This window comes from Alcanivorax sp. IL3 (assembly GCF_047495465.1).
Taxonomy (GTDB): domain Bacteria; phylum Pseudomonadota; class Gammaproteobacteria; order Pseudomonadales; family Alcanivoracaceae; genus Alcanivorax; species Alcanivorax jadensis.
Map to the genome: position 1 here is coordinate 910,001 of NZ_CP179931.1, position 111,280 is coordinate 1,021,280.

Below are 111,280 nucleotides of genomic sequence, written 5' to 3' on the forward strand. Positions count from 1 at the left end.
TTCTAAGGCGCTTGAGAGAACTCGGGTGAAGGAACTAGGCAAAATTGTACCGTAACTTCGGGAGAAGGTACGCCGCTGACGGTGATGAGACTTGCTCTCTGAGCTATTGGCGGTCGCAGTGAAAAGGCCCCTGCAACTGTTTATTAAAAACACAGCACTCTGCAAACGCGTAAGCGGACGTATAGGGTGTGACGCCTGCCCGGTGCCGGAAGGTTAATTGATGGGGTTAGCTTCGGCGAAGCTCTTGATCGAAGCCCCGGTAAACGGCGGCCGTAACTATAACGGTCCTAAGGTAGCGAAATTCCTTGTCGGGTAAGTTCCGACCTGCACGAATGGCGTAATGATGGGGGCGCTGTCTCCACCCGAGACTCAGTGAAATCGAAATCGCAGTGAAGATGCTGTGTACCCGCGGCTAGACGGAAAGACCCCGTGAACCTTTACTATAGCTTCACAGTGGACTTTGAACCTGCTTGTGTAGGATAGCTGGGAGACTTTGAAGCGGTGACGCTAGTCATCGTGGAGTCGTCCTTGAAATACCAGCCTGGCATGTTTGAGGTTCTAACCTAGGTCCATTATCTGGATCGGGGACATTGTGTGGTGGGTAGTTTGACTGGGGCGGTCTCCTCCCAAAGAGTAACGGAGGAGCACAAAGGTACCCTCAGCACGGTCGGACATCGTGCAACGAGCGTAAAGGTAGAAGGGTGCTTGACTGCGAGACCTACAAGTCGAGCAGGTGCGAAAGCAGGTCTTAGTGATCCGGTGGTTCTGTATGGAAGGGCCATCGCTCAACGGATAAAAGGTACTCCGGGGATAACAGGCTGATACCGCCCAAGAGTTCATATCGACGGCGGTGTTTGGCACCTCGATGTCGGCTCATCTCATCCTGGGGCTGAAGCCGGTCCCAAGGGTATGGCTGTTCGCCATTTAAAGAGGTACGCGAGCTGGGTTTAGAACGTCGTGAGACAGTTCGGTCCCTATCTGCCGTGGGCGTTGGAGATTTGAGAGGAGCTGCTCCTAGTACGAGAGGACCGGAGTGGACGAACCTCTGGTGTTCCGGTTGTCACGCCAGTGGCATTGCCGGGTAGCTACGTTCGGACGGGATAACCGCTGAAAGCATCTAAGCGGGAAGCCTCCCTCAAGATGAGATCTCCCTGGGGGCTTGACCCCCCTAAAGGGCCGTTGAAGACCACAACGTTGATAGGCTGGGTGTGGAAGCGTTGTAAGGCGTGAAGCTAACCAGTACTAATTGCCCGTGAGGCTTGACTATATAACACCAAAGCAGTCTCGGCTCGCAGAGCCAGGACCGCAAAGATACGGTGTCAGAGATTAGACGCTTGCGTCATTGAGTAGCAAACTTCTCATTCCCAATTGGCTTTGCCGGTGAGCAATGTTGTACACCGGCGAGGCAACCTAATTTAGCGAAAGCTAAACCAGTTTGCCTGACGACCATAGAGTGTTGGAACCACCTGATCCCATGCCGAACTCAGAAGTGAAACGACATATCGCCGATGGTAGTGTGGGGTTTCCCCATGTGAGAGTAGGTCATCGTCAGGCTCTTAAATAAAACAAAAGACCCCCGCCACGAAAGTGTCGGGGGTTTTTTGTTTTATTTAGGATCACGGTGAGCTCCTCTCCCTACCTCGCGGCGAAACCGCCATGTGACATCCGATGCACCGCAGGTGCCAGGGTGTAGGCGCCGCAGGCGTCCCGAAGGGATAGCAAGCTTGCTTGCTACCTAAGTAGGTCATCCTTCTAGCTACGAGCTACGAGCTACGAGCTACGAGCTACGAGCTACGAGCTACGAGCTACGAGCTACGAGCTACGAGCTAGAAGCTAGAAGCACCCCTTCGCCATGCAAGCATAGCTCCAACGACACAGTACCCAGCTCCAAACCTCGCCTCTGTAACCAAACCGCCACCCCGTCGTCATCCCGGCTACCCACCAAGCCTTCAAGCTCAGGGCTTCACAAACGATGAGTCCAGATCATGTTGCTGAACATCATCCTGATCGCCATGGCCATAACCATATTGGTCTACCGTTACCGCAAACTCATGTACCACTTCCGTGCAGTAGAAGCGGGTAAACTTTATCGCAGTGGCACCCTGGGCCCGATGGCCTTGCGAGTGATGCATCATGTGTTAGGTGTCAACACGATCATCAACCTGCGGCTGGAATCCGAGTACGGCAAAGGGGGCTGGTATAAGCGGCAAGGTGAGTACTGCAGCCGCCACGGAATCAAGCTGGTGAATATTCCCATGGCGCAGGACACACCGCCAACGGAAGATCAGATTCAAGCCTTCATGACAGAACTGGACCGTGGAGACAGTTGTTGCCTGGTGCATTGTGAGATGGGAGTGATACGCACAGGGATGATGGTGGTAGCGGTCGCGACTCGCCGCTACGGGGTGCAAGCCAATGCCGTGTGGAAGCACTTTCCGCTGTTTGGCCACAAATTGGATGGGCGCCGCCAGCCGGTAAAGGCCTTCATCATGCGGTGTGCTGGCCTGTCAGAGCCCTCACCCCAGTAACGGGCTCTCCGCGGGGAGATGAAGCTTGAGCCGATTGCTGACCACGGCAATATCGAACTCCGTACTCTGTACCGGTTCGCCATCAAGATTCAGATTCATGGGGCTGGGGGTTTTTACTTTCAGTGATGCCACCTGGGCACGGATGAAAAGCCCTTCTTGCTCAGGGTCTTGCCTGGCTTCGCTACCAAACAACCCTTTGACGCCAGCAAGTAGATCCATCTGGGCCGGTAGGATGGCCACATCGAGCAGTCCATCGTTGACCAGGGCGTCAGGGCAAAGGCGCTGTCCGCCACCAGCCTGGCGACCGTTGCCCAGACCGAGTGCCAGAAATTCCCCCTGCCATTCGAACTCTCCATTGCTGAAGGTGCCTTCGGCAGCCTGGATTTCAGAGAAACGTGTCAGCCCGGTTAGCAGATAGGCGGCCCCCCCCAGCATGCTTTTCAGCTCTTCCGATGTCTGGGTGGTTACCTCGGTGCCGAAGCCGCCAGTGGCCATATTCAGGAAGTAGTGATCATTGACTCGAATGACGTCGCTGGGCGTAGCCGGGGACTCCAGTAATGCCAACGCTTCGGCAATGGCATCAGGTATCCCCGCCGCCGTGGCAAAATCGTTGGCGGTGCCCAGAGGCAGAATCGCCAGGGAGAGATCATCACGATCACTGGCCATCATGGCATGAACAATATCCCTGACAGAGCCATCGCCTCCGCCAGCAATGAGGGTGGTATAGCCCAGATCCAGGGCCTCTCTGACATAGCGCTCCGCATCACCTGCCTCCCAGGTGACGCGGACCGCCAGATCGTGACCCTGGTCTCGCCAGTCCATGACAGCATGGCGAACCTCTTCATTGGCTGCCTGTTTGCCATGTAGAACGAGCAGACTCTTTGTCGTCACGGTATGCCTTCCTCTGTGCAGTGGTAATGAAGTCTTTCCCGAAAAGTCGGCGATCTTAGTCTTTATGTATCTCTCAATACTCGCGATCTATTGCAATTTACGTGATAGAGAGAGCGAGTGTTGTGACAGCTGGCGGGGCTTTACAACTATTAACGGTTGCGGGTGTTATCGATAATGATTGCTGTTTTCTATTGAAAGGATAAAGGAATAGTATTTTTCTATTATTTCCGTGGCAGTGATGATGAGTGCCAAGGAGGTGTCCCATGATAAAGACATTCAGTTTCGGTGCGATGCACATTGCCGTGGCATTTCTGGTCGTCTGGGCGATGACCGGAGATTGGCGGATTGGCGGTGCGACAGCGATGGTGGAGCCCTGCGTGAATACGGTGGCCTACCATTTTCACGAGAAAATCTGGAAACGACGGGCCCATGGTGGGGCCGTGAGCGGAACGGTCATGGCGTAGGATAAACTCAGTGTTTACTCTGCCATGGCCGTTGGTTAAGCTAGCGCACAAGTATACATTCTGAGGGGTATTTGTCAGGTGCAGAATTCAAGCAGTGACATCGATGCGATCCGCCAGGTGGTGAATCAGGTACTGGAAGTGCACGCCCGGGAAGAGGGTGGCCAGCGCTCCCAGGCCCGTTCGGAAATTCTGATCCACTCAATGCAGGTGTTTGCCCAGCGGGGCCTGCAGCGGACCACGGTGCAGCACCTGCTGGACGCCTCCGATGTGTCTCGACGCACCTTCTACAAATATTTCCGCAACAAGATGGACGTGCTGGAAAGCATCTATCGTATCTTTGTGGACAACATGCTGCTGCACTTCCACAAGGAAGTGAAGCAGGCCTCCTCGGCCCGGGACATTATCCGTAACACCACCAAGGTGTATTTCGATTACCACGTGAGCATGGGGCCGATCATTAGGCTGATGATGGAGGAGGCGCGCTCCTCCACCTCTGCGTTGGCGCCGCACCGGGTGCGGGCTCAGGACATTGCCTCCGAGGTGCTCACGTCCCAGATCAGCCGTTACACCGGCAAGAGCTATGAACCCCTGGTGTTCCGCACCATGCTGTGGATGCTGGAAAACTACTCCCTGTATATCTTCGAGGACGGTGGTTTTTCCCAGGAACGACTGGACCTGTGCGAGAAAGTTGCCATCGGCATCGCCGAATCCCTGGTGCTGGGAGAGGTGACACCGGGCATGCTGGAACGCCCGGTATCCTGAACCTCTGAATGTGTTGCCGGGTTTACTCCGGCTTCACGAACTTCAGTGTCATGCGATCACTTTCTCCGATCGCCAGATATTTCTCTCTGTCTTGATCGCCCAACCGTAATGACGGCGGCAGCGTCCATACCCCGGCGGGATGGTCGGCGCTGTCCTGTGGGTTGGCGTTGATTTCCGACTGTTTTGCCAGCCGGAATCCGGCCTTTTCTGCCTGGGCGATCACATAACTTTCAGTCATATAGCCGCTTTCAATCTGCTCTTCGAGGGAGCGCCCTTCCGGCGCCCGATGTTCCACTACCCCAAGAATGCCGCCGGGTTTCAGGGCCTTGAAGAAGCTGGCAAACACGGCTTCTGCCTTGCCGGCTTTGGCCCAGTTGTGCACATTGCGAAACGTCAGCACCCGATCCACGGTACCAGCGGGGGCAATATCGCTGTAGACCGGAGGATAGAGATGGGTGATGCGAACCTGGTCGTAGAGAGCCGGGTATTTCGCCAGATGCGCCTTGAACAGGGTGAGTGAGCGGGTGTAGAAACTGATGTCGCTATCCGGCGGAAACTGGGCCGCGTAAAAGATGCCTTCCTCGCGAAGGTAAGGCGCCAGAACTGCGGTGTACCAGCCTTTGGCGCCGGGCCAGATCTCCGCCACGGTCATGTCCTTTTCTACCCCGAAAAAATCCAGAGTCTGTGCCGGATGGCGATAGGGGTCGCGCGTTTTCTCTTCAGCGCTGCGGTGGGGCGCGGAAAGAATATCGTCGAGGGAAGTGGCTTGTGCCAGGGAAAACGACAGCAATGCTGCCAGGGCAATCAGAATACGCATGATCTCGTCCTATCGTAGGCCGCGGATCAACACCTTCATGTAATCAGCGGCTTGTTGTTCGAGGCTGCCTTCGCCGGTGAGCGCCCAGGTATAAGTGGTGCCCACCACCAGATTTACCATCATCAGGATGGTGTCGCGGGTTGGCAAGGCCACGAAGTAGCCGTCTTTGCGTAACTCCTTGAAGAAGGCTTCGGCCACTGGCAGATTTTGCTCCATCAGGGCCAGATACTGGCGCTGGATATCGCCCATGAAATCCCCGGCTTCCTGGATCAGCACCCGGGAAAAATCCTGGTTCTGTTCCAGGTAGCGGGCCACATTGCGGCAAAGGCTTTCCAGTCGCTGCAGTGGTGGCACTGTGCTCATCAGATCCGTGAAGATAATGTCGCGGATGGTGTTGAGATTTTCTTCCACGATGGTCAGAAGCAGGGCGTCTTTGGAGGGAAAAAATTTGTAGATGGTGGCCTTGCCCACCCCCGCCTGCACCGCGATGGTTTTCACCTCGGCGCTGCGGAAGCCTTCGCTGGCGAAGACTTCCTGGGCGCAGGTCAGAATGCGGGCGCGGCGAGGATCATCCATGAAAGGTTCCGTTACCCCTTACAGGTATTTGATTTTTTCCAGCTGTTCTTCGAGCTTGGCCTGCTGGGAGCGGTAGTCATCCAGTTTGGCCTTTTCCTTGTCTACGACTGCCTGGGGCGCCTTGTCCACAAACTTGGGGTTCTTCAGTTTGACTTCGGCGCGACCCACTTCCTTGCGCAGTTTATCGATTTCCTTGGACAGTCGTTCGATTTCTGCGTCCTTGTCGATCAGGCCGGCCATGGGTACCAGAATTTCCATGTCTCCCACCAGCGCGGTAGCGGAGGCCGGGGCGGAATCCTCCGCATTCAGCCAGGTAATGGATTCTAGCTTGGCCAGCTTGCTCAGGAAGGTGCGGTTGGCATCCAGCAGGGCCTTGTCACTGTCCTTGCCGTTATGCAGGAAAAGGGGCAGGGCCTTGCCCATGGGGATACCCATTTCGCCGCGGATATTACGCACCGCAGTGATGACAGCCTTGACCCATTCCGCGCCGGTTTCCGCCTCTTCATCAATCTTGCCGGCGTCGCTGGCCGGGAAAGGCTGCAGCATGATGGTGTCGCTCTTTTTACCTTCACCCGCCGCAGGCGCTTTGCCTGCCATGGTGCCAATTTTCTGCCAGATTTCTTCGGTGATGAAGGGCATGAAAGGGTGGGCCAGGCGCAGTATGGCTTCCAGCACGGTGACCAGGGTACGGCGCGTGCCGCGTTTCTGGGCCTCGGAGTAATCGTCACCCCACAGCACCGGCTTGGACAGTTCCAGATACCAGTCGCAGTACTCGTTCCAGATAAACTCGTAGGCGGCGTAGCTGGCTACGTCGAAACGGAAGCTGTCCAGGGCTTCACTGACTTCCTGTTCCGCGCGCTGCAGTGCGGAAATGATCCAGCGGTCTGCCAGGGACAATTCAACTTCACCGCTCAGACCGCAGTCTTCGCCTTCGGTGTTCATCATCACGTAGCGGGCGGCGTTCCAGATCTTGTTGCAGAAGTTCCGGTAGCCTTCGATCCGGCCCATGTCCCACTTGATATCACGACCGGTGGAGGCCAGCGACAGGAAGGTGAAGCGCAGTGCATCGGTGCCGTAGGGGTTGATGCCGTCCGGGAAATCCTTGTGGGTGCGCTTGGCAATCTGCTTTTCTTTCTGCGGCTGCATCAGCCCCTTGGTGCGCTTGTCGACCAGAGCATCCAGAGTGATACCGTCGATCATGTCCAGCGGGTCGAGCACATTGCCCTTGGATTTGGACATTTTCTGGCCGTCATTATCGCGCACCAGACCATGCACATAGACTTTCTTGAAGGGCACCTGGTCGGTGAACTTCAGTGTCATCATGATCATCCGCGCCACCCAGAAGAAGATGATGTCGAAGCCGGTGACTAGTACATCGGTGGGGTGGAAGGTGCGCAGGGCATCGGTGTCTTCCGGCCAGCCCAGGGTGGAGAAGGTCCACAGGGCGGAGCTGAACCAGGTGTCCAGAACATCGTCGTCCTGGCTCAGGGGGATGTCGCCAAGATCATGTGCCGCGCGCACTTCTTCTTCGTTGCGGCCCACATAGACGTTGCCGTCGTTGTCATACCAGGCCGGGATGCGGTGGCCCCACCACAGCTGCCGGGAGATGCACCAGTCCTGCAGGTCGCGCATCCATGAGAAATACATGTTTTCGTAGTTCTTGGGCACGAACTGGATATCACCGTTTTCCACGGCGGCAATGGCCGGCTTGGCCAGCTCTTCCACGGCCACGAACCACTGGTCGGTCAGGTAGGGTTCGATTACCACACCGGAGCGGTCGCCACGGGGTACCTGCAGGGTGTGGTCGGCCACTTTTTCCAGCAGACCCAGAGCATCCAGGTCATCCACCACCTTCTTGCGGGCGTCGACCCGGTCCATGCCTCGGTAGGGTTCCGGTACTTCGTCATTCAGGGCCGCGTCGATGGTCAGGATGTTGATCATCGGCAGGTCGTGGCGCTTGCCCACTTCGTAGTCGTTGAAATCGTGGGCCGGGGTAATCTTCACACAGCCGGAGCCGAAGTCAGGGTCCACGTAATCGTCGGCGATGATGGGGATATCACGATCTGCCAGCGGCAGGCGGATGGTCTTGCCGATCATGTCCTTGTAGCGCGGGTCTTCCGGGTGCACCGCCACGGCAGTATCGCCGAGCATGGTTTCCGGGCGGGTAGTGGCGACCACCAGGTGCCCGGAACCGTCGGACAGGGGATAGCGGAAGTGCCACATGTGGCCCTGCTCTTCCACGTTCTCCACTTCCAGATCGGAAATGGCGGTGTGCAGGGTCGGGTCCCAGTTGACCAGACGTTTGCCACGGTAGATCAGGCCTTCCTTGTGCAGGCGCACAAAGACTTCTTGTACCGCGTTGGACAGGCCATCGTCCATGGTGAAACGTTCACGGGTCCAGTCCACGCTGGCGCCCATGCGGCGCAGCTGACGGGTAATGGTGCCGCCGGACTCGCCTTTCCATTCCCAGACTTTCTCCAGGAACTTGTCACGGCCCAGTTCGTGGCGGGTAGTGCCTTCTCCTGCCAGCTTGCGTTCCACCACCATTTGGGTGGCGATACCGGCATGATCGGTGCCTACCTGCCACAGGGTGTTGCGTCCCTGCATGCGGCGGTAGCGCACGAGGGTGTCCATGATGGTGTCCTGGAAGGCATGGCCCATGTGCAGGCTGCCGGTCACATTGGGCGGCGGAATCATGATGCAAAAGGAATCACCCTGGCCGGAAGGCTTGAAATAACCGGCTTTTTCCCAGTTTTCATACCAGGCCTGTTCGATGCGATCGGGTTGATAAGTCTTGTCCATGAGTCCGCTTCTAAACCAGTAAAAAATGAGGGCGAATTATAGCGGAGCGGGGCCGCTGCGTCGCGGGTTGCGGGAAAAACGCGAGGACGGAGACTACTGGTGGTGGGAGGTGGCTGTCTGGCCTGGAGAGTCTGATCGAGAGGACGCTGTGCTGGGTTGCCAGGCCGCTGTAGTGAATAGCCTCTCGCTGCACCTGCCTGAGACCGCGAGAGGGATCGTTATGATTTCTTGCGCAGCGCGGCGCGCAGCCTCAGGCGCAGGGATTTTTCCAGTTTCGGCAGGGCTTCCGCCACCAGTTCATCGATAACGGCATCAATGTCGGCGTTGCTCAGAGAAGGGCGAGCAGTCGAGGGGGTTGGTGTCGTGACAGCAGGAGCTGGGTTTCCCTGGGGTGAGGGTGGCGGCGTACCCAGAAAAGGGTTGCTTCTTTCGCTGGCCAGCTTGCGGATCTGCATCCGGTCCAGGGTGTCGCTCTCGGAGGGGGAGCGTTGTGGTGGTGTGTCGGCGTCGTCCAGCAGGGACTGCACATCGCCAAGCTCCTTGAGAAGCTCTTTTTTGCGTGACTCCCGGTCGCTCATGGTGGTGTCCGTGGGTTCTTCAGCCCAGTTCGTGGGTGGTGACCGGGAAGCCTCGCTCACGGTAGAAGCGGAATCGTTCGCGCCCAGCCTGTCTTTCATTCTCGGCCCCACTGATCATCTCCGCAACCCGCTGGAAACGGGAGGCGAAATCCGGCACCTGATCGGTCAGGTTGATCAGCACATCGTGGTGATCGCCAGGATCGCCGCCATGGCTCAGGATGACCGGCGCCTGGCCCTCCTGCTGAATGGCATGGGGAAGGAAACCGGTAGCAGGAGCTTGCCAGAACTGGTCGTCCAGTTGTCGTGCATGGTCCGCATCCCGGCAATGAATGTAGACCAGCCGGCCCTGTTTCTGGGCCTTGTCGGCAATGCGCCAGGCCAGTGCCTGACGGACACCATCGCCGGCCTTGTTGCTCAGGTAGAAGGTAACTTCAGTCATTAAAACACTCGCAGGCATCACGCAGCATGCAGCACGCCCGAAGGCGTGCAGTCATGCGTGGGCGTATCAGCACTGATCCATCAGAAAACGGGTGAGCATGGGTACCGGGCGACCGGTGGCCCCTTTGCTCATGCCGCCGCTGATCCAGGCGGTGCCAGCGATATCCAGGTGAGCCCATTTCACGTCCTTGGCAAAGCGGGACAGGAAGCAGGCGGCGGTGATGGAGCCGGCTTTGGGGCCGCCGATGTTCTGCATGTCAGCGAAGGGGCTGTCCAGCTGGCCCTGATACTCATCCCAAAGGGGCATGGGCCAGCCCCGGTCGCCGGTTTCCTGGCCGGCAGCCAGCAGCGCCTGACTCAGGCCGTCGTCGTTGGCATAGACCGCCTGGGCATGGGCGCCCAGAGCAACCACGCAGGCACCTGTGAGGGTGGCAACGTCGATGAGGGTGTGCGGTTTGTGTTTCTGTTGCACATAGGTGAGGGCGTCGCACAGCACCAGCCGGCCTTCAGCATCGGTGTTGAGGATTTCCACGGTCTGCCCGGACAGGGTCTTGACGATATCCCCGGGACGGGACGCGCGGCCGTCAGGCATATTTTCCGCTGCCGCTACCACGGCTACCAGGTGGATGGGCAGATCCAGCTCGCACACGGTCTTGACGCTGCCAAACACGCTGGACGCGCCGCCCATGTCGTATTTCATCTCGTCCATGTTGGCGCCGGGCTTCAGGGAAATGCCGCCGGTATCAAAGGTGATGCCCTTGCCAACCAGGGCGACAGGACCCTGTTTGGTGGGTTTGGCACCCTTGTATTCCATGACGATGATCTGTCCCTGACGCTCGGAGCCCTTGGCCACGGCAACAAAGGCGCCCATGCCCATCTTCTCTGCCTGGGCCTGGCTGATCACCTTGACGGTGAGTTTTTCATATTGCTTGCCCAGATCCCGGGCCACGCCGCTCAGGTATTCCGGGTAGCAGTCGTTGGGGGGCAGGTTGCCCAGGTCGCGGGCCAGGTTGACGCCGTCGGCCACACCCTTGCCGATCTTGCTGGCCTTGCTCAGGGCCGTATCCTTTTGCGCATGCCAGAAGGTCCACTTGCTCAGTTTGCTGGCTGGAGCCGGTTTGCTGCGGTATTGGTCGAAACGGTAGGTGCTTTCTTCCGCTACCCGCGTGCCCTCCCGGGCCTGCCATGCCAGATTCTGTGGCAGATCGCTGTCGAGAAGCCAGAGTGCGTGTTTGACTGGTGCCTTGCTGACCATCTTCACGGTGCTGCGAAGCAGACCTTGCCATTGCTGATCGGAAGGCTGCTTGTCGCCTCGGCCGACCAGCAGCAGGCGGGCGACGGCCAGGCCTTCCGGCTGATGTAGCCAGCACATCTGGCCCTTGCTGCCGTCAAAATCGCCGGCCTTGATGAAACGGGTAAGCTGGTCGCGGGTGCTCTCCGGCAGCGTCTCGGGGAGATCGCCGTTCTTGCCCAGCACCAGAATCAGTGCGTCGGCTTTGAATTTGTCCAGGGGCCTGTTGCTCACTGCGAAGTCCATGCTGTCTCCATATCGATCAAGGTATGGCACGCGGCAAAAAGGCGTGCCGGTGCGGAAAACAGGGAAATATTGGGCTGTTCGGCGGTCAAACGCAATCGACCCGGGGCGGTAAGGCGGATCATTTTTCTGTTGAAACCATCTGGGTAACGGGTATTTCGCTGCGCATCATTATCACCTTGGCCGGCCAGTCGGTTACACTAGGGCCCATTCACTGCTGCCGCAGGCGCCTGCAGGTCCGGTTGCCCGCGCGGTATGTATCGTCACCGCAGGCTTTCATGCGCTGCCTTTATCAGGTGTCGGTGCCTTTTTGCAGACAAGGATGAGTGGGCCAGCCCTTGATTCTTCATCGTTATATTAACCGGCAAGTTTTCCTGACCACCGTCATGGTCACCTTTATTCTGGTGATGGTGCTGGTCAGTGGGCGCTTTATCAAATATCTCGCCGAGGCCGCAGCCGGTGAAATCGCCGCCGATGCCTTGTTTCTGGTGATGGCGTTCCGGATGCCGGAATTCCTTGCAGATGATCGTTCCCCTGAGTCTCTATATCGGCCTGTTGCTGGTGCTTGGGCGCATGCACATGGATAACGAGATGGTGGTGCTGCAGGCGGGCGGGCAGGGCCATGGACGGATTGTTCGTTCGCTGATAATGCCGATTCTCATGGCCACCACCCTGGTGGCCATGTTTTCCCTCTATGTGACCCCGCGCGGCGATGCGGAAGTGAACCGCATCTTTGAAGAGCAGAAAGACCGTTCGGTGCTGGAGCTCCTCACTCCCGGACGCTTCCATGTAAAGGGCTCCAGCAATACCCAGCGCGCCACCTATGCGGAACAGATGAATCGGGAAAAAGGGGTGCTGGAAAATGTGTTCGTGGCTGATGCCCGTTTCCAGGCCCGGGGTGAAGCAGATCGGTTGCTGACGGTGTGGGCCAAGAGCGGCAAGCTGGTACAGGAAGAGGGCATCAGCTATTTGCTGTTGACCGAGGGTTTCCAGTACCAGGGCAAGCCGGGTCAGAGTGACTACAAGGAAATCGGCTTCCAGGAAGCGCGGGTACGTATCGGCAAGGAACGGACCGACAGTCGCCCCCCCAAGGTGCGCGGCCGTCCCACCCCGGAGCTGATCGACGAGCGCGACAGTAACCGCGATGCCATGGCCGAATTGCAGTGGCGTATTGCCCTGATTCTTACCGTGCCAATCATGGCTCTGGCGGCGATTCCGCTGGCCCGGGTCAACCCGCGTCAGGGGCGCTTTTACCGCCTGATCCCGGCGGTGCTTGGCTACATGCTCTATGTAGGCATGCTGCTGGTGACCCGTAGTGCCATCGAGGACCATAGGGATGCTCTACCTTGGTATCTGCATACCGGTTGGGTGCATCTGGTGGCTGTGGTGGTGGTGTTTCTGTTGTATTTCGGTGGGCGGATTTTCCGCCGCAGGAGGCGGGCGTGAGATTATTGAGACGCTACTTCTGGCGGGCGGTGTTGATACCCACGCTGGCCATCCTGGGCATTATCGTGGGCCTGGATTGTCTGTTCGGTTTTATCTATGAACTGGAAGGCCTGCGCGGCGATTACCAGGCCATGCAGGCCCTGCAGTTTATCCTTACGACAACGCCGCGCCGGGTGCACGAATACCTGCCGATGGCGATCTTGCTGGGCACCCTGATTGGCTTGGGCCTGCTCGCCAATAGTGGTGAATTGTCGGTGATTCGGGCTTCCGGTGTGTCCACGCTGAAGGTGAGCTGGCTGGTGTTGCGTCCGGTTTTCCTGCTGATTCTGCTGTCCATCCCTCTCGGCGAGTATCTGACCCCATACTCGGAACAGGTGGCGCAGAGTAACCGCTCCATGGCCGAAGGTGGCGGTGAGGCGTTGCGCTCCAAGTACGGTTACTGGCACCGGGAAGGGCCGGAATTTATCCATATCAATGCGGTGCAGCCCAACGGCGTGCTCTATGGACTGACCCGTTATCGGTTTGATGACAACCATAAACTGACAGAAACCCAGTTTGTGGAACGAGCCATCTACCAGGGGGATTTCTGGTCGCTGGAGGGCATCAAGGGAACCCGGCTTTCCGACCAAGGCACCGAAGTCTTCAGTCGCGACAACGCCCAGTGGCAAACCAAGCTGACCCCGCAATTGCTCAGCATCGTGGTGCTGGAGCCGGATCATCTGGCCATGGCCAAGTTGCTGGAGTACACCGATTATCTGAAGCGACAAGGACTGGAGACCGCCGATTACATGCTCAGTTTCTGGCAGAAACTGTTCATGCCACTGGCTACTATCGGCATGGTGTTGATTGCCATTTCCTTTGTGTTTGGGCCCTTGCGCGAAGTGACCATGGGCCTGCGCCTGACAGCGGGGATCGTGGCAGGTCTGATTTTCCATTATGGCCAGCAGTTTTTTGGTCAACTGTCCCTGGTGTTTCACACCGATCCACTGATGGCCGCCGTGGTGCCGCCGGCGCTGTGTCTGATCCTGGGTATCTGGTTGCTGCGGCGGGTACGATAATCATGACAATCTGGAGGGGGCAGGGACGCACCCATAAAGGGCGACGGCATGCCAATGAGGACACTCTGGTGTGCCGGGATGGTGACGGCCTGTGGGCAGTGATCGATGGCATGGGCGGCCATGATGCGGGTGATCTGGCGGCGACCATTATTCGTGAGTCCCTGGACGCTGTGACGTTGGGGGGCAGTATCGCCCACCGGCTATTGGCCGTGGAATCTGCCCTGCTTACCGCCAATCACGCCATTCGCCATCACGCTGCCCTGCATCTGCGCAGCAAGCCGATGGGGGCCACCGTGGTGGTGCTGTTGATTTACCGGGATGAGGCCGCGGTGCTGTGGGCCGGCGACGCCAGGCTTTACCGCCATACCGATCAGGGCACCGTCTTGCTGACTCGCGACCATACCCCGGTGCAGGCCCTGGTAGACGCGGGTGAGATTGATGAACGCCAGGCCATGACGCACCCCCGAGCCCATGTGATTTACCAGGCCATCGGCAATGGTGACAAGCTGGAGCTGGAGCAGGCGCGTTTCGATATTTCCGCCCAGCAGCAGTTTCTGCTGACCTCCGACGGTGTACATTCGGTGCTCACAGTGGACCAGCTGGGGCAGTTGATGGCAGAGGGCGCCAGCGAATCCGTCATCCTCAAGGCCGCGCTCAATGCCGGCAGCAAGGATAATGTGACAGCGGTAAAAGTGTCCGCCGGTGAACACGGGGAATAGACAAATATCTTTCTGAGGCTGGCAAAGCCGTCATCTGCTGGTATACTCGCGCCCCACTGCCAGAGTGGTGGAATTGGTAGACACGACGGATTCAAAATCCGTTGCCTTCACGGGCGTGCCGGTTCAAGTCCGGCCTCTGGTACCAAACGAATAAAAAAGCCCGCTTAGTGCGGGCTTTTTTATGGGCGCACCATGCACAGGCTGGTTGCCAAGTGCAGAACCGCCCGACGCTGAATGGGAGTGACCCTATGGAACAGCTGCAACCTGCCGGTTTGTTGAAACGTCTTATGGCGCTGGTTTATGACGGTTTTCTGGTGCTGGCGCTGTGGTTCGTGACCGCCGGTATCTTTGTGCTGGTGTATCCCCACACCGGTTTGCCGGAGGAATCCATTAACGGCGTGACCCGTGCGGCGCCCGGTTACCTGAAAGGTATTCTATTGCCCCTGTTGCTGGTGGAGACCTGGCTGTTTTATGCCTGGTTCTGGATGCGCGGCGGGCAGACGCTGGGCATGCGTGCCTGGCGGTTGCAGGTGCAGGATTACCGGGGTGGATCGGTCAAGTTGTGGCAGACCGTGGTCCGTTTTCTGGGCGCCTGTGTTTCCTGGGCGCTATTCGGCGCCGGTTATCTGGTGGTGCTGATCGCTCCTCATCAGACACTGCACGACCGCCTGTCCGCCACTGCCACGGTGGAATTGCCGAAAAAGCCGAAGAAGAGCTGATTTTCCCCTCGCACTTTATTCGCGAAGCCCTTTCACGCTGACGCGTGATTCGTCCCTCAAGAGGAACTCCTACAGCAACGCCGTAGAGGTCTTGATGAAGGGTGTTTTTTCCTCGTGGCAGAGCAGGTATCCTTGCCTCCCCCTATAGCTTCCGTGCCGGTACAGTACGTGAACGTCGACGATTTTGATTTTGATCTTCCTGACGGGCTGATTGCCCGCCATCCTCCCGCCGAGCGTCGTGATGCCCGCCTGTTGGCGCTGACCTGTGATGCCCTCCAGCACCAGCAATTCCCGGATCTGCTCTCCCACGTGCACCCTGGTGATCTGCTGATTTTCAATGACACCCGGGTGATTCCGGCCCGCCTGTTTGGCCAGAAAGAAAGCGGCGGCAAGGTGGAAGTGCTGATTGAGCGGGTGGTGGATGAACGCGAGGCTCTGGCCCATGTGCGTGCTTCCAAGTCGCCGAAGCCGGGTACCTGGCTGCAATTTGATGAGGGCGTGCGAGCGCAGGTGACCGGGCGTCGTGATGCCCTGTTTATCCTCCAGTTTCAGGGTTGCGACACCCTGTTGGGGGCACTGGAGCGTATCGGCCACGTACCCTTGCCACCTTATATTGACCGGCCCGATGAAGCTGGTGACATGGAGCGCTACCAGACGGTCTATGCCCGCGAACCGGGTGCGGTAGCGGCCCCTACCGCCGGCCTGCATTTTGACGATGAGATGCTGGCGGCTCTGGAGCAGCACGGGGTGGATATCGGGTTTGTCACCCTTCATGTCGGCGCCGGCACGTTTCAGCCAGTGCGGGTGGACAAGGTGGAAGACCACCACATGCACAGTGAGCGTTACCAGATTCCCGATTCACTGGTGGAGCAGGTGGCGCAGGCCCATGCCCGGGGTGGCCGGGTTGTGGCGGTGGGTACCACTGCGCTGCGCGCCCTGGAAGCGGCCAGTCAGACCGGTGGTTTGGTGGCGGGGCAGGGCGAGACCGAGATCTTTATCTATCCGGGCTACCGGTTCCGGTTGGTGGATTGCCTAGTGACCAATTTCCATCTTCCCAAGTCCACCCTGCTGATGCTGATCAGCGCCTTCGCCGGTCGTGAGCGGGTAATGGCGGCTTACCAGGCGGCCATTGACGCGCAATACCGTTTCTTCAGTTACGGCGATGCCATGTTTATTGAGCGGGTGGGTGTGCCTCCCGCAGAGGGGCTTTGAATGTCTCGAATGCAGTTCTCTCTCAACAAGACCGATGGCGCCGCGCGACGTGGGCAGCTCACTTTCCCGCGCGGCACCATCCAGACCCCGGCGTTCATGCCGGTGGGTACCTATGGCACCGTCAAGGGGATGCTGCCCAGGGATCTGGCCGATACCGGCGCTGAAATCTGCCTGGGCAATACCTTCCACCTGATGCTGCGTCCCGGCACGGAAGTGATTGAAGCTCACGGCTCCCTGCATGGTTTCATGCAGTGGGACAAGCCGATTCTCACCGATTCCGGCGGTTTTCAGGTATTCAGCCTGGGCGACATGCGCAAGATTTCCGAGCAGGGGGTGGTGTTCAAGAACCCCATCAACGGTGACCGGGTGGAACTGACTCCGGAAAAGGCCATGCAGGTGCAGCGTTCCCTGGGCAGCGATATCTGCATGATCTTTGACGAATGCACGCCATTCCCTGCCACCGAGCAGCAGGCCCGGGATTCCATGCAGCTGTCCCTGCGCTGGGCCCAGCGTTCAAAAGAGGCTCATGAGGGTAATGATGCGGCCTGTTTCGGCATCGTCCAGGGTGGCATGTACGACAACCTGCGCCAGGAGTCCCTGGCCGGGCTGGTGGATATCGGTTTTGACGGTTATGCCATTGGCGGCCTCAGCGTGGGCGAGCCCCAGGAAGAGATGCTGCGCACCTTGGGTGCCATTGCCCCGCATATGCCGGAAGATCGTCCCCGTTACCTGATGGGCGTGGGCAAGCCGGACGACATCGTTGAGGCGGTCCGGCGCGGTGTGGACATGTTCGATTGTGTGATGCCCACCCGTAATGCCCGTAACGGGCACCTGTTTACTGCCGAAGGCGTGGTGAAAATCCGCAACGCCCGGCATCGTCACGATCTGGCTCCCCTGGAGTCGGATTGTGACTGCTATACCTGCCAGCATTTCTCGCGCAGCTATCTGCATCACCTGGATCGCTGCAACGAAATGCTGGGCTCCCAGCTCAATACCATCCACAACCTGCGTTATTATCAGCGGCTGATGGCTGGATTGCGGGGGGCCATTGAAGGGGGTACATTGTCCGCCTTTGTGGACGACTTCTACGCAGCGCGAGGCCAACAAACCCCCGCGTTGTAGCTATTTGAAAACTGGAGTAATCAATGAAAATCGCAATGCGTTCCATCCTGGCCCTGTTGGCCACGGCCCTGATCTCCCCGGCGTACGCTGCTGCGCCTGCCGGCCCCGGCGGTGTGGAGCTGATCATGCTGGTGGTGATGATGGTGGTGTTCTACTTCTTCCTGATTCGCCCTCAGCAGAAGCGTGCCAAGGAACACAAGAACCTGGTGGAAAGCCTGAGCAAGGGTGATGAAGTGGTCACCAGCGGTGGCATTCTGGGCCGGATTACCAAGGTCACCGATGATTTCGTGGTAGTGGAAATCAGCAACAACCTGGAAATCAAACTGCAGAAAGGTAGCGTCCAGGCGACCCTGCCCAAAGGCACCATGAAGTCCATCTAAAAACAACGGTCAGCCCCGTCGAGTACGGGGCTTTTTGCAGGCCAGTTGATGCCTGTATTGCCAAGGGATTGAGAGCTCAGCGTTTTCAATACCCAGCCCAAAGGACCGGCAACACCGGAAAGAACTATGACCCGCTACCCCCGCTGGAAATTTTTCCTGCTAATGGCTGCGCTGATTGTCTGCGGCCTTTATGCGCTCCCCAATCTGTATCCCGATGCGCCTGCCATCCAGATCAGCCATGCCGAAGCCGGTGGCGAAGTCACCGATGTGGCACGTCAGCGAGTGCTTGGCGCTCTGGATAATGCCGGCCTCAACCCGGGCCCTGGCGAGAGTGTCGGCACCTCTTTGCTGGTACGCCTGAGCGATACGGAAGCGCAATTGCGTGCCCGGGAAATCGCCTCCAACCTGCTGGGTGATAACTATGTGGTGGCCCTGAACCTGGCCGCGACCACCCCGCAATGGCTGCGTGCCGTGGGCGCCAGCCCCATGAATCTGGGTCTGGATCTGCGTGGCGGGGTGCACTTCCTGCTGCAGGTGGATATGGAAGAGGTGGTGACCAGCCGCATGGAAGCCTGGGCGGGGAATGCCAAGCTGACCCTGCGCGATGCCGGGGTTCGCTATCGCGGTGTAGAGGTTGATGGCACTACCATCACCGCCACCTTCGCCGATCAGGTGGCAGCCGATGCCGCCCGGTCGCCGTTGCGTCGGGCACTGGACAACTTCTCCATGAAGCCTGCCGGTGATAGCCCGGAAGTGGTGCTGACATTGAACGATGCCGCGCTCAAGGAAATGCAGGACTATGCGGTGGATCAGAACCGCACCGCCCTGAACAAGCGTGTCAACGAACTGGGTGTGGCTGAAGCGGTGGTGCAGCGTCAGGGTTCTGATCGCATTGTCGTGCAGTTGCCGGGGATTCAGGATGCCTCCCAGGCTCGCCGTATTCTCGGTCGTACCGCCACCCTGGAATTCCGTTTGGTGGATAAAAGTGTGTCTTCCGCCCGCTTGCGCACCGGTGTAGCGCCGCCTGGGCTGGAATTCTTCCCCTTCAAGGGTCAGCAAGGCCGTATTGTGGCGTTGAGCAAATCCAAGATTGCGACCGGCGATCAGGTGATTGATGCGCGCATGGGCTTCGATCAGCAGAACGGGTCACCGGAGGTGAACGTGACGCTGGATGCGGATGGCGCCAAACGCATGCAGCGCATCACCGGCAAGAATGTGGGTAACCCCATGGGTGTGCTGTTCATCGAAACCAAAACCGATGTTCAGACGTCTACCGATGCCGATGGCAATACCGTGGACAAGATGGTCAGCACCACGGAGAAGTATGTGATCAACGTGGCGACCATTCAGGATACCCTGGGCAGTCGCTTCCGCATCACCGGCCTGGATAATCCGGCTGAAGCCTCCGAGCTGGCGCTGCTGCTGCGCGCCGGGTCCCTGGCGGCGCCGGTGAGTATTGTTGAAGAGCGTACCGTGGGGCCAAGCCTGGGTGCGGAAAATATTGAAGCCGGTCTTAAATCCATGGCGCTGGGTCTGGCCCTGGTGCTGATCTTTATGGCGGTCTGGTACAAGGTATTCGGGCTGGTGGCCAATGTGGCGCTGCTGGGTAACCTGGTAATCATCGTTGGCATCATGTCATTGATTCCCGGTGCCACCCTGACCCTGCCCGGCATCGCCGGTATCGTGCTGACCGTGGGGATGGCGGTGGATGCCAACGTGCTGATTTTCGAGCGGGTGAAAGAAGATCTGCGCCGGGGCCTTAAACCGCTTCAAGCCATTGAAGAAGGCTACGGCAAAGCCTTTACCACCATTCTGGATGCCAATATCACCACCCTGATCGTGGCGGTGATCCTGTTTGCTGCCGGTACCGGATCGGTACAGGGCTTCGCGGTAACCCTGTTCATCGGCATTCTCACTTCCATGTTCACGTCTATCATTGGCACCCGTGCCATGGTGGAAATGATCTACGGTCGCGGTGCCCGTGCACCGGCCAAACTGAGTATCTGAGGCGGTGATGGCGATGAGTAAGGAAGAAAAGAACATCAATTTCATGGCTGGCCGTAAACCCCTGGGCATGCTGTCCATTGCGCTGGTGGTCATCTCCGTAATTCTGTTGGTGACCCGGGGTCTGAACCTGGGCCTGGATTTCACTGGCGGCACCACCATCGTGGTGAAAAGCCCGGTGGATGTGGAGCTGTCCCAGACCCGGGCGGACCTGACCAAAGCCGGCTTTGGTGATGCGGTGGTTCAGCATTATGGTTCGCCCAAGGAAGTGAATATTCGGGTGGCCCCCAAGGACAGTGTCGATGCGGACAAGATTGGCTATGTCGTGTTTGACGTGCTCAAGGCGGGCAACGGTGATCTGGAATTGCTGAAGGTGGAATTTGTTGGCCCGCAAGTGGGCGATGAGCTCCGCGATGAATCCGGCACGGCCATGTTGCTGGCGCTGGGGCTGATGATGCTCTACGTCTGGTTCCGCTTTTCCAACAAGTTCGGGGTGGCCACTGTAGTGGCCCTGTTCCATGACGTGATTGTTGTGCTGGGTCTGTTTTCATTGTTGCAATGGCCGTTTGATCTGACAGTGCTGGCGGCAGTGCTGGCGCTTATCGGTTACTCACTGAACGATTCCATCGTGGTGGCGGACCGGATTCGCGACGAGTTCCGCAATACCCGTGAAACGGATCCAGTGGCCATTATTAATGGTGCGGTGAACCAGACCATGACCCGAACCATCAACACCTCGTTGACGACGTTGCTGGTGCTGGTGGCATTGTTCTTCTTCGGTGGCGAAGTCATGAAGGCGTTTTCTGAAGCGCTGATCGTGGGTGTGCTGGTGGGGACCTATTCCTCCATCTACGTGGTGACCAACATCCTGTTCATGATGAAGGTCGACAAGGAAGACTTCCTGATTCCGGAACCGGAAGAACTGGATGAAACACCATAAAAGACAGTGAATAGTAAAAAATTAATAGCTAAACCAAAAAAGCCGCGATTGTTCGCGGCTTTTTTGTGTCTGGCGTTTTGGTGTTTTATTACCCGAAATTTTGTTTTTTCATCCATGGGATAATGCGTTCAAAGGCTTCCTCGATCTGGTCCAGGGAGGTGGAATAGCTGATGCGCAGGGCGTTTTTGCCGGCTTCGCCGAAGGTGTCGCCGGGGATGGTGCAGACGCCGGTCTCGCGTAGCAGTTTCAGGGCCACATTGGCGCCATCCACGCCGTCCGGCAGGGATGGGAACAGGTAGAAAGCGCCGTCCGGTCGGTAGCCGGTCAGGTATGGGGTCTGCTCCACCAGTTCCACCAGCCGGTCGCGACGGTGCTGGTATTCCGCCACCATGCCGTCAATAAAATCATTGCTGCCGCGCAGGGCGGCGACACCGGCCCACTGACAGGGAGTGTTGGCCACGGTAGTGGTGAACATGTGGTAACGCCGCAGTTTCTTGATGGCGCCCTGGCTGCCGATCAGCCAGCCGATGCGCATGCCGGCCATGGAAAACGTCTTCGAAAAACTGCTGATCACCATGACATGGTCCAGGTCCGAGCAGCATGACAGCACGCTGGGATAATCCCGGCCATCATAGATCAGGTGGTCATAGACCTCGTCGCTGATCACATGAATGCCCCGGTAGGCCGCTTCTTCCACGATGGCTTCGATGGTCTCCCGTGGATAGATGGTCCCTGTTGGGTTGCTGGGGGAATTGAGTACCACGGCAAAGGTATTTGGCCCCATGGCATCAATCACTTCCTGGGGGTCCAGTTGGTGATTGTTCTCTGCGCGGGTAGCAATGCTCTTTACAGTGCCGCCATTCATGCGGATCAGGGGGCCGTAAAGCATGAACGACGGGTCTGGGACGATGAACTCCCGTCCGGGTGCGGAAGTGGCCGTGAGCGCCAGATAGATTGCCTCGGTGGCGCCAGTGGTGATCATCAGGTTTTCCGGCACCAAAGGACGTTGGTATCGGTGGCTGTAATATTCGGCCAGGGCTTCGAGCAGTTCCGGGAGGCCCGCGTCCATGGTGTAGCCGGTTTGCCCTGCGTTCAGTGCGTCCACGGCGGCCTGGATGACATGGTCAGGTGGCTTGAAGTCCGGTTGGCCAATGGAAAGGTGAATCACGTTATCCAGGTCCGACGCCAGATTCACCATGCGGCGAATGCCCGGCACCGGAATGGTGAGCAGCGCCGGATTCCAGATCGGGTCTTCGCTTTCGTAGAAATCCGTATCCAGATTGATATTGCCCATCATGTGCTCCTTCTCTTTGATTCGCTGCTCTGTAGAGGTGTCGACTACGCCCCTCGCAAAGACCTTTTTTAGTTTTGCAGCAACGGTGGCAACACGGTAAACGGCTTGGCTTGCTCGAAGGCGTGGCCGGCAGCCAGGACCCGGGCATCATCGAAACGCGCACCCACAATCTGCAGCCCCATGGGCAAACCGTTGCTGTCCAGCCCCATGGGCACTGACAGTGCAGGCTGTCCGGTAAGGTTGAACGGATAGGTAAACGGGGTCCAGGTGGGCCAGCGGGTGCTGGGCCAGTCCACCGGCACTTCGCGGTTGGTGTCGAACGCCCCCAGGGGCAGCGTCGGGGTGATCAGCAGATCGTATTTGGTGTGGAAGACCGCCATGCGTTCACTGACCGCCATTCGCTCGTTGATGGCGCCCAGATAATCCAGCATGGAGAGTTTCTCGGCCTTGGTGGCAACTTCAATCAGCGCCGGATCCATCAGGCTACGTTGGCGCTCACCGAGATCACGCATGGCATTGGCCGCACCGCTATAGAAAAGGTGGCTGAAGGCGGCCAGCGGGTTGCTGAATCCGGGGTCGGCCTCGGTGATGGTCGCGCCCAGATCTTCAAATACCTTGGCCGCGTCCTTGAACGCTTTCTCGATGTCCGGATCCACATCCACATAACCCAGATTGGTGCTCATGGCGATTTTCAGCCCTTTCATGGGCTGGTCCAGAGCCGCCAGATAGTCTATATGACGGCGGGGTGCGGCCAGGCTGTCGCGGGCATCGGCTTCGCACATCACGTTCATCATCAAGGCCGCATCCGCTACGGTGCGCGTCATCGGGCCGGCGTGGGCGAGGGTGCCAAACGGGCTGGCGGGCCAGTGAGGGACTTCACTGAAGGTCGGCTTGTGGCCGACGATACCGCAGAAGCTGGCGGGGATGCGGATGGAACCGCCGGCATCGGTGCCGAGAGCCAGTGGGGCCATGCCTGCGGAGACCGCGGCAGAACTGCCGCCGCTACTCCCGCCGGCGGTTTTAGAAGGATCCCAGGGGTTGTTGGTGGGCCCGCACATGGGGCTATCGGTAATGCCCTTCCAGCCGAACTCCGGGGTTGTGGTCTTGCCCAGAGGAACATAACCATGGCGTTCCAGAGCGGCTACTGCCGGCGAACGCTTGTTCAGCGTGGAGGCCGGATCGATGGTTCTGGAGCCTTTCAGGGTCGGCCACATGGGGGTGAGGAAGACATCCTTGACGGCCACAGGTACGCCATCCAGCAGCCCTTCTGATGTGCCTTGCTGATAGCGTTGTTCTGATTCCCGCGCCCATTGCAGGGTGGTGTCGCGGTCAATCAGGCACCAGGCATTCAACGCCTGATCATGTTTCTCGATATGGTCCAACAGGTTGGAGCAAACCTCCACTGGGGATAGGGCGCCGGTCTGGTAGGCGGCTTTCAGCGCCTGGGCGCTCATGGTCAGTAGTTCCTTGCTCATCGGCATCGCTCCTGGTTGACGCTAATCCTGTCTTGCTCTGCGCATTACGCTGCTGGGGTTCTTGTCTGGCTCAGACCTCAGGCATTACTGACATAGCCGTGTTCCTTGCTGACCGGGTTGTTCAGGGGCTCTCCCTTCTGCCAGCGTTGAAAGTTATCGACAAATTGCTGCCCCAGCGCCGCACGCCAGCCAATAAAATCACCAGCCATATGAGCGGACAGCATCGCGTTGGGTTCATCCCAGAGCGGGTGGTTGGCGTGCAGGGGCTCTTCTTCGAATACATCCAGAGCGACCCCTCCCAGGCGTCCGCTTTGCAATGCGGCAAGCAGAGCCGAGGTTTCCACGATCGGGCCGCGACCCACATTGATCAGTACCGCGCCAGGTTTCATGCGCAGGAACTGGTCGGCGTCGAACAACCCTTCGGTCTGCGGCGTCAGTGGTGCAGTGATGATGACGTAGTCTGCTTCCGGGAGAAGATCAGGCAGATCCTGTTGGGCATGAACCCGCTCGAAAGCCGCATCCTCCCGGGCGTTACGGGCGGTGCCCACCACGCTGACACCCATGGCGCCCAGTACGGTTGCCACTTCCCGGCCAATGGAGCCGGCCCCCACGACCAGTGCCCGACTGCCTCGCAGCAGACGGGTTTCCCGATGTTGCCAGCGATGCTGCTTCATCAAAGACAGGTTGGTGAGCGTGTCTTTGGCAAACAGCAGCATGGCGCCGAGGACATATTCGGCAATACCGCGGTCAAAGATACCTCTGGCATTGGTGACTGGGATATCGCTGTCACGCACCGGTGGAATCATCAGGGCATCCACCCCCGCACTGGTGGCATGTATCCAGCGTATGTTGCAGGGATCGGGCCAGACTTCCTGCAGCATGTCGGTGCGAAAATCCGTCACCAGCAGAATTTCCGTTTCCGGAAGTGCCGCTTCCAGTTCCTCCCGATGCCGAGCCTCGTGAACCACCGCTTGCCCTTCAAGGGCTTCAAGCCCGGGCATGGGCGGCTCATCTTCGGCCATCAGTACCGTTATTACCGGTTTGCTCATAATGTGACTCTTTCACTTTCCGGTGGCTTTCGAATGTCAGCTTTTGCAGCTTGAGCAGCGCTTATCCTGATTCTTGCACGTGCTGGCGAGTGCCTTGGCGAAGGCGCCCACGGCGATATCGATTTCCTCCCGTGTCACGTTGAGCGCAGGCAGCCAGCGAACCACCTGTCCCTTGTGGCCACAGCGAAGCAGCAGGACGCCATCATCCTCGCAGGCCTTGAGAATGGCAGCAGCGTGGTCGCCATCAGCAACGCCCGGTGAGCTGGTGATCTCGGCGCCGAGCATGAGGCCCTGGCCGCGTATCTCTTCGATACAGGGGAAATCCTGTTGTACGGCGGCGAGCTTTTCCAGCAGGTAGTCACCCATCTCGCGGGCGTGCTCTACCAGCCCTTCTTCTTCGATCACGTCCAGTGTGGCGATGGCTGCGGCACAGGCAACCGCATTGGCGCCGTAGGTGCCGCCCTGGGAGCCCGGGTAGCCCTTGTCCATGAGTGATTTGCTGGCAGCAATGGCAGACAGCGGATAACCACTGGCTAGCCCTTTGGCTGTGATCAGGATATCGCCGGATACTCCGCTGTGTTCGTGGCTCCAGAACTTGCCGGTGCGCCCGTAGCCAGCCTGGATTTCGTCCATAATCAGCAGGATGCCATGTTCCTTGCAACGTGCCTGCAGGCCTTCCATGAAGCGTTTCGGCGCCGGGTAGTAGCCATATTCACCTTGAACCGGTTCGATGATGATGGCCGCAGTGTCCTTGGGGTTGCACTCGGTAATCATCAGGTGGTCGAGTTCTTCCAGACAGAAGTCCACCGTGGTGTCTTCGTCCCAGCCATAGCGGTAAGAATGCGGGAAGGGAGCAACCGACACGCCGGCCATCAGCGGGGCCCAGCCGGTGCGCACCTTGTTGTTGGAGGTAGTCAGCGAGGCCGCGCCCATGGTCCTGCCATGGAAGCCGCCCCGAAACACCACAATGTTGGGGCGACCGGTAGCCTGGCGTGCCAGGCGAAATGCCGCTTCCACGGATTCACTGCCGGAATTGGAAAACGCGACAGCATCCATATGTGCGGGGAGATGCTTGTAGAGCCGGTCAGTCAGTTCAAGCAGGTTGGGATGTTTGACGGTGGCATATTGCGCATGGACCAGTTTGCCGACCTGCTCCTGAGCGGCGGCCACCACTTTGGGGTGACAGTGCCCGGTGGAGGTCACACCGATACCGGAGGTGAAATCCAGCCAGCGATTGCCATCCTGGTCGTAGAGCCAGTTTCCTTCGCCGCGCTCCGCACAAATACCGCTGGATTGCACCAGCAGGGGGGACAGGTGACTCATAGTGCCTCCTTTCTGTTGTTGGCTTGCCAGCGCCGCTTCAGGCTGCCAGCCACTGACATAGCCGTTGTCCGGTTTCCCGGGTGCCCGAAAAGGCTTCGCCGTTTGCCTCGCGGGCTAGGTCTGCCTGGATCAGGTCATGCAGATGTTGTGCCGCGCTGCCGATGGCCGGGTGATGGTGGGCCAGATTGTCTAGCAGCATGGCCAGGCTCATCAGGGTAGCGCGGGGGTCGGCCAGGTTCTGGCCGGCAATATCCGGGGCGCTGCCGTGCACGGGTTCGAACAGTGCCGGCAGCGACGGTTCATCCGGGTTCAGGTTGGCGGATGGGGCCAGGCCCGGGCCGCCACACAGTACCGCCGCCAGGTCGGTAAGAATGTCGCCGTGCAGATTGCTGGCGACGACCACGTCGAAGCGCCAGGGGCACTGTACGAACTTCATGCAGGCGGCATCCACCAGCTCGTGATGGATGTCCACATCGGGGAACTCGGCGGCGATGCGGTGAAAGGTGTCGGTGTACAGGTCGCCCCAGAAGGGCTGGGCGTTGCGTTTGGTGATCAGGCACACCTGGGCGTGCTTGTCGTTCTTGAACTGGCGCGGAACCTCCCGCTGGGTGGACCGTTGACGGGCCCGTCGGAACGCATGGCGGATCAGCCGTTCGGTGGCGCGGGCGGTGAACACTTCTACCTGGGTGGCCACTTCCTGTGCTGTACCCGGGGCGAGCCGGCCACCTTGGCCGCTGTATTCGCCTTCACTGTTTTCGCGGATTACCAGCATGTCCACCTCTCGGGCGCGCGGGTCGGCCAGATACTGGGGCGCGCCGGGCAGCCAGCGGGCCGGGCGTTCGCAGGCCCACAGGTCCAGCTGTTTACGCAGGGCCAGTAATGGCGCTAGCGAGACGCTGTCGGAAAGGACAAAACGGGAAGAGTCTTCCAGCGGCCCCGGGTCACCCAGGGCGCCCAGCAGCATGGCATCAAATTCGCGCAGTTGTGCAACCCCGTCGCTGGGCATCATCTGGCCGTGGCTCTGATGCCAGGCATGGGAAGGCCAGTCAAAGCGGGTATGCCCCAACGGCAGCTGGTAGCGCTGTATCAGCAGGTCCAGCACCGCCTCCGCCACGTCCATCACTTCCGGGCCGATGCCGTCACCGGGGAGCAGGGCGATGTTCAACGCTTGTCCCATTCCGCCTCCTTATCAGCTGCAGGTCGCTATCTCCACGCTGCAATACAGGATGTCTGGGCCGTGGCGGCAATGCGTGCCCGCGATGCAAGCCTGTTTGTGTGGAGGTGAAGCGCTCCGGTTTCTGCAAGCGATGCGATAAAGCCCAGCTTGCAGTCTGTCTTGTGAAGCTGTTGTTAGCTACCCATACACAGGTACTTGTCTTCCAGGTATTCGTCCATGCCCTGGTGGGAACCTTCGCGGCCCAGGCCGGATTCCTTGACCCCGCCGAAGGGGGCGGCGGCGTTGGAGATCAGACCTTCGTTGACGCCCACCATGCCGCTTTCCAGTGCTTCTGCCACGCGCCAGCAGCGGTGGATGTTGTCGCTGTAGAAATAGGCGGCCAGGCCGTAGGGGGTGTCGTTGGCAATGCGAATGGCGTCCTCTTCCGTGCGGAATGGAATCACAGCGGCCAGCGGGCCAAAGGTCTCTTCCTGGCAGAGTTGCGCATCGGTGGTCACGCCGGTGATCAGGGTGGGCTGCACGAAGTTGCCACCTCGCTGATGGCGTTGACCGCCGGTAACCACTTTGGCGCCCTTGCCCAGGGCATCTTCCAGATGCTCCATGACCTTGTCGGCGGCATCGCGGTTGATCAGGGCCGCCTGGCTGACGCCATCTTCCAGGCCATCACCGACTTTCATGGCCTCGATGGCGGTTTTCAGCTTTTCCACGAAAGCATCGTGGATGCTGTCCTGTACCAGAAAGCGGTTAACGCACACGCAGGTCTGGCCAGTGTTGCGGAACTTGCTGGCCATGGCGCCTTCCACGGCCTTGTCCAGGTTGGCATCGTCAAAGACGATAAAGGGCGCGTTGCCGCCCAGTTCCAGGGACACTTTCTGAATGTGCTTGGCGCACTGGGCCATCAGCTTGGAGCCCACTTCGGTGGACCCGGTAAAGCTCAGTTTGCGAAGAATGGGCGAGTCAGTGAGGGCGGTGGAAATGGCCCCGGCGCTGCCGGTAATCACATTGAACACGCCAGCGGGAATGCCCGCGCGCTCGGCCAGCTCAGCCAGCGCCAGGGCGGAGTAGGGGGTGGCGCTGGCGGGTTTGACCACCATGGTGCAGCCGGCTGCCAGAGCGGCCCCGGCCTTGCGGGTGATCATGGACGAGGGGAAATTCCAGGGGGTGATGGCGGCGGTGACGCCGATGGGTTGTTTGATCACCACAATCCGCTGGCCCGGCTTGGGGGCAGGGATGGTATCGCCGTAGGCGCGCCGCGCCTCCTCGGCAAACCATTTCAGGAAGGAGGCGGCATAGGCGATTTCGCCCTTCGCCTCGGCCAGGGGCTTGCCCTGTTCCAGGGTCATCAGTCGCCCCAGATCATCCTGGTGTTCCATCATCAGGTCGTGCCAGGCCTCCAGTAAAACGGCCCGTTGCGCGGCGGGCAGATCCCGCCAGGCAGGAAAAGCCCCGTGGGCGGCATCGATGGCCTGGCGGGTTTCTGCTTCTCCCATCCGCGGCGAGGTGCCCAGGCTTTCATCAGTGGCCGGGTTGGTCACGGTGAAGGTGGCGCCGTCATCCGCATCGCACCAGCGGCCATTGATATAGCACTGCTGGCGAAACAGGGCGTTGTCAGTGAGGGTAACCGTCATCGTACATCTCCCGAGCTTTTTGCAGCGTGTTGCGTATTACGCTAGCAAAGCAAGGGCAGATGTCCATGCCGGAAGAGAAAAATCGGTTCGGGGTCTAAGGAAAAGACAGGAAGGCGCAGGGAGGGCGTTGCAATAACGCGGCCGTAGGAGCGCCGCTTGAGGCGCGAATGATACGGAGCGAGTACCGAGAAGCGAGTAACGAAAATCAAAACCGAAGTTCGTATCGCCTTTCGCGACTCGCTTCTCGGTACTCGCCTCGAATTTTGCCGATTCGCGCCTCAAGCGGCGCGCCTACAACGACGTCCGATAGAAAATCTATCGACGCAAACCGTCGTTCAGGTGCGGCTTGATCTTCTGCAGCAGCCCCTTGAAGACTTTCGGGCTGCCGGCAACGATGCCGCCGCTTTCCAGGAATTTGTGGCCACCGCTCAGGTCGCCCACCAGGCCACCGGCTTCGGTGATCAGCAGGGCGCCGGCGGCCAGATCCCACTCGGACAGGCCGAATTCGAAGAAGCCGTCCAGGCGGCCAGCGGCCAGCCAGGCCAGGTCCAGGGCCGCAGAGCCCGGGCGGCGCAGGCCGGCGGTGGCAGCAGCGATGTCGGCAAACATGCCCAGGTAGGCGTCCATGTGTGGCGCCTGGTCCTTGCGGAACGGGAAACCGGTGCCGATCAGGCAGCCTTCCAGACCGGGGCGGTTGGTGCAGCGGATACGGCGGCCGTTAAGGGCAGCGCCGCGACCACGGCTGGCGGTAAATTCTTCATCCCGGTTGGGATCGTAAATGACCGCGTGTTCCAGCTTGCCGCGGTATTTCAGGGCAATGGAGACGCAGTACTGGGGGAAGCCATGAATGAAGTTGGTGGTGCCATCCAGCGGGTCGATCACCCACTGATAGTCAGCTCCGTCACCCTTGCCGCGGGTTTCGCCGGATTCCTCGGCCAGGATGCTGTGATCCGGGTAGGCCTTGAGGATGACCTCGATGATGCGCTGCTCGGCGGCACGATCCACTTCGGTGACGAAGTCGTTCATCCCTTTCTTGCTGACAGATAACGGGTCATTGCTTTCGGCGGCACGACGAATCAGGTTACCCGCCTGACGGGCGGCTCGCAGGGCAATATTCACTTGCGGCGCATGCATGCATCTGTCCTCAAAAAAGTATTAGGGCTGTCAAAGAGCGCCCGGCCAAATAAACCGGGGCGCGGATTGTAGCAGAGCCTGCGCGATCAGGGCAGCGTTAGGCGCCACTTAAGGGATTATTCAGTGATTCCCATGATAACATTGCCGCCTTTTCCGGCCAGACCCGAGTACAGGTACCTCTCATGCTAGAAAATGTGCGTATTGTGATGGTGGAAACCACCCATCCCGGCAATATTGGTGCCGCAGCCCGGGCCATGAAAACCATGGGCATGTCGGACCTGAGACTCATCCAGCCCCGTGATTACCCGTCCGTGGAAGCCACTGCCCGGGCTTCCGGGGCAGGAGACGTGCTGGAAGCCGCCCAGGTCTGCGAGACCCTGGATGAGGCTCTGGAAGGCGCCACCCTGGTGATCGGTACCAGCGCCCGCCAGCGGCGTATTCCCTGGCCCTGTCTGACGCCCCGACAACTGGCGGCGCAATTGTCCCACGAGCCGGATGACACCCGTATTGCGGTGCTGTTCGGTCGTGAGGACCGGGGGCTCACCAATGACGAGCTGCGCCGCTGTAATCTGCATGTGAGCGTGCCCACCAATCCCGGGTACGGGGTCTTGAATGTGGCGTCGGCGGTCCAATTAATCAGTTATGAGCTGCGCATGGCTCTGCTGGGCGATGATTTCGATCTCAAGGAATCCCGTTCCCGTCGCGAGGCCATGCCGCTGCCGGAGATGTTCTGGGATGAGCCGCTGGCCAGTAATGAAGCGGTGGCCGGTTTCCTGGATCATCTTGAGAAGGTCATGGCGCAGAGCGGTTTCCTCAATCCGCAGCAGCCTGGCCAGGTCATGACGCGCATGCGCCGTTTGTTTATGCGCGCGCGACCGGACAAAATGGAAATGAGTATTCTGCGTGGTGTGCTGGTGGCGCTGGAAAGAAAAATGCCGAGCAATGACGGGAAGTAGCACGCGCTCCCCCGTGTTATCCAACCGGCTATGCCCAAGACGAGGTATCTATGTTTGATCGAGTACGCGAGGACATCGCGTCGGTATTCCACCGGGACCCCGCGGCGCGCAACACGCTGGAAGTGTTGCTCAATTACCCTGGCCTGCATGCGGTGCTGTTTCATCGTCTTGCCCATGGCTTGTGGAGGCGCAATTTCAAGCAACTGGCGCGCTTCGTTTCCACCTTCGCCCGCTGGATGACCGGCATCGAAATTCATCCCGGCGCCAAAATCGGTCGACGTTTCTTTATCGACCACGGCATGGGGGTGGTGATTGGTGAAACCGCAGAAATTGGCGATGACGTGACGCTCTATCATGGCGTCACTCTGGGTGGCACCAGCTGGAGCAAAGGCAAGCGCCACCCGACCCTCGAGGATGGCGTGGTGGTCGGTGCCGGTGCCAAGGTGCTGGGTCCGTTCACCGTACACAAGAACGCCAAGATCGGCTCCAACTCCGTGGTCACCAAGGAGGTGCCGGAAGGGGCGACGGTGATAGGCATTCCCGGCCGGGTGGTCAGTAAGCCGATTACCGAGACGGAAAAGAACCGTCAGGAAATGGCAGAGAAGATCGGCTTTCAGGCCTATGGTGTCAGCAACGACATGCCCGACCCGGTGGCCGAAGCCATTCATCTTCTTCTGGATCACATGCACGCGGTCGACAACAAGCTGGACCGGGTCTGCAATAATCTCAAGAAGCAGGGGATTCAGGGGTGTGACGAGAAGTTACCGGAGTTGAAGGATGAAGACTTCGAGCCGGTCAACGCCGGCGGAACAGACTAAGCTATTGGCACCGTAGGAGCGACGCTCTCTGTGCTCTGCGAGTATGAGTCGCGAAGCCCAAAGGGGGCGTCCGGGAAAGCATTCGCAAGTACATTCGCGGCTCGAGCGTCGCTCCTACGAACAAAGAAAAGGCCGCCCCGGAAGGGAGCGGCCTTTTTTGTTGAGCTAGAAGCTCGCGGCTAGTCGCTATGCTTCAGACGTTAAACCGGAAGTGCACTACGTCGCCGTCCTTGACGATATATTCCTTGCCTTCCAGGCGCCATTTGCCGGCATCCTTGGCGCCGGCCTCGCCATTATTCTCGACATAGTCATCGTAGCCGGTGACTTCGGCGCGGATGAAGCCCTTCTCGAAGTCGGTGTGGATCACGCCGGCAGCCTGGGGGGCGGTGGCGCCAACGCGAACGGTCCAGGCGCGGACCTCCTTCTTGCCCGCCGTGAAGTAGGTCTGCAGACCCAGCAGATTGAAGCCGGCGCGGATGACCCGGTTGAGGCCTGGCTCTTCCATGCCCAGGTCGGCCAGGAAGTCGGCTTTCTCTTCGTCGTCCAGCTCGGCAATTTCCGATTCAATCTTGGCGCAGATGGGCACCACGGAGGAATTTTCTTTCTCGGCCAGTTCGCGCACGGCGTCCAGCAGGGCGTTGTCCTCAAAACCGCCTTCGTCCACGTTTGCGATGTACATGGTCGGCTTCAGAGTCAGCAGGTTCAGACTCTTGATAGCCTTGCGCTCATCATCGGTCAGATCCACGGAACGTGCCGGTTCCCCTTCGTTGAGGGCGGGCAGTATCTTGTCCAGCACGGGCAGCAGGCCCTTGGCGTCCTTGTCCTGCCCCTTGGCGGCTTTGGTGGCACGCAGGTGGGCCTTCTCCACGGTGTCCAGATCGGCCAGCGCCAGCTCGGTGTTGATGATGTCGATATCATCCAGTGGCGAGACCTTGCCGGACACGTGGATCACATTTTCGTCATCGAAACAGCGCACTACGTGGGCGATGGCATCGGTCTCGCGGATGTTGGCGAGAAACTTGTTACCCAGACCTTCGCCCTTGGAGGCCCCGGCCACCAGGCCGGCGATATCCACGAATTCCATGGTGGCGGGCATGACCCGCTCCGGGCTGACAATGGCGGACAGCTTGTCCATCCGCGGGTCAGGAATCGGTACAACCCCGGTGTTGGGCTCAATGGTGCAGAACGGGAAGTTCTCGGCATCAATTCCCGCTTTGGTCAGCGCGTTGAACAGGGTGGATTTCCCCACGTTGGGCAGACCGACGATACCGCATTTGAAACCCATGACAGACCTCCGTTTTTCGAGGCCGCAATGCTACGCAAGCCGGGGCAAAAAAGCGACCGTGGCAGGTGTGGGATCAAGGTGAAGCCGGGTTGCTGGCGGGACGGACGTGTCAGGCGCTGTTGCCGCTAACGACGGGGCAGGGGGCGGCTAGACTGCAAGTCCGCAAAACTGAACAAGAGTCACCATGGCCGAGCGTATTCTTTACCAGTTCCCCATCTCCCATTATTGCGAGAAATCCCGCTGGCAGTTGGACCACAAGGGTCTGGCATACCGTACGGTCAATTTGCTGCCGGTGGCACACCGGGTGCGTACCCAGTGGCTGGCCCGTGGCAATACCGTGCCGTTGCTGCGCGACGGCAAGCGTCGGGTGAGCGATTCCACCAAAATCGCCTATTACCTGGAAAAGTACTACCCCGATCCGTCGCTGTTGCCCAAGGCCGGTGATGCGCGAGCCCGGGTCATTGAACTGGAGCAGCAGTTTGATCGTTACGGCGTGCATGTACGGCGCTGGGTGTACGGTCAGATTCTTGATCGACCGGAGGTAATGACGGCCCTGGTGGGCGATTGCGGCCTGCCTTCTCCCCTGGAACGGCTGGCGAAACCGCTGGTTCGCGAAGCCATACGTCGAGGTTACGCTATCAACCCGCAACGGGTGATGCGCTCGGAGCAGCGGGTGGAAGAGGCCCTGGCGCTCCTGGAGAGCGAGCTGAAGAAAGGCAAGGGGCAGTATCTGGTGGGTGACCGCTTCAGCCTCGCAGACATCACAGCCGCCAGTATGCTGGCGCCACTGCTCAGCCCGGAGGGCTCGCCCTGGGATCTGTTCGATGAAACCACGTTGTCACCGGCATTGCGCAAGCAGATCGAAAAATGGCGAGCCCGGCCGGCGGGGGAGTGGCTGTTGGCGAGGTACGCGCAGGATAGATAATAATCAGCTACGAGCTACGAGCTACGAGCTACGAGCTACGAGAAAAAGAAAAGCTGATATTGCGGCTGGGCTTCGTTTTAGCTGGGGCACAATCCTGCAAGCTAGAAGCTAGAAGCTAGAAGCTAGAAGCTAGAAGCTACCGTCAGGCTTTAAACCCGTTCAGCCGATTCATCGCCCCGTTCAAATCCCCGCGCAGCATATCGGCGGTGTGGTAAGCCGCTTCATCAATGGCGCGGTCGATCAGGTCACGGTCGGCCTGGGAGGGTTTGTTGAGGACATGGGGGGTGACGCGGTCGGCGGAGCCGGGGTGGCCGATGCCGATGCGTAGCCGGTAGAAGTCGCGGCTGTTGCCATGCTTGCTGATGATGTCGCGCAGACCGTTATGGCCGCCATGGCCGCCGCCTTGTTTGAAGCGGGCACAACCGGGGGGCAGGTCGAGTTCGTCATGGGCGACGAGCATCTGCGTGACAGGAATCTTGAAGAAATTCGCCAGAGCGGCGGTGGCCTGACCACTGCGGTTCATGAAGGTAGTGGGGACCAGCAGACGAATCGTTTCGCCTTCGAAGGTAAAGGTGCCGGTAAGGCCGAAATATTTCTTGTCTTCAGAAAGGAAAACGCCCTGGCGACGAGCCAGGGCGTCCACATACCAGACGCCGGCATTGTGGCGGGTGTCCTCGTATTCGCGGCCCGGATTACCCAAGCCTACGATCAGTCGAACCGGTTCCGCCACAGCCACAGTGCGTCTTATTCCTCGCCAGCGGCTTCTTCGCCTTCGCCTTCGCCGTCTTCGTCGTCAGCAGAAGCACGGACTTTCGGCGCGTGAACGGCGGCTACCGGCTGGTCGTGGTCGTCGCCCAGCGCGAGCTGAGTCAGTTCCACGCCTTTCGGCAGTTTCAGATCGGACAGGTGGATAATGGTGTCCAGCTCGGCCGCTGCCATGTCCACTTCGATGAACTCTGGCAGGTTCTGGGGCAGACAGCTGATCTCCACCTCGGCGATGTTGTGCTGAATCTCGCCGCCCTGTTTCTTCACGCCAATGGAGCTTTCTTCATTGATGAAGTGCAGGGGCACATTCATGGTGATCTTGTGGGTCTTGTCGACGCGCAGGAAATCCACGTGCATCGGGTGACCTTTGGCCGGGTGACGCTGCATATCGCGCAGGACTGCCTGCACCTCGGTGCCATCCAGTTTCAGGGTCAGTACGTGGCTGTAGAAGGCTTCGGTTTCCAGAGCCTTTTTCAGTTCGCGCAGTTCCACGCTGATCATCTGCGGCTCGTCTTTGCCACCGTAAATGATGCCGGGAACACGTTCTTGCAGACGACGCAGGCGGCGGCTCGCACCTTTCCCCATGTCGCTGCGGCTTTCAGCGAATAGCTGGAATTCATTGGACATGATATGTCTCCATTAAGCTCTCGGGCGTCCCGCGACCAGGTCGGCCAGAGAGGTTGATAAGCCACGGAGGATTCCGCGGGGGCGCGATTATGCATGAAATCTGACCGGGAGGCCAGCAGGGCAGGAGTTGAAAGTTCAAACTTTAAACGCAGTTATGGCGTGGGGCCGGTTACAAAAGCAGGAGGCCGCGCCCAGAAAGGGTACGCGGCCTCTGCGGTGGCGGTACAAGATGGCCTTGCCCGCGTTTCAACTTTCAGCTTTCAACTCGAAGCTGGTGCTAAACCAGCTCCAGCCGGTCGAACATGGCGCTCAGGGATTCTTCGTTGTTCACCCGGCGTACTGTTTCGGCCAGCATGGGCGCCAGGCTGAGCACGCGGATGTTGGCGCAGGCGCGGCCGGCTTCAGACAGCGGGATGGTGTCGGTGACGACCAGCTGGTCCAGAGCGCTGTTGGCGATGTTGTCGATGGCCGGGCCGGACAGTACCGGGTGGGTAATGTAGGCGTAGACCTTGGCAGCGCCGTGGTCTTTCAGGGCCTGGGCGGCCTTGCACAGGGTGCCGGCGGTATCGACCATGTCGTCCACCAGGATACAGGTGCGACCTTCCACTTCACCGATGATATGCATCACCTGGGAAATATTGGCCTTGGGGCGGCGCTTGTCGATAATGGCCAGGTCGGCATCGTTGAGCTGCTTGGCCAGGGCGCGGGCACGAACCACACCGCCCACGTCCGGGGATACCACCATCAGGTCATCGTGGTTCTGGCGTTCGATGTCCGCCACGATCAGCGGGGTGGCGTAGACGTTGTCCACCGGAATATCGAAGAAACCCTGAATCTGGTCGGCGTGCAGGTCGACGGTGACAACCCGGTCGATGCCCACGGCGGTAATCATGTCGGCGACCACCTTGGCGGTAATCGGTACCCGTGCGGAACGCACCCGGCGATCCTGGCGGGCGTAACCGAAATAGGGCATCACGGCGGTGATCCGGCCTGCAGAGGAACGACGCAGGGCGTCGGCCATGACCAGCAACTCCATGATGTTGTTGTTGGTGGGGTTGCAGGTGGATTGCACGATAAAGACGTCTTTGCCGCGCACGTTTTCCTGGATTTCCACGGCCACTTCACCATCACTGAAGGTGCCCACATCGGCGTTGCCAATGGGCAGGTTCAGGTGTTTGACCATGGCCTGGGCCAGTTCGGGATTAGCGTTACCGGTGAAAACGACGAGTTTGGACACTGGCGTCCCTCTTGAGTCGTGAATTTCGGGAGCCTCCGAGGAAAGGGGGAGGGCTCCGGGCAAGAAAATGGCTGGGGTACCAGGACTCGAACCTGGGAATCACGGGATCAAAACCCGTTGCCTTACCAACTTGGCTATACCCCAACACTCGGTCTCAGGTCTGCGTTAAGCAGGTTTTCCTGAATTCTGTGTCTCTCGAAACTTCGCCAGTGTCTCTCCCAGTATCTGGTGGAGAGGAGAAGTATTACAGCTTCGAGCGACGAAACCTGTCCAGTGTTGTGGCAACTGTTGCAGCAGATGCTGCCCCTGTTGCACTCCGGCAAGGCGTGCAAAACAACAAGCGCCAGTGCCGGTCATACGGGCATTTCCCGTATGTTGCTTGAGCCAGTGAAGCAACTCCCCGATTTCTGGAAATTGCCGTATTGCTGCCGCTTCACAGTCATTGCGAAAGTCGCGGGTCAGCACCACCTCAAGCGAGGCCGGTAATTTACTGACGGGGGTATCCCTTGTCAATTGCCGGTCGCCGAAAATTCGAGCAGTTGACACATGAATTGCGGGATGAATGACTAAAAAAACGTCGTTTGGTAGAGAAACCGGGGTGATTTGCTCGCCGACCCCTTCCGCCCAGGCACTGTTGCCGCGCACAAAGACCGGTACGTCCGCCCCCAGCGACAGCCCCAGTTCTGCCAGCGTGTCCTCGGACAGGTCCAGACCCCACAGCGCATTGAGCCCCAGCAGGGCGGTGGCCGCATCGGAGGAGCCGCCGCCCACGCCACCGCCCATGGGCAGGTGTTTTTCCAGGACGATGCGGGCACCTTTCTCACAGCCGGTGTGGCTCTGCAGTAGATGGGCGGCCCGCAGGATCAGATTGTTGTGGTCGGTGGGCACCCCGGCCTGATCGCATTCCAGCGTCAGGGTGTCCGCCGGAGCAAAGTGCAGGGTGTCGCCCTGATCGAGCAGGGCAAACAGGGTCTGCAGCTCATGGTAGCCGTCCGGACGACGGCCGGTGATATGCAGGAACAGGTTCAGCTTGCCGGGGGCCGGAAGGGTCAGCATGGTCATTTTTCGGCGCCGGGCTGCCAGTCCTTGATCAGCAGGGTGAAGCGATTACCGTTCTGCCGCGCCTTGATGCGATAAGGCAGGGTAACGCCGGCTACCGGCTGGTAACGGTCGAATTCCAGGCTCCAGCCCAGTTGCTGCAGGGTTTGCAGGTGACCGCCTTCGTCATAGTCGGCTTCGCCATGGGCGCCGGGCCAGGGCAGGCCGCGGGCCCAGTATTGCAGGGCGGAGACCGGCAGCCAGAAGCCGGTCAGGTGCCAGGCCAGCTCGCCGGGGCTGCGTGCCTGATATTGCTCCTTGGCGGTAATCAGTTCGGCGCGGCCACTGTCCCAGCGCAGGTCGGCGCTACCGAAACCCAGCGGCCCGGAAAAGCGGATCTGCCCCCGATTGGGTTTCTGGGTCCAGTCGAAGGAGGCACTGCCGCCGTCATTGGCGGTGCGGTAGCCGAGTTTGCCGCTCATTGCCCAGCGGTCGATCTGGTTGGGGTGCTCGAAGGTGTCAGTGGCGGTGTGTCGCGACTGACAGGCACTCAGGGCCAGGGCCATCAGCGCCAGGGTGATAATGCGGGTGGGGCTCAGGGTCACAGGCGGGCTCCGAGTTTTTCCATGACTTCACGGATATGGGGGGCGTCCGGGTTACTGTTCAGGGTGTCGCGCCACACCTGGCGGGCCTGGTGCTGGGCACCCAGTATCCAGAGGACTTCGCCGTAATGGGCCGCCACTTCCGGGTCGGGGAATTTGTCGTAGGCCCGGCGCAGGTAGTCCCGGGCGGCTTCCAGCTCGCCACGCTTGTAGAGTACCCAACCCATGGAATCCAGGATGGCCGGATCGTCCGGGCGTAATTCCAGAGCCCGGGAAATATAGTCGTAGGCTTCGTCCAGACGCTGGGTGCGGTTGGCCAGGGTATAACCCAGGGCGTTGAGGGCGCTGGCATCGTCTGGGTCGATGGCCAGCACCCGCCGCAGATCGCTTTCCAGTTTTGCCATATCGCCGGTCTTTTCCGCGATCATGGCCCTGCTGTAAAGCAATTCGGTATTGTCCGGTTCTGTCTCCACTGCCCGGTCAAGCAGGACAAGGGCGCCTTGTGGGTCGCCGATAGTGTTACGCATTTCCGCTTCGGTGACGGTGAGGCTGGTGGCCAACTCCGGATGCTGCTGGGCTAGGCTGGCCATCAGCGCGCTGGCCTGATCATTGTTGCCTTGCTGGTAGAGCAAGCGGGCCGCCTGGACGTTGGCGCGAACGGCCTGGGGCCCCTGGACTTTCAGGTAATGGTCCACTGCCTGGGCCGGCTCTTCGGCTTGTTCGGCGGCCTGGCCCAGGTAGAGATGCATGTCATCGGGGCGATAATTCTCCGCCAGCAGGGCCTGCAGTTGCTGGCGGGCCGGTTCGGTGGCGCCCGCTTCCAGGGCCAGCAGGGCCAGCGAGAAGCGCAGATCCAGATCTTCCGGATGCTGCTCGGCCATGGTGACAAGCTGTTTCTCTGCCTTGCCGGTTTCACCGGCGGCTAGCAGCATGCGGATGTAGGTAATCCGGGGACGCCGTGCCTGTGGATATTTGCGAACCAGTTTTTTCAGGTGGCGCAGGGCCTGCTTTTCTTCGCCAAGTTTGTGCAGTAACTGGGCCTTGAGGAGCAGGGCATCTTCGTGACGGGGCATCAGATCCAGCGCCCGTTCGTTTGCCTCAAGGGCGCCGGCATAATCGTTTTCATGTTCCAGCCACAGGGCGCGGGCGTACCACAGTGGTGCCTGTTTTGGATAACGGTCGGACAGTTGCGCCAGTGCCTGTACCAGTTGCTGGTTGCCCTGGGCATCCAGCCCGCGTGCCTGGCTGACCAGTCGGCCCAGGGCGTCGCCGCCGTGTTCGCCGAGCAGGGTGTCCAGATAGCGGCTGGCCGCGTCGATGTTGCCCAGACGAATTTCCGAAAGAATGGCCAGTTGCAGGGCCTCTTCGTTGGCGGGGGCCTTCTCCAGCCACAGCTGACTCAGCGCCAGGGTCTGCTGGTGATCTTCCAGATAATGGGCCAGTTGTGCCGCCTGGCTGATCACCTGTGGATCGCCGGTGGTACGGGCCGCCTGGCTGTAATAGGCGAGGGTCACGCCCAGAGACTGCCGCTGGGCGGCCACTTCCGCTACCAGCAGGTCCGAAAGGGTCTCGCTGTCATAGCTCGGGGCGCTCTGGGTGGCCGCAGGTGGCTCAGGGTCGGCGGGTGTCGGGGCCGGTGTCTTGCTGGCGCAGCCGTTGAGCAGCAGGGCGCCGCACAGCGGCAAAAAAGCGAATCGCGTCATTAACCAGTATGCCTGTTTGATGGTTCGGCTATCATGGCACAGCGATCCGGGATTGCCCAAACCCGGTCGTTATAAGTCCTTCCTATGCCGTTGATCAGCGGGGTCGTCATTGTTTTGGAGGGCGCTTTCACGCAAAATGCGTGACCCTTGCGTGGCCTGTTTTCACCGGGCTATTGCCTTCTGACGGGTGCGGCAGGCAGACAGTTCCATAATGATCGCTCCATGAACTGCCGCCCTTGTGTAAACCGGTGAGGAAAGTGGCCCGGGTCTGCTGCGGGCACGAGAGTCTATGAATCTAGTCGCTGTTGGCGTAAATCACACCACCGCGGATGTGGAGTTGCGTGAACGTCTGGCGTTCTCCACGCAGCAGGCGGAAGCGGCGCTGGCCAGCCTGCGAGACATGCCCGGGGTGCGCGAGGCGGCCCTGCTTTCCACCTGTAACCGTACCGAACTGTATTGTCTGGTTGACGAGGCAGTGCCGGATTTTGCTGCCTGGCTGGCGCAAAGCCGCCACCTGCCGGTGGACAAGCTGGTGTCCGTGCTCTATCAGCACCAGGGCGAGCAGGCCCTGGAGCACATGATGCGGGTGGCCGGCGGCCTGGACTCGCTGGTACTGGGCGAGCCGCAGATTCTGGGTCAGATGCGCGAAGCCTATGCCCGTGCCCATGAGGCGGGGTTGTTGAATGGCGAGTTGTCGCGGCTGTTCCAGGAAGTGTTCTCGGTGGCCAAACGCATCCGCACCGAAACCGGTATCGGCGCCAACCCGGTATCCGTGGCCTATGCAGCGGTGTCCTTTGCCCGCCATATCTTTGCCGACCTGAAAAAGAGCCGTGCTCTGTTGATCGGCGCCGGGGAGATGATCGAGCTGGTGGCGCGTCACCTCAACGAACAACAGGTCAGCGAAATCACCATCGCCAACCGTACCCAGCAACGGGCTGCGGAGCTGGCTGCCAGTGTTGGCGGTCGCGGCATCAGCCTTGAAGAGTTGCCGGTGGCTCTGGAGCGGGCGGATATCCTGATTTCCTGTACCGCTGCGCCCCTGCCTATCCTGGGTAAGGGGATGATCGAACGAGCCCTGAAAAAACGTCGTCACAAACCCATGTTCATGGTCGATATCGCCGTGCCTCGCGATATCGAGCCCGAGGTGGGTGACCTGGATGATGTCTATCTGTACACGGTGGATCATCTGCAGGAAGCGATTCAGGAAAATGTTCGTGCCCGACAGCAGGCCGCCCAGGAGGCCGCCGAGCTGATTCGCGATGCCATCGTCCGCCACCGTCGCCAGCGCCGTGAGCAGGATGCGGTGAGCGTGCTGCGAGAGTATCGCCAGCAGCGTACCAGCCTGGCCGAGAGCGAGCTGGAGAAAGCGCTCCAGCAGCTGCACAACGGCGGAGACCCGGAGCAGGTACTGCGCAAGTTTCAGCATTCCCTGGTCAACAAGTGGCTGCATACGCCCAGTGTGACCCTGCGCAAGCTGGCGGCGGAGGGCCGGGCAGAATCATTGCTGCTGGCCCGCGAGTTGCTGCTTGACGACCCGGACACCCCGTCCGAACCGAAATAAATCCCTCTGAGGGTCTTATGAAAGCGTCTTTGCAAGGCAAGCTGGAAAAGCTGGCCGACCGTTTTGAAGAATTGTCCGGCCTGTTGTCGGACCCGGAGATTATTGGTAACCAGAAAAAGTTTCGGGATCTGTCCCGGGAATATTCGGAAATCGATCCGGTGGTGAAGTGTTATCAGGATTACCTGAAAGTCGCTGCCAACCTGGACGCCGCCAGGGCAATGCAGGATGACAGTGATCCTGAGATGCGCGAAATGGGCCAGGAAGAAGCCCGTGACGCGACCACCAGGATGGATGCACTGGCTGACGAGCTGCAGAAGCTGATGTTGCCCAAGGACCCCCGCGACGGTGCCAATGTGTTTCTGGAAGTACGCGCCGGTACCGGCGGTGATGAGGCGGCGATTTTTGCCGGTGACCTGTTCCGCATGTACAGCAAATATGCCGAGCAGAATGGCTGGAAAGTCGAGCTGGTGAGTGCCAGCGAAGGCGAGCATGGCGGCTACAAGGAAGTGATCGCACGGGTCATCGGTGATGGTGTCTATTCCCGCTTCAAGTTTGAATCCGGTGCCCATCGGGTGCAGCGAGTGCCCGCGACGGAATCCCAGGGGCGTATTCATACCTCCGCCTGTACGGTTGCGATCATGGCGGAAGCCGAGGATCTCGGTGATATCCAGATTCGCACCGAAGACCTGCGTATCGACACCTACCGTTCCTCCGGTGCCGGTGGTCAGCACGTGAACACCACCGACTCCGCTGTGCGTATTACCCACCTGCCCACCGGCGTGGTGGTGGAATGCCAGGACGAGCGTAGCCAGCACAAGAACAAGGCCAAGGCCATGAGCCTGCTCAGCGCCAAACTGTATGATGCCCAGCAGAATGCCGCCCATGCGGAGCAGGCGGCCGAGCGTAAATCCCTGGTGGGCTCCGGGGATCGTTCCGAGCGTATTCGTACCTATAATTATCCCCAGGGTCGGGTGAGCGATCATCGCATCAACCTGACGCTTTACCGGCTCGGTGAAATCATGGAAGGGGACCTGGATGAATTGCTGGGTGCGCTGATGTCCGAACACCAGGCGGATCTGTTGGCGACCCTGGGCGACAGCTGAGATGCGCATTGATGCGGCCCTGCGTCAGGCCCGTGAGCGGCTTGCAGCGTCTCCCAGTGCGAGCCTGGACGCCCAGGTGCTGCTGTGCCATGTGCTGGCGCGGCCGCGCAGCTATCTGTTCACCTGGCCGGAAAGAGAGCTGGATGCGCAGCAGCAGCAGCGATTTCTGGCCCTGCTGACTCGCCGCGAACAGGGTGAGCCAGTGGCTCACCTGACCGGCGAGCGTGAATTCTTTGGCCGTCGTTTCACCGTTACCGCCGACACCCTGATCCCCCGCCCGGACACCGAAACCCTGGTGGAGCTGGCTTTGCAGCTAGGGCCCGCCGGCCCCGCCCGGGTCGTGGACCTGGGCACCGGTACCGGTGCCATTGGCCTGTCCCTGGCTCTGGAGCGCCCCCAGTGGCAGGTGACCCTGATCGATCTGAGTGCCGAGGCCCTGTCGGTGGCCCAGTGCAATGCCCGTGACTTGTCTGCCCGGGTCACCTTGCAGCAGGGCAACTGGCTGGAGGGCTGCGATGGCCCGTTCGACCTGATCGTCAGCAACCCGCCCTATATCGACCCGACGGATCATCACCTTGAAGAAGGCGATGTGCGCTTCGAACCGCGCTCTGCGTTAGTGGCAGACCAGCGGGGCCTGGCGGACCTGGCCACCATCATCAAGCAGTCTTCAGGCTGTCTGGTTGCCGGTGGCTGGTTGCTGCTGGAACATGGTTACCAACAGGGCAGTGAGGTGCGAGCACTGATGGAAGAGGGCGGCTTTGACGCGGTGCGCACCGAGCAGGACCTGGGGGGAATGAGCGGGTGACGGTGGGGCAGTTAACAGTTAATAGTGAATAGTTAACAGCGAAAACCCCGAACACCGAATCAGTAGGGTGCACTGAGCGCAGCGAACTGCACCATGGAATGCCAGAGCCTTTGCGTGCCAGCGAGATGACGATGCTCAACGACGACCAGCTACTTCGCTACAGCCGCCAGTTGATGGTGGAGGACTTTGATCTGGCCGGGCAGGACGCCCTGGCCGGGGCGCGGGTGTTGGTGGTGGGCTGCGGAGGGCTGGCCAGCCCGGCAACGTTATACCTGGCAGGTGCCGGGGTCGGCGAGCTGGTGCTGGCAGACGATGATGCAGTGGAATTGAGCAACCTGCATCGGCAAGTGGCCTTTCGGAGCGCAGATGTGGGCCAGTCCAAGGCCGAGGCCCTGAAGGCGCAATTGCTGGCGCTGAACCCGGAGGTGTCGGTGCAAGCGCATACCCTGCGGGTCGACGTCGACTGGCTGGACCGGGAGGTGGCAGCGGCCAGTGTGGTGCTGGACTGCACCGATAATTTTGCCACGCGTCAGAGCATCAATCAGGCCTGTGTGGCTCACCGGAAGCCGCTGATCAGTGGCGCCGCCATCCGCATGGACGGGCAACTGGCGGTGTTCGACCTGCGCCAGGCGGACAGCGCATGCTACGCCTGCGTCTACGGCGATGGCACCGACGGCGATCTGGCCTGCAGCCAGGCGGGCATCGTCGGCCCGGTGGTGGGTACCATCGGCACCCTGCAGGCCCTGGCTGCCATACAGGTGCTGCAGAGCAAACCTTTGCCCGCCACCCTACGGTTGTTTGACGGTCGAACCCTGTCCTGGCGGGAAATGCGCTTTCATAAAGATCCGACCTGCCCGGTCTGTTCCCGGCCATAACCGCAGGGCCTGGCTTGTGTTGGTAGACGCAAGTCTTGAAGGGCAAGGCTCTCGGCTATAGTAGTTTTCTGCTCTTCACTTCTCGCCCCTCGCCCCTCGCCCCTCGCCGTCAGCCGTTCCGTTTGTGGATCCTCCCGGTGCAGTCTGTGTCCGCCAGAGAGCCGGGATCAGTACTCTGCGGGCGAGGACGTTTCACCGGGATTATCCTGGCGGCTGGAAGCGGATTGCGGTGTGGTAACGGTTTGCTGCTCTGGCTCCAGGATAAAGCCGGGCTGGGTGATCTCGGGCTCGGAGTCAGACAGGAAATAGACCGCCACCAGAATCAACAGGCAGATAATGATGGCGATGGAGAGAATATGGCGCATGGTCGGGACCTCCCTGGCTGAGGACGAAGGTCGGCCTTGCGAGAAGTTGTCCGGGCCAACCTCTGTGACTCCAATATAGGCCCCTGTTCCGGGAGGGACAATACAGGACCTTACAGGCTCAGGCGGACAGCTGGACCACCTGACTATTGAGATCGGTGACCTGCCGAGCCATGTCGGTAAGCAGGCTGTGGATCATGCCAGGGTTGGTGCGGATCAGGTCCTTGAATTGATGCTTGGGCACCTTGACCACGGAGCAGCGGCGTTTTGCCCTCACCGTGGCGCTGCGCGGTGAGTGGGTAAGCAGGGCGATAGCGCCGAGGACTTCGCCTTCGCTGACATGGCCCACGACCACATCATCCACCAGCACATCCGCCTGACCTTCGAACAGGCTGAAGACATAATCCGCCGGTTCCCCCTGGCGGATGATCACGTCGCCGGGTTCAAAGTAGGCAAAGCCTGGGGTGGTATGGCTTTCTTCCGGCACATGGGCCGCCAGCAGGCGTACCAGCATGGCCTGCTGGATGGTGAGGATGCGTGTCCACAGTCGCGCCAGTTGTTCATCGGCCAGCGCCGCTTCCACCAGTTTTACGGTGGGGTAGGCGGCCAGTAACACTGCGCTTTCTGCGTAGTAGTTGACCTCGTCGCTGCCCGCGTCTGGGAGAATCATGTCCCCCTCGTCCCAGGTAAACAGTTTGCGAGTCTGGCAGCGCATGCCCAGCATGCCACCTTTCACCACATAGGTGGTGTCGGCACACATGCCTTGCTGGAAGGCATCCTCGGTGGGGGCCAGAGGGAATGACTGGGGTTGCAGCGGGAGCTGCCCGATAAATTCATCGACCAGACGTTTGTACATGCGGGTCAGGGCGGAAAAGCCGCCGCTGGCTTCGGCCACGGAAATCATGCTGTGCCTCAACAAACTCAGATTTTTGCCTGAGTATGCCGTAAGAAGCGGCTACGAAACAGGGGTGAGTTGGCAGTGGATGGTGCTGGATGGCAAAAGTTGGAGACAGGATGGCAAAGAAAACAGCAAGGACGCCTGATGCGGGGCGCCAGACCGGTAAAAACAGATAAAGCGCGTGGCGTGAAAAGGCGTCTTTACGCTGCTCAGGGGCTGGCGTCAGGCTCCCTCAGTAGTCCCGTTCGCGGGGACCGAATTGCGGTGCTTCCTTTTTCTGTCCCGCCTGCAGGGCGCGGCGATAGTTTTTGCCGCGCAGCAGCTTGAACTGCAGTTTGCTTTCGGTATCGAAGGCTTGGGCTTCCGGTACATTCCAGGTTTGCTGGAACAGACTCTTGGCCGCGCTGATGCCATCCGGGGAACGGGTCTTGATGGCCTCGGCCAGTTGCTCGGCTTCCGCCAGTGGGTCGTCGGCAACCCGGGTGACCAGATTCAGGGTCTTGGCTTCGTCACCCTTGAACAGGCGGCCGGTCATGGTCAGTTCTTTGGCCACATCCATGGGAACTAGTTCGCGCAGGGTGACACTGCCTGTCATGTCCGGGATCAGCCCCCACTTGATTTCCATGATCGACATTTCGCAGTCCGGGGTGCTGATACGGAAATCCGCTGCCAGGGCGATCTGCATGCCGCCACCGTAGCAGTAACCATGCAGCACAGTGATGACCGGAATGGGCAGCTCGCGCCAGCACCAGCAGACTTCCTGAAACAGGTTGGTTTTCTTGACGCCGTATTTGGTGAAACCTTTCAGTAATTTCAGCGGCTGTTTCATCACCGTGCCGAAATCCAGCCCGGCACAAAAGGCCTTGCCTTCGCCCTGCATGATGACCACGCGCAGGCTCTTGTCCTTGCGTACGGCTTTGGCAGCTTCCACCAGTCCTTCCATCATGGCGAAATCCAGGCCGTTGTACTTGTCGGCCCGGTTCAAAGTGACATAGGCAATGTCATTTTTCTTTTCCAGGGTAACGCGGTTCTGGAAGGTGGTGGTCATATAGCCTCCGGCTGGCTGGCACGCCACACGCTTCACGCCAGCACGCAAAAAGCGTGACGAGTGGAGCGTGTGGGTGTGATGCGTTATTGCAGTTTTTTCTGCAATAACTGGTTCAATTGCTGCGGGTTTGCTTTGCCCTGTGTCGCCTTCATTGCCTGGCCCACAAAGAAACCGATTTTTTTCTTTTTCTTGGCATCGTCAGAGTTGCGGTAATCTTCAACCTGGGCGGCGTTGTTGGCGATGATGTCATCGACGATTTTTTCCAGCTCGCCGCTGTCGCTCATCTGCTTGAGGCCCTTGGCTTCAATGATGGCATCCGGGTCACCTTCGCCGGCCCAGCAGGCTTCGAATACCTGCTTGGCAATTTTGGAACTGATAGTGCCGTCCTTGAGGCGGGCAATCAGTTGTCCCAGTTGTTCGGCAGAAACCGGGCTGTCGCTGATGGTTTTTTCTTCCGCGTTCAACCTGGCGGCCATTTCACCCATCACCCAGTTGGCTGCCAGCTTGGCGTCGCCGCCAGCCTTGGTGACCGCTTCAAAGAAGGTGGCGGTGGCGACGGAGCCGGACAACAGATCGGCGTCGTACTCGGACAACTGATAGTCGTCGATGAAACGTGCCTTGCGCGCATTGGGCAGTTCCGGCATGGCGGCTTTCAGTGCCTCGATATCTGCGTCGGTAATGGCTACCGGCAGCAGATCCGGGCAGGGGAAGTAGCGGTAGTCGTTGGCGTCTTCCTTGCTGCGCATGGAGCGGGCGGTGTGCGTGTCGCCATTGTAGAGACGGGTCTCCTGTACGATTTCGCCGCCGTCTTCGAGTACATCAATCTGTCGTTCCACTTCCAGCGCAATGGCTTTTTCCATGAAGCGGAAAGAGTTCAGGTTTTTGGTCTCGGTACGGGTGCCCAGTTCATCGCCGTGCTTGCGGATGGACACGTTCACATCAAAACGCATGTTGCCCTGGGACATGTCGCCATCGCAGATGCCGATCGAGGTGACGATGGCGTGCAGCTTGCGAGCGAATGCCACCGCTTCTTCGGCATTGGACATATCCGGTTCCGTGACCACTTCGATCAGCGGCGTGCCGGCCCGGTTCAGGTCGATGCCGGTCATGCCATGGAAGTCTTCGTGCAGGGATTTCCCTGCGTCTTCTTCCAGATGCGCATGGTGGATGCGCACGTTTTTCTTTTCGCCGCTTTCCAGCTGAATTTCCACCACGCCGGCACCGACAATAGGTTCGGCTAACTGAGTGGTTTGATAGCCCTTCGGCAGATCCGGATAAAAATAATTTTTCCGTTCAAACACACTGTGGCGACAGATGTCCGCATCGATGGCCAGACCGAACAGTGCGGCCTTGCGCACCGCTTCCTTGTTCACTACCGGCAGGGTGCCGGGCATGCCCAAGTCTACCAATGATGCCTGAGTATTCGGCTCGGCGCCGGTGGAAAGTTTGCTGCCGGAAAACAGTTTGCTGACGGTGTTGAGCTGGACATGAATTTCCAGACCGATCACGACTTCCCAACTCATTGGTCACCTCCAAACGCGGGTGCCTGTTTATGCCAGTCGGTGGCCTGCTGATATTTGTGCGCCACGTTGAGGATTTGTCCTTCCCGGAAATAGTTGCTGATCACCTGGGTGCCGGTGGGCAGGCCATTGATAAAACCGGTGGGCATGGACAACGCCGGCAGGCCAGCCAGGTTGACGCCGATGGTGAAAACGTCGGCCATATACATGCTCACCGGGTCGTCTTTCTTGGCGCCCAGTTTGAAGGCGGTTTCCGGAGCGGTGGGGCCCATCAGCACGTCCACTTTTTCGAAGGCGCGTGCAAAGTCATCACGAATCAGGCGACGGACCTGCTGGGCGCGGCGGTAGTAGGCATCGTAGTAGCCGGCTGACAGGGCGTAGGCACCGACCAGAATGCGGCGTTTCACTTCGTCGCCAAAGCCTTCGGAGCGGGAGCGTTTGTACAGGTCTTCCAGATCTTTCGGGTCGTCACAGCGATGGCCGAAACGCACGCCGTCGAAGCGGCTCAAATTGGAGCTGGCTTCCGCCGGGGCGATCACATAGTAGGCCGGTACCGACAGCTTGATGCTGGGCAGCGATACGGACACCACCTTGGCGCCCAGTTTTTCCAGTTCGCGAATCGCGGCGCGGCTGTTGTCGGCGATGGCGCCATCCAGCGTGTCCGGGAAAAACTCTTCCGGGATGCCGATGGTCAGGCCACTGATGTCGTTGTTCAGGGCGCCGAGATAGTCATCCACCTTTTCATTGAGGCTGGTGGAGTCACGCTGGTCGTGACCAGCCATGGCCTGCAGCATCAGGGCGCAGTCTTCGGCGCTCTGAGCCATGGGGCCAGCCTGGTCCAGGCTTGAGGCGAAGGCGATCATGCCCCAGCGGGACACCCGGCCGTAGGTGGGCTTGAGCCCGGTAATGTTGTTCAGGGCCGCTGGCTGGCGAATCGAGCCGCCGGTGTCGGTGCCGGTGGCACCGGGGGCCAGGCGCGCACCCAGGCAGGCGGCGGCACCACCGGAGGAGCCACCGGGTACCCGCTCCAGGTCCCAGTGGGTTTTTCACCGGGCCGTAGTAGCTGGTCTCGTTGGAAGAGCCCATGGCGAACTCGTCCATATTGGTCTTGCCCAGCATCACCGCGCCTTCGGCGGCCATCTTTTCCACCACCGTGGCGGTATAGGGGGCAATAAAGGAGTCCAGCATCTTCGAGCCGCAGCTGGTGCGTACGCCCTCGGTGCAGAAGATATCCTTGTGGGCGATGGGCAGGCCGGTGAGCAGGCCGCCGTTGCCAGCCGCGAGGGCAGTATCGGCGGCATCCGCCTGGGCCAGTGCCTGCTCTGCGGTCACGGAAATGAAGCTGTTCAGCTCGCCGTCGTGTTGCTGAATGCGGGCCAGGAAGTGCTCGGTGAGCTCCCGGGAGGAGAAGTCCCCGGCAGCCAGACCGGCCTTGAGTTCTGTCAGTGTCTTGTTGTGCATGGCGTTGCTCATCACCTTTTTACTCAATCACCCGGGGAACCAGGAAACAGCCGTCTTCGGCAGCGGGGGCGATGTCCAGTGCCTTGTCGCGCACGTTGGGCTCGCTGACTTCGTCTTCACGCAGGGGCTGGGTGACGTCCAGCGGGTGGGCCATGGGCGCCACATCAGTCACATCGGCCTGCTGCAGTTGGTCCACCATGGCAAGAATGTCATTGAGGCGGTCAGACAGGGCGCCGCTGTCTGATTCATCCACTTTCAGGCGCGCCAGATGCGCCACCTGGGCTACCACCTTGGAATCAATGGCCATGATTCTCTCCGTTGGGATTCTCTGCGCTGGGCAGAGATAAGCTAATGCGGGTCTGGAAAGCCGCAAAAAGTACCATAGACCGCCTGTCCGGGGCCACTGCCCACCAGCGTAAAAGCCGTAGTGTCAGCTTGCCCAATGCCCCTGCCATTGCTAGAGTTGCGCCATCTTGTGAGATGCCCGGTTTTTTCCCGCCCGGTGTCGTTTTTTCGCGAAAATTTCAGGAAACACGCCAGAGATGTCCATGATCAAGCGTATTCGGGGGATGTTCTCCACCGATTTGTCCATCGATTTGGGGACCGCCAACACCCTTATATATGTACGTGGCCGCGGCATCGTCCTGGACGAGCCGTCCGTGGTGGCCATTCGTCACCATGGCGCCCAGAAGAGTGTGGCTGCCGTGGGGGCCGATGCAAAGCGTATGCTGGGTCGTACTCCCGGCAACATTACCGCCATCCGTCCCATGAAGGATGGGGTGATCGCTGACTTCGATGTCACCGAGAAAATGCTCCAGTACTTTATCAAGAAGGTCCACGACACCGGGTTCTTCCCGCCGGCGCCCCGCGTGCTGGTGTGCGTGCCCTGCAAATCCACCCAGGTGGAGCGTCGGGCAATCCAGGATTCCGCCTACGGCGCCGGGGCCCGCGATGTCTATCTGATTGAAGAGCCCATGGCTGCGGCCATTGGTGCCGGTCTGCCGGTAGAGGAAGCGCGCGGCTCCATGGTGGTGGACATTGGTGGTGGTACCACCGAGATTGCCCTGATTTCCCTGAACGGCGTGGTCTATTCCGAGTCCGTGCGTATCGGTGGCGACCGTTTCGACGAAGCGATTGTGGCCTTTGTGCGTAAGGAATACGGCTCGCTGATCGGTGAATCCACCGCCGAGCGTATCAAGCATGAAATCGGTACCGCCTATCCGGGTTCCGAGATCCGCGAGATCGACGTGCGCGGCCGTAACCTGGCTGAAGGGGTGCCGCGCAGCTTCACCCTGAATTCCGAGGAAATCCTGGAAGCGTTGAAAGAACCGCTGGCGGCCATCGTCAATGCGGTGAAAAACGCGCTGGAAGCCTCGCCGCCGGAACTGGCCTCCGATATCGCCGAGCGTGGCCTGGTGATTACCGGTGGTGGCGCCTTGCTCCGTGATATCGACCGGCTGATCAGCGAAGAAACCGGTTTGCCGGTGATTGTCGCCGATGATCCTCTGACCTGTGTGGCCCGTGGGGGCGGCAAGGCGCTGGAGCTGATGGACAGCCAGGGTTTCGATATGCTGGCCATGGGGTAATCGCCCATGGCTGCCCCGGCCAATCCTACCTACCGACTGCTGATCGCGCTGGTTCTGGCCATCATCATGATGGTGCTGGACCAGCGCACCCCTGGGCTGCGCCCGTGCGGCATGTGCTCGGCTATCTCACCGCCCCTATTCATTATCTGGCCCACCTGCCGGTGGACTCCAGTGAGTGGCTGTCCGAACAGACCCAGAGCCGCGGCTCCCTGATGGATGAAAACCGGCGTCTGCAGCGCCAGGCCCTGATTCTGGAACAGAAGGTTCAGCGTCTGGCGGTGCTGGAAGCGGAAAACGTGCGTCTACGTGAGTTGCTTAACTCCTCGGCGGATCTGGATGCCAATGTGCTGGTGGCCGAGATCATCGGCGTGGATCCGGATCCGAACCGCCAGGAGCTGGTCATCAACAAGGGCCGGGGTGATCAGGTTTCCCGGGGGCAGGCGGTGCTGGATGCCCAGGGGTTGATCGGTCAGGTGGTGGATGCGGGGCCGCTCAGCGCCCGGGTGCTGCTGGTCACCGATGCCAGCCACGCCATGAGCGTACAGGTGAATCGCAACGGCGTGCGTGCGGTCCTCGCCGGCACCGGTCAGTCCGATGGGCTCAAGCTGCTCTACGTGCCGGATACGGCGGACATCCGCGAGGGCGACCTGTTGGTGAGCACCGGCTTGGGCCAGCGTTATCCGCGCGGCTATCCCGTGGCCACGGTCACCACCGTGCGCCACCAGTCCGGTGCACCTTTCGCGGAAATAACCGCCCGGCCCACCGCCCGGGTAGACCGGGCCAGCCATGTGCTGCTGGTGCAGCCCACAGAGAAACCCCTGATTCCGGTACCTGATCCGGAGGCCGTCAATGATGCATGATCGTCCCGCCGGTACCGGTGTCATTATCGTCACCTTGCTGATCGCCGCGTTGCTGGAAGTGGTGCCGCTACCGGAAAGCGTCAACTGGGTGCGCCCGGAGTGGATGCTGCTGGTGCTGGTTTACTGGGTGCTGGAATTGCCCAGCCGCATCGGTGTGTTGTGGGGCTTCTTTGTTGGCCTGTATCACGATGTGCTGGTGGGTACCACGCTGGGGCAATGGGGGCTGGCCTATGCGCTGGGTGCCTTTGTGATGCTGGCCGCCTACAAGCGCATGCGGGTATTTACCTCGCTGCAGCAGTGTGCCGTGGTCTTCCTGCTAGTGGGTACCGTCAGCCTACTGGCATTTCTGGTGCAGGAATCTGTGGGCCGTACCCTGTATCCGCCTTACACCATTCTTTATGCTTCCCTGACCAGCGCAGTGCTTTGGCGTCCGGTCTGTGCGCTATTGCGCTGGGTGCAGCTGCGTTTTCTAGTACGCTGAAGAGCAATTGACAGTTGATAATTGAGAATTGATAGCGAAAACCGCCAACTGCTCGTAGTAATACGTGGGTGCTCCGTCAGTTTCGTTATCAATTACCCATTATCAATTATCCATTTTTTCTGATCCTATGATTCTTTATCTCGCCTCAGGTTCGCCACGTCGGGCAGAGCTGCTACGGCAGATCGCTGTTCCCTTTTCCGTGCTGCCCGCTCCGGATATCGATGAAACCCCGCTGCCGCAGGAGCCGCCCCTGGAGTATGTCTGCCGGATGGCCCGGGAGAAGGCCCAGGCCGGTGCGGTGGCAGCCCATGGCCAGCCGCTCGACGCTGTGCTCGGGGCTGATACAGCAGTGGTGCTGGGTGACGAGATACTGGGCAAGCCGGCGGATAAGGAACAGGCGCTGGCCATGCTGAAGGCTCTCAACGGGAACGAGCATCAGGTCATGTCTGCGCTGGCGTTGTCGCACCGTGGACAGCTGGAGGTACGGTACGCCATTACCCGGGTGCAATTCCGCCATCTTGATGAGGTGCACCTGCAGGCTTATGTGGATACCGGCGAAGGCGCTGACAAGGCGGGAGGTTATGGCATTCAGGGGCTGGGCGCAGCGCTGGTGGCCTCGTTGACGGGCAGTTACAGTGGGGTAGTCGGCCTGCCGCTGGAACAGATGGTGGAACTGCTGGATCAGGTCGGCATTCGTTATTGGCAAACCAACTGACTATGGCCTCGACCCGACCCAATCGCTGGCATCGACTTTATCCGTCCCTCTGGTGGCTGACGGTGGCCTTGCTGCTGCTGATGGCGGCCTATGTGGTGGTCGGCCGCCAGTTGATGCTGCTGGTACCGGATTATCGCGAACGACTGGAAGTGCTCTTTGAAGAACGTATCCAGACACCGCTGACCATCGCCGAGCTAGACGGCAAGATGTCCGGCCTGGTGCCCCAGTTTGTGGCCCGTCAGATTCGCCTGCCGGCCCCTGAAGGCGACACCGCGCTGGAGCTGGACGAGGTGGTGCTGGGCATCGACGTGTTCCGTTCTTTGTTGCACCGGGATCTGGTGCTCAAGGAGCTGCGCATTCATGGGGTGGAGCTGCATCTGGTGCGCGGCGAGGATGGCAGTATCCGTCTGCGTGGCCTGGAGGCGCTGGGCAGCAATGACCCGGAGCAGCGGCCGCCGCTGGAGCGTATTCTCACCCTGTTTTACCGCCAGCAGTTGCTGGTGATCAGCGATGCCCGTTTGTCCATGGAGTGGCCGGGTATGCCGCCACTGGCGGCCTCCGAGCTGGAAGCCACCCTGATCAATCGGGGGGATGAGCACCGGCTGGCGCTGAATCTGGAGGCCCGTGATCGGCCCCTGTCCCTGCAGGCGCGCATTCATCTGCATGGCGATGCGTTTTCCCTGCAAGAGGTGGAAGCGGATCTCTACGCCAGCCTCAAGGGCGAGCGGCTGCATGAGTGGCTGCCCGAGGAACTGGGCTGGCCGGTGCAGGTGGCAGCCCTGGATGGCCGCCTGAAGGTATGGTCAACCCTGAAACAGGGGCAGCCCCATGATGCCCGCATCAATCTCAATCTCCCTGCCCTGACTTTGCAGCAGAACGGTCAGGACTGGCCCATGACCGAGCTGTCGGCGCGGCTGGCCCTGGTTCGTGACGGCGAGAGGGCGACTCTGTCCCTGACCAACCTGGCCGGTGATTCGCCGGCCGGCACCCTCAACCTGGGAGACCTGGCGCTGCGCTGGCAGACCCGGGGGGAGCAGCGGCAATGGCAGTTCCGGGGCAATGAATTGCCTCTCCATGCGCTCAGTCAGCAGTTTCAGCAGTGGCCTTTTGCCGTGCCCGGGAACCTGCAACAGGTCCGTGAACGTTTGACGGTGCAGGCGCCACGGGGGCTGCTGGATGGTGTTTATGTGCAGGGCCGTGCCCGGCAAGTGGAGAAATTCCAGTTGCGCTTCACGGGTCTGTCGAGCCAGGCGCAGGACCGGATACCCGGTGTACAGGGGCTTTCCGGCTGGGTGTCGGGCAGTCCTTCCGAAGGGCAGGCGCATCTGCACAGCGACAATCTGAGCCTGCAATTTCCGCGGCTTTATGACCATGCCCTGGGTGGCCAGGTCAGCGGGCTGCTGGACTGGCGGCGTGATGGCGAGCAGCTGTTGGTGCGCTCCGGGCGGTTGCGCGTGGTCAATCCGGATGCCCATGGTGAGGCGCTCATGCAGCTCACTCTGCGCCCCGAGCAGATTCCGCAATTGCGCCTGGCGGCAGAAATCTACGAAGGCAACGGCGCCCGCGCCAGTCATTACATGCCGCTCAAGCGGTTACCCGAGGGGCTGTCCGGCTGGCTCGGACAAGCCATCCAGGGCGGCCATCTGCAGCGTGGGCAGATTCTTTATCAGGGGCCGGTGAAAATCGACAAGAGCCGCCAGCAGGATCGCACCTTGCAGATGCGTTATCAGGCCAGCGATGTGCGCTTGTCTTTTCTGCCGGATTGGCCGGTAGCCAGTGACGTGTCGGCGGATGTGCTGATCAACGGCCGCCAGGTTCGCGGGCTGGCTCGCAGCGGGACATTGTTGGGTAGCGAGCTGCAGGACGTACACGTTGATGTGCCGGATTTTGCCACCGGCGAGACGCCGAGGCTGATTATTTCCGGTCGGGCTCGAGGGCCGGTCAAGGATCTGGATACGCTGTTTCAGGATACCCCTCTGCGTAAACAGCTCCCTGAAGAACTGCTGGATTGGCGTTTCCGAGACGGCAGCATGGCGGGGTATCTGTTGCTGGATATTCCCCTGCAAAAAGGCAGCGGCACACCGGTGGTGATTGTGGATGCCCAGGTGAACGATGCCACTCTTAACAATACGCCGCGCAAACTGCAGGTAACCGAGGCCTCGGCACCGGTCTATTTTCATTCGCGTGATGGCATGCAGATCGACCGCCTGCAGGCCCGGGCCCTGGGGGGCAATTCGGTGGCCAGTGGCTGACCCGTGATGGCCGCAGCCGCTTGCAGCTCGATGGCAGCCTGCCCATGAAGCAGGCGGCAAACTGGCTGGGCTTTCCCTGGCTGAAGCCTCTGTCCGGGCAATTACCGCTGGGGCTGACTGTGCAGATTCCCTGGCAGGGCACCCCGTTTTCCCTGCGAGCGGCCTCGTCGATGAAAGGGATTACCGTGGATGCACCGGCGCCGCTCGGCAAGTCTGCCGAGGCAACCCGACCGCTGGATATCCGGCTCAGTAATCCGGGCAGACGTCTGGCGCTGGACATGGAATACGGCGGGCTGCTGCGAGGGGCGTTTCGCATCGACAAGCGCGTGCGTGGTGATCTGCTGCTGGGCAGCGGCACCTTGCAGGTGCCCGCCGAGGGGATTCAGGTACGCGGCCGGCTGGCTAACGCCAGTGTGGAGCCCTGGATCGACTTTATCGGTAACCGGCTGATGCCTTCACTGAATGCTGGCAGTGGTGGCGGGGTGGCTACCGCCGATGCCTCCCTGAGCAAGGTCAGCCTGCAGGTGGATCGCCTGGATCTGTTTGGCATGGAGGTAGCCGATACCCGGCTCTCGGTGCTGCCGGCGGTGGCTGGCTGGGATATAGCGCTGAGTAGCCGTGCGGTGGCCGGGTCTGTGCGCATTCCGGATGGCTTCACGGCCCGGGGTGAGGCGCCGCTTGCCATGTCGGTGTCCCGCCTCAATCTGAAGCTGCCCGAGGGAGCGCTCGGCGATGACGGGGAAACCGCACCGGTGTCGCCGCTGACACTGCCGCCGCTGGATGCGGATTTCAACAGTATCGTTATCAACGGTGAGGACTACGGCCAGTGGCAAGGCAAGGTGCGGCCGGTGAAACAGGGCGTGCGTATTTCCGATCTGGACGGGCGCTGGCGATCCAGCCGTTTTCAGGGCACGCTGGACTGGACCGAGGAGGCCGGCAAGTCTTACAGCCGCTTCAACGGCAGCCTGTCCTCGGACAATCTTGGCCGCTCCCTGAACGCCTGGGGTATGCCGGCACTGATCGAGTCCGACGATGCCCGCGCGCAAGTTGTGCTTGGCTGGACAGACTGGCCGTTGAATATGAATTATCTGGCCCTGGAGGGGCAGACCCAGGTGGATATCGGGGAATGCCGGATTCCGGATACCGATACCAAAACCTCATTCCTGCGCCTGCTGGGTATTCTCAATATCGGCACGATCCAGCGTCGTTTACGGCTGGATTTCTCGGACCTGTACAAGAAGGGCATGAGCTGCGACAGCATTACTGGCGACTTCTCCATTGATGGCCCCCGGGTGGCTACATCCAATCTGGCCATTGATTCGCCCTCAGCCGCGATTCGCGTCAAGGGTGCCATTGATCTGGAAAAGGAAACCCTGGATCACAACATGGAGGTGACCCTGCCATTGTCCAGTAACCTGTATGCGGGCTGTCTGGCAGGGCCGGCCGCCTGTGCGGGTATTTTTGTGGTGGAGCGGATCTGGGGCGACCGGCTCGACAAGACAACCACCATGGAATACCGGGTAACCGGTAACTGGAGCAGCCCACAGGTGAAAGAAACCGAGGGGATATTCGAATGACGGTGCAACGCTATCAAATTGCCGCCATCCAGATGACCAGCGGCAAGCAGCCCGATGACAACCTGCGCCAGGCGGGAGCGCTACTGGCCGAGGCCCGGCAAAAGGGGGCCGAGCTGGCCGTGTTGCCGGAAAATTTCGCCGGCTACGGCGTTGATTACCGGGTGCTGGGTGAGCGTCATGACGAGCTGGTCGGCTGGTTGTGTGAGCAGGCCAGCAGCCTGGACATGGCGATTATTGGCGGCAGTCTGCCTGCACTGCAGCGCCCGGATGGGCAGCCGGTACCATCACCACTTGTGCGCACCTGTTCCATCGCGGTAAACGCTGCCGGGGAATGCCTGGCCCGCTACGACAAGCTGCACCTGTTCGATGCGGATGTGCAGGATGCCCAGGGTCGTTACCGTGAGTCGGATTTTTTGAGCCCGGCCAGGAGGTGGTGACCACCACTCTGGGTGATCTGCAGGTGGGCATGGCGATCTGTTATGACCTGCGCTTTCCGGCGCTTGCCCAACGGCTGGTTGCCGCCGGGGCGCATCTGTTGGTGTATCCCTCTGCCTTTACCGCGGTCACCGGCGCGGCCCACTGGCAACTGCTGCTGCGTGCCACGGCGGTACAGACCGGCTGTTATGTGCTGGGCGCCAACCAGTGCGGCCAGCACGGCCCGCGTCGGGCCACCTATGGGCATTCCATGCTGGTGGACCCCTGGGGCCGGGTGGTGGATAGTCTGAGCGATTCTCCCGGTGCTCTTGTGGCCGAGCTGGACCTTGCTACCATGAATGAGCTTCGGCAAAGCATGCCGGTTCAACAGCATCAACGATTCCGAATTGAAGGACCCTATGACACATAACGACGCCCTATCCATTGCCGAGTCCGTACTGCTGGCGCCGGCAAACCTGCACACCCCGCAATTGGCGTCGCTGCTGAACGGCAAACTGACCGGCCAGGCAGATTATGCCGACATGTATTTCCAGCACAGCCGCCATGAGGCCTGGGTGCTGGAAGACGGTATCGTCCGTGATGCCAGCTTCAATACCGAGCGCGGCGCCGGTGTGCGCATTGTCCAGGGCGATAAGACCGGGTTTGCCTATAGTGATGACATCACCCTGGACGCGTTGCAGCAGGCCAGCGGTGCCGCCCGTGCCATTACCCGACATGGCCAGGACCGGCAGATCCAGCTTGCCAGCCGGGCGGTGCCGGCCCGTTATGCCGCCATTGATCCGCTGCTGGGCTGGCCCGCCGAAGACAAGGTGGCACTGCTGCAACGTATCGATGCCCTGGCTCGCTCACTGGACCCGGCCATTGTGGAAGTCACGGCCAGCCTCAGTGCTGAACAGGATGTGATCATGGTGGTCGCCAGTGACGGCACCCTGGCGGCGGATGTGCGGCCGTTGATCCGCTGCAATGTCAGCGTGATCGCCGAACGCAATGGCCGCCGCGAGCGCGGCAGTGCCGGCGGTGGTGGTCGGGTGGCCTACGACTGGCTGTTGCAGGAAGAGCGTATCGAAACCTGGGCCCGGGAAGCCGTACGTGGCGCCTTGCTGAACCTGGAAGCCGAAGCAGCACCGGCAGGCACCATGCCGGTGGTATTGGGGCCGGGCTGGCCCGGTGTGCTGTTGCACGAAGCGGTGGGCCATGGTCTGGAAGGCGATTTCAATCGCAAGGGCACTTCCATGTTTGCCAAGAAATTTGGCCAGCAGGTGGCGTCGCCCCTGTGTACCGTGGTGGACGATGGCACCCTGCCGGATCGCCGAGGCTCTCTGACCATCGACGACGAAGGCACCCCTACCGCCTGCAATACCCTGATCGAAAACGGCAAGTTGGTGGGTTTCATGCAGGACAAGACCAACGCCCGGCTGATGGGTGTGGCGCCCACCGGTAACGGCCGGCGGGAATCCTATGCCCACCTGCCCATGCCACGCATGACCAACACCTACATGCTGCCCGGTGAGAGTGATCCGCAGGATATTGTTGCCAGTCTCGATCGCGGCATTTACGCGGTGAACTTCGGAGGTGGCCAGGTGGATATCACGTCCGGGCGTTTTGTCTTTTCCACCAGCGAAGCCTACCTGGTGGAGAAGGGCAAAATCGTCTGCCCGGTGAAAGGCGCCACCCTGATCGGTAGCGGCGCGGAAGTGATGAGCCGCATCTCCATGGTCGGTAATGATCTGGCCCTGGACAGTGGCATCGGCGTTTGCGGCAAGGATGGCCAGTCCGTGCCGGTGGGCGTGGGTCAGCCCACCCTGCGTGTGGACGCCCTCACCGTGGGGGGCACTGCCTGATGTCCCAGGTACTGGACGTTCTGTCACGCATGCGTCTGTTCGCCGGGCTCAGTGATGAAGAACTGGCGGTACTGGAAAAGCTGGTATTTGTTAACCGGGTTCCTGCCGGGGAACCGGTATGCCGGGAAGGGGACCGCAGTGATTTTGTCTGCTTTGTGGTGCGCGGTTGTCTGGATATCGTCAAGAACAGCGAAGCCGGTGGCGAGGTGGTGATTGCCCATTTACGGCCGGGTGATTCCATGGGCGAGATGGCGCTGGTGGATAACGAGCCCCGATCGGCCACAGTCCGTGCCGCCGAGGATGCCACCCTGATCGTGCTCACCCGCAAGGGCATCGAGCAATTGCGCAAACGCAGCCCCCATGCGGTCAGTCTGATCATGGAAAACATTGCCCGCTTGCTGTGCCTGCACCTGCGTCGCACCTCGTCACAGCTGGCCCAGTTCAAACTGCCGGTAGGATAACAAACGCTAATAAACACGTTACGGGTTTGCCGATGAAAGTATTCTGCCTTGGAATGGTTCTGGTTGCGCTGGTTGGCTGTGATCCGGTGCAGTGGCCGGCGGATGTGCGTTTGCCGGACGGGGCGGTGTATGACGGCGATACCCGAGATGATCTCTTCCACGGCGAAGGTACGCTGACCTGGCCGGATGGTCGCTACTACGAAGGGGAATTCCGCGAAGGGCGGCTTAATGGTCACGGCAAGCTGGTGGATCGGCGCGGCTGCGCTCATCAAGGTCAGTTTGTCGACGGCGTCCTGCACGGGGAAGGGCAGTTCACCTGTGACGATGCCACCTGGCAGGGGCGCTTCGAACAGGGTGAGCTGATTGAGGGCACCGTCAGCTATGAGAGCGGCGGCTCTTACCAGGGGAAATTCCGTGATTTCGCCCCCCATGGCCAGGGAATCTGGGTCACCGAGGATGGCGCGCACTATGAAGGCCGGTTCGAGGATGGCGAGCTGCTCAAGGGCACTTACCGGGATGAGGAAGGTTACCGCTATGAAGGGGAATTTCGCTATTTTTCCTATCACGGCCAGGGGGTGCTGACCCGCCCGGATGGCGTGGTGATTCGTGGCAAGTTTGAAAACGGCCATGCTCACGGCAGCGGCACGCGCACTCAGCCGGCTGAGGGCGACGGTGAGCCGCAGGAAGAAAAAGGGTATTTCGTGCGTGGACGCTATTACGCCAGTGAGCAGGTCTACCGGGAAAATCGCCATGCCCGGGCAGCAAAAATGGAGGCCCGCCTGTACACCGAATCCAGCCGTTTACAGTCGGTGTTGTCATCCTTGGCGCCACAGCGGCCGGGAGTGCGTGATGTTTACCTGCTGGTGGTAGGTGGCGATGGCACCGAGGCTGTGTTTGCCCGCGAAGTGGACTGGGTGGCGGAACGGCTGGGCTCGGTATTTGATCTCAACCGCCGGCAGGTGCGTTTGATCAACGGCGGCAGCGATGATCTGCCTCTGGCGACCCGAACCAGTGTACGTGAAGCGCTGCAAGCGCTGGATGCCCTGCTGGATCCGCAAGAAGATCTGCTCATGGTGCATCTGGTCAGTCACGGTTCCAAAGAGGGCGCCCTGTTACTGGATGATCGAAATCTCAAGCTTAATGATCTGAGCGTGGCTGACGGCAAACAGTGGCTGAATGGCCTGCAGGCAAAGCATCAATGGCTGGTGGTGTCGGCCTGCTATTCCGGAAAATGGGTAGACGCCCTGGCTTCTCCGCAGCGGGTTGTGTTTGCTTCTGCAGCGTCGGATCGCACCTCCTTCGGTTGCGGTGACGACTCCGACCGTACCTGGTTCAGCAAGGCGTTGTACGGTGAGGATATGGCTGCCGGCATCGACGATCCGCAGGCCTGGTTTGCTGCTGCCAACGAGAAGGTCTCGGGGATGGAAGAAGAGCAGGGCATTGAGGGCGATGCGCACTCCATGCCGCAAAAGGCAGTGGGGGAGGCATTTTTGCGCTGGTGGCAGGGCAATAAAGCAGTTAACAGTGAATAGCGAAAACCCGCGAGTGATCGGAACGTAGGGTGGATTAGCCTAAGGCGTAATCCACCTTCGGTTTCGCACATTGTGGGGGCAATGCGAGGAAAACATGGTGGATTACGCCTTAGGCTAATCCACCCTACGCCACCCGGATGGGTGTTGCGTGTAGATGTGTTGCTCGCTGTGTGCAGGCAGCGCTTCTCAGTACAGCGGCGCGGTTTTGTCCAGTTGGTTCAGGTAGCTCATCAGCTTGCGTCGCTCGCGTTTGAACTTGTCTTTTTCCGCGGCGGACGCCGTGGCCGGGTCGGCAATGCGGGCCTTGAGCGCGTTGCGGCTCAGGTTGCGCAGTTGCTGGCGGTCACCGTGGGGGAAGAAGTCCAGGACTTGCTGCAGGGTGCTTTCGGCGTCCCTGGGCTGGTCGCAGGCCATGATCTGTTCTACCCAGTTGGTCAGCCGTTGCTGGCGGAACGGATCATGAAACGCTTCCAGCGCCTGGATGATCTGCTCGCTGTTGGATTCGCGCATCAGGCGGCCGATGTACTGGGCATGGCGACGGCGAGCCTCGTGGTGGTTGATGCGGGCTGCTTCGTCCAGGGCTTTTTTCAGTTCATCGCCCAAGGGCAGTCGCTCGCGCTCCGCCGGCTTCATGTCCATTAACGAGAGTCCCAGCTCCTGCAAAGCACTGTCATCGCGTTTTTGTTGTGTCTTGCTGGTCAGCAGGTCGTCGTTATACTCGGTCATTGGATTTCGGCTTTCCTGTTTTGCGTGCGGCGTGTTGCGTGAAGCTTGCCGACGGACTTTTTCTGATTACGGAACCGCTATTTTATGTCTGATTCCCCCGCAACGACAGCAGTACTGGATATTGCCCAATTACGCCAGGCGGAAGATACCGCCGCCTGGGTGCTGGAAGAGGCGAAACGGCAGGGTGCCGATGGGGCAGAAGTGAATGTGAGTCTGTCCCAGGGATATTCGGTCAATGTGCGCCAAGGGGAGGTGGAAACCGTGGAATTCCACCGCGACCGGGGGGTGTCGGTGACCCTGTTCCGCGGCCAGCGCAAGGGCCACGCCAGCAGTTCCGACGACAACCGTGACAGCCTGCGCGACACCATTCAGGCGGCGGCCTCCATTGCCCGCTACACCGAGGAAGATCGTTATGCGGGTCTGGCACCGGCCTCGATGCTGGCTCGGGAGGTGCCGGACCTGGACCTGTATCACCCCTGGGCAATGGATACCCAGGCGGCCATCGACGAGGCATTGCGCTGTGAAACCATTGCCCGCAATGATGAGCGTATCGTCAATTCTGAAGGCGCGTCCATCAACAGTGGCGCCAGCCTGCGGGTCTTTGCCACCTCGGAAGGTTTTCTGCACGGCTACCGTGGTACCCATCATAGCCGGGTCTGCAGCGTGGTGGCGGAAGACGATGATGGCATGCAGCGTGATTACTGGTACGACGGAGGCCGCATCGGTGAGCGGCTGGCCAGCGCCGAAGAGATTGGCGAAAAGGCCCGCGAGAGAACGCTGGCACGGCTGGGGGCGAGCATTCCGGAGACCGGTGAATTGCCGGTGATCTTTGCGCCGGAAGTGGCATCCGGCCTGCTGGGTCACCTGGTGTCCGCCATCAGCGGCGGCGCCCTGTACCGTCGCAGCTCCTTCCTGCAGGACAGCATTGGGACTGCGGTGTTGCCCAAGGGCTATGCCCTGACGGAGAACCCGCATCTGTCTGCCGGAAACGCCTCCGCCCCTTTCGATGGCGATGGCCTGCCCACCCGTGCCCAGTCTTTCGTGGAGGACGGCGTGCTGCGCCAGTATGTACTGGGCCTGTACGCCGGTCGCCGTTTGCAGATGGACCCCACCGGCAATGGTGGAGGGGTACGTAACCTGTCTATCACCGATACGGGCGAGTCACTGGCAGCGTTGATGGCCCGGGTGCCGAAAGGCATTCTGATCACGGAAGTCATGGGGCAGGGAGTAAATCTGGTGACAGGAGACTATTCTCGTGGCGCCAGCGGTTTCTGGTTTGAGAACGGCGTCATACAAGGAGCGTTGCAAGAGTTTACCATTGCGGGGCATTTGGGGGAGATGCTCAAGGGTATTCAGGGTAGCGGCACCGATGTGGATTATCGGGGTAACATCGCCAGCGGCTCGCTGTTGCTGTCGCCGATGAAAATCGCAGGGCGATAGCGACAGGTTGTATCCGGGCATTTTCAATGGATGAAATTTTTTTCGGGAAAGGAGCAAACCGTGAGTGAAATCAATCCGTATCAACAGCCGCAGGCCGAGCTGATTGATGACAATAATCCGCCGGCACAGCCGCTGACCATTCTGGCCGAGCCGCGCAAAATCAGTGTGGGGGACGCGCTGGGCTGGATCGGCAGTGGTCACAAGATGCTGCCGGGACACTGGGGTGTGGTGCTTGGGGCCCTGGTGGTCACCGTGCTGATCACCTCTGCCTTCCAGATCATTCCGTTGCTTGGCATGATCGCTCAGATTCTGGCGACGCCTCTACTTTACGCGGGGATCGTGAAAATTTTCCATCGCATGGAAACCGAGGGCAACTCGGATTTTGCCGACTTGTTCGCCGCGTTTTCTGATCGAACCGGTCCACTGATTCTGATGGCACTGGCTCAGCTCGGTGTGATGCTGCTGCTCGGGGCTGTTTTCGGTGGCCTGGGGTATGCGTTGGGTGCCGGAGGCGCTGGTACTGGAGCGATGATAGTGATTGGCCTGTTGGGTCTGGTAGCCATGTTTGGCTTCGTCTATCTGTTCTATTTCACCGTGCCGCTGATCTTTCTGGGCAACAAGGGTGTGGGCGAAGCCATGAAGCTGAGCCTTCGCGGCTTCACCCGCAATGTAATTCCCATGATCGTTTACCTGCTGGTCACCATGGTGATCGTGCTGGTGGCTGCCTTGCCACTACTGCTGGGGTGGCTGTTCGTCATGCCGATTCTGGCCGGCGCCTACTACGTCTCTTTCCGGCAGATTTTTGTGGAATAAATTTCGTAGTAGAGCATGACAAAAAAGGCGCCAATCAATGGCGCCTTTTTTATGGGTGAACGCAACAGTCAGACCAGCAAATGTGCGTAAAGCACGGTGGCCAGGCCCAGGAAGGCAAAGAAGCCGACAATATCGGTGATGGTGGTGAGCACCACGGAGCCGGCCAGGGCCGGGTCGATGCCCATCTTTTTCATGATCATGGGCAGCATGGCGCCCGCACAGGCGGCCATGATCAGGTTGATGATCATGGCGGTGGCGATGACCATGCCGATACTGGGGTCGTCGAACCATAGCGCAGCGGTAATGCCAATCACCGTGGCCCACAGCACGCCATTCAATGCCCCCACGGATAGTTCCTTGACCAGCAGATAGCGCGTATTGCTCGACTGGATCTGCCCCAGTGCCATAGCGCGGATCACCAGGGTCAGGGTCTGGCTGCCAGCGATGCCGCCCATGCTGGCAACGATAGGCATGAGGATGGCCAGCGCCACCACTTTTTCCAGGGTGGCTTCGAACAGCCCGATGACGGCGGAGGCGGCCAGGGCGGTCAGCAGGTTGATCCCCAGCCAGACAGCCCGGCGGCGAGCGGTCTGCCAAACGGAACCGAAGGTGTCCTCGTCTTCATCCAGACCGGCCATACTCATCAGCGAGTGGTCGGCTTCCTCGATAATCACGTCGACCACGTCATCAATGGTAATCCGGCCGACCAGCATGCCGTCTTCGTCCACCACCGGTGCGGTTACCAGATCCTGACGTTCGAAGATCTTGGCGACTTCATGAGCGGGCAAGGTGGCAGGGATGGATTCGGCGTCGGTGATCATGGCCTCCCGCACGGTGGTGCCGGGGTCGCTGATCAGGACCTTGGTCAGCGGCAGCAGCCCGATAAACTGGTTGCGGCGATTGACCACGGCCAGGTTATCGGTGGTACGGGGAATTTCACCCCGCCGACGCAGATAGCGCTGTACGACCTCGAAGGTGATTTCCGGGCGGATGGTAATCACATCCGTGTTCATCAGGCCCCCGGCAGTATCCTCCGGGTAACTCATTACCTGTTCCAGCCGGTCGCGATTCTGTTCATCCAGGCTGGCCATGACCTGGCTGGTAACGTGGTCCGGCAATTCCTGCAGGAGGTCGGCCAGGTCATCGGTGTCCAGCTCTTCCACCAGCGAGACCAGCTCGTCGGTGCTCAGATTGCGCAGCAGCTCAACCCGCACTTCCTCGCCCAGATACTGGAGGACCTCGCTTTCCTGATCCTTGCTCAGCAGTTGCCAGAGAATTTCCCGTTCCCGGGGAGGGAACGATTCCAGCAAATGCGCCGCCTCAGCACCGGGCAGATTATTGAACAGCTGACGGACCTGGGTATAGGTGCCGCTGGACAAGGCGCGGTTGATGATTTTGTGGTGCTGTTGGCTACGGCTGGTATCGGCGGGCATAAATAGGACAGGCAGTTGACAGGTGATAGTTGACAGTGGACAGCTAAAAACAGGCTGGCCGCGAGCGAGCCCCTAACTGTTAACTGTCAACTATCAACTATCAACTGTTTTTTCATTCTTCTTCGTCAAAGCGGCGGCCGAACAGATCGGTGAGTTCTTCCATGGCGGCGGTTTCATCGTTGCCGTCAACCTGAAAGGTAACGCTGGTGCCCTTGGCGGCGCCAAGCATCAACAACCCCATGATGCTTTTGGCGTCGATGGGGTTGCCGTTGTGAATGACGTGAATGCGGCTTTCATAGCGTGAGGCCACGCTGACCACCTTGGCGGCAGCACGGGCATGCAGGCCAAGCTTGTTGATGATATCCAGTTGCTTTTCGATCATTGAGTGGTGGAAGCCTAATCCAGTTCGCGGTGGCGGACCTGAAGGGTGGTGCCCTCATTGCGTAGCCGTTTTGCCAGTTGCTCGGTAATGAATACCGAACGATGGCGGCCACCGGTGCAGCCGATGGCGACCGTCACATAGCTGCGATCGCTGTCAGCAAACGCCGGCAGCCAGCGTTTTACGAAATGATGAATGTCATCAAGCATGTCGTGGCTGGCCTGGTGCTGCTGGAGGAAATCGATGATGGCGTCATCGCGGCCGGTAAAGGGCCGCAGGTCGGCCCGCCAGTGCGGGTTGGGCAGTACTCGCACGTCAAACACCAGATCGGCATCGTTGGGCAAGCCGTTCTTGAACCCGAAGGATTCCAGTTGCAGGGACAGGGCCGCGCTGCGATTGGCTACCCGCTCGCGCATCAGGTTGCGCAGGCTGTGAACGTCATAGTTGCTGGTGTCGATCACCAGGTCGGCACGCAGGCGGATATTGGAGAGCAATTCCCGCTCATGCTGAATGGCTGCCTCCACGGAGCCCTGCTGGGCGCCCAGCGGGTGACGCCGCCGGGTGGCGCTGAAGCGCTTCAGCAGAGTGCTGTCGTCCGCATCCAGGTAAATAATTTCGGTCTTTACCTGCTGCTGGTGTAGTGCATCAAGGATGGCATCAAAGGCCAGCAACTGGGTGGGCAGGTTGCGGGCATCAATGCCTACTGCCGCTCGTTCTATGGGTAGCTCACCCTGATCAAGCTGCTCCGCCAGTGTCGGGAGCATGCCCACCGGCAGATTGTCGACGCAGTAGTAGTTCTGGTCTTCCATGGCTTGCAGGGCGGTGGTTTTCCCCGAGCCGGATCGGCCGCTGATGATGGTGAGTTTCATGGTTGCACCGCTTGCATGCTATTTGCCGCACGTTGACACGCAAAATTGATAGACGAGGGGATATCCCGGGTGATGCCTGAAAGCGTGTTGCGTTCCTTCATGATGCCAGTCGCAGCTCCGCTTCGGATTCCACGGCGGTGTGATAAAGGTGATGATCGTTCTTGCTCAATCGCAGTTCGTCACGGTAATCGTCGTGGTTGAACAGGGAAGCCAGGTGGCTGAGGGTTTTCAGGTGCTGTTCAGGGTTTTCCTGGGGAACCAGCAGCACAAAAACCAGATCTACCGGACGACCGTCAACGGCGTCGAAATCGATGGGGGTAGACAGTTTCAGCAGCAGCCCGATGGGTTGCTGGCAGTGACCAAGACGGCAGTGAGGAATGGCGATGCCTTCACCGATGCCCGTGGAGCCCAGCTTTTCCCGGGCTACCAAGGCATCGAAGACCTCCTGTTCGTTGAGGCTGTCGCAGCCGGCCGCGGCCAGCTGCGCAACCTGGTCCAGCAGCTGTTTCTTGCTGCTGGCCTGCACCTCGCTATGGGTGCGTGCTTCGGTGAGTAGTTCGCGAACTCGCATAATTGTCGCTTTGGGTTCAGTGGCCGCCGTGCTTGTGGCTGACAGCCTTTTCCTTGTGTTTGAGGATCTGGCGGTCGAGCTTGTCCGTCAGCTTGTCGATGGCAGCGTACATGTCCACTGCTTCAGCGGTGGCGAAGACGTCGGCCCCGGAAATATGGATGGTGGATTCTGCCTTGTGGGTTTTGGGTTCCGGAGAAAGAATCACCTGGACACTGGTAATCTGGTCGAAATGCCGTTCAAGACGGGAGAATTTGTCTCCTACGTAGGCTCGCAAAGCATCGGTAATTTCCAGGTGATGACCGCTGATATTAATTTGCATGGCTGACTCCTTTACCTGCTCGTTGGGCCGTCCCGGCGCCTACACCAAACGCTTGCGGGCGCTGGATGACGGTATTCTCATCGCCTCACGATACTTGGCGACTGTCCGGCGCGCCACGTTGATCCCCTGCTCGTTCAACAAGCTAGCCAGCTTGTTGTCGCTAAGCGGCTTGCGGGGATTCTCGGCAGCGACCAGCTTCTTAATAATGGCACGAATAGCGGTGGAGGAACACTCACCGCCGCCGTCTGTTCCCACGTGGCTGGAGAAGAAATACTTGAGCTCAAAGACGCCGCGGGGTGTCATCATGTATTTCTGGTTGGTGACCCGACTGATGGTCGATTCGTGCATCTCGACGGCATCAGCAATCTCGGCCAGAACCAGCGGTTTCATTGCCTCCTCGCCATAGTCAAAGAAGTCTTGTTGAACTTCAACGATGCGGGTGGCCACCTTCAGCAGGGTGTCGTGGCGGCTTTGCAGGCTCTTGATGAACCACTTGGCCTCCTGCACGCAGTTGCGCAGGTACTGACCATCCTCGCCACCGGCCTTGCGGGCCATGGAGGCGTACTGCTGCTGCAGGTTGACCTTGGGCAGCACTTCCTCATTCAGGCTGACCTGCCAGCGTCCCTGGTGCTGGCGCACAATCACGTCCGGCACCGCGTAATCCACCTGGCTTTCACCGATCTGTTCGCCGGGTGCCGGGTCCAGGGTGCGCAGCAGCGAGAGCGCGTCGAGCAGGTTTTCTTCGCTGATCTGCAGTACCCGGCGCAGGGCGGCGTAGTCGTGCTTTTCCAGCAGCGCGAGATGCCCCAGCAGGGCCAGGGCATAGTCCAGAAAGGGAGTGTCTGTGGGGAGTTGGCGCAACTGCACCCGCAGGCAGTCGGCCAGATCCAGGCTGGCGACCCCTACCGGATCGAATTGCTGCAGGCGGTGCTGAACTGCCAGTACTTCATCGGCTTCCAGTTCGTCGCCTTCGGTGAGCAGGTCATCCTGGGCGTTCATCATCGCTACGATCTCGTCCACGGTGACGGTCAGGTAGCCGCGATCGTCCAGGGACTCGATGATGGTCATGGCGATAATGCGGTCTACATCGCTCATGGGGGTCAGATTCAGTTGCCAGAGCAGGTGGTCCTGAAGATTGCCGGCAATGCTATGGCGTTGTTGCCAGTCGTCGGCATCGTCGGGGAGGGCGCTGGAGGCACTGCTGGTCTGGCCGGAATAGACATCGTCCCATTCCGTTTCGATGCCGGGTTCGTCGTCCACGAACTCTTCCAGAGCGTCGTCACGCTCGGTATCCAGCTCCTGTTCGTCCTGACGTTCTTCGTCAGCGTCAGGCAGGGATTCGTCACCGAAATCATCAGCCAGCTCCAGCAACGGATTGCTTTCCACTGCCTGCTGAATCTCCTGACGCAAGTCCAGCGTGGATAGCTGCAAGAGGCGAATGGCCTGCTGCAGCTGCGGTGTCATGGTCAGCTGCTGGCCGATTTGTAGTTGTAGGCTTGGCTTCATACTGCTCAGGCTGATGTCATCCCCAAAACACGAGAATAACAGCCTATGCATAAGGCAAGCAATATTTGTGCCAATGATGGTTGTGTGCTAGAGAGCAAAGTTGACAGTTGATAGTGGACAGTTGACAGCGTCGCGGGGAATCCTGTCTTTATCTGCAATGTCTGAGGCTGCGTTTAAAGTTTGGGCGCGGCCCTCAAAGGGCTTCAGAACCAAGTGCCTTTATCGCGTAGCTGTCAACTGTCCACTATCAACTGTCAATTTGTTTACAGCCTGAAATCGGCCCCCAGGTACACATCCCGCACCTGCTGGTTACCGAGAATGGTGTCGGCGTCGCCGGAGGCGATAATGTGCCCGGCGCTGACAATATAGGCGGTGTCACAGATATCCAGGGTTTCGCGCACGTTGTGATCGGTGATCAGCACGCCGATGCCGCGCTCTTTCAGGTGGCGGATGATGCCCTTGATGTCGTTCACGGAAATCGGGTCCACGCCGGCGAAGGGTTCATCCAGCAGGATGAAATCCGGGTCGGTGGCCAGACCGCGGGCGATTTCTGCCCGACGTCGTTCACCGCCGGACAGGCTCATGCCCAGGGAATCACGGATATGGGTGATATGGAATTCCTTGAGCAGGCTCTCCATGCGCTCGTGGCGATCCGCCTTGCTGAGCTCCTTGCGGGTTTCCAGGATCGCCATGATGTTTTCTTCCACGGTCAGGCGGCGGAAGATGCTGGCTTCTTGTGGCAGATAGCCGATGCCGCGCTGGGCGCGGCCATGCATGGGCAGATGGGTGATATCCGCCTCGTTGATGTCGATTCGCCCGGCGTCCGCTTCCACCAGGCCGACAATCATGTAGAAGCAGGTGGTCTTGCCGGCGCCATTGGGGCCGAGCAGGCCGACGATCTGGCCGGCCTCCACGTCCAGGGAGACATCCTCGATGACTCGGCGACCCTTGTAGCTTTTTGCCAGGTGGTGGGCACGTAAATGGCTCATAGGGTGTTTGGCTCCGCCTCGGAGGAGGGCTCTACGGGCGCCTCTTCGTTTGTATTGTTGTCCGCAGGAGTGTCTTCCTTGGGCGTCTGATTTTCGGCAGGGATCACCAGTCGCACACGCTTGTCGCCTTCGCTGCTGGCGTCAACCCGCTTGGAATCCAGGCTGTACTCCACCTTGGCGCCTTCGAAGGTGTTGCCCAGGTGTTCAATGTAAGCGTCGCCGGTAAGTACCAGGGTGCGTTGGCGAATATCGTAGACCAGGTTGTTGGCGTGGGCCTGCAGGTCCTCACCTTCTTCCATGCGCACCGGGGTGCCGGACGCTTCCACGCGGATCAGTTCGCCATTGCGGGTAAACAGGCGCATTTCGTCTGCAAACAGTTTCCGCTTGCCCTGTATCAGTTCCACATTGCCGCGATAAAGCCCGCTGCCGGCGTCCTGTTCGAAACGCCCCGAGTCGGCGGTGACGGAAACTGGCATTTGCGGTGGGGCGGCCACTGTGCTCACCGGCAGGGCCGCAGCCAGGGCGATGGTGCAGGTTCTAAGAAGCCGGCGCATCAAACTCACTCTTTACTCCTTTTTCAAGGGTCAGTATGCCCTTGTCGAGATCGGCCTCCAGCGCACCCGCGCGGGTCTTGCCGGATTCAAATTCTATGTCAACATCCCCGGGAGAGCTGGCGATGTTGGTCTCGCTGAGAAAGCGCAGCTCCTGGGTATCCAGGGTGATTTTCTGTTGCTGATTGCTGGCTGTCACGTCGCCGGAGAAAACAATCAGGTCGCCATTTTCCTGCACCACGCCCTGCTCGCTGACAATGGTCCAGCTGCCTTTGTCGTTGGCCATTTCCAGCTCAGGTTGCTGCATTTCCGTGAGCGGGTTGTGGTCGTACTGGGTCAGAGTCTCGGCGGTGAGATAGTACTGGAGACGGCCGTCATCTTCACTAAAGGCGCGTGCTGTAATGTCCTTGGCGACGATGGCTGGCGCGGTGAGGATGGCATCCTCCTGGCCCGGCAGGGAGTCATCCCACTCGTGCAGGGTCATCAGCATGACCAGCCCCAGCATCAGGATGCCGGTGGCGCTGAGCAAGCCCTGGCGCTTCATGCTGGGCTCCGTTGCGCGAGGATGGCGTCGCAGATTTCGCGAACCGCGCCTTCGCCGCCGCGCCGTTCGGTAATGTGGTCGGCAGCTGCCTTGGCGCAGTCATGGGCATTGGCCGGGGCAAAACTGAGCTGGGCCCAGTCCAGGGCGCTCACGTCGGGTTCGTCATCGCCGGCATAGCCGGTCTCGCTGGCGGCGATGCCTAGCTGTTGCGCCAGATCGGCCAGGGCCACCCCCTTGTCTTCGCGGCCCTGTATCACATGAGCGATGCCCAGGTCGGCGGCGCGTTTGGCCACCATGGGCGTGTTGCGACCGGTGATGATGGCCAGGGTGACGCCGCTGGCGGCCAGTTTTTTCAGGCCGTGGCCGTCCAGGGTGTTGAAGACCTTGATGGCTTCGCCTTCCGGGCTGAAGTAGATGCGCCCGTCGGTCATCACCCCGTCCACGTCGAAGGCCATCAGGCGCAGGTTCTGTGTATCAATGGACGACAGTTGCATGGGCATTTACACCACCCCCGCGCGCAGTAGGTCCTGCATGTTGAAGGCACCAAGAGGCTTGTGGTCCTTGTCGCAGACCATCAGGCCATTGATCTTGCGGGTTTCCATGATCTGCAGGGCCTCGGCGGCCAGGTGGCCGGGTTCGATGGTGATCGGCTGAGCCACCATGACCTCATCGATGGTGGCCTTGCGAATGTCGATATCCCGATCCAGCATGCGGCGCAGATCGCCATCCGTAAAGATGCCGGCCAGGGTGCCGTCGTCCCGGGCGATGGCGGTCATGCCCAGCCCTTTGCGGGTCATTTCCAGCAGGGCTTCGCTGAGCGGAGTGCCCGAGGCAACCACCGGCAGGCGCTCGCCAGCATGCATGATATCGTCCACCTTGAGCAGCAGGCGGCGGCCCAGGCTGCCACCGGGGTGGCTCATGGCGAAGTCTTCAGGGGTGAAACCGCGTGCTTCCAGCAGCGCGATGGCCAGGGCATCGCCCATGGCGAGAGCCGCCGTGGTGGAGGAGGTGGGCGCCAGATTGTGCGGGCAGGCCTCTTCGTTGACTGCCACGGTCAGGTGTACGTCGGAGAGTTGCGCCAGCGCGGATTGCGGACGACCGGTCATGCCGATCAGGGCGGTGCCCTTGCGCTTTATCACCGGCAAAATGGCCAGCACTTCGGCGGTTTCGCCGGAATTGGACAGGGCCAGCACCACGTCATCGGTGGTGATCATGCCCAGGTCGCCGTGGGAGGCTTCACCCGGGTGAACAAAGAAAGCGGGGGTGCCGGTGCTGGCCAGGGTGGCGGCCAGTTTGCTGCCCACATGGCCACTTTTGCCCATGCCGGTAACAATTACCCGGCCACGGGCGCCAAGCATCAGGTCGCAGGCGGCGGAGAAGCTGTCATCCAGGCTGTCTTTCAGGGCGTCCACGGCTCTGGCTTCGATGTCCAGAACCCGTCGGCCCACGCCGATGTGGTTGTGACTCATTCATCTCTCCTCTGGTCGGGGCCGATTATACATTGCTGGGCAGGCCACGTTGACCCGAATTCTGTTTCATTTGGAACCGTTGTGACATCTTGGGACTCCAATAAAGCAGATGCGGTTCAGTGTGTTACTGGACATCAGCGGTATAAAACCGTAAAACCGCCGGACATTAACAGGGAGTTTTCTATGCATTTGCAGCGTGTGATCCGGATCTGGCTGGCGATGGTGCTTACCGCCATGGCCTCTTTGGCGGCGGCGGAAAATGATCCGCGGCAAGTGGTGATGGAAGCGGTGGAGCGCATGACATCCCGCATTGAAGCGGAGCGGGAGCAACTGGAAACGAACCCGGACCGGGCCAGGGAACTGGTGCGCGAGGAGCTGGGCGACCTTGTGGATTTCAAGCGTATCACCCGCATGGTGATGGGCGATTACTTCGGACCGTCCAGCAAGGAGCAGAAGTACCGCTTTCTGGATGTGTTCAAGAACAGCCTGATCAACACCTATGCCTCCGGCATCACCCTTTATGAAGGTCAGAAGATTACCACCCTGCCCATGCAGGAAGGGGACCGCAAGGGCGACTATGCACGGGTGCGCATGGAGGTGAAAACCAACTCCGGCAAGACCGTGCCGATCTATTACACCCTGTTCCAGCGTGATGATCAGTGGCGGGTGATCAATGTCTACGTCAACGGTCTGGATTTGCGCGATACCTTCCAGAGCCAGTTCGCCCAGGGTATGCAGCAGTACAACGACATCGACAAGGTGATCGACAACTGGTCCGCGGACGCCAAGATCGACGCCGGCATCGAGGGTGAAGACCAGAAGAGCTGATTGTTCGGCCGCCGCCGCCGTGGCAAGGGGGCGCCGGCTCGCGTATTATTGCCGTTTTTACCGAGGAGCGGGTCTGTCCCGCTCCTTGCTGTTCGGGCCGCTGTCGGCCCCGATGAGGAGCGAACATGAATCCGGAAGAGGTAAAAGCGCTGGTCGAAGCCGGTTTTGATGATGCCGACGTGGCGGTGGAAGGCGGCGGCGACCGGTTCCAGATTCGCGTGATATCTACCGCCTTTGACGGCCTGATGCCGGTGAAGAAGCAGCAGCTGGTGTACGCGACCATCAACGAGCAGATCCAGAGCAATACTATCCACGCGGTGCAGATCATTACCTATACCCCGGCCGAGTGGGAAAAAGCCCAGAAAATGGGTATCGGCTGAGGCATTGCGCCCGGCCTTCTGACAAGCCTAGAGACAGTTCATGGATAAATTGATCATCACCGGCGGTCGGCGTCTGGACGGCGAAATCCGTATTTCCGGCGCCAAGAACGCAGCACTGCCGATCCTGGCCGCCACCCTGCTGGCCGACGAGCCGGTCACCGTGGGCAACCTGCCGCATCTGCAGGATGTCACCACCCTGATCGAGCTGCTGGGTCGCATGGGCGTCCACGTGGTGATCGACGACCGCATGAACGTGGAAGTAAACGCTACCACCATCAAGGAACTCACCGCTCCCTACGAGCTGGTGAAGACCATGCGTGCGTCCATCCTGGTACTGGGCCCCATGGTGGCTCATTTTGGCAGGGCCTCAGTGTCGCTGCCCGGTGGTTGTGCCATTGGCTCGCGGCCGGTGGATATTCACCTGCGCGGGCTGGAGGCCATGGGCGCCACCATCGAAGTGGCCAACGGTTATGTGCACGCCTCTGTGGAGGGCCGTCTCAAGGGGGCTCGCATTGTCATGGATACGGTGACCGTGACTGGTACCGAAAACCTGATGATGGCGGCGGCGCTGGCGGAAGGCACCACCTACCTGGAAAACGCGGCCCGCGAACCGGAAGTGGTGGATCTGGCTGACTTCATCAACACCATGGGTGGCAAGGTCAGTGGCGCCGGTACCGACACCATCACTATTGAAGGGGTGGAGAGTCTTCACGGCGGTCATCATGAAGTGATCGCCGACCGTATCGAAACCGGTACCTACCTGATTGCCGCTGCTATCACCGGTGGCCGTATCAAGACCAAGGACACCGTGCCAGGCATTCTCGATGCGGTGCTGCAAAAGCTGGAAGAAGCCGGCGCAAAAATTACCACCGGTGACGACTGGATCGAGCTGGACATGGAGGGTCGTCGGCCCAAGGCCATCTCGCTGCGGACCGCGCCGTACCCGGCCATGCCCACGGACATGCAGGCTCAGTTCATGGCCCTGAACCTGATCGCCGAGGGCACCGGCACCATTGTGGAAACGGTCTTTGAAAACCGCTTCATGCATGTGCAGGAAATGAACCGCATGGGCGCCGATATCGAAGTGCAGGGCAATACCGCTATTTGTCGCGGTGTGGAGCAGCTTACCGGTGCGCCGGTGATGGCCACCGACCTGCGCGCCTCCGCCTCCCTGGTGATCGCGGCGCTGGCGGCGCAAGGGGAAACCACGGTAGACCGTATCTATCACATCGATCGCGGCTATGAGTGTATTGAAGAGAAACTGCAATCGCTGGGTGCGGTGATTCGCCGCGTCCCGCGCTGATCGGGAAAGAGCGTCGTAATGACCAAGCCGTTGACCATCGCCCTGTCCAAAGGGCGCATCCTCAAGGAAACCCTGCCGCTGCTGAAAGCGGCGGGCATTGAACTGCTGGAAGATCCGGAAGCGTCACGCAAGCTGATCTTCGATACTACCCGCGATGATGTGAAAATCATCATTATTCGCGCCACCGATGTGCCCCCCTATGTGCAGCACGGTGCGGCGGATATCGGTGTGGCCGGCAAGGATGTGCTCATGGAGCATGGCGGCGACGGCGTGTTCGAACCCCTGGATCTGAATATCGCTCGTTGCAAATTGATGGTAGCGGCGGTGAAGGATGCCCCGGATGCGGGGGACGCCTGCGCGTGGCCACCAAATTCGTCAACGTGGCCAAGGCCTACTACGCCCAGCAGGGCAAACAGGCAGAAGTGATCAAGCTTTACGGTGCCATGGAGCTGGCGCCGCTGGTGGGTCTGGCCGACCGTATCGTGGACATCGTGGACACTGGCAACACCCTGCGCGCCAATGGTCTGGAGCCCACAGAGCTGATCGCCCATATTTCCACCCGGGTGATCGTCAACCGCGCCAGCATGAAAACCCGCCACGGGGACATTCAGGGCATCCTGGATCAGCTGGCCGAGGCGGTGGAGGCCCGTAAGGCCGGTTAAAGGCTTTTCACCACAGAGGTCACAGAGCATACAGAGTAAAAAAAACTTACCGGTTCGGTGTGCTTTTGAGCGAGAGGCTTTGTTGATCTCTGTGATAGAAAAAGACCCGCCTTCCTTTCACTGAACTCTGTGCCCTCTGTGGTAAAAAACAGATTGTGACTTTGACAACGGTGCCAACCATGGAAACCACCTGGCTTAACGCCCAAGACGCGGATTTCGATGCCAAGCTGGCCGCCCTTACCGCCTGGTCCGAAGAGCGGGACGAGGAAGTGGCGGATCGGGTGCGCGGTATTCTTCGTGATGTGGCCAAACGCGGCGATGCGGCGCTGGTGGAATACACCAACCGCTTTGACCGCCGTGACGTGGCCGGCATGGATGAGCTGGTGGTGGGGCATGATCAATTGCAGGCGGCACTGGATCGTATTCCCGCCGAACAGCGCCAGGCGCTGGAAGCGGCCGCCGAACGGGTGCGTCGCTATCATGAAAAGCAGAAGCAGGATTCCTGGCAGTACCGGGAAACCGACGGCACCCTGCTGGGCCAGCAAGTCACCCCGCTGGACCGGGCCGGTATTTACGTGCCCGGCGGCAAGGCCGCCTATCCCAGCTCGGTGCTGATGAATGCCCTGCCGGCCAAGGTGGCCGGCGTCGGTGAAATCATCATGGTGTCTCCGGCCCCTGATGGTGAAATCAATGACATGGTGCTGGCGGCGGCGGCCATTGCCGGGGTGGACAAGCTGTTCACCCTTGGCGGTGCCCAGGCGGTGGCAGCACTGGCCTATGGCAGCGACACCGTCCCTGCCGTGGACAAGATCAGTGGGACCCGGCAACATCTATGTGGCGGAAGCCAAGCGTCAGGTGTTCGGCAAGGTGGGCATCGACATGATCGCCGGCCCGTCGGAAATTCTGGTGGTATGCGACGGCAAGACCGACCCGGACTGGATCGCCATGGATCTGTTTTCCCAGGCAGAGCATGACGAGGAAGCCCAGGCCATTCTGGTCAGCCCCGATGGCGACTTCCTGCAGCAGGTGGCCGAGTCCATGGAAAAACTGGCGGTGACCCTGGAGCGGGAAACCATCATCCGCACGTCCATGAAAAACCGCGGGGCCATGATTCAGGTGCAGGATCTGCAGCAGGCCATCGCCCTGGCCAATACCATCGCCTCCGAGCACCTGGAGTTGTCCATCGACGACGCGGAACAGTGGGCAAAGCAGATTCGTCATGCCGGCGCCATCTTCCTGGGTCGTCATACTCCGGAAGCCCTGGGTGATTACTGCGCGGGCCCCAACCACGTGTTGCCCACCAGTGCGACGGCACGGTTTTCTTCACCCCTGGGTGTCTATGATTTCCAGAAGCGCAGCTCGCTGATCGGCTGCTCCCCGGAGGGTGCCAGTGAACTGGCGAAAATCGCCTCACCGCTGGCCCGCGGCGAAAGCCTCACCGCCCACGCGCGCAGTGCCGAGTATCGGATCAAGAAATAAATAGTTTTCACCACAGAGGCCACAGAGTAAAAAAACAGTGCTCTTGTCTGAAGTCGGGAAGAGTCTGTGGTGTGGGTGTACTGAGCGTAGCGAACGGCACCCTACGTGGGCCTTCTATGATCGCGATAGGAAACGAGCTGTCTCTTCCTCAATGAACTCTGTGCCCTCTGTGGTAAAAAATCTTTTGGCTGAAGGTCTATGAGCAAATACTGGAGCGATTTCGTTCACCACCTGGAACCCTACGTCCCCGGCGAGCAGCCGAAGATGGAGAGGTTGGTGAAACTGAACACCAACGAGCACCCGCTGGGCCCTTCGCCCAAGGTGATCGAGGTGATTCGTGCGGGGGCGGACGAGCGACTGCGCTTGTACCCGGACCCGGACAGCAGCCAGCTCAAGCAGGCCATTGCCGATTACTATTCCGGTAAAGGCCATGACATCAAACGCTCCCAGGTATTTGTCGGCAACGGTTCCGATGAAGTGCTGGCGCATCTGTTCATGGGCTTTTTCAAACAGGATGAACCGCTCCTTTTTCCGGATATCACCTACAGCTTTTATAAAGTGTACTGCGGGCTTTATCAGATCGACTATCAGGCCGTACCGCTCAATGCCGAGCTGGCCATTGATGTCGGTGACTATCTTGATGAAGAAAAGCCGCGTCCCAACGGCGGGATTATTTTCCCCAATCCCAACGCCCCCACCGGCAGGTTGTTACCACTGAGTGAGATTGAGCGTCTGCTGCAAGCCAATACCGAGTCATTGGTGGTGATTGATGAGGCTTATATTGATTTCGGCGGCGACACGGCCATTAGCCTGGTCAATCGCTACCCGAACCTGCTGGTCACCCAGACCCTGTCCAAGTCTCGTTCCCTGGCCGGTTTGCGCATCGGTCTGGCGGTGGGCGATGAAGCACTGATCGATGGCCTCAACCGCATCAAGGACAGCTTCAATTCCTATCCGCTGGACCAGCTGGCCATTGCCGCTGGCGCTGCGGCGTTTGAGGACCAGGAATGGTTCGCACAGGGCTGTGAGCTGGTAATCAGTCAGCGGGATTGGCTCAATGAAAAACTGGCGGCACGGGGCTTCGAGAGTCTGCCGTCAGCGGCAAACTTCCTGTTCACCTTTCACCCGCAACACAGTGGTTCCTCCCTGGCTCAGGGCCTGCGAGAGCAGGGCATCATCGTGCGTCACTTCGGTAAACCCGAGCGCATTGCTGATTACCTGCGAATTACTGTTGGTACGGTAGAGCAGAATCAGGCGTTGATCGAGGCGCTGGACACGCTGCTCTGATTCCCGCTGCGGAAAAATCTTTTTTCACCACAGAGGGCGCCGAGCACACAGAGAAAAAGGCTGGCTCGGTATCCTGTGGTGAAAGCCTTTCGTGTAGGAACGTCGCTGGCGGCGCGATTCTGCCGTTGATAAAACATCCATTGCAGAATGCGTAGGGTCCAGTTCGCCTTAGGCTCAGTGCACCCTGCGCGGGCCGCCCGGGTTTATCTTTTTCTCAGTGAGCTCTGTGTCCTCTGTGGTAAAAAAATCTTTTGCTACACAAGGAGAGAGATCGCGCCAACCAGCGCCGCAAGCGTCCCCGCTTGAACCTTTCCGCATCCCTGCGGTACTAACAGGTATCGCCCAACGGAAAGGCCCCGATAATGAAAAAACCTTACTGCTTGCCTGCGCGCTGTTGCCGGCCCCTCTTTTTGCCGCCGATTTCACTGTTGCCGCCCCGGTGACCGATGCGGTGCTGTTTCCCGCCCAGGCCCACCTGACTCGCGCTCTCAGCCAGCCTCTGTCTGCCGGTGAACACCAATTGCTGGTCAGCGGCTTGCCGGAGCTGGATCTGGACAGCTTGCAGGTGGCAGTGGAAGGGGCTCAGTTGCTGGGTATGCGCCAGGGATTTGCCATCAATAAAGCCGATGTATCAGCCCGTCGCGCCGAGCTGGATACAGCCATCCGCGAGCTGGAGCATTCCATGGCTGCTGCCAAGGCGGCTGATGGCCTGGATCAGCAGCAGATCAATCATCTGCAATCCCTGATGGGGCAGGCTCCCCAGGGGCAGGCAGTGTTTGCCCAGGTGCCAGTGGAAAAGTGGTCCAGCGCCTGGGAATCCATCGGCAAGGCGGTGGAAAAACGTCAGACGGCCATCAATCAGCGGGCGGTGACGCGTCACGATCAGCAGCAGACACTGGATGCCCTGCGCCAAGAGCGCCAGCAACTGGGTCAGGGGCAGACGCGCAGTCGCGAGCTGGTTCTCACCGTCAGCACGGCCAAGCCTTCCACTGCGCGGGTTCAGTTGCAGTATTTTACCGGACAGGCCGGCTGGCAGAACCAGCTGCGCGTGGATATGAATAGCGGTAGTGAAACCGTGGCGGTAACCGGTATTGCCCTGATTCATAACCGCACCGGTGAAGATTGGCAGAATGTCAGCGCTACCCTGGGGCTGGTGCCCGCCGGCTACCGCCACTTGCCGGACCCGCAGCCCTGGATCGTACGTCTGGCAACGCCACAGCCGGAAATGCGCAAGCAATCATTGCGAGCGGTAATGGCCGAGCCTGCTGCCTATGAGGCGGACATGGCGAGCGGCAACAGCATGCCGATGGCGCCTCCTGTTGCGCACGGTTTCGATATGCGCGTGCCGCTCTCGGCGCCGCTGTCCCTGGCCAGTGGCGACGCCAGTGCTCGGGTACCCTATCAGCAGGCAGAACTGCCGGTGACGCTGAGCCGGGAAAGCTATCTTTGGCAGCAGCCTGCGGTGTTGCTGGTTGGGGAGTGGAAGAACACCAGCCCGCTGCCCTGGCTGGCGGGCAGCGTCACTTTGCTGCGCGATGGTCAGCGCCTGACCCGTTATCACCGCAGCGAGAGCATCAAGCAGGGCGAGCAGATAAAAATGAGCTTCGGTGATGACCCGCGCCTGCAGATCGATGTGGTCCGCGAGCCTTCCCGGGAAGGCGAGACCGGCCTGATCAGCAAGGAAAGCACTCTGTCGGCCCTGAAGAACATTACTCTCACCTCCCACTACGACAAGTCGATCACGGTAAACCTGCTGGACCGTTTGCCGGTGGCCGGCAACGATGACATTACCGTCACTGCCAAAGGCAAGCCCGCCGATGACCGCGATGTGGATGATGTGAAGGGCCTGCAACGCTGGCAATTCACCCTGCCCGCCGGCGGAGAGGAAAGCTTCAAGCAGGGCTTCGAGATTCGTTATCCGGCGGGGGAGAGTTTGAGTGGGGTGGAAGGGCTTTGAAAGGCAATTGATAGTTGATAATGGATAATTGATAACTGCGCGATCAAGCGCAGGAATAATCTGAAAGCAAAGAGGCCGCGCTCAAGTAATTGGACGCGGCCTCTTTGCTTTCAGTATAACCGCGAGACAGGCTCGCGACGTTATCAATTATCCATTATCAACTATCAATTAACCCTCATTCCGTTTCCGCCGGCGGCCGTGTACCAATGACCACATCCACGGTCAGGGGCTGGCGATTGCGGACGATGTTGAGGCTGACTTTCTCGTCCGGTTTCATGCCGGCGATGCGGTTCATGGCTTCGTAGCCGTCGGCCATGGCGATGTCGTTGATGCCCACCAGCACATCGCCGGGTTGCAGGCCGCCCTTGTGGGCGGGGCTGTCGATGACCACTTCGGTGATCACGCCGCCACGGACCTGATCCATGCCGAAAGTTTCGGCCAGGGATGGTGTAATATCCTGCACGGTGACGCCCAGGTAACCGCGAATTACCCGGCCATGGTCGATCAGGTCGCGCATCACTTCCCGGGCAATGGAGGCCGGGGTGGCGAAGCCGATGCCCTGCCAGCTGCCATCCGCCGAGAGAATAGCGGTGTTGATGCCGATCAGATGGCCGCGGGTATCAATCAGGGCGCCGCCGGAGTTGCCCCGGTTGATGGCCGCGTCGGTCTGGATGAAGTTTTCGAAGGTGGCAATGCCCAGATGGCTGCGCCCGGTGGCGCTGACAATGCCCATGGAGACGGTCTGGCCCACGCCTAGCGGGTTGCCGATGGCCAGCACCACATCACCTACCTGCACCGGGCCGTTGCCATTGAGTTCCACTTCCGGCAGGTCCTCCAGCGCCACATGGAGCAGGGCCAGATCGGTTTCCGGGTCAGTGCCGACTACCCGTGCCGGGGCGTCGCGACCATCGCGCAGGGCTACCAGGATTTCGTCCGCATCGCGGATTACGTGATAACTGGTGAGGATGTAGCCTTTGTCGTCCACGATTACCCCGGAGCCCAGGCTGTTCAGTGCCCGTTCCCGGCGGGGTTCTTCCATGAAGCGGTTGAATAGGGGGTCTTCCGGCACATCCTCGCTGGCGAGAATCTGGGTCGTGAAGATATTGACCACCGCCGGGGCGGCGTGGTTGACCGCGCCGGCATAGCTGGCGGTGCCGCTGTCATAGCGACCGGGTCGGGCATTGGGGCCCCACTCGTACCACCACAGCACAGCCAGGCCCACGGCCAGGCCCGCCAGGATCGGTCCGGCAAAAAAACGAAAGGCTCTGATCACCGACAATGCCCCCATGCGCTCGCTTTGGCCCGTGCTATTGCCTTGCGCAGCCGACGAGACGGGGTGCGAACGAGACAAGCGCGGGTCTGGATAGGTAAACTGCGCGCAATATTATCAGATCATTGCCCGGTAGGTGTCATGCTCAAGCGCGATTACATGCTGACCTTGCTCGACCAGGAGCTGGCTGCGGATCACTTTCAGGATTACTGTCCCAATGGATTGCAGGTGGAAGGCCGCGAGCAGATCCGGCGGGTGGTCAGCGGGGTTACCGCCTGCCAGGCCTTGATCGATGCAGCAATCGTGGAAGACGCGGATGCCATCCTGGTCCACCATGGCTACTTCTGGAAGGGCGAAAACCAGCGGGTGCGGGGCATGAAAAAGCAGCGCCTGCAGACTCTGTTACGTCACGATATCAACCTGTTTGCCTATCATCTTCCTCTGGATGCGCACCCGACTCTGGGTAATAACGCCCAGCTCGCCCGGCGTCTGGGTTTCAGTGTGGAAGGGGGCTGGACGATTCGCCGCGCCCCATCGGCAATGTGGGGCGGCTGGACAGCCCCATGTCTGCGGCGGAGTTCGCCGCCCACGCGGAAGCGGTGCTGGGTCGGACCCCGCTGCATGTGGGGGATCCGGGCGACGAAATAGAAACCATCGGCTGGTGCACCGGCGGTGCCCAGGGCTTTATCGACAAGGCCCAGACCCGGGGTGTGGACGCCTATCTGAGTGGTGAGATTTCCGAACCCACCACCCACTTTGCCCGGGAAACCGGCATGCATTATTTCGCCTGTGGTCATCATGCCACCGAACGCTACGGGGTCCAGGCCCTGGGGCAATGGCTCAATGAGCGGTTCGGTGTGGAACATATCTTTATCGATATCGATAATCCGGCCTGAAACAGGTTCTGAGGAACACCCTGATCCCATGAAGATTACTGTTGTATATAACCCGACCGCCGGTGGTGGTCGGGAGAAGCTGCTTTGCCGCTTTGTGGCCGAACTGGAAAAACAGGGCGCCCGGGTGCGCCTTTACCACACCCGTGGGCCGGGTGATGCCACCGAGTACCTGCAGGGCCTGGAAGATCAGGGCGACTGTGTGGTGGCGGTGGGCGGTGACGGCACCACCAACGAAGTCCTCAATGGTCTGGCTCCCGGTGTGGCCCTGGGCGTCTTTGCCACTGGTACCGCCAATGTGCTGGCAAAAGAGCTGCAGTTGCCCAGAACGCCGGAGCTGGCGGCTCAGATCGTGGTCAATGGCAAGAATGTGCCGGTGACGCCGGCCCGGCTCAACGGCCGGCGCTTTATCATGATGTGTGGCATCGGCTATGACGCCTGGGTGGTGAACGGGGTGAATCTGGCGGTGAAGGAGCGCTTCGGCAAACTGGCCTATGTGCAGTCCATGCTCGCGCAGATCCGCCGTTACGGTCAGCGTCATTACCGGGTCATGGTGGATGGCCGTCCGCTGGACTGTTTCTCCGCCATTGTCACCAATGGTCGCCATTACGGCGGCAGCTTTGTGCTCAGCCGGGAAGCCAACATTCTGCGGCCCCAGGTACAGGTGCTGTTGTTCCAGAAGCCGGGAGTCAGTTTCTTGCTGCGTTGCCTGGCTGCGCTGTTGCTGGGGCGTATGGAGCGGGTCGACGGCGTTGCCAGCCTACGGGCCCAGCGGGTGGAGATCCGCTGTGAGGGCGCCGATGAGCCGATCCAGGCCGATGGCGACCCGGCCGGCCAACTGCCGGCGGAGATTGTGATGGAAGATGAGCCGGTACCCATGCGGGTGGCGGATACGTTCCAGTAATTCATGGCAAGGCGTCTTTGAATAACCCGGCTCCCAGGATCGCCATCGAAATCTGTGATGGTTCATTCCCTGCCGGATAATTGCAGCCGGGAAAGGTCCCGGGAGTGTTGGGCCGTTACTACTAGGCCTGACTACAGGGCCACGAGAAGTAAAAGCGGAACTGTCAGGCCACTCGGCCAGGAAATAAAAAAGCCCGCGAAAGCGGGCTTTTTTTATTCGGCGACAAATGCAAAACAGGAACCGGTTGACGCGGTAAGGCGGTTGCATGACGCCTGTTGCGCTTCAGTTTCCTCTCATTTCTTCTCTTCCGGCGGGCAACCCTGTTCGTCACAGCCTTCCGCATAATCACGTGGCGGCTCGACGATGTTGTCAGGTACCGGGCTGTCTGCCACATCCACCGGTGTGAAAGGCCCGGTGGCTTTCTGTTGCAGGCCGAAATCCTCGGCGAGGGTGCCGCCCTTGGCGCTGGGGGCATAGTCCAGCGGCGGCGCCACCGGTTCATCGCTGCCTTTTTGCGGGGCGGAATCCAGGGATTTCGCCACCGCCCGTTTGCGACCCACTTCGGAGCACAGTGCCTGAGCGCCCTTGGAAAGATGTTCGTGGACAGAGCGATAGGCCTGCGTCATATCGTTGACCAGCTCTGCGGTGTGCAGGAAATGGTCATCCACCTGATCACGATAATGATTGAGGGCCTGGCGGGCCTCATCGCGATCACGGATCAACTGGCCGGCCTGACGCCGTGCCGGTAACAACCAGAACAGTAATCCTGCGCCCACTACCACGCCGGCGGCGAAGCACAGCACCCCAGTTGTCAGCATATCCATGGCATACTCCTTCTGAATTCCAGCTATTCCAGCACAGTGCCGGGCAGTCGCCAAGGGTTAGAGCCTATTCAGGGTATCTTCACAACCGCGTTGCCGCTAAAAATGGTCCCAGGCAAGGCATGAACCGCAGGGCCTGACGGGTCAAGTTCAAGGTTCATAACACAGCATGGGGCCATTTTTAGCGGCAACCCGAAGGGCCGGGCCCCTTTTGCCGCCAGCCCGCGATGGCGCTTGTTCATGTAGAATGACTACACTACAAAATCGCCATCACGAGCTGGCAACAAAATTGACTCCGGCGCGGTTGTGAAGAGGCCATGAATAGGCTCCAAGGTGTAAGAGACTGTTGATACTCTTGAAGTCCTTGATGCGGCGTAAGGTTTTGCGTCCGGGTGCAGCAGCTGGTCGGCAGGGCAAGAAATGCGAGAGAGGTGAAATATGGCAGCACAACAGCGGCAAAGTCTCTCCGGGCCGGCGGGCAATCTTGAGGCCGTGGTGGAACAGGGTAGTGACACGCCCTCATTTGTCGCCATTGTCTGCCACCCGCACCCCCTGTTTGGTGGCACCATGGACAACAAGGTGGTGACCAGCCTGAGTCGCCTGGCCCGGGACCAGGGCGCGGTGGTGGTGCGTTTCAACTTCCGCGGCGTCGGCGAAAGCCAGGGGGCCTATAGCGACGGCATCGGCGAAACCGAAGATCTGCTGGCGATACACAGTTGGCTGACTCATACCTGGCCGGATCTGCCCCTGTGGCTTGCCGGTTTTTCCTTCGGCAGCTTCGTGGCCGCCCGCGGGGCGGAAATACTCAAGGCCAACGGTATGCCTGCCCGGGAGCTGTTGCTGGTAGCGCCGCCGGTACACCATTATCCCTTTGATGATATCGAGCAGACCGGTTGCCCGGTGACTGTGGTCCAGGGGGACGATGATGAAGTGGTCCCGGCGGAGCAGGTGTTTCGCTGGGCAGAAGCGACGCCGTTGGCGCCGGATTTAATCCGTTTCCCGGATTGCGGCCACTTCTTCCATGGCAAGCTGGTAGAGCTGAAGCAGGCCGCCGCCAGCCATTTGCCTGGCTGACAACCTTGTCAGTCCCCTTTGGCGACGCTACATTGCCCCGTCCGAGCAGCAGGCCCCGAGACCCATGACGCCTCTTGAGCAGTATAAAGCCGACCTTCAGCGCGAAGATTTCTTCCAGGACCCCGCCCAGGAAAGGGCGGTGGCAGAGCTGGATGAGCTCTATCACCGGTTGCTGGCAGAGCCCGTCGGTGGGGGCTTTCTGTCACGTTTCCGCAAGCCCCGTACCCTCACGGGGCTGTACATGTGGGGTGGCGTCGGCCGCGGCAAGACCTACCTGATGGACGTGTTCTTCCAGGCGTTGCCGTTCAAGGAAAAACGCCGCATGCACTTTCACCGTTTCATGCAGAAGGTGCATCGGGAAATGCGTGAGCGCCAGGGGGAAAAGAATCCGCTGGTCAGCATCGCCCGGAAATTTGCCAGTCAGGCCCGGGTGCTGTGTTTTGATGAGTTCTTCGTCACTGACATCACCGATGCCATGATCCTGGCCGGGCTGATGGGTGAGTTGTTTGCCAATGGCGTGACCCTGGTGGCGACGTCCAACATCGAGCCTGATGGCCTCTACAAGGATGGCCTGCAACGGGCGCGCTTCCTGCCGGCCATCGAGCTGCTCAAGGAATACACCAAGGTGCTCAACGTGGACGGCGGCAATGACTACCGTCTGCGGCTACTGGAGCAGGCCGAGTTGTACCATTGTCCGCTGGGCAAGGCTGCTGATGCGTTTCTCCGCGAACGGTTTCATACCCTGGAGCCGGATCATTCCCGCCACCGTGACCACGGCAATGTGCTGATCGAGGGGCGCAAGATCTCCTCGGTCATGTGTGCTGATGACGTGGTCTGGTTTGAATTCAAGGCTCTGTGTGATGGGCCGCGCAGCCAGACCGACTACATTGAAGTAGCGCGGGAGTTTCATACCGTGCTGGTCTCCAATGTGGAGCAGATGGGGGCCGGTAAGGATGATATGGCCCGGCGTTTTATCAATCTGGTGGATGAGTTCTACGATCGGGCCGTGAAGCTGGTGATTACCGCAGAAGTGCCCATCGAAGACATCTATGCCGGTGGCCGTCTGGATTTCGAATTCGAGCGAACCCGCTCCCGCCTTCAGGAAATGCAGTCCTCCGAATATCTGGGCCTCGAGCACCGGGCCTGAGACCGTTTTCGTCATTGGCCGGAATTGTCATCGCTGCCCAGCGGTGAACATTTCGGTCATTGCCCGCTGGCAGGCTAAGTGCACAGAATGTGGCATTCTTTGCCCCGGCCGAGCCCGGTATCGGGGCCACCCCTGATAACCTGATACCGGAGAGCATGATGATTCCCCGTACGTTGTTCAGTTCCGACCATGAAACCTTCCGCGATACCGTGCGCAAATTCCTCGAAAACGAGGCTGTACCGCATCATGAGGAATGGGAGCAGACCGGTGTTGTGCCGAAAGACGTCTGGCTGAAGGCGGGTGAGCAGGGCTTCCTGTGCCCCATGGTCGAAGAAGAGTACGGCGGTATCGGTGCCGACTTTCTCTACAGCGTGGTGATTGGTGAGGAAGTGTCCCGCCTGGGCCTGACCGGTATCGGTTGGGGCCTGCATACGGAAATCGTGGCCCCCTACATCGAGCACAATGGCTCCGAAGCCCTGAAGCAGAAATACCTGCCGAAAATGGTGACCGGTGAAATGATTGGTGCCATCGCCATGACCGAACCGGGTGCCGGTTCAGATCTGCAGGGCGTGAAGACGTCTGCCGTGAAAGAGGGCGATCACTACATCCTCAACGGTTCCAAAACTTTTATTACCAACGGCCAGAATGCGGATATCGTGATCGTCGTGGCGAAAACCGATCCGGCCAAAGGTGCCAAGGGCATCAGCCTGTTTGTGGTAGAAACCGACTCTGAAGGCTTTGAGAAGGGCACCAACCTGAAGAAAGTGGGCATGAAAGCCCAGGACACCTCCGAGCTGTTCTTCCAGGACGTGAAAGTGCCGGCGGAGAATCTGCTTGGCGAAGAAGGCATGGGCTTTGTCTACCTGATGCAGGAACTGCCGCAGGAGCGTCTGGGGATTGCCATCGGTGGTCTGGCCATGGCGGAATCCGCTCTGGAACACACCATCAATTATGTGAAAGAGCGCAAAGCGTTTGGCAAGCCGGTTGCCGCCTTCCAGAACACCCAGTTCAAGATTGCCGAAATGCACACCAAGCTGGAAGTGGCCCGTGCCTACGTGGATCGCTGCCTGGAGCTGCACCTGAAAAAAGAACTGGATATCCCCACCGCTGCGGCGGCCAAATATTACATCACCGATTTGCAGTGCGAAGTGATCGATGAGTGCGTGCAGTTGCATGGTGGTTACGGCTATATGTGGGAGTATCCGGTGGCGCGCATGTTTGCCGATTCCCGCGTACAACGTATTTATGGTGGCACCAATGAAATCATGAAGGGCATCATTGCCAAGGCCGTTCTGGCTGACTGAAACCAGCGGCATGATCGCAAATGAAAAGGGCAGCATTCGCTGCCCTTTTTTTGTTTGTCTCTGTTCTAATGAGAAAGGCTGAGAAAGCGTCGTTCCTTGCTAGAGTCGCGGCCTTTTGTGTATAAGTGGACTGCTGATCTTTTAATCATTATGACAGCACTACTTTGCGAGGAAGAGGGAGAGAAATCATGAAAAAAACAGGTGCCGTTCTTGTCGGTTCCGCATTGAGCCTGGTTGTCGGGCACGCGGCGGCAAGTGGTTTTTCCGTGTCCTATCAATCCGTGTCTGCTATGGGTACCGCGTATGCCGGTGCCGGTGTGCTGAGCGAGAACGCCTCTAATCAATGGTACAACCCGGCTACCCTGGCAGGGCTGAAGCAGGCAGAGCTTTCTGCTGCAGCTCATCAGGTGTGGGTCGATACGACGTTCGAAGCTGATAATGACGGCAGCTTTGCAGGTTTGATTCCCCAGTCAGGCGTTGGACCTGGTGATTTCGAAGACGTGGAGCCTTTCGTTGGTAGTCTTTTCCTGGCTGTCCCGCTCAGCGACATGATGACTTTCGGTTTGGGCGTGAATGCGCCGTTTGGAACCAAAATCGAGTACGAGAAAAACTGGGGTAATAGTTATCTGACGCCTCTGGGCCCCATTACTGCTGGGGACTTGTACTCAACAGAATCAGACCTTAGAACGTATAATATTAATCCGTCACTTGGTGTTCAGCTGACTGACTCTCTGAGTGTAGGGCTGGGCCTGAGTTACCAGCGACTGGATGCGGATATTCGCAACGCCGCGACTCGTCTTGAAGGTGATGATGATAGCTACGGCTGGAATCTTGGGCTGACTTACAGCCCGGATGACAATAACCACTTTGGTGTCGCCTATCGTTCCAAAATTGAATATGACGTGGAAGGCGATATCACTTTCAGTCAGCTCGGTGCTAACTTGACCAATTTCCAGGCAGGTGCGCCAGTTGTCGCGGCTGGAACCTATGAAGGCGAGGCTTCCATTGATCTGCCGGCATCGTTGCAACTGTCTTATGCGGGTGACCTCTCTGATCGCACTCAGATCCTGATGGGTGTTGAATGGATGGAGTGGAGCAGCCTGGACAAGTTGGAGGTAGAGAGCGATCAGCTTGCGTTCAACCCGACCGAAAATTTCGACTGGGAAAACACCGTGCGCTACTCCCTTGGCGTCCGTCATGCCATGAATGAAACTACCGTGCTGCGTGCCGGTGTGGCGAAGGAAGAATCCACTCAGGGCACTGATAATCGCTCGGCGATCTCTCCGGATTCCGACCGCGTTTGGCTGACTCTGGGCGCTGGTTTCACCCCGGTGGAGAACATGACCATCGACGTGGGTTATGCGCATATCTTTGTGGAAGATGCGGATATCAACCGAGCGGATAAAGGCGCTCAGTTGAAAGGTACCTATGAACTGGATGCGGATGTGATTGGCGCGCAGCTTAGCTACCGCTTCTAATCCCTTGCTACGTTCCAGCAAAAAAGGCCCTGCTTGCAGGGCCTTTTTTATGTTTGCTATGCACTCGGGTAAGGGCGGTAAAACCTTCCCGACAATGTAGGGTGAATTAGCCGCAGGCGTAATCCTCCATGTTTGAATTCCGTACCGTGGCTGCCGAGAGAAGGTGGATTACGCTCAGGCTAATCCACCCTGCGTTTCCTTCGATCTCAGCAGTGTTGCGGTCAGGGCCGGCGCCAGCGCGGTAGCCATGGCCTGATACCCCTTGATGCTCGGGTGGTAGCCGTCTTCGGCCAGCAGGGCCGGGTCGTCCATTGGCGGATAGCTCAGATAGATAAAGTCAGCGGGCCGCTCCCGCGCCCTGGATGGCATCCAGTTGTCTGGCCCGCCAGCCCAGCAGCTGGCGCAGGGGCGAGGGCAGGGCGGTAAAGCGGTGCATGGGCGGTACGCTAAGCAGGTACAGGGGGCCTGGCAGTCGGGCGTTCAGGGCCAGCAACTGTTGACGGTAACGGCGCCTGGGTGTCAGCCCGGTGGTGTCATTGACTCCCATGCTCAGCAGAATGGCGTCCGCCTCCGGTAGCTCGATGGTTTTCAGGTTGTCCAGCAGGGCCTGCAGGCGGATACCGTTAATGCCATGGCTGTGCCAGCCAATGGTGTGAAGGCTTTGCTGCTGTAGCTGCCGGGCCAGTTGGCTGGCCAGGCCATCTTGATGATGCGCCACGCCCACCCCCGCAGCGGTGGACTCGCCGATCACCAGCAGTCGCCGTGTCGGCTCGCCGTCACCGTACTGGCCGTGTTGTGCACCGCCGGCTTCCGGCAGGCGCGGGGTGGTACGGCGGGTCCGTTTGCCCTGCCAGACCAGCAGCGGGGCAAGCAGGGCGGTGCTGAGCCAGAAGGGCAGGTGCATGGGCTATCCCACAAACATTTTCTTGGCCAGCGGCAGGCCTTTCAGGCCGCTGACAGCAACGGTGGTCAGCAGGCCGCCGATCATGGCGCCGACCACCCCGCAGGTCATGATGTCCTGGCCGGTCAGGTACAGGCCGGGGAGGCGGGTCTTGGGTTTCAGCCAGTCCTGTTCAAACCGTTGTGGCGTGTGGTCCAGCCCGTAGATTTCGCCTGTGCTGTAGCGGCAGAAATAGTCCGTGGACAGTGGCGTGGACAGTTCGTAGTAATCCACCTTGCCACGCAGGTGCGGCATTTTCTCATAGAGCTTTTCCAGCAGGCGCTGGGCATAGGCTTCCTTCTTCGCCTCGTAATCCTCGCCGCGTTTCCCCCAGGGTTGGTCCGCCCAGTCCTGATACCACTCGAATGGCCCCGGGGCCACGATCTCGATGGTGGCCCGGCCCGGGTAGCGCTCTGTGAAGCTGGGGTCCTTGGCGGAGGGAAAGGAAATATAGGTGAGCGGAATATCGTGGCTGTCCGGGGCGGCGAGAAAACTCTCAACCTGACCGCGGTAATCCGCGCCCGGGTAAATCCAGAAGTTGGTTTTCGGCAGCTTCAGGTTTTCCGCGGTGTCCTGCAGGCCGATATACAGGCAGACGCTGGCCATGGAGCGTTGCACCTGCCCCAGTTTGTTTTGATAGAAGGCTTTGTGAGGAGCGCTCTCCGGCAGCAATGGCCCAAAGGTGTTGAAAACGCCGGCGTTGCTGATCACGGCGGGGGCGTGGATGGCCTGGCCGTCGGCCATGCGCACGCCCACCGCCTTGCCATTGTCGATCAGGATTTCCTTCACGTCTGCATAGGTGAAGACTTCGCCACCGCCTTGCTGGATCACCGGAATAATGGTCTTGGCCATTTCCGAGGCGCCGCCCACCGGGTAGTAGCCACCGTAGAGGTAATGCCGGGCGATCAGTGCGTGGATGATAAAGCTGGAGTCATCGGGCACCAGACCATTGTCGCCCCATTGGCCGGTGAGGGCGGCAATCAATTCCTGGTTGCCGGTGAGGGTTTCCAGTACTTCCCGGGTGGTGCGATTGAGAAAGTCGGGAGCCTTGCGGCGAGCAAGATGCCGGAACGGCCGGGCCAGCAGGTTCGGCAGTATCTTGGCCAGCGTCACCCCGGGCATGGCCTTGGCCACCTGGGAGAGGTAATCCAGATAGCTGTCGATGGCCTGCTCTTCGCCGGGAAACTGGGTTTTCAGTTCGTTGGCAAAGGCCTTGGGCCCGGCGACCAGATCGATCTGCCGATTGCCAATAAACAGGCGGTCGTAGTGATCGTCCATGGCCGCCCATTGCAGTTTGCTGTCGGTGACGTAATCGAACAGGCGGCGGGCCAGAGTGTGTTTGGCGCCCATATCGCCGATGTAGTGCACGCCCACATCCCATTCGTAGCCGTTGCGGTCATAGCTGTGGGTGAAACCGCCGGCGGTATAGTGCTGCTCCAGCACAACCACCTTCTTGCCCATTTTGCTCAGACAAGCGGCGGCGGTCAGGCCGCCGATACCGGAGCCGATGATGATGGCGTCATAGGGGCCATCGAGGCGATTGGCCCGATAACGTCGGCCAACGCGCAGGGTGCTCGGTGTGGGGCTGCTCATGGGGTGGGCTCCTTGTTGGAACGTTCAATGCTGCCGTCCAGCAGCAGAGCGGTGATGCCCGCTGCCAGTTGCGGTTCGGTGTCATGGCCGGGAAGGTGGCCGTCGATGGTCAGTTGCGACAGCCCGTGCACCAGGGACCAGGCGGCGGCGGTCAGCAGGGCCAGGGGCGCAGCTTTCAGGTAACCCCTTTGCTGGCCGTTTGCCACGGTGTCTTCCAGTACCTGGAATGCCGCCAGCCCGGCCTGATCCAGTCGCGGGTGGGCGCCACGCGGCAACACTCGCCCGCCGAACATGAGTCGGTACAGGTTGGGCTCCTCCCGGGCGAAGGCTACGTAGGCCAGGCCGATGCCGATCAGGGCGCTGCGGCTGTCTTGCTGGTCCACGGCCAGCAAATGCTGACGCAGGGTCTGGAAACCGCTGATCGCCAGTTCGGCCAGCAGGCTTTCCCGGTCGGCATAGTGGCGATACAGCGCCGGCGTGCTAACGCCGATCTGCCTGGCCAGGGCGCGCAGGCTGATAGCGCTGTCGCCCTGCTCACGAACAATGGCCAGGGCCTGCTCATGGGCCTGCTGATAAAGGTCGCCGTGGTGGTATGCCGTGCGTGCCATGGTTTCTCATTTGCCGAAGTTAACGCCGTTAACATTGCATGAGCAAGACTGTATCGTCAACGGTTCTATGCGGGTCGCTTGGTAGCTCCGGAGCTGCTGTAGGAACGGAGCGTAGCGGGGTAACGCACGTATTTCCGTGCGGCCCGAAGGGTGAGCGAAGCGAATAACACCTCTGGAGGCGCGAACCATGCGCTAGCGTGGAAATCGCCCGCGGGCGATCAGGGATGTCAGTGCTAGGCAGGTTTCAGGAAGAAGAGGGTTTTTGAAACCGCTGTCGCCTCGCTGCGCTCGGTTCGTCCCCAGGATGGGAACACCTACCGTCGAGGCGGAGGTGTATTGAGGCCTTCAGCTGTGACGCACCGCGCCCGGGCATTGGGCGCGGCGGGCTGTTGATGTCAGGGCGCCGGGTAGGGGAAACGGGTGTGGATGGCCTCCAGGGCCTTTTCCAGGTCCCGGTCCCAGGGCAGGTCCACGCTCTTCAGGTTTTCCTCCAGCTGGGAAAGGCTGGTGGCGCCGATGATATTGCTGGCCACAAAGGGGCGGGTAGTGACGAACTGCAATGCCAGTTGGGTCGGGCTCAGGCCGCGTTCCTCTGCCAGTTGGCAGTAGGCCTCGGTGGCTGCGCTGGCCTGGTCGTTGGTGTAGCGGCTGAACTGTTTCACCTCTGTCAGCCGGGCACCTTTGGGCCACTGGTTGTTGCGGTATTTGCCGGTCAGCATGCCGAAGGCCAGGGGCGAGTAGGCCAGCAGATCGACGTGCTCGCGATGGGCGATTTCCGCCAGGCCCACTTCAAAGCTGCGGTTAAGCAGGGAGTAGGGGTTCTGGATGCTGGCCGGCGGTGCCAGGCCGATCTTCTCGGCTTCGCGAAGAAAGCTCATGGTGCCCCAGGGGGTTTCGTTGGACAGGCCCCAGTGGCGGATTTTGCCGGCATCCACCAGTTCCTTGAGCGCAGCCACGGTGTCGCTGATGGCGATGCCGTCTTCCCCGTCGCGATGCTTGTAACCCAGGCGGCCAAAGTAGTTGGTGGTGCGCTCCGGCCAGTGCAGCTGATAAAGGTCGATGACATCGGTCTGCAGGCGCTTGAGGCTGCCTTCCACGGCCCCCTGCAGGCTGTGGCGGTCGAATCGCGGGCCGCCGCGTATATGCTTTACATAGTCGCCGGGACCGGCGGCCTTGGTGGCCAGGATCACCTTGTTACGGTTGCCGGTGCGGGCGAACCATTCGCCAATGATGGTTTCCGTACGGAATGAGGTGTCCGGGCTGGCTGGCACCGCGTACATCTCGGCGGTATCAAAAAAATTGATGCCGTGGTCCAGGGCCATATCCATCTGGGCATGGCCTTCCTCCGCCGTATTCTGGCTTCCCCAGGTCATGGTGCCCAGGCACAGGCTGCTGATTTTCAGGTCAGTGCGTCCAATACGGCGGTATTCCATGGTGTACTCCTTGCAAAGGGGCCGGTAGGCACGGGTAGAATAGGCGCCAATCTCATCATGCTGCCTGTTGCGGCACAATGGTGGGAACTGACCTGCAGCCAGGCAGTAAACGACATGACAACAAAAGCCCCCGAACCGCTTGTGTTCTTTGGGGGGCTTGGGTAGAATTCGCGCTCTCTTGCCCGGCGGAACTGACGCCGGCGGGTGTTTGCTACCCGTAACATATTGAATTTAGGGCAGAATTCCATGAAGACCTACAGCGCAAAACCGGAAAGCGTAAAGCGCGACTGGTATGTGGTAGACGCCTCCGGCAAAACGCTGGGTCGGTTGGCGACCGAAGTCGCCAGCCGTCTGCGCGGTAAACACAAGCCGGAGTTTACTCCACACGTCGATACCGGTGATTACATCGTCGTAGTCAATGCCGATAAAGTGGCCGTTACCGGTAACAAGGCAAATGACAAGATGTACTACCGTCACACCGGTTACCCGGGTGGCCTGAAAGAAGCCAACTTCTCCACTCTGCAGGCCGAAAAGCCTGAAATGATCATTGAGAAGGCGGTGAAGGGCATGCTGCCGCGTAACCCTCTGGGTCGCGCCATGTTCCGCAAACTGAAAGTTTACGCCGGTACTGAGCATCCGCACACCGCTCAGCAGCCGCAGCAGCTGGAAATTTAAGGGGTTTATTGATGGCAACTGTAGAAACCAACTACGGAACCGGTCGCCGCAAGACCTCTTCCGCTCGCGTTTTTCTGCGTCCGGGTAGCGGCAAGATTTCTGTTAATGGCCGCCCGCTGGATGTTTACTTCGGTCGTAAAACCAACCAGATGGTAGTTCGTCAGCCGCTGGAACTGATCGAAGTGACCGACAAGTTTGATGTGCTGGTTACCGTAAGCGGTGGCGGCAACAACGGTCAGGCTGGCGCCATCCGTCACGGCATCACCCGTGCGCTGATGGAGTACGATGGTGAGCTGCGTGGTCAGCTGCGTCGTGCCGGTTACGTGACCCGTGATGCGCGTGAAGTTGAGCGTAAAAAAGTGGGTCTGCGCAAGGCGCGTCGTCGCCCGCAGTTCTCCAAGCGTTAAGCTTTACAACAGCTGTTCACAAAAAAGCCCAGCAATGCTGGGCTTTTTTGTGTTCAAATCAGGCGTTTAGCGACTCTGGCCGGGGAATAACCGGTTGTCAGGTGTGGGCTTTTTCTTTACCATTTGCGCCGCCTTACTCCGCCCGGAGCGCGAGGTAGTACCTCGAGTCTCGGACTATTCCCGAGCGTGGGATCTAAGGGGAGAATAACTGAATGAGCAACGACGGCGTTAATACCAGCCGCCGCACCTTCTTGATCGGCTTGACCTCGGCTATTGGTGCCGCAGGTGCAGTTGGCGCGGCTGTTCCTTTTGTGAAATCCTGGCAACCCAGTGCCAAAGCCAAGAATGCCGGTGCGCCGGTAACGGTGGATATTGGCAAACTGGAGCCCGGTCAGCGTGTGGTTGAGGAATGGCGAGGCCAGCCCGTGTGGGTGGTGCGTCGTACCGACGATATGCTGCAAACCTTGCCTCAGCTGGAAAACAAGCTTAGTGACCCTGCGTCTGAAGCTGACCAGCAGCCTGCCTATGCGCAGAACGAGTGGCGCTCTATCAAGAAAGAGCTGCTGGTGCTGATTGGCACCTGTACCCATCTGGGGTGTTCGCCGTTGTATGAGGACGAGCCTACGGTGGAGCTGGAGCACGGTGGTTTTTTCTGCCCCTGTCACGGTTCCAAGTTTGATCTGGCCGGTCGCGTCTACAAGGGCGTGCCCGCACCCACCAACCTGGTGGTGCCGCCGCACTCCTATCTGAGTGAAGGTGTCATCATTGTGGGTTCTGAAGAAGGGGAGACCGAGGCATGATGGGATTGGTGAATCGTGTTGTCGACTGGGTAGATGCCCGTCTGCCCGTGGTGGACGCTTACAAGCGCCACATGTCCGAATACTACGCCCCGAAGAACTTCAACTTCTGGTACTACTTCGGTGTGCTGTCGCTGGTGGTCCTGATCAACCAGCTGCTCACCGGTATCTGGCTGACCATGTTCTACTCCCCCAGCGAAGGTTTTGCCTCGGTGGAATACATCATGCGTGATGTGGAGTGGGGCTGGTTGATCCGTTACATGCACGCGGTAGGGGCGTCCGCCTTCTTCGCGGTGGTCTATATCCACATGTTCCGTGGTTTGATGTACGGCTCCTACAAGCCGCCGCGGGAACTGGTGTGGATCTTCGGTATGCTGATCTACCTGGCGCTGATGGCGGAAGGTTTCCTCGGCTATGTGCTGCCCTGGGGCAACATGTCCTATTGGGGCGCCCAGGTGATTATTTCCCTGGCCGGTGCTATTCCCTTTGATCTGTTGCCGTTTATCGATGCCGCTGAAGCGAAGGAAATCGGTGAAGGCCTGACGACCTGGGTACGTGGTGACTATCTGCTGTCCACTGCGACGGTGAACAAGTTCTTTGCCCTGCACGTGGTGGCGATTCCCATCGTTCTGCTGGCTCTGGTGGTACTGCACATCCTGGCGCTCCACGAAGTGGGCTCCAACAACCCGGATGGCGTGGAAATCAAGCAGAACAAGGACGAAAACGGTATCCCGGTAGATGGCATTCCGTTCCACCCCTACTACACCGTGAAGGACCTGCCCGGCGTGATCGTGTTCCTGATGATCTTTGCCGTGGTGATCTTCTTCTTCCCGGATGGCGGTGGCTACCTGCTGGAGAAGCCGAATTTCGAGCCGGCTAACCCGCTGAAGACGCCGGATCATATTGCACCGGTATGGTATTACGGTCCTTACTACGCGATGTTGCGTGCCGCGACCCTGGATATCATCATGCCTGCCAAGGCCTGGGGCCTGGTGGCTATGGGTGGTGCTATCGTGATCCTGTTCGTGATCCCCTGGCTGGATCGCCACCCGGTTCGCTCCATCCGCTATCGTGGCTGGTTGAGCAAGCTGTTCATGACGATCTTCGTGTTGGACTTCCTGATGCTGGGTTATTTTGGTACTCAGCCGGCGACTCCTGCTAAGACCATGATGGCTCAGTTCGGTACGATCTATTACTTCAGCTATTTCCTGTTGATCATGCCGTTTGTTCACAAATTCGAAAAATCCAAGCCGGTTCCGGAACGGGTAACGGGGGGTCACTGATGAAGAAATTAGCGGTCGTTCTTTTCAGCTGCCTGCCGTTGGTCGCCTTCGCGGCCGGTGGTGGCAAGAGTGAGTATGAAGTACCGGCACCGGTCAATCTGCAGGATAAAGTGAGCCTGCAGAATGGCGCCAAGCTGTTTGTAAACTACTGCATGGGCTGTCATGGTCTGCAGTATCAGCGCTACAGCCGACTGGCTGAAGATCTGGAAATTCCGGAAGAGCTGGTGCAGGAAAAACTGAATTTCACCACCGACAAGGTGGGTGATCAGATGCGTACAGCCATGGCATCGGAAGATGCCAAGGCCTGGTTCGGCAATGCGCCGCCGGATCTCACCATGGTAACCCGTTATCGTTCAGAGGATTGGGTGTATTCCTACCTGATCAACTTCTACGAAGACGAGTCTCGTCCCTTCGGTTACAACAACCGGGTGTTCGAGAACGTGGGCATGCCCCATGTGATGGCAAGCCTGGAAGAAGAGCTGAGCGAAGAGGAGTTCAAGCAGGAGATGGGTGATCTTACCAATTTCCTGGCTTACACCGCGGAGCCGGTTCGTCCCCTGCGTGAGCGTCTGGGTGTGTATGTATTGGTGTTCCTGGGCATTCTGCTTGTCCCGGCATACCTGCTCAAGAAGGAATACTGGAAAGACGTGCACTAACGATTAGTGCCCCTTTTCAGCGTTGAACAGGGTATCCGTGTAAGCGGTTACCCTGTTTCTGTTATAGCTATTTGTGCGGAGATGATTCGACCATGGGTGTGGTGACCAAGCGTTCTTCAATGACTTTCTTTTCTTCCCCGGAAGATCATTACAGCCATCGCGTACGTATCGTGCTGGCGGAAAAAGGGGTCACAGTCGATATCGTTGATGTGGACAATAACAGCAAGCCGGAAGATCTGGCGTCGCTGAACCCTTACAACGAAGTGCCTACCCTGGTGGACCGTGAACTGACCCTGTATCAGTCCACGGTCATCATGGAATACCTGGATGAGCGTTTCCCGCATCCGCCGTTGCTGCCGGTTTACCCGGTAGCCCGTGCCCACAGCCGTCTGCTGATCCATCGGGTCGAGCGTGACTGGTGTGGCCACGTTGATGCGATTCTGGCCGGTGAAGAAAAAGAGGCCAGCCTCAACAAGCGTCGCAAGGAACTGCGCGAAGCGATCATTGCCACTGCGCCGATCTTCAGCGAGCTGCCGTACTTCATGAGCGAAGAGTTCACTCTGGTGGACTGTGTGGTTGGCCCCATCCTGTGGCGGTTGCCGGCCCTGGGTATCGAGCTGCCGGCCAAGCAGGTCAAGCCGTTGCTGGATTATGCCGAGCGTCTGTTCGATCGTGATGCCTTCCAGGCCAGCCTGACCGATGCCGAGCGCGAACTGCGCAACCCGCTGTAATCATGTCTGATATGTCCCCCAATCGCCCGTATCTGATACGGGCGATCCACGAGTGGATCTGTGATAACGGCCTGACCACCCACCTGGCGGTGAATACCTCCTATCCCGGTGTGGAAGTGCCTCAGGACTTTGTTCAGGACGGTCAGATCGTCCTGAATATTGCGCCTAGGGCAGTGACGCAGTTTATTGCCGGCAATGACGAGATTACGTTCTCTGCTCGTTTCGGCGGCATGCCCATGACTATCCGGGTGCCGGTGAACGCGGTGGTAGCGGTCTTTGCCCGTGAAAACGGCCAGGGTATGGCCTTCGATCCGGCTGAGACGCCTCCCGAGCCGCCGCCCCCGGAACCGGAAAAGGACGACAGCAAGGGAAAGGTCAGCCATTTGAAAGTGGTGAAGTAAAAAAACCGGCGAAAGCCGGTTTTTTTAGCTACGAGCTACGAGCTACGAGCTACGAGCTACGAGCTACGAGCTACGAGCTACGAGCTACGAGCTACGAGCTACGAGCTACGAGCTACGAGCTACGAGCTACGAGCTACGAGCTACAAAAAAACCGCACCCTTCGGGCGCGGTTTTTTTTGGGGGGGCAGCGCGGGCTCGGCGTTCCGGTTGGGGAGGGCCTTTCTTCGTGTTGCGGCTTGAAGCTTGTCGCTTGCAGCTGCTCTTTAGTCGATATACTCGATAATCTTCACGATCTTCTGCACACCGTAGACTTTCTGCACCTGTTCGACGACCGCAGTAGCCTCTGCGTGGGTCAGCAGGCCCATCAAGTAGACTACACCGTTTTCTGTTACCACTTTGGTGCGCCAGCCGGGTGCATCGCCGTTGATCAGTAGTCGGCTTTTGACCTTGCTGGTCAGCCAGGTGTCATTGGTCCGTGCCAGAAAGGAGTTGGACCCCACCACCTGCAGTTCGTTGTGCACATGGCGGACATGACGAACCTTCTCGGCGATATTTCCGGCCTGAGTCTTCAGGTCTTCGCTGGCTACCTGGCCGGCAAGCAGGACGTTGCCGTTGTAGCTCACCGTCACAATGCGTGACTCGTCCAGCTCGGCACTGGCCCGGGCCAGATTCACTGCGACCTTGCGTTCAATATTGCCGTCCTCGACAAAGGCCCCAAAGGTGCGTTTGCCGTGATTTTGGTCGACTGGATCATCGGACATGCCCTTGGACAGGGAGACACAACCGGTGCTGGTAACAAGCATCAAGAACAGAGTCAGAATGCTGCTCAAACGGGTGAAGCGTGCGGCCATTTACTGGCCTCCAAAGAGTTGCTGGTCGATGTAATCGCACAGGGAGTGAATCACCAGCAGGTGAACTTCCTGAATGCGGGCGGTGGAGGTGGCGGGCACCCGGATCTCGATGTCGTTGGGGCCATACAGGTTGACCATTTCGCCGCCTTCCTTGCCGGTCATGGCGACAACGCGCATTTCCCGGTCGTGGGCGGCCTGTATGGCCTGTATCACGTTGGCGGAGTTACCGCTGGTGGAAATGGCCAGCAGGATGTCGCCGCTGCCGCCCAGGGCGCGCACCTGTTTGGAGAAGATTTCGTTATAGCTGTAATCGTTGGCGATGGAGGTGAGTGTGGAGGAGTCCGTGGTCAACGCGATCGCGGGCAATGCAGGACGCTCCATTTCGAAGCGATTGAGCAGCTCGGAAGAAAAATGCTGGGCATCGCCGGCGGAGCCGCCGTTACCACAGGTGAGGATCTTGCCGCCGTTGAGCAGGCATTCTACCATGGCCTGACCGGCCGCCTCGATGACGGTGGGCAGTACTTCGCCGGCCTTGGCTTTGGTTTCGATGCTTTCGGCAAATAATTGCCGGATACGGTCCACGCTCATAATTACCTCATTGTTCTGCGCGTTCGATTATTGGGGCTATTCGCTGTAGAACGCGTTTTGTATCCACTGATAACGGACAGTGTCGTTGTTGTCCGGTTCCATTCCCAGTACATCAAAGCGGCAGGGGCGATCATGGTATTGCGGGTGACGGGCCAGGTAATGCTGGGCCGCCAGGATCAGCCGGCGTTGTTTGTGGTGATCCACGGAAGCCAGTGCACCGCCATGACTTCGGTAGCTGCGCCAGCGCACTTCCGTGAACACCAGGGTGTTGCCGTCCTGCATAATCAGGTCGATTTCACCTTGCCGGCAGCGGAAATTGCGGGCCACAACCTCTAGTCCCTGCTGCGTGAGCCAGTGTGCAGCCTGTTTTTCCGCTTCGCCACCGGAATTTTTGTTACTGCGCGGTAATTTCACGGGTTCTGCTGTTGTTTGCAGGTTCGGCTACCTTGGGCAGGGCGCGTGCCTCGCCATTGATAAAGACGCCCCAGTTCAGTTCGCGCACGATACGTTGCTGTTTCATGCTCAGGCGGCCGGTGACTCCGGGCAGTTCACTGGAGGGCAGGGTGCTTAGCAGGAAAACACGGCTTTGCAATCGATAGGCATCAATGCCCATGGCAAACAGACGCTCGTAGCGGCCGTGGCCTTCGGGCCATTGCTCGTTGCTCATTCGGCGTAGCTGAGAGTCTTCGTTGCTGAGCATCCAGGGCATGTCCACAAAGCGTACCCCGTTCAGGTCCTGGTCGCGCCTCGGGTTGGATTCGCCGCTGTGAACCAGGGCCGTGGAGTAGACCGGCAGATCCTTGGCGTAGTGGAAATTCAGCGCCGGTTTGACCTGGCGTCCCTGGTTGGGATTGGCGAGCAGAAACAGGAAGCCCATATCCTGGCGACGACGTGGCTGGATATCCATGTCCAGGCTGGTGAAGCGGCTCACTGCCTGGCCGCGGCTCTGGCTCTGCGCCACCAGCAGCAGTTCCTTGACGGTGTCGCCCAGAGTGGGGCCTTCCTGGTAGGTACGAGTCACGGTCACGGTACCACCGAGGGATTGCCATTCTTGCGCAAACGCCTGGGCAACCCGTTCACCCCATTCCCCTTCCGGGTAGAGGATGCCGGCCTGGCTTGCGCCTTCGCGAGCACCTTGCAGGGCTATCTGGCGAGCTTCGTCTTCCGGCGCGAGGCCGAACTGGAAGAAATTCTCTGGCAGTTCGCCCTGATCAATATAGTTCAGCGCCAGGGTGGTAACAGGCAGGGTGCCCTGGTTGGCAATGGTGGCTGCCTTGTCCTTGGCCAGCGGCCCGAGGATGAAGTCGGCGCCGTCCTGAACGGCCTGCTGGTAGAGAGCGAGGATGTCGTCACCGCCGGAATCGTAGAAGCGCAATACCGGTGGGTTGCCGTCCTGTTTGTGCCGATAGTAGGCCGTCATGATGCCTTCCTGGAGTGCCTTGCCGGCATTTTTCAGCGGGCCGGTGGCAGGCAGCAGAATGGCAACCTTGCTGGGGCGTTCGCTGACAGCTTTTTCCAGGGCGTCGAGCATATCGGGAACGTCATCGGTGGCCGGGTGGGTGCGCCACTGGGCGCTCCATTGATTCAGCCGGCTGACCTGGGCATCGAGATCGGCGATCGGGTCCCGGTAAAGCTGGGCCAGGGTGAGCCAGCCGAGTAAATCACCACGGCTGTCCTCAATGGCATCGGCCAGTTCGGAGCTGGACAGTTGCATCAGCAGTTGCCAGATCATGCCGTGGTTATAGTCTTGATCTTCATCTTCCAGCAGGGGGTGTGTGGCCACCCGTTGTTGCAGGCTGCCGGTCAGATCACCCTTCATTGCCAGGGCGTCGGCTTTGAGCAGATCCAGCCCTGCCTGTTGCTCGGCGGGATACTGAAGAATGTCATCTTCGTGACGTTGCAGCAGGGCCAGCGCGTCGTCGGGTCGTTGGTCACCCAGCTGGGCGCGACCGCTGAGCAGTATCCAGGTAAACCGTTGTTCGTTGTCCATGGCCTGAGGATTCAGATCGGCGAGCAACTGGCCGGCATCACCGGGTCGCTGCTGATCCAGATAATGTTCCGCCCACTGCAGCGCGGCACCGATGCGTGCATCGGTTTTCATGGTGGCCAGTTGACTGCGGGCAGCGGACAGCGCGGTGGGAGCGGTGCCAACCTTGGCAGCCGACGGCTGTTCATAAACCGTGGTGCGCGTAGGAGTGGTGGTAGAACAGCCGGCGATGACTGCGGCAGCAAGCAGGGCTGCCAAACGGGCCTTTCTGAATTCCATGGCGAGACGTTCGTATTACCAGAATGAAGCCGCTATTGTAGGCGCTTCATTGGAGCCCCACCAGTTGAGTCGTGCACAGATATGAGTGGAACTTTGTATATTGTCAGTACACCGATCGGAAATCTGGATGACATCAGTCGTCGGGCGATAGCGGTACTGGGGGAGGTGGACTGGGTGGCGGCGGAGGATACCCGGCATAGTCAGCGCATGCTGGAACAGTTGGGAATCCGCAGTCGGTTGATTAGTTGTCATGACCACAACGAAAGTGCGCGCAGCGAAGAGTTGGTGGCTCGTTTGCAGTCAGGTGAGCAGGGTGCCTTGATCAGTGATGCGGGCACGCCGCTGGTCAGTGATCCCGGCTATCGTCTGGTGCGCGCCTGCCACCAGGCTGATGTACGGGTGGTGCCGATTCCCGGTGCGTCGGCACTGTTGGCAGCGTTGGCGGCGGCGGGGCAGCCATCTGATCGTTTTCTTTTTGAGGGTTTTGTGCCGGCCAAGGGAGCGCCTCGCCAGCAGGCCATCGAGCGCCTGGCCAAGCTGTCAGTCACAAGTATTATCTACGAAGCTCCTCACCGGGTGCTCTCTTTCCTGGAGGCGCTGAAAGCGTCAGTTGAAAAAGATCGTGAAATCTCGCTTTGTCGTGAGCTGACCAAGCAATTTGAGACGATTCGCATGGGAACCGTGGCTGATATTTGTGACTGGGTGGCATCAGATCGCAACCAGCAACGCGGCGAGTTGGTGCTGGTGCTGTCGCCCGCCGCACAAACCGCAGACTGGAGCGAGCAGGATCAGGCCCTGGCAAAATCCCTGCTCGCGGAACTGCCGGTATCCCGGGTGGCGAAAATCATGGCCGCCCACACCGGGCTGAAGCGGCAGGCGGTGTATGCGCTGTTGGAAGGGATGGGGAAAGAAAATTGATAATTGAGAATGGATAATTAATAACGACGCGGACTGGCGCTTTGCTGTCTTTGAACGCAAGAGGCCGCGACCAATCGTTTGGACGCGGCCTCTTGCGTTTCTGGACTTGGCGCCCTGTTCCGCAAGTTATCAATTATCCATTCTCAATTATCAATTGGTGTTTTTCATTGCCGTCCCCTAAACTCCGCCCCGGATCGGTCAGACAGTCGCTGGCGGCGTAGCCGCTGGAGGAAAGTCCGGGCTCCACAGGGCAGGGTGCCAGGTAACGCCTGGGGGCTACACTGGTGACGGTGTGGCTACGGCTAGTGCCACAGAGAAGATACCGCCTGTTCCCTCCTTTGGAAGGAACCGGTAAGGGTGAAAAGGTGCGGTAAGAGCGCACCGCGCCGCTGGCAACAGTGGTGGCAGGGTAAACCCCACCCGGAGCAAGACCAAATAGGGATCCGTTGGCGTGGCCCGCGCTGGATCCGGGTAGGTTGCTAGAGGTTTGTGGCGACGCAAGCCCCAGATGAATGACTGTCCACGACAGAACCCGGCTTATCGACCGGTCCACCTTTTCAGTATGAGATGCGAGTTGCGAGAAGCGAATACCCGAACCGGGGTTTGCCTTTCGTGACTCGTCGCTCTCGCCCCAAAACGCTTCCTCTTCTTGATCTGAGTCATTATCCAGTGAGGCGATGTCGTCAGAATTGCCGGGCTTACAATCTGGCAGGAGTCCGACATGGCGCAGACCGATACCCTCTATCTCGACAATAATCACGAAGTGCTGCGCTTTTCCGATCTGGTTGTCGGGGAGGGAGTGCAGGCCAACCAGTTCTGCATTCGCCACGGGGACCGTGCTGCGCTGATTGATCCGGGTGGGGATCTGACCTACACCCCGCTAACCATTGCCTTGAGTCGCCGAATCAGTCTGGACGGTCTGGACTATATTCTGGCATCCCATCAGGACCCGGATATTATCGCGTCCCTGCCGCGCTGGCTGATGCACACGCGCAGCCAGGTGGTAGTGAGCAGGTTGTGGTCCCGGTTTCTGCCTCATCTGGCTTCCTCCTATGTGACTGGCAAAATGGGCGAGCAACTACAGTCGCGTATCCAGGGTGTGGCGGACGAGGGCAAGGTGCTGCCGTTTGCTGATACCGAGATCTGGGTGTTGCCTGCGCATTTCCTGCACTCGGTGGGTAATTTCAGCTTCTACGATCCGCTCAGCGGCATCCTGTTTTCCGGCGATATTGGTGCGTCTCTGGGGGGCGAGGAAGGGCAGGTGGAAAACTTTGCCGACCACCTGCACAGCATGACGGGGTTTCATCGCCGTTATATGGCCAGCAACCGGGCCTGTCGACTGTGGGTGGCCATGGTGCGCAAGCTGGCGCCGCGTATGATCGTTCCCCAGCATGGTGGCTACTTTGTGGGGGAGCAGGTGGGGCATTTCCTTGACTGGTTGGCGGCGCTCGAGTGCGGCGTGGACCTGCTGGATAGCCAATCCTATCGCTTGCCCGTGTCCGAACAAAGCTTAACCTTTAATAAGTGAATATAAAAAAAGTTAGTAATAACTAATCCGTCTAACACTTAAAGTGCTTTCTCACCTGCACGTTCCAGCGCTCTGATTCGTCTCGAAACTCCCTCCGTTCGTCTCTTCGTCCATTCCGTGTGACACAGCTAACAGGCTGATTTGTCTGGAAATTCTTTTACGTTTGCCCAGGTGTCGACGCTTGACTTGGTGTTCCCAGTGGCCATAGAGTGTCTCAATGTGGTGAAAAGTGGGAAAAAGTGGGAATTTCTTGGCGGCCGGTGTCGCAAAGTGGGGTAAACAGAACCCCCGGGAAGGAACCGAATAATCGAGCATGAGGACGGCCAGTGTTTACTGGAAGCACATCACTCAATCTGGATGCCAAGGGGCGGCTCACCATGCCGACCCGTTATCGCGCTTCGTTGAACGAAGCCTGCGGCGGCCAGCTTGTGCTTACCCGTCACCCCTATGACGAATGCCTCGCGCTTTACCCACGTGATGAATTTATGGAAACCGCCGGCAAACTGTCCGCCCAGCGAGACTCCAGTCCGCAGGTGCGTCAGCTGAAGCGTCGCTTCCTCGGCCAGGCGGTGGAAATTGACATGGATAGCAATGGCCGGCTGCTGGTGCCGCCGGAATTGCGGGCGGCCATCGGCTTGGAGAAGCAGGCCATGCTGATCGGTCAGATGCACCGTTTTGAGATCTGGAAAGCAGAAAGCTGGTTGGAAGAGGACGGCACCCTGGACCCGGATGCATTGCCGGAAAGTGTGCAGGAGTTGTCCTTCTGATGACCGACAAGGGCGCGCAGTACGAACACCAGCCGGTGATGCTGGAAGAGGTACTGGATATGTGGTTCAGCCGTGGTGATGGCTTTTATGTGGATGGCACCTTTGGGCGAGGTGGCCACAGCCGTGCACTGCTGGAAAAGCTGGACGCACAGGGGCGCCTTGCCGGTATCGATCGTGATCCCCAGGCCGTTGCCGCGGGTGAGCAGCTGGCATCGGAAGATGGCCGTTTCCAGATCGTGGCCAGCCGCTTTGACTGCCTGCCTGATGTGGTAGACCAGGTGGGTCGCCCCATTGATGGCCTGTTGCTGGATCTGGGTGTGTCGTCGCCGCAACTGGACGATGCCGGTCGTGGCTTCAGCTTTCTGCGTGATGGGCCGCTGGATATGCGCATGGACCCAACTCAGGGTGAAAGTGTTGCGCAGTGGTTGGCCCGGGCCGACGAGCAGGATATTGCCAATGTGCTGTATCGCTATGGCGATGAGCGCAAGTCGCGTCGGATTGCCCGGCGTATCTGCGAAGAGCGCAAGGAGCAGCCGATTACCCGCACCTTGCAGCTGGCCGATCTGATCGAGTCGGCCATTGGCCGCGGCGAGCCGGGCAAGCACCCGGCCACACGCAGTTTTCAGGCATTGCGAATACATATAAACGGGGAGCTGGATGCGCTGACCCAAGTGCTCGAACAGTCCCTGGAGACGCTCGCCATCGGCGGGCGTCTCGCCATTATCAGCTTCCATTCTCTGGAAGACCGGATCGTGAAGCTGTTTATTCGCGATCACTCCGGCCGGGCTCCCAAGGGGCGCGGTGGTTTGCCGTTGGGCGACGAAATGCCCCAGCGGCTGGAGCCGATTGGCAAGGCTATTCGTGCCAGCAAGGCCGAGCTGAAAGTGAATGTTCGCTCGCGCAGTGCGGTGTTGCGGGTAGCGGAGAAGGTGGCCTGATGAGCGTCCCCTGGCTGATCCGCACCCTGGTGATGCTGGTAGTGATCTCCGCGCTGGCGGTGAGTTACAGCGTCCATGAGGCGCGTCGACTCACCGACGAGAGCCAGAAATTGAAGCAGCAGCAAACTCGACTGGAGAGCCAGTGGAGTCAGCTGCTGTTGGAGCACAGCACCTGGGGCAGCTATGCCCGGGTAGAACGCTTGGCTCGCGAGAAGCTGGGCATGAAATTACCGAAAACCGATGAGAGAGTGCTGATCCGGCCATGAAACGCCAGGCTCGCAAGACACGGCAACCCAATCACCAGATGCGCTGGCGCTTTGTGCTGGGCTTCTGGCTGGTGTGTGCCTGTGTCCTGGTGGTACGGGCGGTGGACCTGCAAGTGATCCAGCATGACTTTCTTGCCCATCAGGGGGATATCCGCAATTTGCGAGTGGAACCCCTGGCTGCACATCGGGGCGTGATTCGTGATCGTGATGGCCGTCCCCTGGCGGTCAGTACACCGGTGGTCACCCTCTGGGCCAATCCCCGTGAAGCCCTGGAAAACCAGGAGCAATGGGCGCGTCTGGCGGGCAATCCGGTGATCAGCCAGCAGGATTTCGCCAGCAAGGTGCGTCGTCACGAATCCCGTGAGTTTATCTATCTGGGTCGCGGTCTGGCGCCGGAAGCGGCCAAGGCCGTGCTGGATCTGAATGTTCCCGGTATCCATTCGCTGACCGAATACCGTCGTTACTATCCAGCCGGTGAAGTGACTAGCCACGTGGTGGGCTTTACCAATATTGACGATCAAGGCCAGGAAGGCGTTGAGCTGGATATGGAATCACACCTGTCTGGCAAATCCGGTCGCAAGAAGGTGGTTCGTGATCTGCTGGGTCGGGTAATTCAGGATATTGAAGTGCTGGAGCCGGCGGAGCCCGGTGAAGACGTAACGCTGAGTATTGACCTGCGTCTGCAGTACCTGGCTTACCGGGAGTTGCTCGGCGCCGTGCAGCAATTCAAGGCCAAGGGCGGCAGCGCAGTGGTGCTGGATGTGCGTACCGGTGAAGTGCTGGCCATGGTGAATCAGCCCGCCTACAACCCCAACAATCGCGGCAATCTGGATACCGGTGCCCTGCGCAACCGGGCAGTGACAGATCTGTTCGAGCCCGGCTCCACCATGAAGCCCTTTACCGTGGCGGCGGCCATGGAAATGGGCATGGTGACCCCGTCGACTACCATCAATACCCATCCCGGCACCCTGCGGGTTGGAAGCAAGACCATTCGTGACCATCGCGACTACGGGGTGATTGATATCACCACCGTGCTCACCAAGAGCTCCAACGTGGGCACCAGCAAACTGGCCCTGGCCATGGAGCCGCTGGCGCTGCCCAACTACCTGGAGCGTTTCGGTTTCGGGCAGGCCACTGCCATCGATTTTCCCGGTGAAAGCAACGGCATGCTGCCATTGCGTAGCCACTGGCGGGAAGTGGAGCGGGCGGCGCTTTCCTATGGTTACGGTTTGAGCGTGTCTGCGGTACAGCTGGCACAGGCGTATGCAGTCATCGCCAATGACGGCGTCAAAGTGCCGCTGACTCTGAAGAAGGTTGCCAGCCAGCCTGCTGGTGAGCAGGTGCTGGGCAAGCCGGTTGCCCGGCAACTGGTGCAGATGCTGGAAACCGTGGTCAGTCAGGTGGGGACCGCCAGCCGCGCCCAGGTGCCCGGTTACCAGGTGGCTGGCAAGACCGGCACCGTGCACAAGGTAGTTTCCGGCGGTTATGCAGATGACAGCTATATCGGTCTGTTTGCTGGCCTGGCTCCGGCCACCGATCCCCGTATCGTCACCGTGGTGGTTATCGACGACCCTCGCAGCGATGCCTACTACGGCGGTCTGGTTGCCGCTCCGGCCTTTTCCCGAATCATGGGCGGGGTGTTGCGGACATTGCATGTACCACCAGACAGACCCGAAGGGCTGCTGGCCGGCAGCCCGGATACGGAGGACCGCTCATGATGCGCCTCCAGCAACTGCTCCCCGAGCACAACCTGCCTGCCCAAGTGGCAGGTCTTACCATTTCCGGGCTTCAGCTCGACAGCCGCCGCCTGCAGCCCGGCGAGGTGTTTGTGGCTGTACCTGGCGTGGCCAGTGATGGCCGCCATTTTATCCCTCAGGCTATCAGTGCCGGTGCTGCCGTGGTGTTGGCAGAGGCGGAGACGTTCTCCGTGGATCTGCAGCAGCCGGTGCCCTGCGTGCATCTGCCGGGGCTGGCGGGGCAGGTGGGTGATCTGGCCGCGCGCTGGTTCGGTGAGCCGGCCAGCCGTCTGCACATTACCGGAGTCACCGGAACCAATGGCAAGACCAGCATTACCTGGTTCCTGCGCGATGCACTGAATGCGCTGGGTCACCGCTGTGCTCTGGTGGGGACCCTGGGGCTGGGATTGAAAGGGCACGAGCAGACCACCGGCCATACCACGCCAGACCCGATTACCCTGCAGGCCGGATTGGCGAACGTGCGTGATGCCGGTGCCGATACCGTGGCCATGGAAATTTCTTCCCATGCCCTGGATCAGAACCGCCTGGGCGGCACCCTGGTCATCACGGCGGTATTCAGCAATCTGAGCCGGGATCATCTGGATTATCACGGCGACATGGAATCCTACCTGGCTGCCAAGGCCATGCTGTTTACCCGCGACGGGGTGCAGCTGGCGGTGATCAATTGTGATGATCCGGCAGCACAAACCCTGATCGCCTGCCTGCCTGATGGGGTTCGTTGTGTCACCTTCGGCAGCCAGCAGGGTGCCACCGTGCGTTGCCAGTCCGTGCAATGCACCGCAGAAGGTATCGACGCGGAGCTGTTTGTGGGCGGCACAGTGGTGCCGTTGAGTCTGCCCCTGTTCGGTCGTTTCAATCTCAGCAATGTGATGGCCGTGGCGGCCATTCTGCATGGCCAGGGTGTGGCCGCTGAGGCGCTGGGTGGAGCATTGGCCGCCATTACTCCCGTACCGGGGCGTATGGAACCTGTGCAGGCCGATGGCTGTCCGACGGTGATCGTGGATTATGCCCACACCCCGGATGGCCTGGAAAAAGCCTTGCAGGCATGCCGGGATCACTTTGCCGGCCGCCTGTTCTGTGTGGTCGGCTGTGGCGGTAACCGAGATGAGGGCAAGCGCCCGCAGATGGCGGCAGTGGCGGAAAAGCTCGCCGATACCGTGGTGCTGACCAGCGATAACCCGCGCAGCGAAGACCCGCAAACCATTATTGATCAAATGCGTGCCGGTCTAACCGGGGCGCAAGCGGTCCACGAAAATGTGGATCGTGCCGAGGCGGTTCAGGAAACCGTCAACAGCGCCCAGGCCGGCGACGTGATTCTGCTGGCCGGCAAGGGCCATGAGGACTACCAGGAAATCGACGGCGTGCGTTACCCCAGTGATGACAGAGAACTTGCCCGCCAGGCGCTGGCCGCCCGGGGAGGTGTGTCATGATGTGGTTGTCGCAGATCGCCCAGTGGACCGGCGGCACCCTGATCGGGGAAGACCGCACAGTCAGTGCTGTGGTGACTGATACCCGTGACATGGCGCCGGGCTGCCTGTTTGTGGCGCTCAAGGGCGAGCGTTTTGACGCCCATGAGTTCCTCGCCAGGGCCGCCGAGAGTGGTGCTGTCGCCGCCCTGGTGGACCGTGAGCAAAGTGACTTTGCCAGCGCCGTGCAAGTAGACGATACCCGCCTGGGTCTGGGCCGCCTGGCCAGTGGTTATGCGGATCAGTTTACCAGCGAGCGCCTGGCGGTAACCGGTAACGCCGGCAAGACCACCGTCAAGGAGATGGCTGCCGCCATGCTGGGCGAGAGCACCCTGGCCACCCGTGGCAACTTCAATAATGACATCGGTGTGCCGCTGACGTTGTTGCGCTTGGCCGGCGAACACCGTTATGCGGTGATTGAGCTGGGCGCCAATGCCCCCGGTGAAATCGCCTGGACCAGTTCCCTGGCCAAGCCGCGAGTGGTGCTGGTGACCAATGTGACCGGCGCGCACCTGGAAGGTTTTGGTTCCATGCAGGGCATTGCCAACGCCAAGGCGGAAATCTTCGGCGGTTGTCAGGCCGGCGGTCAGGCGATTATCAACAACGATGACAGCTT

General features: G+C 59.7%; 105 protein-coding genes, 2 tRNA genes, 2 rRNA genes, 1 other RNA gene and 5 pseudogenes (2 of these 115 cut by a window edge). 64 read left to right on the forward strand and 51 right to left on the reverse strand.

Going from position 1 to position 111,280, the window contains the following annotated elements:
* The 3 genes from ACMG4M_RS04295 to ACMG4M_RS04305 form a co-directional block, all read left to right on the forward strand.
* A 23S ribosomal RNA gene (locus ACMG4M_RS04295) occupies positions 1 to 1,267 on the forward strand; it begins 1,625 nt to the left of the window's first position.
* A 171-nt stretch (positions 1,268 to 1,438) separates the two neighbouring features.
* Positions 1,439 to 1,554: ribosomal RNA gene (gene rrf / locus ACMG4M_RS04300) — 5S ribosomal RNA — on the forward strand.
* A gap of 431 nt (positions 1,555 to 1,985) precedes the next feature.
* Complete coding sequence (locus ACMG4M_RS04305; RefSeq protein ID WP_414430765.1) at positions 1,986 to 2,528, forward strand: fused DSP-PTPase phosphatase/NAD kinase-like protein; 543 nt, start codon at positions 1,986 to 1,988, stop codon at positions 2,526 to 2,528.
* Here ACMG4M_RS04305 and yegS read toward each other — a convergent pair.
* The gene (yegS, locus tag ACMG4M_RS04310) at positions 2,517 to 3,419 is read right to left on the reverse strand and encodes a lipid kinase YegS (protein WP_035248222.1); all 903 of its coding nucleotides are present in this window, start codon (positions 3,417 to 3,419) and stop codon (positions 2,517 to 2,519) included. The two genes, ACMG4M_RS04305 and yegS, sit on opposite strands and share 12 nt — an antisense overlap.
* A gap of 263 nt (positions 3,420 to 3,682) precedes the next feature.
* Here yegS and ACMG4M_RS04315 point away from each other — a divergent pair, with 263 nt between their 5' ends.
* Together ACMG4M_RS04315 and ACMG4M_RS04320 are read left to right on the forward strand one after the other, a co-directional pair.
* Positions 3,683 to 3,883, forward strand: a complete 201-nt coding sequence (locus ACMG4M_RS04315; protein WP_035248220.1) for a DUF2061 domain-containing protein — start codon at positions 3,683 to 3,685, stop codon at positions 3,881 to 3,883.
* Between the two features lie 78 nt (positions 3,884 to 3,961).
* Positions 3,962 to 4,645: a TetR/AcrR family transcriptional regulator gene (locus tag ACMG4M_RS04320; protein ID WP_035248218.1), complete on the forward strand. Its 684-nt coding sequence runs from the start codon at positions 3,962 to 3,964 to the stop codon at positions 4,643 to 4,645.
* Between the two features lie 22 nt (positions 4,646 to 4,667).
* Here ACMG4M_RS04320 and ACMG4M_RS04325 read toward each other — a convergent pair whose 3' ends face one another.
* The 6 genes from ACMG4M_RS04325 to ACMG4M_RS04350 all read right to left on the reverse strand — a co-directional run bounded on the left by ACMG4M_RS04325 (position 4,668) and on the right by ACMG4M_RS04350 (position 11,393).
* On the reverse strand, positions 4,668 to 5,462 hold the full coding sequence (locus ACMG4M_RS04325) for a class I SAM-dependent methyltransferase (protein WP_272975245.1): 795 nt from the start codon (positions 5,460 to 5,462) through the stop codon (positions 4,668 to 4,670).
* Between the two features lie 9 nt (positions 5,463 to 5,471).
* On the reverse strand, positions 5,472 to 6,038 hold the full coding sequence (locus ACMG4M_RS04330; RefSeq protein WP_035248213.1) for a TetR/AcrR family transcriptional regulator: 567 nt from the start codon (positions 6,036 to 6,038) through the stop codon (positions 5,472 to 5,474).
* Positions 6,039 to 6,056: 18 nt separating this feature from the next.
* Complete coding sequence (locus ACMG4M_RS04335) at positions 6,057 to 8,840, reverse strand: valine--tRNA ligase (protein ID WP_414430766.1); 2,784 nt, start codon at positions 8,838 to 8,840, stop codon at positions 6,057 to 6,059.
* Positions 8,841 to 9,058: 218 nt separating this feature from the next.
* The gene (locus ACMG4M_RS04340) at positions 9,059 to 9,418 is read right to left on the reverse strand and encodes a hypothetical protein (protein ID WP_035248209.1); all 360 of its coding nucleotides are present in this window, start codon (positions 9,416 to 9,418) and stop codon (positions 9,059 to 9,061) included.
* A gap of 19 nt (positions 9,419 to 9,437) precedes the next feature.
* Positions 9,438 to 9,857: a DNA polymerase III subunit chi gene (locus ACMG4M_RS04345; protein ID WP_035248208.1), complete on the reverse strand. Its 420-nt coding sequence runs from the start codon at positions 9,855 to 9,857 to the stop codon at positions 9,438 to 9,440.
* A gap of 66 nt (positions 9,858 to 9,923) precedes the next feature.
* Entirely contained in the window at positions 9,924 to 11,393 is a 1,470-nt protein-coding gene (locus ACMG4M_RS04350; protein WP_414430767.1) for a leucyl aminopeptidase, read from the reverse strand.
* A 323-nt stretch (positions 11,394 to 11,716) separates the two neighbouring features.
* On the opposite strand from ACMG4M_RS04350, the gene ACMG4M_RS04355 reads away from it, so the two are divergent.
* The 11 genes from ACMG4M_RS04355 (at position 11,717) to secF (ending at position 20,990) form a co-directional block, all read left to right on the forward strand.
* Positions 11,717 to 11,977, forward strand: a complete 261-nt coding sequence (locus ACMG4M_RS04355) for an LptF/LptG family permease (protein WP_414430768.1) — start codon at positions 11,717 to 11,719, stop codon at positions 11,975 to 11,977.
* Positions 11,913 to 12,836, forward strand: coding sequence for an LPS export ABC transporter permease LptF (gene lptF / locus ACMG4M_RS04360; protein WP_414430769.1), 924 nt, complete (start codon positions 11,913 to 11,915; stop codon positions 12,834 to 12,836). Before ACMG4M_RS04355 ends, lptF begins: the two co-directional genes overlap by 65 nt.
* Positions 12,833 to 13,894 carry an LPS export ABC transporter permease LptG gene (lptG, locus tag ACMG4M_RS04365; protein WP_414430770.1) on the forward strand — a complete coding sequence of 354 codons (1,062 nt, stop codon included), beginning with the start codon at positions 12,833 to 12,835 and terminating at the stop codon, positions 13,892 to 13,894. Before lptF ends, lptG begins: the two co-directional genes overlap by 4 nt.
* A 2-nt stretch (positions 13,895 to 13,896) precedes the next feature.
* Entirely contained in the window at positions 13,897 to 14,613 is a 717-nt protein-coding gene (locus tag ACMG4M_RS04370; RefSeq protein WP_035248205.1) for a PP2C family protein-serine/threonine phosphatase, read from the forward strand.
* Between the two features lie 58 nt (positions 14,614 to 14,671).
* A tRNA-Leu gene (locus ACMG4M_RS04375) sits at positions 14,672 to 14,758 on the forward strand.
* Between the two features lie 103 nt (positions 14,759 to 14,861).
* Positions 14,862 to 15,332 carry an RDD family protein gene (locus ACMG4M_RS04380; protein WP_035248172.1) on the forward strand — a complete coding sequence of 157 codons (471 nt, stop codon included), beginning with the start codon at positions 14,862 to 14,864 and terminating at the stop codon, positions 15,330 to 15,332.
* 168 nt (positions 15,333 to 15,500) lie between these two features.
* The gene (gene queA, locus ACMG4M_RS04385; protein WP_272975249.1) at positions 15,501 to 16,544 is read left to right on the forward strand and encodes a tRNA preQ1(34) S-adenosylmethionine ribosyltransferase-isomerase QueA; all 1,044 of its coding nucleotides are present in this window, start codon (positions 15,501 to 15,503) and stop codon (positions 16,542 to 16,544) included.
* A gap of 9 nt (positions 16,545 to 16,553) precedes the next feature.
* A complete protein-coding gene (gene tgt, locus ACMG4M_RS04390) occupies positions 16,554 to 17,666 on the forward strand; it encodes a tRNA guanosine(34) transglycosylase Tgt (RefSeq protein ID WP_273010207.1) in 1,113 nt (370 codons plus the stop codon).
* 23 nt (positions 17,667 to 17,689) lie between these two features.
* Positions 17,690 to 18,046 (forward strand): preprotein translocase subunit YajC, encoded by a 357-nt coding sequence (gene yajC / locus ACMG4M_RS04395; RefSeq protein WP_269530044.1) that lies wholly within the window; start codon positions 17,690 to 17,692, stop codon positions 18,044 to 18,046.
* A gap of 126 nt (positions 18,047 to 18,172) precedes the next feature.
* Positions 18,173 to 20,053 carry a protein translocase subunit SecD gene (gene secD / locus ACMG4M_RS04400; protein ID WP_414430771.1) on the forward strand — a complete coding sequence of 627 codons (1,881 nt, stop codon included), beginning with the start codon at positions 18,173 to 18,175 and terminating at the stop codon, positions 20,051 to 20,053.
* Between the two features lie 13 nt (positions 20,054 to 20,066).
* Positions 20,067 to 20,990, forward strand: coding sequence for a protein translocase subunit SecF (secF, locus tag ACMG4M_RS04405; protein ID WP_414430772.1), 924 nt, complete (start codon positions 20,067 to 20,069; stop codon positions 20,988 to 20,990).
* Positions 20,991 to 21,078: 88 nt separating this feature from the next.
* On the opposite strand, the gene ACMG4M_RS04410 is transcribed toward secF, so the two are convergent.
* The 7 genes from ACMG4M_RS04410 to ACMG4M_RS04440 form a co-directional block, all read right to left on the reverse strand.
* Complete coding sequence (locus ACMG4M_RS04410) at positions 21,079 to 22,287, reverse strand: pyridoxal phosphate-dependent aminotransferase (protein WP_035248164.1); 1,209 nt, start codon at positions 22,285 to 22,287, stop codon at positions 21,079 to 21,081.
* Positions 22,288 to 22,352: 65 nt separating this feature from the next.
* Positions 22,353 to 23,759, reverse strand: coding sequence for an amidase (locus tag ACMG4M_RS04415; protein ID WP_414430773.1), 1,407 nt, complete (start codon positions 23,757 to 23,759; stop codon positions 22,353 to 22,355).
* A 77-nt stretch (positions 23,760 to 23,836) separates the two neighbouring features.
* The gene (locus ACMG4M_RS04420) at positions 23,837 to 24,808 is read right to left on the reverse strand and encodes a D-2-hydroxyacid dehydrogenase (protein ID WP_414430774.1); all 972 of its coding nucleotides are present in this window, start codon (positions 24,806 to 24,808) and stop codon (positions 23,837 to 23,839) included.
* A gap of 36 nt (positions 24,809 to 24,844) precedes the next feature.
* On the reverse strand, positions 24,845 to 26,131 hold the full coding sequence (locus tag ACMG4M_RS04425; RefSeq protein ID WP_414430775.1) for an aspartate aminotransferase family protein: 1,287 nt from the start codon (positions 26,129 to 26,131) through the stop codon (positions 24,845 to 24,847).
* 37 nt (positions 26,132 to 26,168) lie between these two features.
* Complete coding sequence (locus tag ACMG4M_RS04430; RefSeq protein ID WP_035248158.1) at positions 26,169 to 27,308, reverse strand: isocitrate/isopropylmalate dehydrogenase family protein; 1,140 nt, start codon at positions 27,306 to 27,308, stop codon at positions 26,169 to 26,171.
* A gap of 173 nt (positions 27,309 to 27,481) precedes the next feature.
* Positions 27,482 to 28,936, reverse strand: coding sequence for an NAD-dependent succinate-semialdehyde dehydrogenase (locus ACMG4M_RS04435; protein ID WP_035248155.1), 1,455 nt, complete (start codon positions 28,934 to 28,936; stop codon positions 27,482 to 27,484).
* A 315-nt stretch (positions 28,937 to 29,251) separates the two neighbouring features.
* Complete coding sequence (locus ACMG4M_RS04440; RefSeq protein ID WP_035248152.1) at positions 29,252 to 30,070, reverse strand: inositol monophosphatase family protein; 819 nt, start codon at positions 30,068 to 30,070, stop codon at positions 29,252 to 29,254.
* Positions 30,071 to 30,252: 182 nt separating this feature from the next.
* On the opposite strand from ACMG4M_RS04440, the gene ACMG4M_RS04445 reads away from it, so the two are divergent.
* A complete protein-coding gene (locus tag ACMG4M_RS04445) occupies positions 30,253 to 31,026 on the forward strand; it encodes an RNA methyltransferase (protein WP_414430776.1) in 774 nt (257 codons plus the stop codon).
* 50 nt (positions 31,027 to 31,076) lie between these two features.
* A complete protein-coding gene (gene cysE / locus ACMG4M_RS04450) occupies positions 31,077 to 31,844 on the forward strand; it encodes a serine O-acetyltransferase (RefSeq protein WP_035248149.1) in 768 nt (255 codons plus the stop codon).
* Between the two features lie 193 nt (positions 31,845 to 32,037).
* Here the strand turns inward: cysE and ychF are convergent, their stop codons facing one another.
* A complete protein-coding gene (gene ychF, locus ACMG4M_RS04455) occupies positions 32,038 to 33,129 on the reverse strand; it encodes a redox-regulated ATPase YchF (protein ID WP_414430777.1) in 1,092 nt (363 codons plus the stop codon).
* Between the two features lie 184 nt (positions 33,130 to 33,313).
* On the opposite strand from ychF, the gene ACMG4M_RS04460 reads away from it, so the two are divergent.
* Positions 33,314 to 34,054 (forward strand): glutathione S-transferase family protein, encoded by a 741-nt coding sequence (locus tag ACMG4M_RS04460; protein ID WP_414430778.1) that lies wholly within the window; start codon positions 33,314 to 33,316, stop codon positions 34,052 to 34,054.
* Between the two features lie 142 nt (positions 34,055 to 34,196).
* Here the strand turns inward: ACMG4M_RS04460 and pth are convergent, their stop codons facing one another.
* From pth to ACMG4M_RS04495, 7 genes are all read right to left on the reverse strand, one after another.
* The gene (pth, locus tag ACMG4M_RS04465) at positions 34,197 to 34,784 is read right to left on the reverse strand and encodes an aminoacyl-tRNA hydrolase (RefSeq protein ID WP_290511452.1); all 588 of its coding nucleotides are present in this window, start codon (positions 34,782 to 34,784) and stop codon (positions 34,197 to 34,199) included.
* 14 nt (positions 34,785 to 34,798) lie between these two features.
* The gene (locus ACMG4M_RS04470) at positions 34,799 to 35,446 is read right to left on the reverse strand and encodes a 50S ribosomal protein L25/general stress protein Ctc (protein WP_297767268.1); all 648 of its coding nucleotides are present in this window, start codon (positions 35,444 to 35,446) and stop codon (positions 34,799 to 34,801) included.
* A 277-nt stretch (positions 35,447 to 35,723) separates the two neighbouring features.
* The gene (locus tag ACMG4M_RS04475) at positions 35,724 to 36,683 is read right to left on the reverse strand and encodes a ribose-phosphate diphosphokinase (protein WP_035248141.1); all 960 of its coding nucleotides are present in this window, start codon (positions 36,681 to 36,683) and stop codon (positions 35,724 to 35,726) included.
* A 68-nt stretch (positions 36,684 to 36,751) separates the two neighbouring features.
* Positions 36,752 to 36,827 (reverse strand) — tRNA-Gln (locus ACMG4M_RS04480).
* A gap of 21 nt (positions 36,828 to 36,848) precedes the next feature.
* The gene (gene ispE / locus ACMG4M_RS04485) at positions 36,849 to 37,745 is read right to left on the reverse strand and encodes a 4-(cytidine 5'-diphospho)-2-C-methyl-D-erythritol kinase (protein ID WP_414430779.1); all 897 of its coding nucleotides are present in this window, start codon (positions 37,743 to 37,745) and stop codon (positions 36,849 to 36,851) included.
* The gene (lolB, locus tag ACMG4M_RS04490) at positions 37,742 to 38,326 is read right to left on the reverse strand and encodes a lipoprotein insertase outer membrane protein LolB (protein ID WP_297767265.1); all 585 of its coding nucleotides are present in this window, start codon (positions 38,324 to 38,326) and stop codon (positions 37,742 to 37,744) included. The genes ispE and lolB overlap by 4 nt, the downstream gene beginning before the upstream one ends.
* On the reverse strand, positions 38,323 to 40,026 hold the full coding sequence (locus tag ACMG4M_RS04495; protein WP_414430780.1) for a tetratricopeptide repeat protein: 1,704 nt from the start codon (positions 40,024 to 40,026) through the stop codon (positions 38,323 to 38,325). Before ACMG4M_RS04495 ends, lolB begins: the two co-directional genes overlap by 4 nt.
* A 289-nt stretch (positions 40,027 to 40,315) precedes the next feature.
* Here ACMG4M_RS04495 and hemA point away from each other — a divergent pair, with 289 nt between their 5' ends.
* The 4 genes from hemA to ACMG4M_RS04515 all read left to right on the forward strand — a co-directional run bounded on the left by hemA (position 40,316) and on the right by ACMG4M_RS04515 (position 44,370).
* A complete protein-coding gene (hemA, locus tag ACMG4M_RS04500) occupies positions 40,316 to 41,587 on the forward strand; it encodes a glutamyl-tRNA reductase (RefSeq protein WP_035248132.1) in 1,272 nt (423 codons plus the stop codon).
* Between the two features lie 17 nt (positions 41,588 to 41,604).
* Positions 41,605 to 42,690 carry a peptide chain release factor 1 gene (gene prfA / locus ACMG4M_RS04505; protein ID WP_035248130.1) on the forward strand — a complete coding sequence of 362 codons (1,086 nt, stop codon included), beginning with the start codon at positions 41,605 to 41,607 and terminating at the stop codon, positions 42,688 to 42,690.
* Between the two features lies 1 nt (position 42,691).
* Entirely contained in the window at positions 42,692 to 43,495 is an 804-nt protein-coding gene (prmC, locus tag ACMG4M_RS04510) for a peptide chain release factor N(5)-glutamine methyltransferase (RefSeq protein ID WP_414430781.1), read from the forward strand.
* 131 nt (positions 43,496 to 43,626) lie between these two features.
* On the forward strand, positions 43,627 to 44,370 hold the full coding sequence (locus ACMG4M_RS04515; protein ID WP_414431117.1) for a HesA/MoeB/ThiF family protein: 744 nt from the start codon (positions 43,627 to 43,629) through the stop codon (positions 44,368 to 44,370).
* A gap of 167 nt (positions 44,371 to 44,537) precedes the next feature.
* Here ACMG4M_RS04515 and ACMG4M_RS04520 read toward each other — a convergent pair whose 3' ends face one another.
* From ACMG4M_RS04520 to gatC, 6 genes and pseudogenes are all read right to left on the reverse strand, one after another.
* Positions 44,538 to 44,735, reverse strand: coding sequence for a hypothetical protein (locus ACMG4M_RS04520; RefSeq protein WP_035248124.1), 198 nt, complete (start codon positions 44,733 to 44,735; stop codon positions 44,538 to 44,540).
* A gap of 118 nt (positions 44,736 to 44,853) precedes the next feature.
* On the reverse strand, positions 44,854 to 45,636 hold the full coding sequence (locus tag ACMG4M_RS04525; RefSeq protein ID WP_035248123.1) for a cyclic nucleotide-binding domain-containing protein: 783 nt from the start codon (positions 45,634 to 45,636) through the stop codon (positions 44,854 to 44,856).
* A 226-nt stretch (positions 45,637 to 45,862) separates the two neighbouring features.
* The gene (locus ACMG4M_RS04530; RefSeq protein ID WP_272998041.1) at positions 45,863 to 46,678 is read right to left on the reverse strand and encodes a crotonase/enoyl-CoA hydratase family protein; all 816 of its coding nucleotides are present in this window, start codon (positions 46,676 to 46,678) and stop codon (positions 45,863 to 45,865) included.
* A gap of 83 nt (positions 46,679 to 46,761) precedes the next feature.
* A complete protein-coding gene (gene gatB, locus ACMG4M_RS04535) occupies positions 46,762 to 48,201 on the reverse strand; it encodes an Asp-tRNA(Asn)/Glu-tRNA(Gln) amidotransferase subunit GatB (RefSeq protein WP_414430782.1) in 1,440 nt (479 codons plus the stop codon).
* Positions 48,198 to 49,659: pseudogene (gatA, locus tag ACMG4M_RS04540) on the reverse strand (Asp-tRNA(Asn)/Glu-tRNA(Gln) amidotransferase subunit GatA). The gene gatB and the pseudogene gatA overlap by 4 nt, the downstream one beginning before the upstream one ends.
* A gap of 19 nt (positions 49,660 to 49,678) precedes the next feature.
* Positions 49,679 to 49,966 carry an Asp-tRNA(Asn)/Glu-tRNA(Gln) amidotransferase subunit GatC gene (gene gatC, locus ACMG4M_RS04545; protein WP_035248117.1) on the reverse strand — a complete coding sequence of 96 codons (288 nt, stop codon included), beginning with the start codon at positions 49,964 to 49,966 and terminating at the stop codon, positions 49,679 to 49,681.
* Between the two features lie 241 nt (positions 49,967 to 50,207).
* On the opposite strand from gatC, the gene ACMG4M_RS04550 reads away from it, so the two are divergent.
* The 10 genes and pseudogenes from ACMG4M_RS04550 (at position 50,208) to ACMG4M_RS04595 (ending at position 61,399) form a co-directional block, all read left to right on the forward strand.
* Positions 50,208 to 51,245, forward strand: coding sequence for a rod shape-determining protein (locus ACMG4M_RS04550; RefSeq protein WP_035248243.1), 1,038 nt, complete (start codon positions 50,208 to 50,210; stop codon positions 51,243 to 51,245).
* A 104-nt stretch (positions 51,246 to 51,349) separates the two neighbouring features.
* Positions 51,350 to 52,105, forward strand: a complete 756-nt coding sequence (gene mreC / locus ACMG4M_RS04555) for a rod shape-determining protein MreC (RefSeq protein WP_414430783.1) — start codon at positions 51,350 to 51,352, stop codon at positions 52,103 to 52,105.
* Complete coding sequence (mreD, locus tag ACMG4M_RS04560; RefSeq protein ID WP_035248113.1) at positions 52,095 to 52,586, forward strand: rod shape-determining protein MreD; 492 nt, start codon at positions 52,095 to 52,097, stop codon at positions 52,584 to 52,586. Before mreC ends, mreD begins: the two co-directional genes overlap by 11 nt.
* Before the next feature lie 127 nt (positions 52,587 to 52,713).
* Positions 52,714 to 53,301: a Maf family protein gene (locus ACMG4M_RS04565; protein ID WP_414430784.1), complete on the forward strand. Its 588-nt coding sequence runs from the start codon at positions 52,714 to 52,716 to the stop codon at positions 53,299 to 53,301.
* 2 nt (positions 53,302 to 53,303) lie between these two features.
* A complete protein-coding gene (locus ACMG4M_RS04570; RefSeq protein WP_414430785.1) occupies positions 53,304 to 55,553 on the forward strand; it encodes a YhdP family protein in 2,250 nt (749 codons plus the stop codon).
* 44 nt (positions 55,554 to 55,597) lie between these two features.
* Positions 55,598 to 57,130, forward strand: coding sequence for a YhdP family protein (locus ACMG4M_RS04575; RefSeq protein ID WP_414430786.1), 1,533 nt, complete (start codon positions 55,598 to 55,600; stop codon positions 57,128 to 57,130).
* Between the two features lie 32 nt (positions 57,131 to 57,162).
* Positions 57,163 to 57,974 (forward strand): annotated as a pseudogene (locus ACMG4M_RS04580) (carbon-nitrogen hydrolase family protein).
* Entirely contained in the window at positions 57,964 to 59,406 is a 1,443-nt protein-coding gene (gene tldD, locus ACMG4M_RS04585; protein ID WP_272962117.1) for a metalloprotease TldD, read from the forward strand. The pseudogene ACMG4M_RS04580 and the gene tldD overlap by 11 nt, the downstream one beginning before the upstream one ends.
* Positions 59,406 to 59,867 (forward strand): Crp/Fnr family transcriptional regulator, encoded by a 462-nt coding sequence (locus ACMG4M_RS04590; protein WP_035248106.1) that lies wholly within the window; start codon positions 59,406 to 59,408, stop codon positions 59,865 to 59,867. The genes tldD and ACMG4M_RS04590 overlap by 1 nt, the downstream gene beginning before the upstream one ends.
* A gap of 32 nt (positions 59,868 to 59,899) precedes the next feature.
* Complete coding sequence (locus ACMG4M_RS04595; protein WP_414430787.1) at positions 59,900 to 61,399, forward strand: C13 family peptidase; 1,500 nt, start codon at positions 59,900 to 59,902, stop codon at positions 61,397 to 61,399.
* A 186-nt stretch (positions 61,400 to 61,585) separates the two neighbouring features.
* On the opposite strand, the gene yjgA is transcribed toward ACMG4M_RS04595, so the two are convergent.
* On the reverse strand, positions 61,586 to 62,125 hold the full coding sequence (gene yjgA / locus ACMG4M_RS04600; protein ID WP_414430788.1) for a ribosome biogenesis factor YjgA: 540 nt from the start codon (positions 62,123 to 62,125) through the stop codon (positions 61,586 to 61,588).
* 84 nt (positions 62,126 to 62,209) lie between these two features.
* Between yjgA and pmbA the strand changes: the two genes are divergently transcribed.
* Both pmbA and ACMG4M_RS04610 read left to right on the forward strand, forming a co-directional pair.
* Positions 62,210 to 63,565 carry a metalloprotease PmbA gene (pmbA, locus tag ACMG4M_RS04605; protein ID WP_272997385.1) on the forward strand — a complete coding sequence of 452 codons (1,356 nt, stop codon included), beginning with the start codon at positions 62,210 to 62,212 and terminating at the stop codon, positions 63,563 to 63,565.
* Positions 63,566 to 63,625: 60 nt separating this feature from the next.
* A complete protein-coding gene (locus tag ACMG4M_RS04610) occupies positions 63,626 to 64,378 on the forward strand; it encodes a BPSS1780 family membrane protein (protein WP_035248239.1) in 753 nt (250 codons plus the stop codon).
* 68 nt (positions 64,379 to 64,446) lie between these two features.
* On the opposite strand, the gene mgtE is transcribed toward ACMG4M_RS04610, so the two are convergent.
* The 11 genes from mgtE to ACMG4M_RS04665 form a co-directional block, all read right to left on the reverse strand.
* Positions 64,447 to 65,811, reverse strand: a complete 1,365-nt coding sequence (gene mgtE / locus ACMG4M_RS04615; RefSeq protein ID WP_035248098.1) for a magnesium transporter — start codon at positions 65,809 to 65,811, stop codon at positions 64,447 to 64,449.
* A gap of 112 nt (positions 65,812 to 65,923) precedes the next feature.
* A complete protein-coding gene (locus ACMG4M_RS04620) occupies positions 65,924 to 66,193 on the reverse strand; it encodes an HPr family phosphocarrier protein (RefSeq protein WP_035248097.1) in 270 nt (89 codons plus the stop codon).
* A 14-nt stretch (positions 66,194 to 66,207) separates the two neighbouring features.
* Positions 66,208 to 67,059: an RNase adapter RapZ gene (rapZ, locus tag ACMG4M_RS04625; RefSeq protein ID WP_035248096.1), complete on the reverse strand. Its 852-nt coding sequence runs from the start codon at positions 67,057 to 67,059 to the stop codon at positions 66,208 to 66,210.
* Between the two features lie 97 nt (positions 67,060 to 67,156).
* Positions 67,157 to 67,630, reverse strand: a complete 474-nt coding sequence (ptsN, locus tag ACMG4M_RS04630; protein WP_414430789.1) for a PTS IIA-like nitrogen regulatory protein PtsN — start codon at positions 67,628 to 67,630, stop codon at positions 67,157 to 67,159.
* A gap of 16 nt (positions 67,631 to 67,646) precedes the next feature.
* Positions 67,647 to 67,949, reverse strand: coding sequence for a ribosome hibernation-promoting factor, HPF/YfiA family (hpf, locus tag ACMG4M_RS04635; RefSeq protein ID WP_035248094.1), 303 nt, complete (start codon positions 67,947 to 67,949; stop codon positions 67,647 to 67,649).
* Between the two features lie 39 nt (positions 67,950 to 67,988).
* Positions 67,989 to 69,455, reverse strand: coding sequence for an RNA polymerase factor sigma-54 (locus ACMG4M_RS04640; RefSeq protein ID WP_035248093.1), 1,467 nt, complete (start codon positions 69,453 to 69,455; stop codon positions 67,989 to 67,991).
* 263 nt (positions 69,456 to 69,718) lie between these two features.
* Positions 69,719 to 70,444, reverse strand: a complete 726-nt coding sequence (gene lptB / locus ACMG4M_RS04645; protein ID WP_035248092.1) for an LPS export ABC transporter ATP-binding protein — start codon at positions 70,442 to 70,444, stop codon at positions 69,719 to 69,721.
* Positions 70,441 to 70,998: a lipopolysaccharide transport periplasmic protein LptA gene (gene lptA, locus ACMG4M_RS04650; protein ID WP_052042806.1), complete on the reverse strand. Its 558-nt coding sequence runs from the start codon at positions 70,996 to 70,998 to the stop codon at positions 70,441 to 70,443. Before lptA ends, lptB begins: the two co-directional genes overlap by 4 nt.
* Positions 70,982 to 71,539: an LPS export ABC transporter periplasmic protein LptC gene (gene lptC / locus ACMG4M_RS04655; protein ID WP_035248090.1), complete on the reverse strand. Its 558-nt coding sequence runs from the start codon at positions 71,537 to 71,539 to the stop codon at positions 70,982 to 70,984. The genes lptA and lptC overlap by 17 nt, the downstream gene beginning before the upstream one ends.
* The gene (locus ACMG4M_RS04660; protein ID WP_035248088.1) at positions 71,536 to 72,039 is read right to left on the reverse strand and encodes a KdsC family phosphatase; all 504 of its coding nucleotides are present in this window, start codon (positions 72,037 to 72,039) and stop codon (positions 71,536 to 71,538) included. The genes lptC and ACMG4M_RS04660 overlap by 4 nt, the downstream gene beginning before the upstream one ends.
* On the reverse strand, positions 72,040 to 73,008 hold the full coding sequence (locus ACMG4M_RS04665) for a KpsF/GutQ family sugar-phosphate isomerase (protein WP_035248086.1): 969 nt from the start codon (positions 73,006 to 73,008) through the stop codon (positions 72,040 to 72,042).
* A gap of 183 nt (positions 73,009 to 73,191) precedes the next feature.
* Here ACMG4M_RS04665 and ACMG4M_RS04670 point away from each other — a divergent pair, with 183 nt between their 5' ends.
* The 7 genes and pseudogenes from ACMG4M_RS04670 (at position 73,192) to ACMG4M_RS04700 (ending at position 80,904) form a co-directional block, all read left to right on the forward strand.
* Entirely contained in the window at positions 73,192 to 73,836 is a 645-nt protein-coding gene (locus ACMG4M_RS04670; protein WP_035248084.1) for a phospholipid-binding protein MlaC, read from the forward strand.
* 125 nt (positions 73,837 to 73,961) lie between these two features.
* Positions 73,962 to 74,216 (forward strand): BolA family protein, encoded by a 255-nt coding sequence (locus ACMG4M_RS04675; protein WP_035248083.1) that lies wholly within the window; start codon positions 73,962 to 73,964, stop codon positions 74,214 to 74,216.
* Between the two features lie 40 nt (positions 74,217 to 74,256).
* Positions 74,257 to 75,519: a UDP-N-acetylglucosamine 1-carboxyvinyltransferase gene (murA, locus tag ACMG4M_RS04680; RefSeq protein WP_035248081.1), complete on the forward strand. Its 1,263-nt coding sequence runs from the start codon at positions 74,257 to 74,259 to the stop codon at positions 75,517 to 75,519.
* A gap of 18 nt (positions 75,520 to 75,537) precedes the next feature.
* Positions 75,538 to 76,181, forward strand: a pseudogene (hisG, locus tag ACMG4M_RS04685) (ATP phosphoribosyltransferase).
* Positions 76,182 to 76,360: 179 nt separating this feature from the next.
* A pseudogene (hisD, locus tag ACMG4M_RS04690) lies at positions 76,361 to 77,660 on the forward strand (histidinol dehydrogenase).
* Between the two features lie 198 nt (positions 77,661 to 77,858).
* A complete protein-coding gene (hisC, locus tag ACMG4M_RS04695) occupies positions 77,859 to 78,947 on the forward strand; it encodes a histidinol-phosphate transaminase (protein ID WP_035248074.1) in 1,089 nt (362 codons plus the stop codon).
* Between the two features lie 394 nt (positions 78,948 to 79,341).
* Positions 79,342 to 80,904, forward strand: a complete 1,563-nt coding sequence (locus ACMG4M_RS04700; RefSeq protein ID WP_414430790.1) for a DUF4139 domain-containing protein — start codon at positions 79,342 to 79,344, stop codon at positions 80,902 to 80,904.
* Between the two features lie 175 nt (positions 80,905 to 81,079).
* On the opposite strand, the gene ACMG4M_RS04705 is transcribed toward ACMG4M_RS04700, so the two are convergent.
* Positions 81,080 to 82,192: a S1C family serine protease gene (locus tag ACMG4M_RS04705; RefSeq protein ID WP_035248071.1), complete on the reverse strand. Its 1,113-nt coding sequence runs from the start codon at positions 82,190 to 82,192 to the stop codon at positions 81,080 to 81,082.
* 123 nt (positions 82,193 to 82,315) lie between these two features.
* Between ACMG4M_RS04705 and ACMG4M_RS04710 the strand changes: the two are divergent.
* Together ACMG4M_RS04710 and ACMG4M_RS04715 are read left to right on the forward strand one after the other, a co-directional pair.
* Positions 82,316 to 83,070: pseudogene (locus tag ACMG4M_RS04710) on the forward strand (Nif3-like dinuclear metal center hexameric protein).
* Between the two features lie 28 nt (positions 83,071 to 83,098).
* On the forward strand, positions 83,099 to 83,971 hold the full coding sequence (locus tag ACMG4M_RS04715; protein WP_035248066.1) for a diacylglycerol/lipid kinase family protein: 873 nt from the start codon (positions 83,099 to 83,101) through the stop codon (positions 83,969 to 83,971).
* 293 nt (positions 83,972 to 84,264) lie between these two features.
* On the opposite strand, the gene ACMG4M_RS04720 is transcribed toward ACMG4M_RS04715, so the two are convergent.
* On the reverse strand, positions 84,265 to 84,795 hold the full coding sequence (locus ACMG4M_RS04720) for a YhcB family protein (protein ID WP_035248065.1): 531 nt from the start codon (positions 84,793 to 84,795) through the stop codon (positions 84,265 to 84,267).
* A 435-nt stretch (positions 84,796 to 85,230) separates the two neighbouring features.
* Between ACMG4M_RS04720 and ACMG4M_RS04725 the strand changes: the two genes are divergently transcribed.
* The 4 genes from ACMG4M_RS04725 (at position 85,231) to ACMG4M_RS04740 (ending at position 89,795) form a co-directional block, all read left to right on the forward strand.
* Positions 85,231 to 85,866, forward strand: a complete 636-nt coding sequence (locus ACMG4M_RS04725) for an alpha/beta hydrolase (protein WP_272961590.1) — start codon at positions 85,231 to 85,233, stop codon at positions 85,864 to 85,866.
* A 64-nt stretch (positions 85,867 to 85,930) separates the two neighbouring features.
* A complete protein-coding gene (gene zapE, locus ACMG4M_RS04730) occupies positions 85,931 to 87,013 on the forward strand; it encodes a cell division protein ZapE (RefSeq protein WP_035248061.1) in 1,083 nt (360 codons plus the stop codon).
* A 158-nt stretch (positions 87,014 to 87,171) separates the two neighbouring features.
* Positions 87,172 to 88,317, forward strand: a complete 1,146-nt coding sequence (locus tag ACMG4M_RS04735) for an acyl-CoA dehydrogenase family protein (protein ID WP_339841618.1) — start codon at positions 87,172 to 87,174, stop codon at positions 88,315 to 88,317.
* Between the two features lie 188 nt (positions 88,318 to 88,505).
* The gene (locus ACMG4M_RS04740) at positions 88,506 to 89,795 is read left to right on the forward strand and encodes an OmpP1/FadL family transporter (RefSeq protein WP_414430791.1); all 1,290 of its coding nucleotides are present in this window, start codon (positions 88,506 to 88,508) and stop codon (positions 89,793 to 89,795) included.
* A gap of 174 nt (positions 89,796 to 89,969) precedes the next feature.
* Here ACMG4M_RS04740 and ACMG4M_RS04745 read toward each other — a convergent pair whose 3' ends face one another.
* The 5 genes from ACMG4M_RS04745 to ACMG4M_RS04765 all read right to left on the reverse strand — a co-directional run bounded on the left by ACMG4M_RS04745 (position 89,970) and on the right by ACMG4M_RS04765 (position 94,369).
* Positions 89,970 to 90,164, reverse strand: a complete 195-nt coding sequence (locus tag ACMG4M_RS04745) for a hypothetical protein (protein WP_414430792.1) — start codon at positions 90,162 to 90,164, stop codon at positions 89,970 to 89,972.
* Entirely contained in the window at positions 90,133 to 90,699 is a 567-nt protein-coding gene (locus ACMG4M_RS04750; RefSeq protein WP_414430793.1) for an SGNH/GDSL hydrolase family protein, read from the reverse strand. The genes ACMG4M_RS04745 and ACMG4M_RS04750 overlap by 32 nt, the downstream gene beginning before the upstream one ends.
* A gap of 3 nt (positions 90,700 to 90,702) precedes the next feature.
* Positions 90,703 to 92,328 (reverse strand): phytoene desaturase family protein, encoded by a 1,626-nt coding sequence (locus tag ACMG4M_RS04755; protein WP_414430794.1) that lies wholly within the window; start codon positions 92,326 to 92,328, stop codon positions 90,703 to 90,705.
* Entirely contained in the window at positions 92,325 to 92,936 is a 612-nt protein-coding gene (locus ACMG4M_RS04760) for a TetR/AcrR family transcriptional regulator (protein ID WP_414430795.1), read from the reverse strand. The genes ACMG4M_RS04755 and ACMG4M_RS04760 overlap by 4 nt, the downstream gene beginning before the upstream one ends.
* A 395-nt stretch (positions 92,937 to 93,331) precedes the next feature.
* Positions 93,332 to 94,369, reverse strand: a complete 1,038-nt coding sequence (locus ACMG4M_RS04765) for an aldo/keto reductase (protein ID WP_035248053.1) — start codon at positions 94,367 to 94,369, stop codon at positions 93,332 to 93,334.
* A 246-nt stretch (positions 94,370 to 94,615) separates the two neighbouring features.
* Here ACMG4M_RS04765 and rplM point away from each other — a divergent pair, with 246 nt between their 5' ends.
* The 7 genes from rplM to ACMG4M_RS04800 all read left to right on the forward strand — a co-directional run bounded on the left by rplM (position 94,616) and on the right by ACMG4M_RS04800 (position 99,319).
* Positions 94,616 to 95,044 (forward strand): 50S ribosomal protein L13, encoded by a 429-nt coding sequence (rplM, locus tag ACMG4M_RS04770; RefSeq protein WP_035248051.1) that lies wholly within the window; start codon positions 94,616 to 94,618, stop codon positions 95,042 to 95,044.
* 11 nt (positions 95,045 to 95,055) lie between these two features.
* Positions 95,056 to 95,451 carry a 30S ribosomal protein S9 gene (gene rpsI / locus ACMG4M_RS04775; RefSeq protein ID WP_035248049.1) on the forward strand — a complete coding sequence of 132 codons (396 nt, stop codon included), beginning with the start codon at positions 95,056 to 95,058 and terminating at the stop codon, positions 95,449 to 95,451.
* A gap of 212 nt (positions 95,452 to 95,663) precedes the next feature.
* On the forward strand, positions 95,664 to 96,251 hold the full coding sequence (gene petA / locus ACMG4M_RS04780) for a ubiquinol-cytochrome c reductase iron-sulfur subunit (protein ID WP_035248047.1): 588 nt from the start codon (positions 95,664 to 95,666) through the stop codon (positions 96,249 to 96,251).
* On the forward strand, positions 96,248 to 97,531 hold the full coding sequence (locus ACMG4M_RS04785; RefSeq protein WP_084573472.1) for a cytochrome b: 1,284 nt from the start codon (positions 96,248 to 96,250) through the stop codon (positions 97,529 to 97,531). The genes petA and ACMG4M_RS04785 overlap by 4 nt, the downstream gene beginning before the upstream one ends.
* Positions 97,531 to 98,187 carry a cytochrome c1 gene (locus tag ACMG4M_RS04790; protein WP_035248045.1) on the forward strand — a complete coding sequence of 219 codons (657 nt, stop codon included), beginning with the start codon at positions 97,531 to 97,533 and terminating at the stop codon, positions 98,185 to 98,187. The genes ACMG4M_RS04785 and ACMG4M_RS04790 overlap by 1 nt, the downstream gene beginning before the upstream one ends.
* A 92-nt stretch (positions 98,188 to 98,279) precedes the next feature.
* Positions 98,280 to 98,918, forward strand: a complete 639-nt coding sequence (gene sspA / locus ACMG4M_RS04795) for a stringent starvation protein SspA (protein WP_035248043.1) — start codon at positions 98,280 to 98,282, stop codon at positions 98,916 to 98,918.
* A gap of 2 nt (positions 98,919 to 98,920) precedes the next feature.
* Positions 98,921 to 99,319, forward strand: coding sequence for a ClpXP protease specificity-enhancing factor (locus tag ACMG4M_RS04800; protein WP_035248041.1), 399 nt, complete (start codon positions 98,921 to 98,923; stop codon positions 99,317 to 99,319).
* A 263-nt stretch (positions 99,320 to 99,582) separates the two neighbouring features.
* On the opposite strand, the gene ACMG4M_RS04805 is transcribed toward ACMG4M_RS04800, so the two are convergent.
* From ACMG4M_RS04805 to ACMG4M_RS04820, 4 genes are read right to left on the reverse strand one after another with little or no spacing between them, the layout of a single operon-like run.
* Positions 99,583 to 100,170, reverse strand: coding sequence for a BON domain-containing protein (locus tag ACMG4M_RS04805; RefSeq protein WP_035248038.1), 588 nt, complete (start codon positions 100,168 to 100,170; stop codon positions 99,583 to 99,585).
* Entirely contained in the window at positions 100,171 to 100,758 is a 588-nt protein-coding gene (locus ACMG4M_RS04810) for a phosphoheptose isomerase (RefSeq protein ID WP_007150375.1), read from the reverse strand.
* 36 nt (positions 100,759 to 100,794) lie between these two features.
* Positions 100,795 to 101,172, reverse strand: coding sequence for a YraN family protein (locus tag ACMG4M_RS04815; RefSeq protein WP_035248037.1), 378 nt, complete (start codon positions 101,170 to 101,172; stop codon positions 100,795 to 100,797).
* Positions 101,153 to 103,024 carry a penicillin-binding protein activator gene (locus ACMG4M_RS04820; RefSeq protein WP_035248035.1) on the reverse strand — a complete coding sequence of 624 codons (1,872 nt, stop codon included), beginning with the start codon at positions 103,022 to 103,024 and terminating at the stop codon, positions 101,153 to 101,155. The genes ACMG4M_RS04815 and ACMG4M_RS04820 overlap by 20 nt, the downstream gene beginning before the upstream one ends.
* Positions 103,025 to 103,105: 81 nt before the next feature.
* Here ACMG4M_RS04820 and rsmI point away from each other — a divergent pair, with 81 nt between their 5' ends.
* From rsmI to ACMG4M_RS04865, 9 genes are all read left to right on the forward strand, one after another.
* Positions 103,106 to 103,942: a 16S rRNA (cytidine(1402)-2'-O)-methyltransferase gene (gene rsmI / locus ACMG4M_RS04825; protein ID WP_035248032.1), complete on the forward strand. Its 837-nt coding sequence runs from the start codon at positions 103,106 to 103,108 to the stop codon at positions 103,940 to 103,942.
* 190 nt (positions 103,943 to 104,132) lie between these two features.
* Positions 104,133 to 104,498, forward strand: an RNA gene (rnpB, locus tag ACMG4M_RS04830) — RNase P RNA component class A.
* 165 nt (positions 104,499 to 104,663) lie between these two features.
* The gene (locus tag ACMG4M_RS04835; RefSeq protein ID WP_035248030.1) at positions 104,664 to 105,470 is read left to right on the forward strand and encodes an MBL fold metallo-hydrolase; all 807 of its coding nucleotides are present in this window, start codon (positions 104,664 to 104,666) and stop codon (positions 105,468 to 105,470) included.
* A 326-nt stretch (positions 105,471 to 105,796) separates the two neighbouring features.
* Entirely contained in the window at positions 105,797 to 106,237 is a 441-nt protein-coding gene (gene mraZ / locus ACMG4M_RS04840) for a division/cell wall cluster transcriptional repressor MraZ (RefSeq protein WP_035248027.1), read from the forward strand.
* The gene (rsmH, locus tag ACMG4M_RS04845; protein WP_272975465.1) at positions 106,237 to 107,175 is read left to right on the forward strand and encodes a 16S rRNA (cytosine(1402)-N(4))-methyltransferase RsmH; all 939 of its coding nucleotides are present in this window, start codon (positions 106,237 to 106,239) and stop codon (positions 107,173 to 107,175) included. Before mraZ ends, rsmH begins: the two co-directional genes overlap by 1 nt.
* Positions 107,175 to 107,441 (forward strand): cell division protein FtsL, encoded by a 267-nt coding sequence (ftsL, locus tag ACMG4M_RS04850; protein WP_035248025.1) that lies wholly within the window; start codon positions 107,175 to 107,177, stop codon positions 107,439 to 107,441. The genes rsmH and ftsL overlap by 1 nt, the downstream gene beginning before the upstream one ends.
* Positions 107,438 to 109,159, forward strand: coding sequence for a peptidoglycan D,D-transpeptidase FtsI family protein (locus tag ACMG4M_RS04855; RefSeq protein WP_035248023.1), 1,722 nt, complete (start codon positions 107,438 to 107,440; stop codon positions 109,157 to 109,159). The genes ftsL and ACMG4M_RS04855 overlap by 4 nt, the downstream gene beginning before the upstream one ends.
* Positions 109,156 to 110,628 carry a UDP-N-acetylmuramoyl-L-alanyl-D-glutamate--2,6-diaminopimelate ligase gene (locus ACMG4M_RS04860; protein WP_414430796.1) on the forward strand — a complete coding sequence of 491 codons (1,473 nt, stop codon included), beginning with the start codon at positions 109,156 to 109,158 and terminating at the stop codon, positions 110,626 to 110,628. Before ACMG4M_RS04855 ends, ACMG4M_RS04860 begins: the two co-directional genes overlap by 4 nt.
* On the forward strand, positions 110,625 to 111,280 hold the beginning of the coding sequence (locus tag ACMG4M_RS04865; RefSeq protein ID WP_414430797.1) for a UDP-N-acetylmuramoyl-tripeptide--D-alanyl-D-alanine ligase. The gene runs 703 nt beyond the window's last position; the window shows 656 of its 1,359 coding nt (coding positions 1-656); it begins with the start codon at positions 110,625 to 110,627; its stop codon lies off the right edge, out of view. Before ACMG4M_RS04860 ends, ACMG4M_RS04865 begins: the two co-directional genes overlap by 4 nt.

Excerpts from the sequence above, each read along its gene's own strand:
- ACMG4M_RS04380 (WP_035248172.1), top strand. The coding sequence starts at position 14,862 with ATGGAACAGCTGCAACCTGCCGGTTTGTTGAAACGTCTTATGGCGCTG.
- ACMG4M_RS04735 (WP_339841618.1), top strand. The coding sequence starts at position 87,172 with ATGATTCCCCGTACGTTGTTCAGTTCCGACCATGAAACCTTCCGCGAT.
- ACMG4M_RS04595 (WP_414430787.1), top strand. The coding sequence starts at position 59,900 with ATGAAAGTATTCTGCCTTGGAATGGTTCTGGTTGCGCTGGTTGGCTGT.
- ACMG4M_RS04765 (WP_035248053.1), bottom strand. The coding sequence starts at position 94,369 with ATGGAATACCGCCGTATTGGACGCACTGACCTGAAAATCAGCAGCCTG.
- lptF (WP_414430769.1), top strand. The coding sequence starts at position 11,913 with ATGATCGTTCCCCTGAGTCTCTATATCGGCCTGTTGCTGGTGCTTGGG.
- gatC (WP_035248117.1), bottom strand. The coding sequence starts at position 49,966 with ATGGCCATTGATTCCAAGGTGGTAGCCCAGGTGGCGCATCTGGCGCGC.
- ACMG4M_RS04530 (WP_272998041.1), bottom strand. The coding sequence starts at position 46,678 with ATGACCACCACCTTCCAGAACCGCGTTACCCTGGAAAAGAAAAATGAC.
- ACMG4M_RS04370 (WP_035248205.1), top strand. The coding sequence starts at position 13,897 with ATGACAATCTGGAGGGGGCAGGGACGCACCCATAAAGGGCGACGGCAT.
- ACMG4M_RS04750 (WP_414430793.1), bottom strand. The coding sequence starts at position 90,699 with ATGCACCTGCCCTTCTGGCTCAGCACCGCCCTGCTTGCCCCGCTGCTG.
- ACMG4M_RS04665 (WP_035248086.1), bottom strand. The coding sequence starts at position 73,008 with ATGAGTCACAACCACATCGGCGTGGGCCGACGGGTTCTGGACATCGAA.
- secF (WP_414430772.1), top strand. The coding sequence starts at position 20,067 with ATGAGTAAGGAAGAAAAGAACATCAATTTCATGGCTGGCCGTAAACCC.
- yjgA (WP_414430788.1), bottom strand. The coding sequence starts at position 62,125 with ATGACCGAGTATAACGACGACCTGCTGACCAGCAAGACACAACAAAAA.
- tldD (WP_272962117.1), top strand. The coding sequence starts at position 57,964 with ATGACACATAACGACGCCCTATCCATTGCCGAGTCCGTACTGCTGGCG.
- ACMG4M_RS04435 (WP_035248155.1), bottom strand. The coding sequence starts at position 28,936 with ATGACGGTTACCCTCACTGACAACGCCCTGTTTCGCCAGCAGTGCTAT.
- prmC (WP_414430781.1), top strand. The coding sequence starts at position 42,692 with ATGCGCATTGATGCGGCCCTGCGTCAGGCCCGTGAGCGGCTTGCAGCG.
- mreD (WP_035248113.1), top strand. The coding sequence starts at position 52,095 with ATGATGCATGATCGTCCCGCCGGTACCGGTGTCATTATCGTCACCTTG.
- ACMG4M_RS04705 (WP_035248071.1), bottom strand. The coding sequence starts at position 82,192 with ATGGGGGCATTGTCGGTGATCAGAGCCTTTCGTTTTTTTGCCGGACCG.
- tgt (WP_273010207.1), top strand. The coding sequence starts at position 16,554 with ATGCAGTTCTCTCTCAACAAGACCGATGGCGCCGCGCGACGTGGGCAG.
- ACMG4M_RS04525 (WP_035248123.1), bottom strand. The coding sequence starts at position 45,636 with ATGATTTCCGTGGCCGAAGCCAGCGGCGGCTTTTCCGCCCTGACCCGC.
- ftsL (WP_035248025.1), top strand. The coding sequence starts at position 107,175 with ATGAGCGTCCCCTGGCTGATCCGCACCCTGGTGATGCTGGTAGTGATC.
- ACMG4M_RS04790 (WP_035248045.1), top strand. The coding sequence starts at position 97,531 with ATGAAGAAATTAGCGGTCGTTCTTTTCAGCTGCCTGCCGTTGGTCGCC.
- lptC (WP_035248090.1), bottom strand. The coding sequence starts at position 71,539 with ATGAAGCGCCAGGGCTTGCTCAGCGCCACCGGCATCCTGATGCTGGGG.
- petA (WP_035248047.1), top strand. The coding sequence starts at position 95,664 with ATGAGCAACGACGGCGTTAATACCAGCCGCCGCACCTTCTTGATCGGC.
- mgtE (WP_035248098.1), bottom strand. The coding sequence starts at position 65,811 with ATGCCCGCCGATACCAGCCGTAGCCAACAGCACCACAAAATCATCAAC.
- ACMG4M_RS04785 (WP_084573472.1), top strand. The coding sequence starts at position 96,248 with ATGATGGGATTGGTGAATCGTGTTGTCGACTGGGTAGATGCCCGTCTG.
- ACMG4M_RS04725 (WP_272961590.1), top strand. The coding sequence starts at position 85,231 with ATGGCAGCACAACAGCGGCAAAGTCTCTCCGGGCCGGCGGGCAATCTT.
- ACMG4M_RS04805 (WP_035248038.1), bottom strand. The coding sequence starts at position 100,170 with ATGGCCGCACGCTTCACCCGTTTGAGCAGCATTCTGACTCTGTTCTTG.
- pmbA (WP_272997385.1), top strand. The coding sequence starts at position 62,210 with ATGTCTGATTCCCCCGCAACGACAGCAGTACTGGATATTGCCCAATTA.
- ACMG4M_RS04410 (WP_035248164.1), bottom strand. The coding sequence starts at position 22,287 with ATGATGGGCAATATCAATCTGGATACGGATTTCTACGAAAGCGAAGAC.
- ptsN (WP_414430789.1), bottom strand. The coding sequence starts at position 67,630 with ATGCGAGTTCGCGAACTACTCACCGAAGCACGCACCCATAGCGAGGTG.
- ACMG4M_RS04415 (WP_414430773.1), bottom strand. The coding sequence starts at position 23,759 with ATGAGCAAGGAACTACTGACCATGAGCGCCCAGGCGCTGAAAGCCGCC.
- secD (WP_414430771.1), top strand. The coding sequence starts at position 18,173 with ATGACCCGCTACCCCCGCTGGAAATTTTTCCTGCTAATGGCTGCGCTG.
- rapZ (WP_035248096.1), bottom strand. The coding sequence starts at position 67,059 with ATGAAACTCACCATCATCAGCGGCCGATCCGGCTCGGGGAAAACCACC.
- ACMG4M_RS04335 (WP_414430766.1), bottom strand. The coding sequence starts at position 8,840 with ATGGACAAGACTTATCAACCCGATCGCATCGAACAGGCCTGGTATGAA.
- gatB (WP_414430782.1), bottom strand. The coding sequence starts at position 48,201 with ATGAGTTGGGAAGTCGTGATCGGTCTGGAAATTCATGTCCAGCTCAAC.
- ACMG4M_RS04470 (WP_297767268.1), bottom strand. The coding sequence starts at position 35,446 with ATGTCCAATGAATTCCAGCTATTCGCTGAAAGCCGCAGCGACATGGGG.
- ACMG4M_RS04590 (WP_035248106.1), top strand. The coding sequence starts at position 59,406 with ATGTCCCAGGTACTGGACGTTCTGTCACGCATGCGTCTGTTCGCCGGG.
- ACMG4M_RS04440 (WP_035248152.1), bottom strand. The coding sequence starts at position 30,070 with ATGCATGCGCCGCAAGTGAATATTGCCCTGCGAGCCGCCCGTCAGGCG.
- hemA (WP_035248132.1), top strand. The coding sequence starts at position 40,316 with ATGAATCTAGTCGCTGTTGGCGTAAATCACACCACCGCGGATGTGGAG.
- ACMG4M_RS04745 (WP_414430792.1), bottom strand. The coding sequence starts at position 90,164 with ATGCCATCCAGGGCGCGGGAGCGGCCCGCTGACTTTATCTATCTGAGC.
- ACMG4M_RS04565 (WP_414430784.1), top strand. The coding sequence starts at position 52,714 with ATGATTCTTTATCTCGCCTCAGGTTCGCCACGTCGGGCAGAGCTGCTA.
- ACMG4M_RS04715 (WP_035248066.1), top strand. The coding sequence starts at position 83,099 with ATGAAGATTACTGTTGTATATAACCCGACCGCCGGTGGTGGTCGGGAG.
- ACMG4M_RS04810 (WP_007150375.1), bottom strand. The coding sequence starts at position 100,758 with ATGAGCGTGGACCGTATCCGGCAATTATTTGCCGAAAGCATCGAAACC.
- ACMG4M_RS04740 (WP_414430791.1), top strand. The coding sequence starts at position 88,506 with ATGAAAAAAACAGGTGCCGTTCTTGTCGGTTCCGCATTGAGCCTGGTT.
- ACMG4M_RS04670 (WP_035248084.1), top strand. The coding sequence starts at position 73,192 with ATGCATTTGCAGCGTGTGATCCGGATCTGGCTGGCGATGGTGCTTACC.
- ACMG4M_RS04720 (WP_035248065.1), bottom strand. The coding sequence starts at position 84,795 with ATGGATATGCTGACAACTGGGGTGCTGTGCTTCGCCGCCGGCGTGGTA.
- ACMG4M_RS04760 (WP_414430795.1), bottom strand. The coding sequence starts at position 92,936 with ATGGCACGCACGGCATACCACCACGGCGACCTTTATCAGCAGGCCCAT.
- cysE (WP_035248149.1), top strand. The coding sequence starts at position 31,077 with ATGTTTGATCGAGTACGCGAGGACATCGCGTCGGTATTCCACCGGGAC.
- rsmI (WP_035248032.1), top strand. The coding sequence starts at position 103,106 with ATGAGTGGAACTTTGTATATTGTCAGTACACCGATCGGAAATCTGGAT.
- ACMG4M_RS04430 (WP_035248158.1), bottom strand. The coding sequence starts at position 27,308 with ATGGGACAAGCGTTGAACATCGCCCTGCTCCCCGGTGACGGCATCGGC.
- ACMG4M_RS04305 (WP_414430765.1), top strand. The coding sequence starts at position 1,986 with ATGTTGCTGAACATCATCCTGATCGCCATGGCCATAACCATATTGGTC.
- hpf (WP_035248094.1), bottom strand. The coding sequence starts at position 67,949 with ATGCAAATTAATATCAGCGGTCATCACCTGGAAATTACCGATGCTTTG.
- ACMG4M_RS04350 (WP_414430767.1), bottom strand. The coding sequence starts at position 11,393 with ATGGACTTCGCAGTGAGCAACAGGCCCCTGGACAAATTCAAAGCCGAC.
- lptB (WP_035248092.1), bottom strand. The coding sequence starts at position 70,444 with ATGAGCCATTTACGTGCCCACCACCTGGCAAAAAGCTACAAGGGTCGC.
- rpsI (WP_035248049.1), top strand. The coding sequence starts at position 95,056 with ATGGCAACTGTAGAAACCAACTACGGAACCGGTCGCCGCAAGACCTCT.
- ACMG4M_RS04345 (WP_035248208.1), bottom strand. The coding sequence starts at position 9,857 with ATGACTGAAGTTACCTTCTACCTGAGCAACAAGGCCGGCGATGGTGTC.
- ACMG4M_RS04315 (WP_035248220.1), top strand. The coding sequence starts at position 3,683 with ATGATAAAGACATTCAGTTTCGGTGCGATGCACATTGCCGTGGCATTT.
- murA (WP_035248081.1), top strand. The coding sequence starts at position 74,257 with ATGGATAAATTGATCATCACCGGCGGTCGGCGTCTGGACGGCGAAATC.
- ACMG4M_RS04340 (WP_035248209.1), bottom strand. The coding sequence starts at position 9,418 with ATGAGCGACCGGGAGTCACGCAAAAAAGAGCTTCTCAAGGAGCTTGGC.
- ACMG4M_RS04660 (WP_035248088.1), bottom strand. The coding sequence starts at position 72,039 with ATGCCCATGCAACTGTCGTCCATTGATACACAGAACCTGCGCCTGATG.
- ACMG4M_RS04515 (WP_414431117.1), top strand. The coding sequence starts at position 43,627 with ATGCTCAACGACGACCAGCTACTTCGCTACAGCCGCCAGTTGATGGTG.
- ACMG4M_RS04325 (WP_272975245.1), bottom strand. The coding sequence starts at position 5,462 with ATGCGTATTCTGATTGCCCTGGCAGCATTGCTGTCGTTTTCCCTGGCA.
- sspA (WP_035248043.1), top strand. The coding sequence starts at position 98,280 with ATGGGTGTGGTGACCAAGCGTTCTTCAATGACTTTCTTTTCTTCCCCG.
- ACMG4M_RS04425 (WP_414430775.1), bottom strand. The coding sequence starts at position 26,131 with ATGAGTCACCTGTCCCCCCTGCTGGTGCAATCCAGCGGTATTTGTGCG.
- ACMG4M_RS04820 (WP_035248035.1), bottom strand. The coding sequence starts at position 103,024 with ATGGAATTCAGAAAGGCCCGTTTGGCAGCCCTGCTTGCTGCCGCAGTC.
- ACMG4M_RS04520 (WP_035248124.1), bottom strand. The coding sequence starts at position 44,735 with ATGCGCCATATTCTCTCCATCGCCATCATTATCTGCCTGTTGATTCTG.
- ychF (WP_414430777.1), bottom strand. The coding sequence starts at position 33,129 with ATGGGTTTCAAATGCGGTATCGTCGGTCTGCCCAACGTGGGGAAATCC.
- zapE (WP_035248061.1), top strand. The coding sequence starts at position 85,931 with ATGACGCCTCTTGAGCAGTATAAAGCCGACCTTCAGCGCGAAGATTTC.
- ACMG4M_RS04550 (WP_035248243.1), top strand. The coding sequence starts at position 50,208 with ATGATCAAGCGTATTCGGGGGATGTTCTCCACCGATTTGTCCATCGAT.
- ACMG4M_RS04640 (WP_035248093.1), bottom strand. The coding sequence starts at position 69,455 with ATGAAGCCAAGCCTACAACTACAAATCGGCCAGCAGCTGACCATGACA.
- ACMG4M_RS04495 (WP_414430780.1), bottom strand. The coding sequence starts at position 40,026 with ATGACGCGATTCGCTTTTTTGCCGCTGTGCGGCGCCCTGCTGCTCAAC.
- rsmH (WP_272975465.1), top strand. The coding sequence starts at position 106,237 with ATGACCGACAAGGGCGCGCAGTACGAACACCAGCCGGTGATGCTGGAA.
- yajC (WP_269530044.1), top strand. The coding sequence starts at position 17,690 with ATGAAAATCGCAATGCGTTCCATCCTGGCCCTGTTGGCCACGGCCCTG.
- lptA (WP_052042806.1), bottom strand. The coding sequence starts at position 70,998 with ATGCGCCGGCTTCTTAGAACCTGCACCATCGCCCTGGCTGCGGCCCTG.
- ACMG4M_RS04855 (WP_035248023.1), top strand. The coding sequence starts at position 107,438 with ATGAAACGCCAGGCTCGCAAGACACGGCAACCCAATCACCAGATGCGC.
- ACMG4M_RS04330 (WP_035248213.1), bottom strand. The coding sequence starts at position 6,038 with ATGGATGATCCTCGCCGCGCCCGCATTCTGACCTGCGCCCAGGAAGTC.
- ACMG4M_RS04460 (WP_414430778.1), top strand. The coding sequence starts at position 33,314 with ATGGCCGAGCGTATTCTTTACCAGTTCCCCATCTCCCATTATTGCGAG.
- hisC (WP_035248074.1), top strand. The coding sequence starts at position 77,859 with ATGAGCAAATACTGGAGCGATTTCGTTCACCACCTGGAACCCTACGTC.
- rplM (WP_035248051.1), top strand. The coding sequence starts at position 94,616 with ATGAAGACCTACAGCGCAAAACCGGAAAGCGTAAAGCGCGACTGGTAT.
- ACMG4M_RS04620 (WP_035248097.1), bottom strand. The coding sequence starts at position 66,193 with ATGATCGAAAAGCAACTGGATATCATCAACAAGCTTGGCCTGCATGCC.
- ACMG4M_RS04575 (WP_414430786.1), top strand. The coding sequence starts at position 55,598 with ATGAAGCAGGCGGCAAACTGGCTGGGCTTTCCCTGGCTGAAGCCTCTG.
- ACMG4M_RS04445 (WP_414430776.1), top strand. The coding sequence starts at position 30,253 with ATGCTAGAAAATGTGCGTATTGTGATGGTGGAAACCACCCATCCCGGC.
- ACMG4M_RS04570 (WP_414430785.1), top strand. The coding sequence starts at position 53,304 with ATGGCCTCGACCCGACCCAATCGCTGGCATCGACTTTATCCGTCCCTC.
- ACMG4M_RS04755 (WP_414430794.1), bottom strand. The coding sequence starts at position 92,328 with ATGAGCAGCCCCACACCGAGCACCCTGCGCGTTGGCCGACGTTATCGG.
- ACMG4M_RS04420 (WP_414430774.1), bottom strand. The coding sequence starts at position 24,808 with ATGAGCAAACCGGTAATAACGGTACTGATGGCCGAAGATGAGCCGCCC.
- ACMG4M_RS04860 (WP_414430796.1), top strand. The coding sequence starts at position 109,156 with ATGATGCGCCTCCAGCAACTGCTCCCCGAGCACAACCTGCCTGCCCAA.
- ACMG4M_RS04800 (WP_035248041.1), top strand. The coding sequence starts at position 98,921 with ATGTCTGATATGTCCCCCAATCGCCCGTATCTGATACGGGCGATCCAC.
- ispE (WP_414430779.1), bottom strand. The coding sequence starts at position 37,745 with ATGACCATGCTGACCCTTCCGGCCCCCGGCAAGCTGAACCTGTTCCTG.
- ACMG4M_RS04675 (WP_035248083.1), top strand. The coding sequence starts at position 73,962 with ATGAATCCGGAAGAGGTAAAAGCGCTGGTCGAAGCCGGTTTTGATGAT.
- prfA (WP_035248130.1), top strand. The coding sequence starts at position 41,605 with ATGAAAGCGTCTTTGCAAGGCAAGCTGGAAAAGCTGGCCGACCGTTTT.
- ACMG4M_RS04835 (WP_035248030.1), top strand. The coding sequence starts at position 104,664 with ATGGCGCAGACCGATACCCTCTATCTCGACAATAATCACGAAGTGCTG.